94 protein-coding genes and 1 riboswitch are annotated in these 86,201 nt (G+C 45.4%); of the genes, 62 read left to right on the forward strand and 32 right to left on the reverse strand.

Annotation, left to right across the window (positions count from 1 at the left end):
* Positions 1–474 precede the first annotated feature (474 nt).
* The 28 genes from rpsJ (at position 475) to rplQ (ending at position 14,134) form a co-directional block, all read left to right on the forward strand.
* Positions 475–786: a 30S ribosomal protein S10 gene (gene rpsJ, locus R7E38_RS18625; RefSeq protein WP_004410492.1), complete on the forward strand. Its 312-nt coding sequence runs from the start codon at positions 475–477 to the stop codon at positions 784–786.
* Positions 787–800: 14 nt separating this feature from the next.
* On the forward strand, positions 801–1,430 hold the full coding sequence (rplC, locus tag R7E38_RS18630; RefSeq protein WP_005379555.1) for a 50S ribosomal protein L3: 630 nt from the start codon (positions 801–803) through the stop codon (positions 1,428–1,430).
* A gap of 17 nt (positions 1,431–1,447) precedes the next feature.
* On the forward strand, positions 1,448–2,050 hold the full coding sequence (gene rplD, locus R7E38_RS18635; RefSeq protein WP_005379556.1) for a 50S ribosomal protein L4: 603 nt from the start codon (positions 1,448–1,450) through the stop codon (positions 2,048–2,050).
* Complete coding sequence (rplW, locus tag R7E38_RS18640) at positions 2,047–2,349, forward strand: 50S ribosomal protein L23 (protein ID WP_004398471.1); 303 nt, start codon at positions 2,047–2,049, stop codon at positions 2,347–2,349. The genes rplD and rplW overlap by 4 nt, the downstream gene beginning before the upstream one ends.
* Positions 2,350–2,364: 15 nt before the next feature.
* A complete protein-coding gene (rplB, locus tag R7E38_RS18645) occupies positions 2,365–3,189 on the forward strand; it encodes a 50S ribosomal protein L2 (protein ID WP_005383168.1) in 825 nt (274 codons plus the stop codon).
* 21 nt (positions 3,190–3,210) lie between these two features.
* Complete coding sequence (gene rpsS, locus R7E38_RS18650; RefSeq protein WP_004394525.1) at positions 3,211–3,489, forward strand: 30S ribosomal protein S19; 279 nt, start codon at positions 3,211–3,213, stop codon at positions 3,487–3,489.
* A gap of 10 nt (positions 3,490–3,499) precedes the next feature.
* Positions 3,500–3,832, forward strand: coding sequence for a 50S ribosomal protein L22 (gene rplV / locus R7E38_RS18655; protein WP_005383164.1), 333 nt, complete (start codon positions 3,500–3,502; stop codon positions 3,830–3,832).
* A gap of 18 nt (positions 3,833–3,850) precedes the next feature.
* A complete protein-coding gene (rpsC, locus tag R7E38_RS18660; RefSeq protein WP_005383161.1) occupies positions 3,851–4,549 on the forward strand; it encodes a 30S ribosomal protein S3 in 699 nt (232 codons plus the stop codon).
* An 11-nt stretch (positions 4,550–4,560) separates the two neighbouring features.
* The gene (rplP, locus tag R7E38_RS18665; RefSeq protein WP_005379577.1) at positions 4,561–4,971 is read left to right on the forward strand and encodes a 50S ribosomal protein L16; all 411 of its coding nucleotides are present in this window, start codon (positions 4,561–4,563) and stop codon (positions 4,969–4,971) included.
* Positions 4,971–5,162, forward strand: a complete 192-nt coding sequence (rpmC, locus tag R7E38_RS18670) for a 50S ribosomal protein L29 (protein ID WP_005379576.1) — start codon at positions 4,971–4,973, stop codon at positions 5,160–5,162. Before rplP ends, rpmC begins: the two co-directional genes overlap by 1 nt.
* Positions 5,162–5,416, forward strand: a complete 255-nt coding sequence (rpsQ, locus tag R7E38_RS18675) for a 30S ribosomal protein S17 (protein WP_140367210.1) — start codon at positions 5,162–5,164, stop codon at positions 5,414–5,416. The genes rpmC and rpsQ overlap by 1 nt, the downstream gene beginning before the upstream one ends.
* Before the next feature lie 162 nt (positions 5,417–5,578).
* The gene (rplN, locus tag R7E38_RS18680) at positions 5,579–5,950 is read left to right on the forward strand and encodes a 50S ribosomal protein L14 (protein ID WP_004410450.1); all 372 of its coding nucleotides are present in this window, start codon (positions 5,579–5,581) and stop codon (positions 5,948–5,950) included.
* 13 nt (positions 5,951–5,963) lie between these two features.
* Positions 5,964–6,281, forward strand: a complete 318-nt coding sequence (gene rplX, locus R7E38_RS18685; protein ID WP_005379574.1) for a 50S ribosomal protein L24 — start codon at positions 5,964–5,966, stop codon at positions 6,279–6,281.
* A gap of 23 nt (positions 6,282–6,304) precedes the next feature.
* Positions 6,305–6,844: a 50S ribosomal protein L5 gene (gene rplE, locus R7E38_RS18690; RefSeq protein ID WP_005379573.1), complete on the forward strand. Its 540-nt coding sequence runs from the start codon at positions 6,305–6,307 to the stop codon at positions 6,842–6,844.
* Positions 6,845–6,861: 17 nt separating this feature from the next.
* Complete coding sequence (gene rpsN, locus R7E38_RS18695) at positions 6,862–7,167, forward strand: 30S ribosomal protein S14 (RefSeq protein WP_004410442.1); 306 nt, start codon at positions 6,862–6,864, stop codon at positions 7,165–7,167.
* 29 nt (positions 7,168–7,196) lie between these two features.
* The gene (gene rpsH, locus R7E38_RS18700; RefSeq protein WP_005379572.1) at positions 7,197–7,589 is read left to right on the forward strand and encodes a 30S ribosomal protein S8; all 393 of its coding nucleotides are present in this window, start codon (positions 7,197–7,199) and stop codon (positions 7,587–7,589) included.
* A gap of 13 nt (positions 7,590–7,602) precedes the next feature.
* Positions 7,603–8,136: a 50S ribosomal protein L6 gene (rplF, locus tag R7E38_RS18705; RefSeq protein WP_005379570.1), complete on the forward strand. Its 534-nt coding sequence runs from the start codon at positions 7,603–7,605 to the stop codon at positions 8,134–8,136.
* Between the two features lie 9 nt (positions 8,137–8,145).
* On the forward strand, positions 8,146–8,499 hold the full coding sequence (gene rplR, locus R7E38_RS18710) for a 50S ribosomal protein L18 (RefSeq protein WP_005379568.1): 354 nt from the start codon (positions 8,146–8,148) through the stop codon (positions 8,497–8,499).
* A 14-nt stretch (positions 8,500–8,513) separates the two neighbouring features.
* A complete protein-coding gene (gene rpsE / locus R7E38_RS18715; protein WP_004745894.1) occupies positions 8,514–9,017 on the forward strand; it encodes a 30S ribosomal protein S5 in 504 nt (167 codons plus the stop codon).
* A 7-nt stretch (positions 9,018–9,024) separates the two neighbouring features.
* Positions 9,025–9,201: a 50S ribosomal protein L30 gene (gene rpmD / locus R7E38_RS18720; RefSeq protein WP_005379565.1), complete on the forward strand. Its 177-nt coding sequence runs from the start codon at positions 9,025–9,027 to the stop codon at positions 9,199–9,201.
* A gap of 5 nt (positions 9,202–9,206) precedes the next feature.
* Complete coding sequence (rplO, locus tag R7E38_RS18725) at positions 9,207–9,641, forward strand: 50S ribosomal protein L15 (protein ID WP_005383155.1); 435 nt, start codon at positions 9,207–9,209, stop codon at positions 9,639–9,641.
* A 20-nt stretch (positions 9,642–9,661) separates the two neighbouring features.
* Positions 9,662–10,996 (forward strand): preprotein translocase subunit SecY, encoded by a 1,335-nt coding sequence (gene secY / locus R7E38_RS18730; RefSeq protein ID WP_005379562.1) that lies wholly within the window; start codon positions 9,662–9,664, stop codon positions 10,994–10,996.
* 38 nt (positions 10,997–11,034) lie between these two features.
* Positions 11,035–11,148 (forward strand): 50S ribosomal protein L36, encoded by a 114-nt coding sequence (rpmJ, locus tag R7E38_RS18735; protein WP_000868186.1) that lies wholly within the window; start codon positions 11,035–11,037, stop codon positions 11,146–11,148.
* A gap of 149 nt (positions 11,149–11,297) precedes the next feature.
* Positions 11,298–11,654: a 30S ribosomal protein S13 gene (gene rpsM / locus R7E38_RS18740; protein WP_005383154.1), complete on the forward strand. Its 357-nt coding sequence runs from the start codon at positions 11,298–11,300 to the stop codon at positions 11,652–11,654.
* Positions 11,655–11,672: 18 nt separating this feature from the next.
* A complete protein-coding gene (gene rpsK / locus R7E38_RS18745) occupies positions 11,673–12,062 on the forward strand; it encodes a 30S ribosomal protein S11 (protein WP_001118870.1) in 390 nt (129 codons plus the stop codon).
* 27 nt (positions 12,063–12,089) lie between these two features.
* The gene (rpsD, locus tag R7E38_RS18750; RefSeq protein ID WP_005383146.1) at positions 12,090–12,710 is read left to right on the forward strand and encodes a 30S ribosomal protein S4; all 621 of its coding nucleotides are present in this window, start codon (positions 12,090–12,092) and stop codon (positions 12,708–12,710) included.
* A 24-nt stretch (positions 12,711–12,734) separates the two neighbouring features.
* Positions 12,735–13,727 (forward strand): DNA-directed RNA polymerase subunit alpha, encoded by a 993-nt coding sequence (locus R7E38_RS18755; RefSeq protein WP_005383143.1) that lies wholly within the window; start codon positions 12,735–12,737, stop codon positions 13,725–13,727.
* Positions 13,728–13,753: 26 nt separating this feature from the next.
* On the forward strand, positions 13,754–14,134 hold the full coding sequence (gene rplQ / locus R7E38_RS18760; RefSeq protein ID WP_005383141.1) for a 50S ribosomal protein L17: 381 nt from the start codon (positions 13,754–13,756) through the stop codon (positions 14,132–14,134).
* A 135-nt stretch (positions 14,135–14,269) separates the two neighbouring features.
* On the opposite strand, the gene R7E38_RS18765 is transcribed toward rplQ, so the two are convergent.
* Both R7E38_RS18765 and R7E38_RS18770 read right to left on the reverse strand, forming a co-directional pair.
* On the reverse strand, positions 14,270–14,749 hold the full coding sequence (locus R7E38_RS18765; RefSeq protein ID WP_017820297.1) for a DUF2780 domain-containing protein: 480 nt from the start codon (positions 14,747–14,749) through the stop codon (positions 14,270–14,272).
* A gap of 153 nt (positions 14,750–14,902) precedes the next feature.
* Positions 14,903–15,523, reverse strand: a complete 621-nt coding sequence (locus R7E38_RS18770; RefSeq protein ID WP_005392370.1) for an FKBP-type peptidyl-prolyl cis-trans isomerase — start codon at positions 15,521–15,523, stop codon at positions 14,903–14,905.
* 232 nt (positions 15,524–15,755) lie between these two features.
* On the opposite strand from R7E38_RS18770, the gene R7E38_RS18775 reads away from it, so the two are divergent.
* Positions 15,756–16,352 (forward strand): LysM-like peptidoglycan-binding domain-containing protein, encoded by a 597-nt coding sequence (locus tag R7E38_RS18775; protein WP_213889136.1) that lies wholly within the window; start codon positions 15,756–15,758, stop codon positions 16,350–16,352.
* A gap of 91 nt (positions 16,353–16,443) precedes the next feature.
* On the opposite strand, the gene R7E38_RS18780 is transcribed toward R7E38_RS18775, so the two are convergent.
* On the reverse strand, positions 16,444–16,905 hold the full coding sequence (locus R7E38_RS18780) for a GNAT family N-acetyltransferase (RefSeq protein WP_104976039.1): 462 nt from the start codon (positions 16,903–16,905) through the stop codon (positions 16,444–16,446).
* Between the two features lie 142 nt (positions 16,906–17,047).
* On the opposite strand from R7E38_RS18780, the gene dbpA reads away from it, so the two are divergent.
* Entirely contained in the window at positions 17,048–18,427 is a 1,380-nt protein-coding gene (dbpA, locus tag R7E38_RS18785) for an ATP-dependent RNA helicase DbpA (RefSeq protein WP_005379583.1), read from the forward strand.
* A 45-nt stretch (positions 18,428–18,472) separates the two neighbouring features.
* Here dbpA and R7E38_RS18790 read toward each other — a convergent pair whose 3' ends face one another.
* Positions 18,473–19,051, reverse strand: coding sequence for a Crp/Fnr family transcriptional regulator (locus R7E38_RS18790; RefSeq protein ID WP_017820293.1), 579 nt, complete (start codon positions 19,049–19,051; stop codon positions 18,473–18,475).
* Positions 19,052–19,148: 97 nt separating this feature from the next.
* Positions 19,149–21,110, reverse strand: coding sequence for a 2',3'-cyclic-nucleotide 2'-phosphodiesterase (cpdB, locus tag R7E38_RS18795; protein WP_318081973.1), 1,962 nt, complete (start codon positions 21,108–21,110; stop codon positions 19,149–19,151).
* Positions 21,111–21,385: 275 nt separating this feature from the next.
* Here cpdB and cobA point away from each other — a divergent pair, with 275 nt between their 5' ends.
* From cobA to cysC, 5 genes are all read left to right on the forward strand, one after another.
* On the forward strand, positions 21,386–22,261 hold the full coding sequence (gene cobA / locus R7E38_RS18800) for a uroporphyrinogen-III C-methyltransferase (protein ID WP_182015969.1): 876 nt from the start codon (positions 21,386–21,388) through the stop codon (positions 22,259–22,261).
* 59 nt (positions 22,262–22,320) lie between these two features.
* Complete coding sequence (gene cysD, locus R7E38_RS18805) at positions 22,321–23,229, forward strand: sulfate adenylyltransferase subunit CysD (protein WP_005379592.1); 909 nt, start codon at positions 22,321–22,323, stop codon at positions 23,227–23,229.
* An 18-nt stretch (positions 23,230–23,247) separates the two neighbouring features.
* Positions 23,248–24,678 (forward strand): sulfate adenylyltransferase subunit CysN, encoded by a 1,431-nt coding sequence (cysN, locus tag R7E38_RS18810; protein ID WP_213889132.1) that lies wholly within the window; start codon positions 23,248–23,250, stop codon positions 24,676–24,678.
* Positions 24,679–24,929: 251 nt separating this feature from the next.
* Positions 24,930–26,654: an SLC13 family permease gene (locus R7E38_RS18815; RefSeq protein ID WP_005379596.1), complete on the forward strand. Its 1,725-nt coding sequence runs from the start codon at positions 24,930–24,932 to the stop codon at positions 26,652–26,654.
* 24 nt (positions 26,655–26,678) lie between these two features.
* Complete coding sequence (gene cysC, locus R7E38_RS18820) at positions 26,679–27,296, forward strand: adenylyl-sulfate kinase (RefSeq protein ID WP_005379598.1); 618 nt, start codon at positions 26,679–26,681, stop codon at positions 27,294–27,296.
* Between the two features lie 89 nt (positions 27,297–27,385).
* Here cysC and R7E38_RS18825 read toward each other — a convergent pair whose 3' ends face one another.
* From R7E38_RS18825 to R7E38_RS18855, 7 genes are all read right to left on the reverse strand, one after another.
* Complete coding sequence (locus tag R7E38_RS18825; RefSeq protein WP_104975809.1) at positions 27,386–28,291, reverse strand: TIGR03899 family protein; 906 nt, start codon at positions 28,289–28,291, stop codon at positions 27,386–27,388.
* A 322-nt stretch (positions 28,292–28,613) separates the two neighbouring features.
* A complete protein-coding gene (locus tag R7E38_RS18830; protein ID WP_005379600.1) occupies positions 28,614–29,108 on the reverse strand; it encodes a DUF3299 domain-containing protein in 495 nt (164 codons plus the stop codon).
* 4 nt (positions 29,109–29,112) lie between these two features.
* Positions 29,113–30,372 (reverse strand): ABC transporter permease, encoded by a 1,260-nt coding sequence (locus R7E38_RS18835; RefSeq protein ID WP_005379602.1) that lies wholly within the window; start codon positions 30,370–30,372, stop codon positions 29,113–29,115.
* Positions 30,369–31,097 (reverse strand): ABC transporter ATP-binding protein, encoded by a 729-nt coding sequence (locus tag R7E38_RS18840; RefSeq protein WP_005379603.1) that lies wholly within the window; start codon positions 31,095–31,097, stop codon positions 30,369–30,371. Before R7E38_RS18840 ends, R7E38_RS18835 begins: the two co-directional genes overlap by 4 nt.
* 52 nt (positions 31,098–31,149) lie before the next feature.
* Positions 31,150–31,803, reverse strand: coding sequence for a zinc uptake protein ZrgA (zrgA, locus tag R7E38_RS18845; protein WP_025768357.1), 654 nt, complete (start codon positions 31,801–31,803; stop codon positions 31,150–31,152).
* Positions 31,804–31,936: 133 nt separating this feature from the next.
* Positions 31,937–32,236, reverse strand: coding sequence for a DUF2607 family protein (locus tag R7E38_RS18850; protein WP_005379608.1), 300 nt, complete (start codon positions 32,234–32,236; stop codon positions 31,937–31,939).
* Between the two features lie 226 nt (positions 32,237–32,462).
* Entirely contained in the window at positions 32,463–33,014 is a 552-nt protein-coding gene (locus R7E38_RS18855) for a YtfJ family protein (RefSeq protein ID WP_005383122.1), read from the reverse strand.
* A 215-nt stretch (positions 33,015–33,229) separates the two neighbouring features.
* Here R7E38_RS18855 and R7E38_RS18860 point away from each other — a divergent pair, with 215 nt between their 5' ends.
* A complete protein-coding gene (locus tag R7E38_RS18860; protein ID WP_005379612.1) occupies positions 33,230–33,430 on the forward strand; it encodes a DUF1107 domain-containing protein in 201 nt (66 codons plus the stop codon).
* Between the two features lie 70 nt (positions 33,431–33,500).
* On the opposite strand, the gene msrA is transcribed toward R7E38_RS18860, so the two are convergent.
* On the reverse strand, positions 33,501–34,139 hold the full coding sequence (msrA, locus tag R7E38_RS18865; protein ID WP_017633451.1) for a peptide-methionine (S)-S-oxide reductase MsrA: 639 nt from the start codon (positions 34,137–34,139) through the stop codon (positions 33,501–33,503).
* A 167-nt stretch (positions 34,140–34,306) separates the two neighbouring features.
* Here msrA and R7E38_RS18870 point away from each other — a divergent pair, with 167 nt between their 5' ends.
* From R7E38_RS18870 to R7E38_RS18885, 4 genes are read left to right on the forward strand one after another with little or no spacing between them, the layout of a single operon-like run.
* Positions 34,307–36,019: an autotransporter assembly complex protein TamA gene (locus R7E38_RS18870; RefSeq protein WP_065274120.1), complete on the forward strand. Its 1,713-nt coding sequence runs from the start codon at positions 34,307–34,309 to the stop codon at positions 36,017–36,019.
* Entirely contained in the window at positions 36,016–39,780 is a 3,765-nt protein-coding gene (locus R7E38_RS18875; protein WP_213889130.1) for a translocation/assembly module TamB domain-containing protein, read from the forward strand. Before R7E38_RS18870 ends, R7E38_RS18875 begins: the two co-directional genes overlap by 4 nt.
* A gap of 44 nt (positions 39,781–39,824) precedes the next feature.
* Complete coding sequence (locus R7E38_RS18880) at positions 39,825–40,172, forward strand: gamma-glutamylcyclotransferase (RefSeq protein WP_054576638.1); 348 nt, start codon at positions 39,825–39,827, stop codon at positions 40,170–40,172.
* Positions 40,173–40,220: 48 nt separating this feature from the next.
* On the forward strand, positions 40,221–40,583 hold the full coding sequence (locus R7E38_RS18885; protein ID WP_213889259.1) for a DUF2799 domain-containing protein: 363 nt from the start codon (positions 40,221–40,223) through the stop codon (positions 40,581–40,583).
* Between the two features lie 73 nt (positions 40,584–40,656).
* Here R7E38_RS18885 and ppa read toward each other — a convergent pair whose 3' ends face one another.
* Both ppa and fbp read right to left on the reverse strand, forming a co-directional pair.
* A complete protein-coding gene (ppa, locus tag R7E38_RS18890; RefSeq protein WP_005379635.1) occupies positions 40,657–41,187 on the reverse strand; it encodes an inorganic diphosphatase in 531 nt (176 codons plus the stop codon).
* A gap of 127 nt (positions 41,188–41,314) precedes the next feature.
* Positions 41,315–42,331 (reverse strand): class 1 fructose-bisphosphatase, encoded by a 1,017-nt coding sequence (fbp, locus tag R7E38_RS18895; protein ID WP_213889128.1) that lies wholly within the window; start codon positions 42,329–42,331, stop codon positions 41,315–41,317.
* 312 nt (positions 42,332–42,643) lie between these two features.
* Between fbp and mpl the strand changes: the two genes are divergently transcribed.
* The 5 genes from mpl to thiQ all read left to right on the forward strand — a co-directional run bounded on the left by mpl (position 42,644) and on the right by thiQ (position 48,217).
* Positions 42,644–44,002, forward strand: a complete 1,359-nt coding sequence (gene mpl / locus R7E38_RS18900) for a UDP-N-acetylmuramate:L-alanyl-gamma-D-glutamyl-meso-diaminopimelate ligase (protein WP_213889124.1) — start codon at positions 42,644–42,646, stop codon at positions 44,000–44,002.
* Positions 44,003–44,007: 5 nt separating this feature from the next.
* Positions 44,008–44,646, forward strand: a complete 639-nt coding sequence (locus R7E38_RS18905) for a flavin prenyltransferase UbiX (RefSeq protein WP_025768362.1) — start codon at positions 44,008–44,010, stop codon at positions 44,644–44,646.
* A gap of 37 nt (positions 44,647–44,683) precedes the next feature.
* Positions 44,684–44,820, forward strand: a riboswitch (TPP riboswitch).
* 72 nt (positions 44,821–44,892) lie between these two features.
* A complete protein-coding gene (gene thiB / locus R7E38_RS18910; protein ID WP_213889122.1) occupies positions 44,893–45,885 on the forward strand; it encodes a thiamine ABC transporter substrate binding subunit in 993 nt (330 codons plus the stop codon).
* Positions 45,886–45,926: 41 nt separating this feature from the next.
* Complete coding sequence (gene thiP / locus R7E38_RS18915) at positions 45,927–47,513, forward strand: thiamine/thiamine pyrophosphate ABC transporter permease ThiP (protein ID WP_318081975.1); 1,587 nt, start codon at positions 45,927–45,929, stop codon at positions 47,511–47,513.
* Positions 47,513–48,217, forward strand: a complete 705-nt coding sequence (thiQ, locus tag R7E38_RS18920; RefSeq protein ID WP_047101922.1) for a thiamine ABC transporter ATP-binding protein — start codon at positions 47,513–47,515, stop codon at positions 48,215–48,217. Before thiP ends, thiQ begins: the two co-directional genes overlap by 1 nt.
* 18 nt (positions 48,218–48,235) lie before the next feature.
* Here the strand turns inward: thiQ and R7E38_RS18925 are convergent, their stop codons facing one another.
* Positions 48,236–49,183, reverse strand: coding sequence for a LysR family transcriptional regulator (locus R7E38_RS18925; protein ID WP_085569678.1), 948 nt, complete (start codon positions 49,181–49,183; stop codon positions 48,236–48,238).
* 92 nt (positions 49,184–49,275) lie between these two features.
* Between R7E38_RS18925 and R7E38_RS18930 the strand changes: the two genes are divergently transcribed.
* Positions 49,276–50,352 carry an alkene reductase gene (locus tag R7E38_RS18930; protein ID WP_047101924.1) on the forward strand — a complete coding sequence of 359 codons (1,077 nt, stop codon included), beginning with the start codon at positions 49,276–49,278 and terminating at the stop codon, positions 50,350–50,352.
* Between the two features lie 63 nt (positions 50,353–50,415).
* Here R7E38_RS18930 and R7E38_RS18935 read toward each other — a convergent pair whose 3' ends face one another.
* The 4 genes from R7E38_RS18935 to argR all read right to left on the reverse strand — a co-directional run bounded on the left by R7E38_RS18935 (position 50,416) and on the right by argR (position 55,614).
* On the reverse strand, positions 50,416–50,853 hold the full coding sequence (locus tag R7E38_RS18935; RefSeq protein ID WP_213889117.1) for a universal stress protein: 438 nt from the start codon (positions 50,851–50,853) through the stop codon (positions 50,416–50,418).
* A 45-nt stretch (positions 50,854–50,898) separates the two neighbouring features.
* Positions 50,899–53,478 (reverse strand): TRAP transporter permease, encoded by a 2,580-nt coding sequence (locus R7E38_RS18940; protein ID WP_017820274.1) that lies wholly within the window; start codon positions 53,476–53,478, stop codon positions 50,899–50,901.
* 291 nt (positions 53,479–53,769) lie between these two features.
* Complete coding sequence (locus R7E38_RS18945; protein WP_005379657.1) at positions 53,770–54,738, reverse strand: TAXI family TRAP transporter solute-binding subunit; 969 nt, start codon at positions 54,736–54,738, stop codon at positions 53,770–53,772.
* A 405-nt stretch (positions 54,739–55,143) separates the two neighbouring features.
* Complete coding sequence (argR, locus tag R7E38_RS18950; protein ID WP_005379659.1) at positions 55,144–55,614, reverse strand: transcriptional regulator ArgR; 471 nt, start codon at positions 55,612–55,614, stop codon at positions 55,144–55,146.
* Positions 55,615–55,973: 359 nt separating this feature from the next.
* Between argR and mdh the strand changes: the two genes are divergently transcribed.
* Positions 55,974–56,909 carry a malate dehydrogenase gene (mdh, locus tag R7E38_RS18955; RefSeq protein ID WP_005379660.1) on the forward strand — a complete coding sequence of 312 codons (936 nt, stop codon included), beginning with the start codon at positions 55,974–55,976 and terminating at the stop codon, positions 56,907–56,909.
* A 113-nt stretch (positions 56,910–57,022) separates the two neighbouring features.
* Positions 57,023–57,214 (forward strand): hypothetical protein, encoded by a 192-nt coding sequence (locus R7E38_RS18960; RefSeq protein WP_005379661.1) that lies wholly within the window; start codon positions 57,023–57,025, stop codon positions 57,212–57,214.
* A gap of 93 nt (positions 57,215–57,307) precedes the next feature.
* On the opposite strand, the gene ispB is transcribed toward R7E38_RS18960, so the two are convergent.
* A complete protein-coding gene (gene ispB, locus R7E38_RS18965) occupies positions 57,308–58,279 on the reverse strand; it encodes an octaprenyl diphosphate synthase (RefSeq protein WP_064353590.1) in 972 nt (323 codons plus the stop codon).
* A 256-nt stretch (positions 58,280–58,535) separates the two neighbouring features.
* Between ispB and rplU the strand changes: the two genes are divergently transcribed.
* From rplU to folA, 6 genes are all read left to right on the forward strand, one after another.
* Positions 58,536–58,847, forward strand: a complete 312-nt coding sequence (gene rplU, locus R7E38_RS18970; protein ID WP_005383096.1) for a 50S ribosomal protein L21 — start codon at positions 58,536–58,538, stop codon at positions 58,845–58,847.
* A 20-nt stretch (positions 58,848–58,867) separates the two neighbouring features.
* Entirely contained in the window at positions 58,868–59,125 is a 258-nt protein-coding gene (gene rpmA / locus R7E38_RS18975; RefSeq protein ID WP_005383095.1) for a 50S ribosomal protein L27, read from the forward strand.
* 212 nt (positions 59,126–59,337) lie between these two features.
* Positions 59,338–60,513 (forward strand): Obg family GTPase CgtA, encoded by a 1,176-nt coding sequence (cgtA, locus tag R7E38_RS18980; protein WP_005383091.1) that lies wholly within the window; start codon positions 59,338–59,340, stop codon positions 60,511–60,513.
* 196 nt (positions 60,514–60,709) lie between these two features.
* Positions 60,710–61,510, forward strand: a complete 801-nt coding sequence (locus tag R7E38_RS18985) for a threonine/serine exporter family protein (RefSeq protein ID WP_005379664.1) — start codon at positions 60,710–60,712, stop codon at positions 61,508–61,510.
* The gene (locus tag R7E38_RS18990) at positions 61,510–61,983 is read left to right on the forward strand and encodes a threonine/serine exporter family protein (protein WP_005379665.1); all 474 of its coding nucleotides are present in this window, start codon (positions 61,510–61,512) and stop codon (positions 61,981–61,983) included. Before R7E38_RS18985 ends, R7E38_RS18990 begins: the two co-directional genes overlap by 1 nt.
* A 9-nt stretch (positions 61,984–61,992) precedes the next feature.
* Positions 61,993–62,472, forward strand: coding sequence for a type 3 dihydrofolate reductase (folA, locus tag R7E38_RS18995; RefSeq protein ID WP_005379666.1), 480 nt, complete (start codon positions 61,993–61,995; stop codon positions 62,470–62,472).
* 269 nt (positions 62,473–62,741) lie between these two features.
* Here the strand turns inward: folA and apaH are convergent, their stop codons facing one another.
* From apaH to lptD, 6 genes are all read right to left on the reverse strand, one after another.
* Entirely contained in the window at positions 62,742–63,548 is an 807-nt protein-coding gene (apaH, locus tag R7E38_RS19000) for a bis(5'-nucleosyl)-tetraphosphatase (symmetrical) ApaH (protein WP_047101938.1), read from the reverse strand.
* Between the two features lie 15 nt (positions 63,549–63,563).
* Positions 63,564–63,944 carry a Co2+/Mg2+ efflux protein ApaG gene (gene apaG, locus R7E38_RS19005; RefSeq protein WP_005379668.1) on the reverse strand — a complete coding sequence of 127 codons (381 nt, stop codon included), beginning with the start codon at positions 63,942–63,944 and terminating at the stop codon, positions 63,564–63,566.
* Between the two features lie 75 nt (positions 63,945–64,019).
* On the reverse strand, positions 64,020–64,829 hold the full coding sequence (gene rsmA, locus R7E38_RS19010; protein ID WP_005379669.1) for a 16S rRNA (adenine(1518)-N(6)/adenine(1519)-N(6))-dimethyltransferase RsmA: 810 nt from the start codon (positions 64,827–64,829) through the stop codon (positions 64,020–64,022).
* The gene (gene pdxA / locus R7E38_RS19015; protein ID WP_005383085.1) at positions 64,826–65,824 is read right to left on the reverse strand and encodes a 4-hydroxythreonine-4-phosphate dehydrogenase PdxA; all 999 of its coding nucleotides are present in this window, start codon (positions 65,822–65,824) and stop codon (positions 64,826–64,828) included. Before pdxA ends, rsmA begins: the two co-directional genes overlap by 4 nt.
* Complete coding sequence (surA, locus tag R7E38_RS19020; protein WP_005379672.1) at positions 65,814–67,097, reverse strand: peptidylprolyl isomerase SurA; 1,284 nt, start codon at positions 67,095–67,097, stop codon at positions 65,814–65,816. The genes pdxA and surA overlap by 11 nt, the downstream gene beginning before the upstream one ends.
* 59 nt (positions 67,098–67,156) lie before the next feature.
* Positions 67,157–69,502, reverse strand: a complete 2,346-nt coding sequence (gene lptD / locus R7E38_RS19025; RefSeq protein ID WP_005379673.1) for an LPS assembly protein LptD — start codon at positions 69,500–69,502, stop codon at positions 67,157–67,159.
* A gap of 266 nt (positions 69,503–69,768) precedes the next feature.
* On the opposite strand from lptD, the gene djlA reads away from it, so the two are divergent.
* Entirely contained in the window at positions 69,769–70,623 is an 855-nt protein-coding gene (gene djlA / locus R7E38_RS19030; RefSeq protein ID WP_017820270.1) for a co-chaperone DjlA, read from the forward strand.
* Between the two features lie 142 nt (positions 70,624–70,765).
* Here the strand turns inward: djlA and R7E38_RS19035 are convergent, their stop codons facing one another.
* The 5 genes from R7E38_RS19035 to leuA form a co-directional block, all read right to left on the reverse strand.
* Positions 70,766–71,548, reverse strand: a complete 783-nt coding sequence (locus R7E38_RS19035) for a DUF547 domain-containing protein (protein WP_318081976.1) — start codon at positions 71,546–71,548, stop codon at positions 70,766–70,768.
* Between the two features lie 335 nt (positions 71,549–71,883).
* Positions 71,884–72,486 (reverse strand): 3-isopropylmalate dehydratase small subunit, encoded by a 603-nt coding sequence (gene leuD / locus R7E38_RS19040; RefSeq protein WP_005383071.1) that lies wholly within the window; start codon positions 72,484–72,486, stop codon positions 71,884–71,886.
* Between the two features lie 11 nt (positions 72,487–72,497).
* Positions 72,498–73,898, reverse strand: coding sequence for a 3-isopropylmalate dehydratase large subunit (gene leuC / locus R7E38_RS19045; protein ID WP_170897514.1), 1,401 nt, complete (start codon positions 73,896–73,898; stop codon positions 72,498–72,500).
* Positions 73,899–74,008: 110 nt separating this feature from the next.
* Positions 74,009–75,100 (reverse strand): 3-isopropylmalate dehydrogenase, encoded by a 1,092-nt coding sequence (gene leuB, locus R7E38_RS19050; protein ID WP_005383068.1) that lies wholly within the window; start codon positions 75,098–75,100, stop codon positions 74,009–74,011.
* A gap of 82 nt (positions 75,101–75,182) precedes the next feature.
* Positions 75,183–76,730, reverse strand: a complete 1,548-nt coding sequence (leuA, locus tag R7E38_RS19055) for a 2-isopropylmalate synthase (protein ID WP_318081977.1) — start codon at positions 76,728–76,730, stop codon at positions 75,183–75,185.
* 517 nt (positions 76,731–77,247) lie between these two features.
* Between leuA and R7E38_RS19060 the strand changes: the two genes are divergently transcribed.
* The 7 genes from R7E38_RS19060 (at position 77,248) to ilvN (ending at position 86,081) form a co-directional block, all read left to right on the forward strand.
* Complete coding sequence (locus R7E38_RS19060; RefSeq protein ID WP_025998525.1) at positions 77,248–78,045, forward strand: SH3 domain-containing protein; 798 nt, start codon at positions 77,248–77,250, stop codon at positions 78,043–78,045.
* A gap of 152 nt (positions 78,046–78,197) precedes the next feature.
* Complete coding sequence (locus R7E38_RS19065) at positions 78,198–78,746, forward strand: phosphatase PAP2 family protein (RefSeq protein WP_042522417.1); 549 nt, start codon at positions 78,198–78,200, stop codon at positions 78,744–78,746.
* Between the two features lie 3 nt (positions 78,747–78,749).
* Positions 78,750–79,796, forward strand: coding sequence for an MJ1255/VC2487 family glycosyltransferase (locus R7E38_RS19070; RefSeq protein WP_318081979.1), 1,047 nt, complete (start codon positions 78,750–78,752; stop codon positions 79,794–79,796).
* A 553-nt stretch (positions 79,797–80,349) separates the two neighbouring features.
* Positions 80,350–81,309, forward strand: coding sequence for a LysR family transcriptional regulator CalR (calR, locus tag R7E38_RS19075; RefSeq protein ID WP_005379693.1), 960 nt, complete (start codon positions 80,350–80,352; stop codon positions 81,307–81,309).
* 293 nt (positions 81,310–81,602) lie between these two features.
* Positions 81,603–83,411 (forward strand): long-chain fatty acid--CoA ligase, encoded by a 1,809-nt coding sequence (locus tag R7E38_RS19080; protein WP_318081980.1) that lies wholly within the window; start codon positions 81,603–81,605, stop codon positions 83,409–83,411.
* A 449-nt stretch (positions 83,412–83,860) separates the two neighbouring features.
* Positions 83,861–85,585 (forward strand): acetolactate synthase 3 large subunit, encoded by a 1,725-nt coding sequence (locus tag R7E38_RS19085; protein ID WP_005379695.1) that lies wholly within the window; start codon positions 83,861–83,863, stop codon positions 85,583–85,585.
* Between the two features lies 1 nt (position 85,586).
* Positions 85,587–86,081, forward strand: a complete 495-nt coding sequence (gene ilvN / locus R7E38_RS19090; protein WP_005379697.1) for an acetolactate synthase small subunit — start codon at positions 85,587–85,589, stop codon at positions 86,079–86,081.
* Positions 86,082–86,201: the final 120 nt, after the last annotated feature.

The following is an 86,201-nucleotide window of genomic DNA, read 5'->3' on the forward strand; positions in this document are numbered from 1 at the left end:
GGCGCTGGACTAAACAAAGGCCCCCTTTTAGGGGGCTCACACAAAGCCACCTTCTTTAGAAGGTGGTAATTTACTTTAATGGCTACCAAGCGAAGAGGAATGTATGGGGTTTGGAATATTCCCGATTATTTTTCACTCAGCGCTTGCAACCTAAAGTGTGATCTGTATAATGCAGCGCACTGGTTAAGCCAGTTGTGAACCAATGAGCAGTGAGGAGCGAGCAAATCTAAGGATTTGCGAGGTAATGTATACTCAGCTTATGTTCGCGGTTAATACAATTAGCTATCTTTTCTTCGGAAAAACTATCCTCAAAGGTGACTTTGGCATATAGGGATAGTTAATCGAAAATTAACTGACAATGCGTCCTAATCTTGGATGCTACGGTTTCACATAAATCAATCGGCATTCTCTCGTCTTGACGAGTTTGAGTGGCGATATTGTTTGTGTAATTTATTAAATTTGGAGCTCTGTCTCATGCAGAACCAACGTATCCGTATCCGCCTAAAAGCTTTCGATTACAAACTAATCGATGCTTCTACAGCGGAAATCGTTGAAACAGCTAAGCGCACTGGCGCACAGGTTCGTGGTCCAATCCCACTGCCAACTCGTAAAGAGCGTTTCACAGTTCTTATCTCTCCACACGTTAACAAGAAAGCACGTGACCAGTACGAAATCCGTACTCACAAGCGTCTAATCGACATCGTTGAGCCAACAGACAAGACTGTTGATGCTCTAATGCGTCTAGACCTTGCTGCGGGCGTTGACGTTCAAATTAGCCTAGGTTAAGGGAGATTAGAAGTATGATTGGTCTAATCGGTCGTAAAGTGGGCATGACCCGCGTATTTACTGAAGAAGGCGTTTCTATCCCAGTAACAGTTGTTGAGGTTGAAGCTAACCGTGTTTCTCAAGTGAAAACTCTTGAAACTGACGGCTACGCAGCAATCCAGGTTACAGCTGGTTCTAAGAAAGCTAACCGTGTAAACAAAGCTGAAGCAGGTCACTTTGCTAAAGCTGGTGTTGAAGCTGGTCGCGGTCTTTGGGAATTCCGTTTAGAAAACGGCGAAGAGTTCGAAGTTGGTTCAGAACTAACTGTTGAACTATTCAACGAAACTAAGAAAGTAGACGTTACTGGTACATCTAAGGGTAAAGGTTTCCAAGGCGCTGTTAAGCGTTGGAACTTCCGTACTCAAGATATGACTCACGGTAACTCATTGTCTCACCGTGCTCCTGGTTCTATCGGTCAATGTCAGACTCCAGGTCGCGTATTTAAAGGCAAGAAAATGGCAGGTCACATGGGTGCTGAGCGTGTAACGACTCAAAACCTAGAGATCGTACGTGTTGACGCTGAGCGCAACCTGCTTCTTATTAAAGGTGCAGTCCCAGGCGCAACTGGCGGCAACGTGATCGTTAAACCAGCTGTTAAAGCATAACGTCTCAGGAGTAAGTAATGGAACTAATGGTTAAAGGTGCCGATGCACTAACTGTTTCCGAAACTACTTTCGGACGTGAGTTTAACGAAGCTCTTGTACACCAAGTAGTTGTTGCGTACGCAGCAGGTGCTCGTCAAGGTACTCGTGCTCAAAAAACACGTTCAGAAGTTTCTGGCGGTGGCGCTAAGCCATGGCGTCAAAAAGGTACTGGCCGTGCGCGTGCTGGTACAATCCGTAGCCCAATCTGGCGTACAGGTGGTGTTACTTTTGCTGCGAAACCACAAGATCACAGCCAAAAAGTAAACAAAAAAATGTACCGTGGTGCTATGAAGAGCATTCTTTCTGAGCTTGTTCGTCAAGAGCGTCTAATCGTTGTTGATAACTTCTCAGTTGAAGCACCAAAGACTAAAGAGCTAGTTGCTAAGCTTAAAGAGCTTGAGCTAACTGACGCTCTAATCGTGACTAGCGAAGTAGATGAGAATCTATTCCTAGCTGCTCGTAACCTATACAAAGTTGACGCACGTGATGTTGCTGGTATCGATCCAGTATCTCTAATCGCGTTTGACAAAGTTGTAATGACTGCAGAAGCAGTTAAGCAAGTAGAGGAAATGCTAGCATGATCACTGAAGAGCGTATCCTAAAAGTTCTACGTGCACCGCACATCTCTGAAAAAGCAACTATGGCAGCTGAGAAAGCGAACACTATCGTTTTCAAAGTAGCTAAAGATGCGACTAAAAAAGAGATCAAAGCAGCTGTAGAAAAGCTATTTGAAGTTGAAGTTAAGTCTGTAAATACTCTTATCACTAAGGGTAAGACCAAACGTCAAGGTCTACGCCAAGGTCGCCGCAGCGACGTTAAGAAAGCGTACGTTACTTTGAAAGAAGGTCAAGATCTTGACTTCGTTGGCGGCGCGGAATAACAGGAGTAGTTAAAAATGGCTATTGTTAAATGTAAGCCGACTTCCCCTGGTCGTCGTCACGTTGTTAAAGTTGTTAACGCTGACCTACACAAGGGCAAGCCATACGCACCTCTTCTAGAGAAAAACTCTAAGAACGGTGGTCGTAACAACAAGGGTCGTATCACAGTACGTCACATCGGCGGTGGTCACAAGCACCACTACCGTGTAGTTGACTTCAAACGTACTAAAGATGGTATTCCAGCGACAGTTGAGCGTCTTGAATACGATCCAAACCGTAGCGCAAACATTGCTCTAGTTCTTTACAAAGACGGTGAGCGTCGCTACATCCTAGCACCTAAAGGTGTTGTAGCTGGTGATGTTATTCAGTCTGGTGTTGATGCACCAATCAAAGCTGGTAACACTCTACCAATGCGTAATATCCCAGTAGGTTCAACAGTACATAACGTTGAACTTAAGCCTGGTAAAGGTGGTCAGCTAGCTCGTTCGGCTGGTGCTTACGCTCAAATCGTTGCTCGCGACGGTGCGTACGTAACTATCCGTCTACGTTCTGGCGAGATGCGCAAAGTTCTTTCTGAAGGCCGTGCAACAATCGGTGAAGTTGGTAACTCTGAGCACATGCTACGTGAACTTGGTAAAGCAGGTGCATCACGTCATCGCGGTATCCGTCCAACGGTTCGTGGTGTTGTAATGAACCCGATTGACCACCCACATGGTGGTGGTGAAGGCCGTACTTCTGGTGGTCGTCACCCAGTATCTCCTTGGGGTATGCCTACTAAAGGCTTCAAGACTCGTAAGAACAAACGCACTGACAAGTACATCGTACGTCGTCGTAACAAGTAATCTATATAAAGAGGAATCGCCATGCCACGTTCTCTCAAGAAAGGTCCTTTTATTGACCTACACTTGCTGAAGAAGGTAGAGAAAGCGGTGGAAAGCGGAGACAAAAAGCCTATTAAGACTTGGTCCCGTCGTTCAATGATCATCCCTACGATGATCGGTTTGACCATCGCTGTCCATAATGGTCGTCAGCACGTACCAGTATTTGTAACTGATGAAATGATCGGTCACAAACTGGGTGAATTCGCACCAACACGCACTTACCGCGGTCACGCTGCGGATAAGAAAGCTAAGAAGCGCTAAGGAGTAGATAATGGAAGCAATTGCTAAACATAACTTTGCTCGCATTTCGCCTCAGAAAGCTCGCTTAGTTGCGGATCTAATCCGTGGTAAATCTGTTGACCAAGCTCTAGAAATCCTAACGTTCAGCAACAAAAAAGCTGCTGCACTAGTTAAGAAAGTTCTAGAGTCTGCTATCGCTAACGCGGAGCACAACGAAGGTGCAGATATTGACGATCTGAATGTCGCAAAAATCTTTGTAGATGAAGGCCCAACCATGAAGCGTATTATGCCTCGTGCTAAAGGTCGTGCGGATCGTATCTTGAAGCGTTCAAGCCACATCACTGTTGTTGTAGCAGATCGCTAGAGACTAGGAGAGTAAGCAATGGGTCAAAAAGTACATCCAAATGGTATTCGTCTAGGCATCGTTAAGCCTTGGAATGCTACATGGTTTGCTAACACCAAAGATTTCGCTGACAACCTAGACGGCGACTTCAAGGTACGTCAGTTCCTTACAAGTGAACTGAAAAAAGCGTCTCTATCACGTATCGTTATCGAGCGTCCTGCTAAGAGCATCCGTGTGACTATTCACACTGCTCGTCCAGGCGTTGTTATCGGTAAGAAAGGTGAAGACGTTGAGAAGCTACGCGCAGCTGTAGCTAAAATTGCAGGTGTACCAGCGCAAATTAACATCGCTGAAGTACGTAAGCCTGAACTAGATGCGCAACTTGTTGGTGACAGCATCGCGTCTCAGCTAGAGCGTCGTGTTATGTTCCGCCGTGCTATGAAGCGCGCAGTACAAAACGCGATGCGCCTAGGCGCTAAAGGTATCAAAGTGGAAGTAAGCGGTCGTCTAGGCGGCGCTGAAATCGCACGTTCAGAGTGGTACCGTGAAGGCCGTGTGCCTCTACACACTCTACGTGCTGACATTGATTACGCAACTTCTTCGGCTCACACTCAATACGGTGTGATCGGCATTAAAACTTGGATCTTCAAAGGTGAAATCCTAGGTGGTATGCCAGCAGCTAACGCTGTAGAGCCTAAAGGCGACAAGCCTAAGAAGCAGCGTAAAGGCCGTAAGTAAGGAGTCGACAGATGCTACAACCTAAACGTACTAAGTTCCGTAAGGTTCAGACTGGTCGTAATCGTGGTCTAGCTAAAGGTACTGATGTAAGCTTCGGCGAATTCGGTCTTAAAGCTGTTGGCCGTGGTCGTCTAACTGCTCGTCAAATCGAAGCGGCACGTCGTGCAATGACACGTCACGTTAAGCGTCAAGGTAAAATCTGGATCCGTGTGTTCCCAGACAAACCAATCACAGAAAAACCACTTGAAGTTCGTCAAGGTAAGGGTAAAGGTAACGTTGAGTACTGGGTAGCCCAAATCCAACCTGGTAAGGTTATGTACGAAATGGGTGGTGTACCTGAAGAATTGGCACGTGAAGCGTTCCGTCTTGCGGCACGTAAACTGCCTTTCAAAACTACATTTGTAACTAAGCAGGTGATGTGATGAAAGCACAAGATCTACGCGAGAAAAGCGTTGAAGAGCTTAACGCTGAGCTAATGAATTTGCTACGTGAACAGTTCAACTTGCGCATGCAAGCTGCGACTGGTCAGCTACAGCAAACTCATACTCTGAAAGCTGTACGCCGTGATATCGCACGTGTGAAAACTGTTTTGACTGAGAAGGCAGGCGCATAATGAGCGAAGTAAAACGTACTCAACAAGGTCGTGTAATCAGCGACAAGATGGACAAGTCTATCACTGTTGCTATCGAACGTTTCGTAAAACACCCAATCTACGGTAAATACGTAAAACGTACGACTAAAGTACACGCACATGACGAGAACAACGAGTGTGGCCTAGGCGACACAGTTGAAATCGCAGAGTGTCGTCCACTGTCTAAGACTAAGTCTTGGACTTTGGTAAAAGTTCTAGAAAAGGCGAAGATTTAATCTCGTTAATTCTATGAAACTAAAGCGGCTCCAAAATATTTTTGGAGCCGTTTATTTTTTGACTACCCAATCACAAAAAAGGGTGGTACAATTCGCGTCCCTTTTAAAGAGGCAGCCCGACCCGTGATGGGTCTAGTTATTAATATTTAGCGGAGCACTAACATGATCCAAATGCAAAGTATGCTGGACGCAGCTGATAACTCAGGCGCACGCAGCGTAATGTGTATTAAGGTTCTGGGTGGCTCTCACCGCCGTTATGCACATATCGGTGACGTCATCAAAGTTACTGTGAAGGAAGCAATCCCTCGCGGTAAAGTTAAAAAAGGTGATGTTCTGAAGGCGGTGGTAGTGCGCACCCGTAAAGGCGTACGTCGTCCTGACGGTTCTGTCATTCGCTTCGACCGAAATGCTTGCGTATTGCTAAACGACAATACTGAGCAACCAATCGGTACACGTATCTTTGGTCCTGTGACACGCGAACTTCGTGGCGATAAGTTCATGAAGATCGTTTCACTGGCTCCAGAAGTTCTGTAAGGAGCACGTAGAAATGGCAGCTAAAATCCGTCGTAATGACGAAGTAATCGTTCTTGCTGGTAAAGACAAAGGCAAGAAAGGTAAAGTAACTAAGGTTCTAGCAACTGGTAAAGTTATCGTTGAAGGTATCAACCTAGTTAAGAAACATCAGAAACCTGTTCCAGCTATGGGTATCCAAGGCGGTATCGTAGAGCAAGAAGCAGCTATCGACGTTTCTAACGTGGCTATCTTTAACGCAGCTACTGGTAAAGCTGACCGTATCGGTTTCCGTTTTGAAGACGGCAAAAAAGTTCGTTTCTTCAAGTCTAACGGCGAAACCGTTTCTAACTAATAGAAGTAATTTGGAGTTCTACTATGGCGAAACTGCATGATTACTACAAGTCGTCTGTAGTCGCTGAACTGACCAAACAGTTCGGTTACACAAGCGTCATGCAAGTCCCTAGAATCGAGAAAATCACCCTAAACATGGGTGTTGGTGAAGCAATCAACGATAAGAAACTGCTAGAAAATGCAGCGTCTGATATGGCAACGATCTCTGGTCAAAAGCCACTTATCACAAAAGCGCGCAAATCTGTTGCAGGTTTCAAAATCCGTGAAGGCTACCCTATCGGTTGTAAAGTAACCTTGCGTGGCGAACGTATGTGGGATTTTCTTGAGCGTTTAATTAACATCGCTCTTCCACGTGTACGTGACTTCCGTGGTGTTAGCGCTAAGTCTTTTGACGGTCGCGGTAACTACAGCATGGGCGTTCGCGAGCAAATCATCTTCCCGGAAATCGACTTTGATAAAGTTGATCGAGTACGCGGTCTAGACATCACTATTACGACGTCTGCTGGTACTGATGAGGAAGGCCGTGCTCTGCTGGCTGCCTTTAACTTCCCATTCCGTAAGTAAGGTGAAGGGTTACTGTTATGGCTAAAAATTCAATGAAAGCACGTGAAGCAAAACGTGCGAAGCTAGTAGCTAAGTTCGCTGAAAAGCGTGCAGCGCTAAAAGCTATCATCAGCGATGTAAACGCATCTGAAGAAGATCGTTGGAACGCGGTTCTTACACTGCAATCTCTTCCACGTGATTCAAGTGCATCACGTCAGCGCAACCGTTGCAACCAAACTGGTCGTCCACACGGTTACCTACGTAAGTTCGGTCTAAGCCGTATTAAGGTTCGTGAAGCTTGCATGAAAGGCGAGATTCCGGGTCTTCGTAAGGCTAGCTGGTAATTGCCACTTAATCATTTGGAGTAAATCATATGAGCATGCAAGATCCGATTTCGGATATGCTGACCCGCGTTCGTAACGGTCAGGCAGCAAACAAAGTTGCTGTAAAAATGCCTTCTTCAAAGCTTAAAGTTGCAATTGCTGCACTACTAAAAGCTGAAGGTTACATCGTTGACTTCGCTGTTGAAGGCGAAGCAAAACCTGAGCTAGAAGTTACACTTAAGTACTTCCAAGCTAAACCAGTAATCGAGCAACTTAAACGTGTTTCTCGTCCAGGTCTACGTGTTTACAAGAAGAAAGATGAACTTCCTTCTGTAATGGGTGGTCTTGGTATTGCTATCGTTTCTACTTCCAAGGGTCTTATGTCAGACCGCGCTGCACGTAAAGCAGGTCTTGGTGGTGAAATCATCGCTTACGTAGCTTAATAAGGAGTAGACTATGTCTCGTGTTGCAAAAGCACCTGTCGCTATTCCAGCTGGCGTAGAGGTGAAACTAAACGGCCAAGAAATCACTGTAAAAGGTGCGAAAGGCGAACTAACTCGTGTTCTTAACAACGCAGTTGTAATCGCTCAGGAAGAAAATAACCTGACTTTCGGTCCTAAAGAAGGTGTTGCTAACGCATGGGCTCAAGCAGGTACTGCTCGCGCTCTAGTTAACAACATGGTTGTTGGTGTTACTGAAGGCTTTACTAAGAAGCTAACTCTTAAAGGTGTAGGTTACCGTGCTGCTATCAAAGGCAACGCTGTAGGTCTAACACTAGGCTTCTCACACCCAGTTGAGCACGAGTTGCCAGCGGGTATTAAAGCTGAATGTCCAAGCCAAACTGAAATCGTGATCACTGGTGCTGACAAGCAGCTAGTTGGTCAAGTTGCGGCTGACATTCGTTCTTACCGTGAGCCTGAGCCATACAAAGGCAAAGGTGTTCGTTACGCAGATGAAAATGTGCGTACTAAAGAAGCTAAGAAGAAGTAAGGTAACACTATGGATAAGAAAGCATCTCGCATCCGTCGTGCTACACGTGCACGTCGTAAGATTGCAGAACTGGGTGCGACTCGCCTAGTTGTACACCGTACTCCTCGTCACGTGTACGCACAGGTTATCGCGGCTAACGGCTCTGAGGTTATCGCAGCAGCTTCTACTGTAGAAAAAGCGATCCGTGAGCAAGTGAAATACACTGGTAACGTTGATGCAGCTAAAGCAGTGGGTAAAGCTATTGCTGAGCGCGCTCTAGAGAAGGGCGTAACTGCAGTTGCATTTGATCGTTCTGGTTTCCAATACCACGGTCGAGTAGCGGCGCTAGCAGAATCTGCTCGCGAAGCTGGTCTGAAATTCTAAGGTAGGGTTGGAAGATGGCTAAAGAACAACAAGTTCAAGCGAATGATTTGCAAGAAAAGCTAATCGCAGTTAACCGTGTTTCTAAAACGGTTAAAGGTGGTCGAATCATGAGCTTCACTGCACTAACAGTAGTTGGTGACGGTAACGGTCGTGTAGGTTTCGGTTACGGCAAAGCTCGTGAAGTACCTGCAGCGATTCAAAAAGCAATGGAAAAAGCGCGTCGTAACATGACTACGATCGCTCTAAACGAAGGCACTCTTCACCACCCAGTGAAAGGTCGCCATTCGGGCTCTAAAGTTTACATGCAGCCTGCTGCAGAAGGTACTGGTGTTATCGCAGGTGGTGCGATGCGTGCAGTACTAGAAGTTGCTGGTGTACACAACGTACTATCTAAAGCGTACGGTTCTACGAACCCTATCAACATCGTTCGTGCAACGATCGATGCACTAGGTAGCATGAAGTCACCAGAAATGGTTGCTGCTAAACGTGGTCTAACTGTTGAATCTATTTCGGAGTAAGAACACCATGGCAACTATTAAAGTAACTCAAACTAAAAGCTCAATTGGTCGTCTGCCAAAGCACAAAGCTACTTTGCGCGGTCTAGGTCTTCGTAAAATCAACCACACAGTAGAACTTGAAGATACTCCGTGTATTCGCGGTATGATCAACAAGGTTTACTACATGGTTAAAGTTGAGGAGTAATCAGAATGCGTTTGAATACTCTAGCACCGGCTGCTGGCGCGAAAACTTCTGCGAAGCGAGTAGGTCGTGGTATCGGTTCAGGCCTAGGTAAAACTGGTGGCCGTGGTCACAAAGGTCAAAAATCACGTTCTGGCGGCAGTGTTCGTCCAGGTTTCGAAGGCGGTCAGATGCCTCTGAAACAACGTCTACCAAAATTCGGTTTCACTTCTCGCAAGAGCCTAGTGTCTGCTGAAGTTCGTCTAGCTGAGCTAGCGAAAGTTTCTGGTGACGTAGTTGATCTAAACAGTCTTAAAGCTGCTAACATCATCACTAAGAACATCGAATTTGTAAAAGTTGTTCTTTCTGGTGAAATCAACAAAGCAGTGACTGTTAAAGGTCTACGTGTGACTAAAGGCGCTAAAGCTGCAATCGAAGCTGCAGGCGGTAAAATCGAGGAATAATCTCGAGGAACGAGGTACAGATGGCTAAGAAACCAGGACAAGATTTTCGTAGTGCTCAGAGCGGCTTAAGTGAACTAAAGTCGCGCTTGTTATTCGTAATTGGTGCACTTTTAGTATTCCGAGCCGGCTCTTTTGTGCCGATTCCTGGTATTGACGCTGCTGTACTTGCCGATTTGTTCGAACAGCAAAAAGGTACCATCGTTGAAATGTTTAACATGTTCTCCGGTGGTGCTCTTGAGCGTGCATCTATATTAGCATTGGGCATCATGCCGTATATTTCGGCATCTATTGTTGTCCAATTGCTAACTGTAGTTCATCCAGCGTTAGCTGAACTCAAAAAAGAGGGTGAAGCAGGCCGTCGTAAGATAAGCCAATACACACGCTACGGCACGCTTGTACTTGCAACCTTCCAAGCTATAGGTATTGCAACTGGCCTACCAAACATGGTCGACAATCTGGTTGTTATCAACCAAACCATGTTTACGCTAATTGCTACCGTAAGTTTAGTAACCGGTACCATGTTCTTGATGTGGTTAGGTGAACAAATTACAGAGCGCGGAATTGGTAATGGTATTTCGATACTAATTTTTGCAGGTATTGTTGCTGGATTGCCTTCTGCAATCGGTCAAACAATCGAGCAAGCGCGTCAAGGTGAATTGCATGTACTTCTTCTGTTGCTAATCGCGGTATTAGCTTTTGCAGTAATTTACTTCGTTGTTTTCATGGAACGTGGTCAACGCCGAATCGTCGTTAACTATGCGAAACGTCAACAAGGTCGTAAAGTATTTGCTGCGCAAAGCTCGCACTTGCCTCTTAAAATTAACATGGCAGGTGTAATTCCAGCGATTTTTGCATCAAGTATTATCTTGTTCCCAGGAACATTGGCTCAGTGGTTTGGTCAAAACGGTGAGAGCAGCGCGTTCGGTTGGTTAACTGACGTGTCTTTGGCTCTTAGCCCAGGTCAACCGTTGTATGTAATGCTTTATGCAGCAGCAATTATCTTCTTCTGTTTCTTCTACACTGCGTTGGTTTTCAACCCACGTGAAACAGCAGATAACTTGAAGAAGTCTGGTGCATTCGTACCCGGTATCCGCCCAGGTGAGCAGACAGCGAAATACATTGATAAAGTAATGACACGTCTAACCCTTGCTGGTGCACTGTACATTACCTTTATCTGTCTGATTCCCGAGTTCATGATGGTCGCGTGGAACGTACGTTTCTACTTCGGCGGTACATCGCTACTAATCGTAGTTGTTGTAATTATGGACTTTATGGCACAGGTACAGACTCATCTGATGTCTCAACAGTATGATTCTGTGTTGAAGAAAGCGAATCTGAAAGGCTACGGCCGTTAATCCGGCGGTAGACTCAGTTTCATTTACGGAGTTTAGCAATGAAAGTTCGTGCTTCCGTTAAAAAAATCTGCCGTAACTGTAAAGTAATCAAGCGTAACGGTGTCGTTCGCGTGATTTGCAGTGAGCCAAAGCACAAACAGCGCCAAGGCTAATTAGCAGAAATTTTTACTTGAAAATGAAGGTTGGGTCGAGTATATTCCTCGGCCTACCTTTTGCGTGCAAAAGAAGTAGTATTCCGCAGCGTATCCATAACGGGCTTTGCTGCGGCTAATTCTTTTATAGAAACACTTAGGAGTGAATAATGGCCCGTATAGCAGGCATTAACATTCCTGATCAGAAACATGCAGTAATCGCTCTAACAGCGATCTACGGCATCGGTAAAACTCGCTCTCAAGCTATCCTAGCTGAAGTGGGTATTGCTGAAAATGTTAAGATCAGTGAACTAACTGAAGAGCAGATCGATCAACTGCGTGATGGTGTAGCTAAGTACACTGTAGAAGGTGATCTACGTCGTGAAGTATCTATGAACATCAAGCGTCTTATGGACCTTGGCTGTTACCGTGGTCTTCGTCATCGTCGCAGTCTACCACTACGTGGACAGCGTACTAAAACCAACGCTCGCACCCGTAAGGGTCCGCGTAAGCCGATCAAGAAATAATCGGGAAGGTAGAGTACAATGGCTAAACAACCAACTCGCGCTCGTAAGCGCGTACGCAAGCAAGTTGCAGATGGCGTTGCGCACATCCATGCTTCTTTCAATAACACAATCGTAACCATTACTGACCGTCAAGGTAACGCTCTTGCATGGGCTACTGCAGGTGGTTCTGGTTTCCGTGGTTCTCGTAAGTCTACTCCGTTCGCTGCACAGGTTGCTGCTGAGCGTTGTGCTGAAATGGCTAAAGAATACGGCCTAAAGAACTTGGAAGTTATGGTTAAGGGTCCTGGTCCAGGTCGCGAATCTACTGTTCGTGCACTAAACGCCGCTGGTTTCCGCATCACAAACATCGTTGATGCTACACCAATCCCTCATAACGGTTGTCGTCCACCTAAGAAACGTCGCGTATAACGTTTCTAGGACAATTGGAGAAGAATCATGGCAAGATATTTGGGTCCTAAGCTGAAGCTTAGCCGTCGTGAAGGCACTGACTTATTCCTTAAGTCTGGTGTTCGCGCGATCGATACCAAGTGTAAAATTGATAACGCACCAGGTGTACACGGCGCTCGTCGCGGTCGTCTATCTGAGTATGGCGTTCAGCTTCGTGAGAAGCAAAAAGTACGTCGTATGTACGGCGTTCTAGAAAAACAATTCCGTAACTACTACAAAGAAGCTGCTCGCCTAAAAGGCAACACTGGTGAAAACCTACTTCAGCTTCTTGAAGGTCGTCTTGATAACGTAGTTTACCGCATGGGCTTTGGCGCAACTCGCGCAGAAGCACGTCAGCTAGTTAGCCACAAAGCTATCCTAGTAAACGGTAAAGTTGTAAACGTTCCTTCTTTCAAAGTAGCGGCTAATGACGTTGTTTCTATTCGCGAGAAAGCTAAACAGCAAGCTCGTATCAAAGCTGCTCTAGAAGTTGCTGAACAACGTGAAAAACCAACTTGGATTGAAGTAGATGGTGGCAAGATGGAAGGTACATTCAAGCGTATGCCTGAGCGTTCTGATCTATCAGCTGACATCAACGAACAATTGATCGTCGAGCTTTACTCTAAGTAAGGTTTAAACTAAAGAGAGGACACAATGCAGGGTTCTGTAACAGAATTTCTTAAGCCACGTCTAGTTGACATCGAACAAATCAGCTCGACTCACGCAAAAGTAACTCTTGAGCCATTAGAGCGTGGCTTTGGTCATACTCTGGGTAATGCACTTCGCCGCATCCTTCTATCTTCTATGCCAGGTTGTGCTGTAACAGAAGTAGAAATTGAAGGCGTACTTCATGAGTACAGCACGAAAGAAGGCGTTCAAGAAGATATTCTTGAAATTCTTCTAAACCTTAAAGGTTTGGCTGTGCGCGTTGCCGAAGGCAAAGATGAAGTGTTCATTACTTTGAACAAATCAGGCTCGGGCCCTGTGGTTGCAGGTGACATCACCCATGATGGTGATGTAGAGATCGCTAACCCTGAACACGTAATTTGTCACCTAACGGATGACAACGCTGAGATCGCAATGCGTATCAAAGTTGAACGTGGTCGTGGTTATGTTCCAGCTTCTGCGCGTATCCATAACGAAGAAGACGAGCGTCCTATCGGTCGCCTACTAGTAGATGCTACTTACAGCCCAGTAGACAAAATTGCCTACGCTGTAGAAGCAGCTCGTGTAGAACAGCGTACTGATCTAGACAAGCTTGTTATCGATATGGAAACAAACGGTACTCTAGAACCTGAGGAAGCAATCCGTCGTGCAGCTACAATCCTAGCTGAACAATTGGATGCATTCGTAGATCTTCGTGATGTACGAGTTCCTGAGGAGAAGGAAGAGAAGCCAGAATTCGATCCGATCCTACTGCGTCCTGTAGACGATCTTGAACTAACAGTTCGCTCTGCTAACTGTCTGAAAGCAGAAGCGATTCACTACATCGGTGATCTAGTACAACGTACTGAGGTTGAGCTACTTAAAACGCCTAACCTTGGTAAAAAATCTCTTACTGAGATTAAAGACGTACTTGCGTCACGTGGTCTGTCTCTGGGCATGCGCCTAGAAAACTGGCCACCTGCATCAATCGCTGAAGATTAATCGATACTAGTTAGAAGGATTAGGTCATGCGCCATCGTAAGAGTGGTCGTCAACTCAACCGCAACAGCTCACATCGCAAAGCGATGTTCAGCAACATGGCTAGCTCTCTAGTACGTCATGAAGTTATCAAGACTACTTTGCCAAAAGCAAAAGAGCTACGTCGCGTAGTTGAGCCTTTGATTACACTAGCTAAGACTGACAGTGTTGCTAACCGTCGTCTAGCATTTGCACGTACTCGTGACAACGAAGTAGTTGCAAAACTATTTAACGAACTAGGTCCACGTTTTGCTGCTCGTCAGGGCGGTTACACTCGTATCCTAAAAGCTGGCTTCCGTGCTGGTGATAAAGCTCCAATGGCTTACATTGAGCTTGTAGATCGCCCAGCTGCTGAAGAAGCTGCTGAGTAATCAGTTCGTAAGAACGAGAAAGCCGAGCATTAGCTCGGCTTTTTTGTATCTGTAATTCAGTAAACCTTTATATCCAGCCTACATTTATTTCAACCCATGCAGACTGGCAATTTAAAAAGTGATTATCACTTACGCTTATTTACTAGTATTCCACAACCCGCCCAACGAACTTAGAAGCCCTTCGCTAGCGCCTTGCTTGTTCAAGTAATCCAAGATTACTGGAGCAAACTGACTGATCATAGATGGGTCTAAACCTAACGTATCGAATGCACTTTTTACTGCACTGATATTCTCAATATTTCCTAGTAAGCTTTGTGCCCCTTGTAAGTTTGAAAGTCCAGGAATCAAAGACTGTAATTCACTACTATTTTCTTGCGAAAGCTGGCTTTGAGCCAAAGCGAGTAGCGCACCACTGCCTCCGGCTGCTTGCTCAGTGGATACTGGTAATTGGCTAGTTAGCATGTCTGTTAATGGAGATGACTCGGTGTTCAAGCTGCTGCCGACCATGTCCATCAGGCCACTTTCTTTACTTTTTTGAGTGACTGAATCTAAGAATGCGTGCGCACTACCAATGTTGATTGATAGGAGTGCTAGAGTTAGGAGTGTTTTACGCATAGTACCTCCAAAGGTTGAGCGTTTTTTAAAATTGATTTTATTTTTAAAGGCTATCAGAGTGAAAGGTTCAGAGGTGAGAAAGTCTATTCAGTTTAGACAAAAAAACGGCGCTAATGCGCCGTTTTATTAAATCATAATTGAAAATGGTTTCAATTAAAGAATATCTAGTAGTTCTACTTCGAAAACTAAAGCTGCAAATGGAGGGATAGCCGCACCAGCGCCACGCTCACCGTACGCAAGATCTTGTGGTACGTATAGCTTCCACTTAGAGCCAACAGGCATTAGTTGTAGTGCCTCTACCCAACCTTTGATTACACCTGTAACAGGGAATTCAGCAGGTTGACCGCGAGATACAGAGCTATCGAATACAGTACCGTCAGTTAGCTCACCGTGGTAGTGAACGCGAACTGAGCTTTCTGCTGTAGGAACTGCACCAGTACCTTCAGAAATGATTTCGTACTGAAGACCAGAGTCTAGAACATTAACTTCAGGTCGTAGAGCGTTGTCTTTTAGGAACGCTTCGCCTTCTGCTGCCGCAATTTTTGCTGCTTCTTGGCGAGCTGTTTCTGCACGAGTGTGAAGTTCTTGTAGTGCTTTGTTGATTTCATCAATTTCGATTGATGGCATGTCACCAGTTAGTGCTGTTGCAATACCCGCTGCGATAGCATCAACGCTAAGACCTTCAAGACCAGAGCCTGCAAGTTGCTGACCCATTTGCAGACCAATGCCGTAGCTTGCTTTTTGTTCTGCAGTTTCAAATTTAATTTCAGACATGAATGTCGCTCTTATTAGGAGTGATAAAGGCAACAGGATATCAGTTTCGAGCTTAGGTTTAAATGATTGCGACTGAATGCTTAATTGAGGCGGCCAGGTTGTGACTTATCTCTTACTCCAAGTGAAATTTCTGCTAATTTAATCCCAATTCCATTTTAGTTTGGTGAAAAACATATACTCTCCGCGTCGGTATTTTTATACTGGCCGTAGAAGTGTTAAGGGACTCATTACAATGAATCGTCGCAGAAAGAAAAAGCAGCAAGTCGACTATGTCGAATTGGTTAAACAAAAATTCGCTGCTATCGACTGGAAGCAGCCGTTCAACAAAGAGCAATGGTTGGAGCGTATACAGCCTGTTAAGCAGTTTTGGTTGCGTCTGCCTAAATTTCACCAGCGTGCTTTGATGGTCTTAGTGCCATTGATTCTGGTACTCCTTGTTATTCCTTTGCCTAATAAAACAGATCAACCAGTTGAGCAGACTGAGGTCGATCATCCACGCGTAGCGATTGAGCTGAACGCGCAGAGTTTAAGCCAGCAGAGAACCTCTCAGAACTCTGGACCGAAATCTGAAGACTGGAAAGAGTACACGGTTAAAAATGGTGATACATTAGCGCAGGTTTTCAGAAGTAATCAGCTCTCTATGGCGGATCTTAGCGCTCTGGTCAAAATAGAAGGCAGTGATAAGCCGCTAAGCCAAATAAAGCAGGGACAATTGATTCGCTTTAAGCTTAGTGACGAAGGTGAGTTAGATATGCTACAGCTGGAAAAAAGCGGGCGGTCCGTTATGTTTTTCCGTTTATCGGATGGGACCTTTGGACGTAACAAGTAAACGCTTCAAATGAAAAGACGCGAAGATATCGCGTCTTTTTAGTTAGTCTTTCATAGCGATTAGTTTTCATAGTAACCAATCGAATTGAAGCTTATTGCGCTACGGATTCTTTCCGCATATCCACATGAGGGATACCATCTTCAAGATAGCACTCTGAGATAACCTTGAATCCATGACTAGCATAAAACTGGATGAGGTGTTCTTGAGCACCTATATCTATTGTCTGCCCTGGCCATAATGTTTCGCATTGTGCCAAGGCCTTGTCCAATAACTTATGACCTAAGCCACCGCCTCGCGCGGTCTGCTTTGTCACCACTCGACCAATACTCACATTGTCATACGTAGTGCCTGCGGGCAGTAATCTTGCGCAAGCAACCAGTTCATCACCGTGATAGCCTATTAGATGATAAACGCCTTCCAGCGTGTCCTTACCATCCAGTTCAGGGTAAGGGCAGGTTTGTTCAACAACGAATACATCCACACGCAATTTCATCATTTCATACAGCTGTGTGGTTGTTAGCTGAGCAAAGGGCAAAGTAATCCAAGTGAGCATGTTGTTATCCGTAATGAGAATAGAGTGACTGACTTTACTTTGTTTTGAGCTCATACTCATTAACAAAGGTTAATTAGCACTGGTTTTCCCACCAAATCTGGTGATAATGTGCCCTCTTTCCATCTCACCTGAGGATATCCCCGTGAGCAAACAAACATTCGATCAAGTTGGGCTGAACCCAGCGTTACTCGCCACACTTGATTCCCTGAACTATACCCACATGACGCCAATTCAAGCTTTGAGCTTGCCTGCAATCCTAAAACATCGTGATGTCATCGGGCAGGGTAAAACGGGCTCAGGTAAAACCGCTGCATTTGGTTTAGGGGTTTTATCGAACCTCAACGTCAAACGCTTTCGTGTCCAGTCATTAGTATTGTGTCCAACACGTGAGCTTGCAGACCAAGTAGCGAAGGAAATTCGTACTTTAGGTCGCGGCATTCATAATATTAAAGTGCTTACTCTCTGCGGTGGGATGCCAATGGGGCCACAAATTGGTTCGCTGGAGCATGGTGCGCATATTCTAGTTGGTACACCTGGTCGTATTTTGGATCACCTTGAGAAAGGCCGAATTGATCTTAGCGAACTGAATACCTTGGTGCTAGATGAAGCTGATCGCATGTTGGACATGGGTTTCCAAGACGCATTAGATGCAATCATCGATGCAGCGCCAAAGCAGCGTCAAACTCTACTTTTCAGTGCTACTTTTCCAGAAAAAATTGAGCAAATTGCGCAGCGTATAATGCAGACACCGGAAGTGATTAAGGTGGAATCGACGCATGATACTTCAAGCATTGCGCAGTACTTCTATAAAGTTGAAGGCTCGGAAGCGCGTGATGAAGCATTGGCGAATTTGCTGCTGACTCACCAACCAGAGTCCGCGGTTGTTTTTTGTAATACCAAAAAAGAAGTGCAAAGTGTCGCAGATGAGTTGCATCACAAAGGATTCAGCGTTATCGATATCCATGGGGACTTAGAGCAGCGTGAACGCGACCAAGCATTGGTGCAGTTTGCTAACAAGAGTGTGTCTATCCTTGTTGCAACAGACGTTGCGGCGCGTGGTTTGGACGTTGATAATCTTGATGCTGTCTTTAACTTTGAGCTATCGCGCGATCCTGAGGTTCATGTGCACCGTATTGGTCGTACAGGTCGTGCGGGTAGTAAAGGTTTAGCGTTCAGCTTTTTTGGTGAGAAAGACGGTTTACGTGTAGCTCGTATTGAAGAATACCTAGAGATGGACGTGGTACCAGCAACATTGCCTGCCAAATCAAATCAGCAGCCATACCAAGCGAAGATGGTGACGATTAACATTGATGGCGGTAAGAAACAGAAAGTACGACCGGGTGATATTTTAGGTTGTTTGACAGGAAAAAATGGTATTCCAGGCTCTCAAGTCGGAAAGATTCACCTATTCCCTGTGCGCGCTTATGTTGCCGTCGAAAAATCTGTGGCTAAAAAGGCTCTACAAACCATTAGTAACGGCAAGATGAAAGGGCGCCAGTTCCGGGCGCGAATTCTTAAATAGCAGAGAAAAAGCTCTTCGTTTGAAGAGCTTTTTTCTTTTTTGAGTTTATTTGAGAGTGTGATCTTTGGTTAAGCGCGCTTTGATTCGGCTCAAACTGATTGGCGTAATGCCGAGGTAGGCCGCAATTTGACTATCGGTAATACGTTGCTTTAAATCTGGGTAATGAGCGCAAAATAATTGATATCGTTCCTCTGGAGAGTAGAGCAACATAAAGCGTTCTTTGTTCTCTTTATTAACCAGTTGGTTTTCGAGTAGCTTTAAGTAAATGGCGTGCTTTTCTGCTCGCCAGTGATGCAACGTTTCAATTGGCAAGCAAAATAGCTGACAAGCGCTCAGCGTTTCCAATAAGTAAGGCGAAGGTTGGTCCTTTATTATGCTCTCAAACCCGATAACCCAGTCCTTCTCCCAATAAAATTCTTTACTGAATTCTTTGCCGTGCTCCGTGAGATAGCTTGCGTGGCATAACCCCTCAATGATGAAGTAAAGGTGTGAGCTAAACTCCCCTTGGTGATTAAGAATGTGGCGTGTAGGCAGTTCGAGCAACTCACCATTTTCAATAAGTTGGTTTGCTTCTGTCTCTAAAAAGCCATGTTTGACTAAGTCTGAAAAAAGATCGCTGTGCATGTGATAACTCAGAAACGGTTTTCTTTATTTTAACGGGTTTTATTGATAACAAAAAAGCGGCTCATGAGAGCCGCTTAGTGTTGCTGTCAAATCAACCTTATTTATTCAAATCGATTTGATAAATCGCGAAACCAATGTCATCTGTTGACACGCGCTTCATTGGGTATTGTCCTTTCTCTTTGATGAACTGCGCCGCTTTATCGCTAGGGGAGGTTTCGAAACGAATATCTAGCTTGTTATCGGACTTAATCGGTGCGAAAGACCAGTTGTTGTCAGCGCTTGGTGTCACTTCTCCTTTTTCTTCACTCACGCGAGAAATATAAGTGGCGACGACAGAGCGGTTTTCATCTGGTGCGTCAAATGCAATGAAATCTGGGCCTGTACCAGGGAAAGTATTGCTATAAGCACGGTAGTTATTGGTTGCGATGATGAAATCTTGCTTCGGATTGACAGGCTTACCATTGAACGTCAGGTTCACAATACGCTGAGAATCCGGATTAATCACTTTACAATCCGCATCGTACTTCGGTGGTTGGGTAACGTCGATTTGGTAGTTAACCCCATCAATAACATCGAAGTTGTACGTACGGAAATTATCCCAATCAATCAAAGATTGCGGTTCAGGATTGTTGATGTCGATGTGGTTGAATTGACCCGCACTGCACTCTAGCCATTCGCGAACTTCTTTACCTTTCACTTTCATCGCAACCAAGGTGTTTGGATATAAGTAAAGATCGGCCGCATTACGGAAGGTGAGCTGACCGGATTCTACTTCTGTAAAGTTATTCGGATCGTTCTTACGACCGCCGACTTTAAATGGTGCTGCCGCACTCAGTACTGGAATGTCAGAAAGGTCTGGGTCGCCTTGAATAAAGCGTTCTACGTAGTCTTTCTGAGCAAGGTTAACGATTTGAATGGTGGGGTCGTCCTGCACTAATGCCAAGAAGCTGTACATGACATCATTTGCTTTGCCGATTGGTTGATTTACAAATTCACGAGTGCCTTTGTGATCTTCTTCTAACGCTTTCACAATATCTTCATCGGCTTTAGCTAATGACTTCTTATTTACTTTATCGAAGATAGGGCGTGCTTCTGCTTGGCCTTCGACGACTTGCCATCTGCCGTCTTTCTCTTTCAGCATCAAATCCATCACACCTACATGACTTCCCCAGCGACCCGGCATCACTGACGTCACACCATTGATGGTCCCTCTATCTATATCAACACCAGGTAGGTTTGCGAAGTCTTTCCCTGGGAAGACGGCGTGAGAGTGGCCAAAAGCAATCGCATCAATACCTTCAACTTCTGTGAGGTAGTAAACAGAGTTTTCTGCGCCTAGTTTGTATGGATCAGTAGAAATGCCCGAGTGTGGAATCGCCACAATCACGTCTGCGCCTTCTTTCTTCATTTGAGGAATCAGTTTCTCTGCTGTTTCCTTAATGTCTTTAGCAAAGACTTTGCCTTCTAAGTTTTTCTTATCCCACACCATAATTTGTGGTGGTACAAAGCCGATGTAACCCACTTTTATTTGATGCGCTTCGCCGTCTGTGTCTTTAAATGTGTGAGTTTTGATGAGGTAAGGCTTGAAGTAATGCTCACCGGTTTGTTTATCAAATACGTTTGCATTGATGTAAGGGAAGTTTGCCCCCTTCAACGTCGTTTGTAGGAAATCTAAGCCATAGTTGAACTCATGATTGCCAATGTTGCCCACATCGTAGTCTAGCTTGTTCATCGCTTTGTAGACTGGGTGCACGTCGCCGGGATTAATCCCCTTTGCCGCCATGTAATCGCCCATTGGGCTGCCCTGAATTAAATCACCGTTATCTACTAGTACCGAGTTTTCTGCCTCGGACTTAGCTTGTTTCACTATTGTTGCTGCGCGACTTAAACCGATTTGCTGTGATGGTTGGTCTTTGTAGTAATCGTAATCCATTACGTTGGTGTGAATGTCGGTGGTTTCGATAATACGAAGCTTGATGGTATCGGCCATTGCTGGGCCAGCAAGCGTTAGCATGCCACTTAATACTGCGAGGGAAATAGGATGAACTGCCACTTTCATTTGGTGCTCCAATTCGATGATAAGGGGAAATCGCACTGCGTAATGTATCAAACACAGGTGCAACTCGATGATAAAGATACAGAAAACTGTGAACATTAATCAGTTTACTGAACCTTATTCATATTAACCGCCGACTTTTGCACGCTTTTGAATGAGACCAAACAAAAACTTCTTAGCAGATTTTTGAATAAAAAATGAAATTTTAGAATTTCAGGTAATATAAACGCCCCGCCATAATGCTTGCATAACGATATCAATGGACGATGAGCAAGCACATGGCAACGAACGATTCAGTCACTTCTTTTCCTAAACCAAAGCCCCGGTTAGTTTCTGACAACCCAGTCGCTGGTGTTACTCGTTTTGCAAAGCAATCGCTACAGCCTGGTGAAGTCGCCTTAGTAGGTGCAGGACCAGGCGATCCTGAACTTCTGACGGTGAAAGCACTGAACTGCTTGCAGCAAGCTGACGTGGTTTTGTACGACTACTTGGTGTCTGAAGAAATCATGGCATTGATTCCAAGCGATACGATTTTAGTGTGCGTTGGGAAGCGAGCTGGGCATCACAGTGTGCCGCAGGAGAAGACGAATCAGCTTTTGGTGGATTTTGCCAAGCAGGGCTACAAAGTAGTGCGCATTAAAGGTGGTGATCCGTTTGTATTCGGTCGTGGTGGTGAAGAGTTAGAAGTGCTTGCTGATGCTGGCATTCGTTTTCAAGTTGTCCCTGGCATTACCGCAGCAGCTGGCGCAACCGCTTATGCTGGTATTCCACTGACTCATCGTGAGTATGCGCAATCGGCCATCTTTGTGACTGGCCACTTGAAAAAAGAAAGTGATGAGATGGATTGGTCCACGTTGGCGCGTGGGAATCAGACTTTAGTGATCTACATGGGGCTGATGAAATCACACTATATTCAGAATCAACTCATTAAGCATGGCCGTTCAGCGTCGACTCCGATTGCCATTATTGAGCGTGGCACGCAGATTCAACAAAAAGTATTTACGGGAGAACTCTCCCAACTCTCTGATTTATCGAAGGAAGCACAGTCGCCATCTTTGATTGTTGTCGGAGAGGTAGTGCGACTGTCTCAAAAGTTAGACTGGTTTTTGTCTAGTACTGAATTCAACAAAAGTGCTATTGCCAACTCCATATAATTTCAGACCAAAGATTAGAGACGTAATGCGCCTTCAAGCTTAAAAAGGAAATACAAAACATGGACCAACAACGTTTAACTCACCTTAAACAACTCGAAGCGGAGAGTATCCACATCATCCGTGAAGTTGCGGCTGAGTTTGATAACCCAGTCATGATGTATTCGATTGGTAAAGACTCATCAGTGATGCTGCACCTTGCGCGTAAAGCTTTTTACCCAGGTAAGATTCCATTTCCATTGCTGCATGTTGACACCGATTGGAAGTTCCGCGAGATGATTGAATTTCGTGATCGCACCGCGGCCAAATACGGTTTTGAGCTTTTGGTACATAAGAATCCAGAAGGTCTAGCCATGGGCTGTAGCCCGTTTGTTCATGGTTCTTCTAAGCACACTGACATCATGAAGACTCAAGGCTTAAAACAAGCGCTGAACAAGTACGGTTTTGATGCTGCCTTTGGTGGTGCGCGCCGCGACGAAGAGAAATCACGGGCGAAAGAGCGCGTGTATTCATTCCGCGATAAGAACCATACATGGGACCCTAAAAACCAACGTCCTGAGCTATGGAAGACGTACAACGGTCAGGTTAATAAGGGTGAGAGCATTCGTGTATTCCCACTGTCTAACTGGACTGAGCTTGATATCTGGCAATACATCTATTTAGAAAACATCGAGATCGTGCCGCTTTACCTCGCGGACAAACGCCCAGTTGTTGAACGCGATGGCATGCTGATCATGGTGGATGATGATCGTATGGAGCTTCAACCGGGTGAAGTGATTGAAGAGAAGAGCGTGCGCTTCCGTACCCTTGGTTGTTATCCATTGACTGGGGCCATCGAGTCTGAAGCAAACACTTTAACTGGCATTATCGAAGAGATGCTGGTGGCAACGTCGAGTGAGCGCCAAGGCCGAGCGATCGACCACGATCAGTCAGGATCGATGGAGCTTAAGAAACGTCAAGGTTACTTCTAAAGGATCTAAGGAAAGATAATGAACAGTGCAGTTGAAGCTCAATTAGCCGAGCTTGGTATCGAAGGCTATTTAACACAACACCAGTACAAGTCGTTACTTAGATTCTTGACTTGTGGCTCGGTGGATGACGGTAAAAGTACATTAATCGGTCGCTTACTCCATGACTCAAAACAAATTTATGAAGATCAGCTAGCGGCAGTGCACTCAGACAGCCAACGTGTGGGCACCACGGGTGAAAAGCCTGACCTTGCGTTGTTGGTCGATGGCTTACAAGCTGAGCGCGAGCAGGGGATCACGATTGATGTAGCTTACCGCTATTTCTCGACGCAGAAACGTAAATTCATCATTGCAGATACTCCTGGACACGAGCAGTACACACGTAACATGGCTACAGGTGCATCGACATGTGACTTAGCTGTGATTCTGGTTGATGCACGTAAGGGCATTCTCGATCAAACTCGTCGTCACTCTTTCATTTCCAACCTGTTGGGCTTGAAGCACTTTGTTGTCGCGATCAACAAGATGGACTTAGTGGATTACTCCCAAGAGCGCTTTGAAGAGATCCGCGATGAGTATCTGAAGTTCTCTGAGAATCTGACAGGGGATATTGATATTCAAATCATCCCGATCTCAGCGCTTGAAGGGGACAATGTGGTGGATAAAGGCCAAAACCTGACTTGGTTTAAAGGCCCATCATTGCTTGAGCTTCTTGAAACGGTCGATGTGGATCAAGAAAAAGGCGCGGGTGAATTCCGCTTCCCTGTGCAATACGTTAATCGTCCTAACCTCGATTTCCGTGGTTTTGCGGGGACCATTTCTTCTGGTTCGATCAAAGTCGGTGATGCCATTAAAGCATTGCCATCGGGTAAAACGTCAACTGTGGCACGTATTGTGACCTTTGATGGTGATATCGAAGAAGCTCGTGCCGGATTAGCTGTCACTCTGACGCTAAGCGATGAGATCGATATTAGCCGTGGCGATTTGATTGTTCTAGATAATGCTCAAGTGGAAACCACAAACCATTTGCTTGCCGATGTGGTGTGGATGACAGAGCAACCCCTGCAACCGGGTCGTGACTATGACATCAAAATCGCAGGTAAGAAAACCGTAGGTCATGTTGAAGCGATTCGTCATCAATATGACATTAATAATCTCTCGACTCATAGCTCGGCAGAGCTGCCATTGAATGGTATTGGTTTGTGTGAATGGTCTCTTAATGAGTCAGTCGCGCTGGACAATTATCAAGACTGTGCAGATACCGGTGGCTTTATCATTATCGATCGTCTGACAAACGTGACGGTTGGTGCTGGCATGGTTAAAGAGAGCCTCGCCGTGGTTGAGCACGATTTGACGGACATCTCTGCGTTTGAAGTTGAGCTTAATGCGCTTGTCCGTAAACACTTCCCACACTGGGAAGCAAAAGACGTCAGCCAGTTTCTGAAAAAGTAACTGACTTACCCAAGTACGATAATTTCAGGCTCTGTCTGCTGTTGTACTTGGGGCGTCGCTACCTAACTGAATTGCGAAATGTCGTTAGGTATTCTCCTAATACCAGAATGCTTCGGTGGAGCCCAAGAAAACCGAGCATTCTGACGTTCTTTTCGCTTGCGCTGATTTTTGTCTGTTTACTCGTTTGTCGGTGTTTCATGGATAAATGAGTCGTTGTTGTGCCCTTTGGGGCTATTTGGTAAGGAAAGGCTATGTGGGAACAAGGGTTTGTGTTAGCGATTTTGCTTGGCATTATCACTTGCTTGCTTGTCACGAAAATTAAGCCTAGTTACGTCTTTGCGGGTGCCGCTTTTATTGCATTCATGGCTGGGATGATGGATTCAGCCACTATCGCATCCAATTTTACCAACTCTTCATTGTTAACCCTGGTTTTATTGATTCTTGCATCCTGTGCTCTAGAAAAAACACTGCTGATCAGTTGGGTGAGCCGAAGTATCTCTGAGGGCCAGTTAGGCAGCGTGATTGCTAAGCTCGGTGTGTCGACCGCCTTGCTTTCTTCATTTACGAATAATACCGCTGTGGTTGTCTCATTGATTGGGGCGATTAAGCGTAATCAGCAGCATGCACCTTCGAAATTACTTATTCCCTTGTCTTACGCCGCCATTTTTGGTGGCACGTTAACTTTGATTGGTACGTCGACTAACTTAATCATCAACAGCTTTGTCGAAGACGCAGGCTTACCGAGCCTGAGCTTTTTTACACCTACGATGATAGGTTTGGCTGTGCTGGTGGGAGGGATGTTGATTCTTATCCCGCTCAGCTACTTGCTACCGAATTATGATGATCAAAACCAAGAAGATTTACCTTACTTTCTTGAGTCTCGCGTTGAGCCAGGCTCACCGCTAGTTGGGCGTACGATCAGCGAGAATAATTTACGTGCGCTGCGCAAACTGTTTCTTGCAGAAGTGGTGCGCGATGGTGTTACTGTTTCTTCTGTGGGACCGGATTTTGTGCTCAATGCAAAAGACCGCCTGTTATTTTGTGGCGATGTTGAGAGCGTCGCGACCCTGCAAGAAATTCCGGGCCTCAAGTTGTTTGGTCAGCAGCACTTAAATGGGCAAAACTTTATCGAAGTTGTGGTGAGCTCGTCGGCGACGTTTTGCTACAAAACCCTCAAAGAGAGCCGATTCCGCGACCGATTCGATGCCGTTGTTGTGGCGATTCGTCGAGGCCACGAACGCCTAGAAGGTGGCTTGGGTAGCATTACCTTAGCGCCAGGAGACACGTTAGTTCTGGTTCCAGGAAAGCGTTTTGAGTCTGAACGCCGAGCTCATCGTAAAGAGTTTGTTTTAGTGCATGACTTGGACTCTAGCGCTCGGCTTGATACGAATAAGTCTTCCATTGTATTACTGGGCTTTGCAGCCGTAATTGGATGCGCTCTATTAGAGTTAGTGCCGATTATTAAAGGTCTAGCTGCGTACCTTATCGCGCTTATTGCGTTTGGTATTGTGCAGATTTCAGAACTGCGCCGCCGTTTTCCGATCGATATCGTCGTGATTGTCGGTTCCGCTTTGTCTATTGCTCAACTGATGATCTCTTCTGGATTGTCAGAAAGAATGGGAGTGATGTTTATTGAAGCGTTTAATGGCTGGGGAGTATTTGGTGCCTTGGTGGCGACTTATATCATGACATTGGTACTCACTGAATTGGTGACAAACAATGCCGCGGCTGCGCTTTCTTTTCCTATCGGCTATAGCATGGCGGTGGGTTATGGCGTGGATCCGATGCCATTCATCATGGCGGTTTTGTTCGGCGCGAGTGCGAGCTTTATCTCTCCCTACGGTTACCAAACTAACCTGCTGGTGTACAGCGTAGGAAATTACAAATTGACCGACTACGTGAGAATTGGAGTGCCAATTTCGATTGTGTACTCTGTATTAGTACTTACTTTGATCCCGGTCTTTTTCCCGTTTTAATTCCGATATTTACAAGGATACGTTATGACTGCCGAAACGACGGTAAAAGATGAAAACATTGTTTGGCACCAGCATTCGGTTGATAAACAGTTTCGTGCTGAATTAAAGAAGCAAAAACCTGCCGTATTGTGGTTCACTGGTTTATCTGGAGCGGGTAAATCAACCGTAGCAGGGGCGTTGGAAAATCGCCTTGCAGCATTGGGTTACCACACCTATTTACTGGATGGTGACAATGTACGGCATGGTTTGTGTAGCGATTTAGGTTTTTCTGAACAGGACCGTCGCGAGAACATTCGTCGCATTGGTGAACTGGCGAAGTTGATGGCAGATGCGGGTTTAATTGTTCTGTCGGCGTTTATTTCACCGCATCGTGCAGAGCGGAAGTTAGTGCGCGATTTATTGCCAGAAGGCGAGTTTATCGAAGTGTATGTCAATGCATCTCTAGAGGTTTGCGAAGGTCGAGATCCTAAGGGTTTATACCGTAAAGCCCGTGCGGGAGAGATTCCTAATTTCACTGGTATTGATTCGGAATATCAAGCGCCAGAGAACCCTGAAATCGATTTGCCCGCGGGAGAAAAGAGTGTCGATGAGCTGGTGGATTTGTGCTTAATCGATCTTAAACAACGCGGTGTGATCCGATAAAAAAGCATTTAGATCATAGGTGACCTAAAGCTCTTTGAGCAGCTGGAGAAGTATTTGGATCATAGGTGATCAAATGCTTCTCAAGCTGGCTAGACGGTATGATGAACCGTACTTTTAGCTTCACTATGGACACTAAATCTATGATTTAACAGTGCAAGCATTTGATCGTAGTATTTGGCATGTGGTTTGTTTCCTAGCAAGGTACAGAGCTCATTACCTGTCGGTGTGAAGCGGTAATATAAAAGGCGGACACCTTTACTGTTTACGTTCAGTGACAAGTTTTTACCTTGGTAGGTGAGGACCAACGGTGTCTCGATACTAATTTCGCCAGATTCAAGTTCGGCACTGTGCAGCAGCCCTAATTCAATTAAGAGCAACAAGCTTGAATACGGCAGTTGAAAACTTCCCATATTTAGGCTGTTGGCGACGTCTCGCTTGCCGAAGCTAAATATGCCTCCTTGCGCTTTGTAACCAATCAGCAGTTTTCTGCTGTGATCCCCTCCAAAACTGCATGCTAAAGAGGCGGCTCTTTGCAGAGTTTGTGCTTCCTTTGGTGACATATCTTTGAGGGTTTTCAACGCTTTCATGGATGTTGAACCCGGATTGGTCACTTCACGTTTCATCACTTGAGCCCATAGCTTTTGCATCGCGCTGTTATGGATGTCTTGAGCCATCTCAAAAAATCGATGCAACCAATCTTGGTCTGGCTCTCCCGCTGTCTCATCTCGGCATGAACTGTGCGCTAATTTTAAAATCTGTTCTAAATTTTTTTGTCGCTGTTCTTGGCGCCTTTGCTCTCGCAATTGGGCTCTTTCAAACGCAGATTTGGCTGGCGGTTCGGTTTGCAGTAAGGCGTCAAGACCGTGTATTTGGGCAATGGTTTTTACCTTACTAGCACTGTCTTTTATGTAGCCTTGTTTCTTTTCTTGTTGCGTATTTTTTTTTGTGTCTGACTGATGTTCGATGACAACAGGTTGCTTTGTCGGGTCTGCCATTCGTTTTCCTACCAAGAACTGCGCGGTTCGCACGTTTAAATTTACACCTTATCTGACCAAGCGACCAGACAGGAGTTCTCAGTTTTTGAACGAATAGGGCTATTCAAAATGATAATGAGTTGTTAAAATTGTTATCGTTATTTTGGAGGGGCTATGAAGTTCTCAGAAGCAGGTAAACTCAAAAAGCACCTGTCGATAGCGTTTCTTTTGGTTATTTATGTGGGCGTATTAGCGTATTTATCTCGTTATATCGTGTAGCACAAAGCTAAAAAAGGCGCCAGTGTGACGCCTTAGGTGTAGCGAGGCTTATCGACGACTTAAATTACATATCGTCGTAGGCTTCTATTTCTGATCCCTCAATAACGTAAGCCGTTTCTGCTAGTTCGTGGTTTATCGTCTCGGTTTTCAACGTTCCAACCACATATATAACATCCCACAACTCTTGAACAGGCGCGCCTTTCGGAAACTTCACGTAAATGATCTGGTTTGGAGGCGGTGGTGGCACGTGAATACAAGCTCCAAAATATGGCACTAATAAAAACTCGGTGACGGTATCGGCATCACCTTCAAGTGGGATAACAAACCCTGGAATTTTAACTTGGCTTCCGTTCAGTTCTGGTCGAACATTACCAATCTTGGACTGTTGGGCTGCGCCACCACTGTGATCAGATGCAGGCATGCCTATACTGTCGAACAATTTACGCTCTTTTTCTGGAACAAGGTCAATCCAGTCAAGCTTCAATGGTTCTTCGCTGGCCATAACAGGCGCTGTGAATGCGACGACCAGCAAGCAACTTGCGAGTATTTTTTTCCACATTTTATTAAATCCTTATTGTCATTCCGTCACTCAGTGACTGTCGGTAGGCGCGGAGTGCGGGAATGAAACCAATCACAATACCAGCGCATTGTACGAAACCTAATAGCATCCACTCATAAGTAGATAAGATGCTTAAGGTGAGATGTATTCCATAGTGCTGTTGGATGATCGGCTGCGCGATAGCAAGAATGGCATACAGCCCAGTAACGCCAGTAATAATACCAGCAGCAGTAAGCAAGCTGGCTTCACTAATTAAGAGTGAGAAAACATGACGAGGCCTTGCTCCCATGGCACGCAAAATCGCCATTTCACGGCGGCGTTCCTGTAGGCTAGTTAATAGACTGCTTAACATACCTAACAACCCTGCAATCACGACAAAACCAGATACTGCCATTAGGGCTTGCTCTGCAACCGACATCATTCCCCATAACTCATGCAACGCAACGCCGGGCATAATGGCGCTAAGCGGCTCTTTGGGGTAGGTGTTAATTTGTCTTTGCAGGGCGAAAGTTTGAATACGAGATTTCAAACCAACGAGCATAGCGGTAATTTGTTTGGGCTGAAAGTCTCTGTTTTTGAGATCTTGTGCCTTGGGTGTCGGGCCCAAACGCGCACCACTTTCCCACCCAACGTGAATGGCTTCGATGGCTTCCAATGATACATGGACAGTTTTGTCGACTGGTGTTCCTGTAGGTGCAAGGATACCGACAACTTTAAATGGCAGATTGTCATGACGGCTAAAGCCAACGTCGCTAATGCCGTGGGCAATGATGATTTCGCTACCGATATCATAACCAAGTTGTTTAGCGACATCAGAACCTAGTACGGTTTCAAATAAACCATTGAATTCTCTACCCTTGCTGAATGTTAGTGGTTGCTTACTTCCAAACTTGTAATGCTCAAAGTAACTGTGATTGGTTCCCATAACTCGGAAGCCTTTATGCGAGTCGCCAAGCGAGATTGGAATAGCCCAATCGACTGAACGATGATTGGCAAACTCTTGGTAGCTTTTCCAATCGATGTTGTTGGTCGCATTACCAATACGAAACACAGAATAGAGCAATAGGTTCACTTGCCCAGAGCGTCCACCAATAATGAGGTCTGTGCCTGAAATTGTATTGGCGAAGCTATCCTTGGCTTGAGTTCGGATACGCTCGACGCCCAAGAGGAGTACCACTGAAATCGCAACGGTCATGATGGTTAGAATTGCCGTCGCTTTGCGGTTCATCAAGCTCTTCCAGGCGAGCTTTACAACAGCACTCATGATATGGCTCCTAGGCTAGATACTTGATTAATGTCGGGTAGATTGAGCGTGCGATCGAATAAGGGTTCGAGTGTTGGGTCGTGGCTAACGAATACCAGTGTGGCATTGGCTTGATTCGCTTGCTCCATGAGGAGCTCAATAAATGCCTTACGATTGTCATAGTCTAAAGCTGAGGTTGGTTCGTCAGCGATCACTAACTCTGGATGTCCTATCAGAGCTCGAGCCGCAGCCACACGTTGTTGTTGACCAATACTCAATTCAGAGACAGGGCGTGTATGAAGCTCGTTTGGCAAGTGCAGTCGTTCTAGTAGGGCCTGAGCCTGTTCATTTAATGTTTGAGATGAGGCACCTAAATGGGCACGGTCACGTCGTATTTTACTGAACTGACATGGCAATAATACGTTTTCAAGTACGTTAAGGTACGGCAATAAATTGAACTGTTGAAAGATGTAGCCAATATGATTGGCGCGAAAGCGGTCTCTCTGACTGGCACTTAAACTAGCAAGGTCAGTATCGAGTACAGATAGAGAGCCTGAAGTTAATGTGTTAATCCCCGTCAACAAAGCGAGCAAGGTCGATTTACCGCAGCCACTTGGACCTTTGATAAACACATGCTCGCCTTGTGTAATGTGTAATTTGGGGATGTGGATGGTTGGGTTGGTTGAACCGGGCCAGAAAAATTGGGCATCCTCTAGCTCGACAACATTTGGTGTGGTTTCAGTCATATTAAATCACCAAAGCTGTGGCGTGTAAGTGGGTACTCACACGCCACTCGTGTTATTTGATTACGATTTGGGTGTTATCTTTGCTTAATTTAATTGCTGATTGCATGGTATCAGTGAATATATTGACGCTGATGGACTCTGTAGTTGGGAATTGGTTAAACCAATCGGTTTGGATTTGGCTAAGCTGATTAACTTGTTCGCAATTGAAGCGATATTGCACCGAAAATTCACCGTGACCGCCATGATCGTGCGCCTCATCATGATCGTCATGGTGGTCATGTTTATCATGATGTTCATTATGATCATGGTGTTCGTGTCCTTCATGATCGTGATGTGCATGGTCATCATGGTCGTGCTCACTATGATCATGTTCCTCATGAGTTTCGCTTAGGTTGTGGCTCACGTAAGCTTCTTCAACATTACAATCAGCTTGTGAGTTAATAGCGAACAATGCGTTGCTGTCTTCGAGTGTAGCGACGGCTTGTTTAAGCGCTTGCTCTTGTTGTGCGTTTTCTGGAGCATGTTCGAAACCCACAACATCAGCTCCAGGAGCTGTGATCTCTACTAACAGATCTTTGCCATCTTGGGCGATATTAAACTCGACGTGACCATGCACATGAGCACCATGCTGGCGGTATTCGTTTGCATTCGCTGCTGTCGATAAAGTGAGGCCAATAGCAAGGGCTAAAACGTGTTTTGATGACATTGTATTTTTCCTAATTTTACTGGCATTAACCAAAGGCGGTATTGCTCAGATTCGAGTTTCACTAAGTTATTGTTCCTGACACACTAGGTGCGGAAATGAACTCAATAATTTTGAGTGTGGAATAGTTTGGAAATTAAGCAAAATAAGGAGGGGCACGAGCAGCGCCAAGAACTTCTTCGCCGTACACGAGATGCAAAAAAACATGATGATGCTGGGCGCGCGTAAAAGTCGGTGTAGAGAGGGTAGGTTGTACCTTTGCTATACCGTGCTGAACACCAGAAAATAATTGGCAATGATGATGGGTATGATGGTCGGGCGTCAGATCGACTTGATGGAGTACAACCGCAAAGTTCCAAGCGATCAGCAACGCAACACTGAAAAATAAAGCAGTGCGATACCAATATCTTAGTGTTTTTTGCTGGTGGTGGTACATCTGAGCTCCTCTTACCGACTGTTATAATATAACACCCATAATGAATAAAAGTTCACTCTTTTGTTGGCTAGCAGAAAAATTTAACTCCACACATACGTGCCGAAAAATATTGGTAATACTCTCTGTGGAAGTGTCGCACTTATAAAGAGCAGAGTTGTCACTGCCCATGCTTCTAATCAAATTCATATAGCTCCTTACAACAAGAACAAGGAGCCATTCAATGAAGCTAGATGTTCTGTTTAATAAGCTCAATGACTTTTGTTATCTCATCTTGCTCAAGTGCGCCCTCTTTGACAAACAGAACTTTGCCCGTTTTGTCTTGAACAATAATGGCCGAGCTTTCTTCTTTCAGGTCCCAAGTATTGGCAACTACGCCATTTTCATCAAGAACCATGGATGACCAAGGAAACTCTTTTTTGCTGTCTTGAGCTGAAGACTTCACGAAAGAGCCTGTCCCCCAAATTGCATCATCTTGGTTGATGATAGTCGTCGTCTGGTAGCTTTCTTGTGGAAAATTTGCCGCTGTTATTGCCGACATTAAAGGGGCATTCATCTCTTTTGAACTGCTACGGCCTGCGATGGCTTGAATAACACGAACTTTGCCTTGCATATGTTGAGTTGCCCAGGGTTGGTATGCAACGCCTTCGCCTTGTAAAACAATCTCGCCGTAAGCGGCAACATTGACAGGAGGAACGCTTTTTCCTACTGATAAGTTGTGTGCAAAGGTCAAGCTTGGCGTTAAGGCCAGTAGTAGAGGTAGGAGAGTCTTAGTTTTCATATTGTTATATTCCGTACGAGGTTTGGAAGCTTCCAGTATATATCCAGATCTTAGAAATTTGTAGGACCGTTTATAACATTTATTTAACGTATGGAGTGGTGTAATCTTGCGTTATATTTAGAATTTGCTAAAATGAGTTCCGTCGCAAATTGCGCATTAAGATTGCAGAGGAAAAATAAGCAATCCGTGTTTTCTCAAAGGAATTGAGGTGAGTTATGCTACGTGAGTTTGCTGTATATCGACCATTACAAGTGGCCCGTTTTGTTAAAACGTTGTTCAAAGGTCAGTTTTTTATTGTCGGGGTTGGCTGTTTTCAGTTCGACAATGGCAAAGTGTTACTACCTGACGTCAACGATCATAAAAGGCTCACCATCTTTAAAGAAGTCAACCAAGTGATAGCATCATTATCGGCTTAGTTAGCTTGGTACCCACTTAGATTTAGAAAAGAGCGACCATATCGGTCGCTCTTTTTGTTGCTGGTTAGGTTTATCCTTGGAGGCTTGGTGGGAAGCAAACTCCCGTTCCTCCGATGCCACAGTAACCATCAGGGTTTTTCGCCAAATATTGCTGGTGGTAGGTTTCCGCAAAGTAATACGGACCTGCTGGTTGTATTTCGGTGGTGATGTTCGCGCGCTGCTCTTCTTGCAGTGCTTGCTGATACAAGAGTTTCGATTTCTCTGCGCTCTCGAGCTGCTCCGTCGAATAAGTGTAAATTGCAGAACGATATTGAGTACCTAAGTCGTTACCTTGACGCATTCCCTGAGTTGGGTCGTGTTTTTCCCAAAAAACAGCCAGTAGCTTTTCTAATGAGATGACGCGTTCATCGAAAACGACTCGTACGACTTCTGTATGACCCGTTTTACCCGTACAGACTTCTTCATAGGTGGGATTGGGTGTGTACCCCCCAGCGTAACCGACCGAAGTAGATACAACGCCGTCGAGTTGCCAAAATACGCGCTCAGCGCCCCAAAAACAGCCCATTCCGAGCAAAATCTGCTGTTGGTGTGACGTCAGAGGCGCCTTTAGGTTAGATTTATTTACAAAATGATGATCGTCAATCTGCATTGGTTGATCTCTACCTGGCAAGGCATCTTCTATACTGATCAATGTTTGTTTGTTGAGCATGGTATTTGTCCTTCAATACGTGTCTTAAATTTGCGAACTTTTTCATTTCGTCTGTATCTGATGCTGTGATGACATAGACCGCGTTAAACCTATTAATATTACAGACTTAGAATCTAATTGGCGTTATCATTATTTACGTTTACTTAACCTCATTCAGCCATAAAAGCATGATAAAAAAAGCTCTCCCCACCATTGTTGGCCTATTTGCCTTTTCTCATGGTGCCTATGCCGATGTTTCTTTGACTTTAAAAGGCATTGATGGCGCTTTAGAAGAGAATGTCAGTGCGTATCTGTCATCTATTCCAGAGAAGGATTACTCCACTTCTCTGCGTTTTCAAGCGAGATTAGATCAAAGTATCACTGAAGCGCTTAACGCGCTTGGGTATTATCATGCAAAAATTTCATACTCTATTCCTGAAGCGAATGATGAGTTAATTGTGCTCATCAAGCCGGGCTTGCCAGTGAAAGTGAAAGTCATGGATGTGGTCATCACTGGAGAGGCCAAGGACGATGAAGAGTTTGCAAAACTTATTGAGAGCTCTCCGCTCAAAGTTGGCCAAGTTTTGAATCAAGGCCAATACGACAGCCTTAAGTCAGGCATTCGTAACTTGGCGCTTCAGCGTGGTTACTTCAATGGTGAGTTTACGCTAAGTCGATTAGAGGTTATCCCTGATCTGAACGAAGCTAATGTCCGTTTGCACTACAGCAGTGGAATACGTTTCAATTTTGGCGACGTTTCTTTTATTGGCAACCACATCTGGGAAGACCGTGTCGCATCACTACAACCTTTTAAAGAAGGGGACCCATACAACGTTTCGAAGCTGGGCGAGTTTAACCAGAAGCTATCAAATACGGAGTGGTTTTCCTCAGTTTTTGTTGAGCCTGAATTGGATAGGCTTGATGATGGCCGAGACTTGCCAATTAAAGTGTCTTTATCTCCTGCTTCCAAGAATCAGATCGAGACGGGTATTGGTTACTCAACGGATGTCGGCGTTCGAGGAACGTTGAAGTGGAAGAAACCTTGGGTGAGCTCCCGAGGACACAGTTTCAACACTGCTTTATCCCTATCTAAGCCAGAGCAAACCGTGACTGCTTCTTACAAAATTCCTTTAGAAGATGTCGCTAACGATTATTATCAAGTTCAATATGGGCTTAAAAACCTAGACAACCGTGACACGCAGAGTATCGAGTCTAACCTTGCAGTGGAGCGTCATTGGTTAGCAGACGGTGGTTGGCATAATACCGTTTATGTTCGTCATTTGTACGAGAGCTTTACGCAAGGTTTACAAGATGATGAATTCAACTTCGTACTTCCAGGTGCGACATTTTCTCGGACTAGGGTTCGAGGGGGCAATATGCCAATGTGGGGAGACAAGCAAAGCATCACTATTGAGTATGGTGATACCGCTATGCTTTCTGAAACTAGAGTGCTCCGCTTAATTGGCTCGACTTCTTGGATTCGTGGTATTGGAGAGAATCATCGTGGTTTGTTCCGCTTAGAAGGTGGTGCGAATATTACCGATGAACTTGAAAAGCTATCACCGTCGCTGCGTTTCTTCGCTGGTGGTGACAATAATATTCGTGGTTACGGCTATGAATCTATTTCACCTGTGGATGAGAGTGGTGCTTTGACGGGTGGTAAATACATTGTTAGCAGTACATTAGAATACCAATATCGTGTTTATGGAAACTGGTGGGCTGCAACGTTTTACGATATTGGTGATGCGTTTAATGAAACACCAGATTGGAAATCAGGTGCTGGTGTTGGTATCCGCTGGGCGTCTCCGGTGGGCCCTGTTAGTTTTGATTTTGCATGGGGGTTGGATGCAAAACCAGAACGAGAGTTTCGTATCCACTTCTCATTGGGGCCTGAGCTATGATCAAAATGATGTTTAAGTGGACCAAATGGCTGTCGCTCAGTTTGATTGGTCTATTGCTGTTGCTCATCATTATTGTCGCGACAGTTTTGTTTACCCACCCAGGCCTCAAATTTGCCTTGTGGGGAGCTGAAAAAGCATTACCACAATTGCAGATTGAAAAAGTGCAGGGTTCATTGTTTCCTCGCTTCGAACTGCATAACGTCAGTTTTGTCGATGAGTCTTTGAATATCGACGCCAAAGTCGAGCGTTTAGCTTTGGCAGTGAACTTCCGCTGCTTCTTTGACCCTAAGGTCTGTGTCGATGAGTTAAGACTGCAGGGGCTTGACTTTAAGATGCCTGAGCTACCGCCAGCAAGCGAGGAGCAAGAGGAAACACCACCACTGCGTTCTATCAGTACGCCAGTGCCAATTTTTGTTAATAAAGTCAGCTTTAATGACATCAATATCAATGTGCTGGGCAATCAAATTGATTGGCAAACGTTCTCGACCGCTTTGTCGATGCAGGGTGATCGTTTGGTGATCGCACCTACCGCGTTGAAAGACATTAATGTGGCTTTAGCACCAAGTGAGGCTGAACCTGAAGCGGTTGTTGAAGAGCCGAAAGAAGCCGATGCTACGCCGCAAGATATTGTGTTACCCGAAGTATGGATTCCGCTGACGGTGGAAGCGCGTCGTCTTGATATTCACAATTTCAAACTGGCAGGTGAAACGCCAGTGATCGTCAATCATCTTGGTTTGGTTGCAAGAGCAGGCGGTGAGCGTGTTGATGTCAAAACGTTAGAGCTCGACATGCCAGAAGTGGAAGGCAAGTTGAGCACACAAGTGACGCTTTCTTCTGATTACCCTATCAAAGCGCAACTGGACGCGTTAGTGAAGCAAGCGGATGCGAAGGGACAAAAACTGTCGCTTTCGGTCTCGGGTTCGGTTGGTGATTTGTCACTAAATGCTACGCTTTCTGAGCTTGTACAAGCGGAGATCAAAGGTGATATTCAACCGCTTAAAACGCAGTTACCGTTTGATGTCGCGATTAAAAATGTACAGGCGCAATGGCCGCTATTTGGACAAAGCGATTACCAGGTTTCTGTACCAAGCTTGGCGGCAAAAGGCTCACTTGATGGCTACGAAGTCGCATTAGAAACCAAAGCGTCAGGCAAAGATATTCCCGCCGTTGATGTCGCACTAAACGGCAAAGGTACGTTAGAGCAAATTGACCTCGAAAGCCTTGTAGTGAAAACCTTAGGGGGCGAACTCTCTGGGAAAGTCATGGCCAATTGGGCCGCGCCAATCAACTGGCAAGCTGACTTGAACCTGAAAAACATTCAACCAGGTTTACAATGGAAAGAAGCAGAAGGGGATATCAGCGGTAACCTTTCGACTTCGGGGTCGTTAACAGAACAAGGCGGTTGGCAAGTCAGTTTGCCTAAGTTAGACATTGACGGCATTTTGCGAGGGTATCCGCTGAATGTTGAAGGGCAACTTGAAGCGTCTGATAAGAACGGCAAAGGCGAAGACATCCAACTTACCACTCAGGGTTTAGCGCTTTCTCATGGTCCAAACCAACTCAGTGCAAAGGGTAAGATCGATAAGCAAATTCTGATGGATGTTGAGGTTAACTTCCCTGATTTTGCGAAAAGTGTTCCGGACCTTGCAGGTAAGATGCAAGGTAAAGTCGCACTACGTGGTAGCTTGAAAGAACCAGACATCAATCTTGATCTCGCTTTAAATCAGATAAACTGGCAGCAACAGGCGAACGTAGAAACGATCACCTTAAAGGGTGATGTGAAGCCTCTGCCAGCACCAAAAGCGAACATAAGCCTAATTGCGAACAACATTACCTATGACGACATAAAAGTTGATAGTGCTGACCTTGAAGTCTCTGGGGATGAAAAACTGCATCAACTGACGCTCGATGTAGTATCTGACCTGGTGTCGACCAGTTTAGAAATTGAAGGGACATTCCAGCAGAAACCAGAAATGATTTGGGATGGGGCGCTGCGCCGCTTGACGCTGAGCTCGCAACAAGGCCCGTGGGCGTTGCAAAAATCGACCGCGGTGAAGGTCAATATCGACAAACAGATCGCGAACGTTCAAGCGCATTGTTGGTTGCAAGCGGAGTCGAGCGTATGTCTAACCGAAGACATTAGTGTCGGTAAGAGTGGCCAGGCGAAGTTAGCCATCAATGATTTTGATTTTGACCAAATCAAACAATTCCTGCCGCCAGAAACCAAGCTGCAAGGCTCGGTTAATGCACAGGCTTTTGCTAAATGGGCACCAGAGAAAAAGCCTGAAGTAACCTTAAGTGTCAATATGCCAAAAGGCCAAGTTGAACAAGCGCTTGAACAGCCAATTAAAGTCGGTTGGGAAAGCTTCAACTTTAAAGCAGCATTAGCGAAAGACAAGCTTGATGCCGAGTGGCTATTTGATGTGAAAGATAACGGTGACTTGTCTGGTAAGGTTTCTTTACTGAATGTCTCGTCTGAAAAGCCCACTATTGATGGTAAGGTTTCACTCTCTACGTTCCACTTGGATTTCTTGGCACCGTTGATTGGTGAGTACAGCTTGTTTAAAGCAAACATGAATACTGACCTAGCGATATCAGGTGACGTCATGCATCCGAAGGTGAACGGTCAGTTCTTGATTGACCAGATGAAGCTACAGGGTGAAGTCACACCGATAGATATAAACTCAGGGCAGGTCGTCATCAACTTTAAAGGCCATCAAGCGGACTTGGATGCCGGAATTTTAACCCCGGATGGTGAGTTGAACGTTACCGGTGATGCCGACTGGCAGGACTTACAGAACTGGCGCACTAAAGCGCGTGTATTTGCTAAAGAGCTCAATGTTGATTTGCCTCCAATGGTAAAAATCAAAGTGGAGCCTGACATGACAATAGATGTGACCCCTCAGCTTGCGAAAATTGAGGGTGATATTAATTTGCCATGGGGCAGAATTGTCGTCGAAGAGCTTCCACCAAGTGCGGTAGGTGTATCGAGTGATAGCGTTATTCTCGATAAAAACTTGCAGCCAGTGGACGATGTGGCTGCGATGCCGTTTGATGTGGAAACGAACATCAACATTAAAATTGGTGATGACTTCCAACTTGCCGCTTTTGGTTTAAAAGGTGGGTTGAAAGGGAACCTAAACGTGACACAAAAAGACAAAGGTCCTTTCATCGTTGGTGAAGTGAATGTTGTCGACGGTTCTTATCGTTCGTTTGGTCAGGACTTATTGATTAAAGAAGGTAAGATTCTGATGAATGGTCCACCAGATCAACCTTACTTGTCTATCAAAGCGATTCGTAATCCAGACAATACCCAAGATGATGTCATTGCGGGGGTACAAGTGTCGGGCCCAGCATCTGATCCGAGTATAGAAATTTTCTCAGAGCCCGCGATGAACCAAGCCAATGCACTTTCTTATCTACTTCGTGGTCAAGATATTGATGGTGAAGCCGGTGGTAATGCAATGACGACTACCTTAATTGGTTTAAGCTTGGCTAAGAGTGGGCGTGTGGTTGGTGAAATAGGTGAAGCCTTTGGCGTACAGGATTTACAGCTGGACACTGCTGGTTCGGGCGATGATTCGCAAGTGACGGTGAGTGGTTATATTCTGCCAGGTTTGCAGGTGAAATATGGTGTAGGCATCTTTAACTCCCTAGGTGAGTTCACTGTGCGTTACCGATTGATGCAAGACTTGTATTTAGAAGCAGTATCTGGTGTAGACAGCGCCGTTGACCTACTCTATCAGTTTGAGTTCGATTAAAGTGCTTTAACCTAAGCATACACAGTCATGACTAAGGAGTGGTTATGCAGCATTTGATTTTTGTCTACGGCACGTTACGCAAGGGAGAGTACAACCATCAGTATTTGCGCTCGGCGCAGTTTCTTGGTTTACATGAAACGGATGCTCAATTTGCAATGTATGACTTAGGCCCTTATCCAGCGTTGTCTGATGGGCAACGCTCGATTCAAGGTGAAGTGTATCTGATTGATGATGAAACCTTATCCGAGCTAGATAAGTTGGAAGATGTGCCAGTGGAATATCGCCGAGAGAGCATCGTTACGCCGTTTGGCCAAGCTTGGATCTACTTATATCAAGATACTGAGCAATTAACCGAAGAAATTGCTTCCGGCGATTGGTGTCAAAAGGTGTGAGCTATACTGACATTATCAAAGCAACGAGCTAAACACTAAGGAGTCATGATGAAAACATTCGTAATTGGAGTAATGGCGTTGCTTCTGGCTGCATGCGCACAAACAACACTACCGACTTCGAATAATGTGACCGATTGGCAAGTGTTTGGTAAGCAGTCAGCTTTAGATGGATTACGGGAGTTATCTGAGGAGCGAATTGCGAAGCTGGATGATGTTAACCATGCGACGCCAGAACTGATAGTGGCTTATCAAGCGGGTTACCAGCAAGGCAAACAAGAGTATTGTGAGCAAAGTGCTTATATGCTCGGTGTTATCGGGCGTCCGTATTTTGGCATTTGTGATGATGTTGACCCCTTCTTTCAACATGACTACGACGCTGGACGAATGTCTTCAGCAGGCGCACCTATCTAGTTGACACAGGTAAGATGAAAGCAAAAGAGCTGCCCTAGAGCAGCTCTTTTTAATTTTGTATCAGCAGTGATGCTTATTTTTTCTGAGCGCGCTCGTAAGATTCTAGGATCTCAGCTTTAGCGGCAGCAACATCTGCCCACCCATCCACTTTCACCCATTTGCCTGCTTCAAGCTCTTTGTAACGCTCAAAGAATTGCGTGATCTGCGCTTTCAGTAGTTCTGGGATATCGTCCACATCTTGGATGTGCTCGTACTCTTTCGAGATTTTTGAGTGGGGAACCGCAAACACTTTTGCATCTTCACCCGATTCATCTGTCATCTTCAAAACGCCAACAGGACGGCAGCGAATGACTGAACCTGGCATGAGTGGGTATGGTGTTGGTACCAATACGTCGACTGGGTCGCCATCAAGAGACAGGGTATTGTTCACGTAGCCATAGTTGCATGGGTAGAACATTGGTGCAGACATGAAACGGTCGACAAATACAGCACCAGAGTCTTTATCTACTTCGTACTTGATTGGATCTGCATTTGCAGGAATTTCGATAACAACATAGATATCTTCAGGCAGCGACTTGCCTGCTGGTACATGGTTTAAGCTCATTAGAATATTCCTTTTCATTAACGATGAGTCACACAAAAGCGGCTTCATCTGATGATAAATTCGCGTTTCACTTTAGCGACAAAAACGCGGCAGGTAAACACCTGCCGCGTTGGACAAAGGTCTGAAATTATTCTTCGTCGCGGTGCAGTTCAAGGAACTCTTCAACTTTGCGAACCATGCTCTTCGAACCCACAAAGAAAGGTACACGCTGGTGCAACTCAGTAGGCTTGATGTCCATAATGCGATTCACGCCGTCCGATGCAATGCCGCCAGCTTGCTCAATGAGGAATGCCATAGGGTTACATTCGTAAAGCAGGCGTAGCTTGCCTTGTGGGTGGCTTTGTGTGCTTGGGTAAAGGTAGATACCGCCTTTCAGTAGGTTGCGGTGGAAATCAGCAACCAGCGAGCCAATGTAGCGAGAAGTGTATGGGCGACCGTCTTCTGGCACGTTTTCTTGGCAGTACTTGATGTACTTCTTCACCCCTTGAGGGAAACGAATGTAATTACCTTCGTTGATGGAGTAGATCTTACCATCATCAGGAATCATCATGTTTTCATGAGAAAGACAGAAGCTGCCGATAGATGGGTCGTAAGTAAAGCCGTTTACGCCGTTACCAGTTGTGTATACCAACATGGTGGAGGAGCCGTAAATCACGTAGCCCGCAGCCACTTGCTTGTGACCAGGTTGTAGGAAGTCTTCTTCAGTTGGTGGAGTACCGATTGGAGAAACACGACGGTAAATCGAGAAGATAGTACCAACAGAGACGTTCACATCGATGTTAGAAGAACCATCAAGTGGGTCCATCAGTACTACATATTTGGCGTTTTGGTTGAGTTCTTTATTGAACGCAACTGCTTCGTCTTCTTCTTCACTGGCAACGCCACACACTTGATCACGAGCTTCAAGCGCGGCTTTGAACTTATCGTTCGCGTAAACATCGAGCTTTTGCTGATCTTCACCTTGGACATTTTCCGTGCCTACAGCACCAGTGATATCACCGAGACCCGCTGCGTTGATTTCGCGGTTAACGATTTTTGCAGCTAAACGAATGGAGGCTAAAAGGGATGATAGATCACCGCTAGCGTGGGGGAAATCCGCTTGTTTTTCGACAATGAACTCGCCTAGGGTGCGCAGTCCTGACATGGTTAATCCTTACATTTTCATTTCATTGGGGGTAGTGCGCAAGTGAGCATCTCTTTATGGATGTTAAACGATTGCGCTGGATGTAAGTTTAAGTCGCAGATCTTTTTAATGGTAATGAAGTAACTGTTTGAGATCTCAATTTATTTGTAGACTTGTTTGAGGGATTCATCAGTAAGCAAGAGGTTGTACAGTCTGTGTTCAACCTTGTCATATTTGTGAAAGGGACTGCAAGAAGAAGGCTAAAGTCACTCGCTTTTCAGGCGGTAATCGCGATAATGAAAGCATTAAAAAACGCATTACAAGGTTTAGTTTATGCACATTCATATCTTGGGTATCTGTGGCACATTTATGGGCGGCGCAGCGATTCTAGCGCGCCAATTAGGACATAAAGTCACTGGTTCTGATGCCAACGTTTATCCGCCAATGAGCACACTGCTTGAGTCTCAAGGTATTGAAATTATTGAAGGCTTTGACCCGTCTCAACTCGACCCTCAACCAGATCTTGTGGTGATTGGTAATGCGATGAGCCGTGGCAACCCGTGTGTCGAGCATGTGCTCAACACTAACATGCGCTACACCTCTGGTCCGCAGTGGCTCAACGAGTTTTTGCTGCATGATCGGTGGGTATTGGCGGTATCGGGTACACATGGGAAAACGACCACGTCGAGCATGCTTGCCTGGATACTTGAAGATTGTGGTTATCAACCGGGTTTCTTAGTCGGTGGGGTACTCGGTAACTTCGGAGTGTCTGCTCGTTTGGGTGAAAGCATGTTTTTTGTCGTTGAAGCGGACGAATATGACAGTGCTTTTTTCGATAAGCGTTCTAAGTTTGTGCATTACCATCCTCGCACTTTAATCATGAATAACCTTGAGTTCGATCATGCTGATATCTTCGATGATCTAGAGGCGATCAAGCGCCAATTCCATCATTTAGTGCGAACGGTTCCCGGCAATGGCTTAATCTTAGCTCCGAAGCAAGACCAAGCTTTGGCGGATGTATTAGAGCGTGGTTGCTGGACAGAAAAACAGTTCTCTGGTGAGAATGGTGACTGGCAAGCGCACAAATTAGTGCTTGATGGCTCAAAATTTAACGTTGCGTTGCAAGGCGAGAAGGTTGGTACCGTCGAATGGAATTTGGTGGGTGACCACAATGTGGATAATGCGCTGATGGCAATCGCTGCTGCACGACATGTTGGAGTCACTCCGGATCTTGCTTGCCAAGCATTAGGACGTTTCATCAATACCAAGCGCCGTTTAGAGCTGAAAGGTGAAGAACAAGGTGTGACGGTTTACGATGATTTTGCGCATCACCCAACGGCAATTGAACTTACTGTCGGTGGTTTGCGTAACAAGGTAGGTGAAAAACGCATCCTAGCTGTGTTAGAGCCGCGTTCTGCCACCATGAAGCGTGGCGTACACAAAAACACACTTGCAGAGTCACTACACAGTGCAGATGAAGTCTTCTTGTTCCAGCCAGATAATATCGAGTGGTCTGTGCAAGACATTGCCGACCAATGCAAACAGCCAGCGTTTGTCGATGCGGATATAGATAACTTTGTAGCCAAGATCGTCGAACGTGCGCGAGCAGGTGACCAAATTCTAGTCATGAGTAATGGTGGCTTCGGTGGTATTCACGGAAAACTTCTTGAGCAGTTAAAACAAAAAGCCTGATTGATATGCAAAACAAAACACAACCCTCTCACAAAAAAGCCATCACGTTGGCATTAACGGGGGCTTCTGGTGCTCCCTACGGCCTTCGTCTTTTAGAATGCTTGGTTGCGGCGGATTATCATGTCTACGTTCTGATTTCTTCGGCAGCTCGTGTTGTGATGGCAACCGAGCATAATCTTAAGCTGCCAAGTGGCCCAGAAGCAGCACAGCAAGCATTAGTAGAGCACCTGAACTGCAATCCAAATAACATCACCGTTTGCGGTAAAGACGATTGGTTCTCGCCGGTTGCGTCTGGTTCTGCTGCACCCAAGCAAATGGTGGTTTGCCCATGCTCTGCGGGAAGCGTTGCGGCCATAGCACACGGTATGTCGGACAACTTGATCGAACGGGCCGCTGATGTAGTAATGAAAGAGCGCGGGCAGCTGTTGCTCGTGGTTCGTGAAACGCCATTTTCAACGCTACATCTGGAGAACATGCACAAGCTATCGCAAATGGGCGTCACCATCATGCCAGCGGCCCCGGGCTTCTACCATCAGCCAAAGAGCATTGAAGACTTAGTGGATTTTATGGTGGCGAGAATTCTCGACCACTTAGGTATTGAGCAAGGTTTGGTGCCTCGTTGGGGCTATGACCAGCGCTCGTGAGCTGATTGTGTAACCACTCAAATACCTTTACAATCCATCCAACTCATCGGGGAGCAAACCCATTTTGCATTGAGTCAATCAATGCATTTGGGCGCTGAGACCTAAGTGCTTTACTAGGGACCCGTATTACCTGAACCAGATAATGCTGGCGTAGGAATTGAGTCTGGATATTGGAAATCCTTAATAGCCGCCTCAAACCCTGTGCCGCTCAACTTATTTCTCTGAAATACTCATGGAGAGCGAGCAGTGAAAACCACTCTAAATCTGATTGCCTTAGCTGCAATCACCTCTACTTCAGCGTTTGCCGCTGAAAACACATTAACCATCTATACCTACGACTCTTTTGCCGCAGATTGGGGGCCGGGTCCTAAAATCGAGCAAGCTTTTGAAGCAAAATGTGGCTGTGACGTTAACTTCGTGGCATTAGACGATGGTGTGTCGATCCTGAATCGTCTTCGTCTTGAAGGCGGTAATAGCAAAGCCGACATCGTGTTAGGTTTGGATAACAATCTGATGGCAGAAGCGAAGAAAACCGGTCTGCTTGCCGAGCACAATGTGGATACGGCTAACACAGTGTTACCAAACGGTTGGAGTGACACGACGTTTGTACCGTACGATTACGGCTACTTCGCGTTTGTGTACAACAAAGAGAAACTGGCTAATCCGCCGAAAAGCATGAAAGAGCTGGTGGAAACGCGCGACGATCTGAAAGTGATTTACCAAGATCCGCGGACTTCAACGCCGGGCCAAGGCTTAATGCTATGGATGAAATCTATTTATGGCGACGATGTGACGCAAGCGTGGCATAAGCTAGCGAGCAAAACCGTAACGGTCACGAAAGGTTGGTCTGAGGCGTATTCTATGTTCCTCAATGGTGAGTCCGATTTAGTGCTTTCTTACACCACTTCACCTGCGTACCACTTAATTGCGGAAAACGATTCGAAGTTTGCTACGGCGAATTTTGCTGAAGGCCACTACATGCAAGTTGAAGTAGCCGCCAAAGTGAAAGGGGCAAAAAATTCAGAACTTGCTGATCAATTTATGAGTTTCATTTTAAGTGATGAGTTCCAATCGGCGATGCCAACGGGTAACTGGATGTACCCAGTCACTGACGTTGAGTTACCTAAAGGTTTTGAAACTTTGAGTGTTCCAAGCAAGTCGTTGAGCTTTAGTGCTGATGAAGTGGCAAAAATGCGTAAGTCTTGGATTCGCGAATGGCAAAGCGCATTGACGTTTTAGCTGACGTTTCCATCCTCATCTGAATGAGATAGGTTTTACCTTTGAATTCTGTTCCAAAAATAGGTTTAGGGGTCGCGATGATCATCGCGACCTTTGTTATTTCTGCCCTAGGTGCTTTGATTGTTCAAGCCCCTTCACTTGATGTGTCTGTGGTATGGGGCGACCCATACTATCAACATGTCACCAAGTTCAGTTTCTACCAAGCGTTTCTTTCCACATTGCTCAGTGTTGGCTTTGCCATTCCAGTAGCGCACGCACTTTCGCGTCGCCAATTTATTGGTAAATCATTACTGCTTAAGCTGTTTGCATCGACACTGGTTTTGCCGGTTTTGGTTGGTGTTTTTGGGCTGTTAGCGATTTATGGCAACAGTGGTTTGTTGGCGCAGTGGTTGCAAAGTTTCGACACTAAACTGCCATTCTCTATTTACGGTTTGAACGGCATTTTACTCGCCCATGTGTTCTTTAATTTACCTTACGCGGCACGATTGCTTCTGCAAGCCTTGGAGTCTACTCCTGCCGAGCAGCATAAGCTTTGCGCGCATCTTGGGATGAGCCATTGGGATAAGTTTCGCTGGGTAGAATGGCCGCGTTTAAGGCAGCAGCTTCCCCACGTTTGTGGGTTGGTGTTTATGTTGTGCTTTACCAGTTTTGCCACTGTAATGGCGTTGGGGGGCGGGCCAAAATCCACCACCATTGAATTGGCCATTTACCAAGCGATTAAGTTTGATTTTGATTTACAAGCTGGGGCGTTATTGGCGCTGTGGCAGATGCTGTTATGTGGACTGCTTGCTATTGGAGTGCAGAAGTTAACAAGGCCTGTTTCTATCAGTGCTGGAAGCACATCGGTACAGCAATATTTAACGAAGGATCATGGGTGGTCAAAAGCTTGGGATAGCTTTTGGATCATAGGTGCCTTTTTACTGGTAATACCGCCGTTATTGATGGTGTTACTGAGTGGCATCAACCAACAAGTTTGGACAGTATTAACCGATGAGCGTTTTTGGTCTGCGCTATTGAACTCCCTCAAAGTCGCCTGTGTCGCTAGCGCGCTTGCGGTCGCTGCAGGGGTGTCCATACTATTGACCAGTCGCCGTTGGCGGTTGCAGTACAAAAACACGCGAGCCGATCAGATTGAGTTAATCGGCACCGTTATTTTGGTGACTCCAGGTCTGGTGATTAGCACCGGTTTATTCTTACTACTGCGCGCATTTACCGATGTTTTTAGCTTGGCATTTTTTGTCGTGATTTTGGTGAACGGTTTGATGGCTTTGCCTTACGTGATCAAAACGCTAGCGCAGCCAATGCTGCACATTGAACAACAGTATCAGTATGTATGTGCCAGCTTAGGCGTGCGTGGCTGGCAACGGTTTAAAGTGGTGGAGTGGCAGGCGCTACGCAAGCCGTTTGCACATGCGTTTGCGATCAGCTTTATGTTTGCAATAGGGGATTTAAGTGCCATAGCACTGTTTGGTGGACAAGAGTTTCGTACCTTACCTCTGTATTTGTTCCAGTTGCTTGGCAGTTATCAGATGGACGCAGCTGCGGTGGTATCGGTGACCCTATTGTTGTTGAGTGTGGGCTGTTTTGCCTTGATTGAGAAAGTATTGAAAACGAAGGAGAGAGCGTAATGTTAGTGTTGGATGATGTGCAGTACACCTACCAACGTGAACTGTTTCGTTTTGACTTAACGATTGAGCAAGGACAGATTGTGTCGCTGATGGGACCAAGTGGGGCAGGGAAGTCAACCTTGTTGGCGTTGGTGGCAGGATTCATCCATCCTGACCGTGGTGATATTTGTGTTGATGGTGAGTCCATTGTGCGTAAAGAGCCTTATCTGCGTCCGTTCTCTATGTTGTTCCAAGAGCACAATTTGTTTGCTCACTTATCGGTGCGTGACAACATCGGTTTGGGCTTACACCCAGGGCTAAAGCTTACGGTGGACCAAAATCGTCAGATTGAACAAGCCGCGCAGCAAGTTGGTGTTGCAGAGTACCTCGACCGTTTGCCAGAGCATCTTTCTGGTGGCCAGCGTCAACGTGTTGCCTTAGCGCGTTGTTTTGTTCAGCCTCATCCCATGTGGCTATTGGATGAGCCGTTCTCGGCGCTTGATCCGGTGTTGCGTGAAGAGATGCTAGGTTTGGTAAAAAAACTGGCAGCAGAGCGGGGAATAACCGTATTGATGGTCACGCACCATTTAAGCGATGCCAAAGCGATTGCCAGCCACTTTGTGTTTGTGGCGGATGGTAAAGTGGAAGCCGCGGGTGATATGTCTGCATTGAGTGAACAGCATGCTAGTGAGAAGCTTGCGGCATTTATCCGAGCCGCATGCTAGTGCCCGATAGTTGCTGGGTTATGCTTCCCCGCAACACAAACCATGCCGAGGGCCAAATTCAAATTGAGCTCTTAAGCTCATGATATGGTCAATCATTGCTTGTACACGCCGTGGGCGGTTTGCTCCAGGACGATAGACTAAATAAATAGGCATTGGTACCGTGTGCCATTGCGGTAACACTCTGACTAAGGTGCCACTTTCTAGCTCTTGCGTCATGTTCTGCACAGGTAAGTTCGCGATGCCTAGTCCTTTAAGTGCGCCTTTTAATATTGCTTCTACAGTTGTACTTGAGAAGTTACTGGTTATTGAAACATTGACGGTATTATCGTGTGAGATCAGCGTCCAAGGTCCTATTTCTGAAACATATTGATACCTCAAACAGTTATGTTTTGTCAGGTCTTCTGGCGTTTCAGGTACGCCGAACTCAGCTAAATACTCAGGGCTAGCAGCCAGGACTCGAGTGGTATAGCCTAATTTTTTCGCGATTAATCGATCATCAACTATCTGACCGACTCTAATTGCCATATCAAAGCCGTGTGAAAACAGATCAACAAAATCGTTCGATGCTTCTAACGCAATTTGTACTTTTGGCCATTGTTTTAAAAATGGCAAAAAGATGTGCTCCGCCATATACGCATCCAACGCTGGTGGCGCGGAAATACGCAGCCGGCCTTGGATCTGTTGTTCCATCTCCTGAACGTCATGGCCAATTGAGTGGAATTCCTCAACTAAGCTTGCAGCACGCTCTAAAACCATTTGGCCAGCTTCGGTGATCACTAACTTTCGGGTTGTGCGCTCTAGCAGTTTGGCTTCAAAGTGTTGTTCGAGTTTGGTTATGGCTTTGCTAACAGTAGATTTTGGTAGGTTTAACTCCAGCGCGCACTTGGTTAAGCTCAGTAGTCGACAGCTTGTGACAAAGATAGAAAGCGTTCTAAAGTCAATTGTTTCTAAATTGCGAACAATCACTTTCAATTATCCATATTGTTTCAATATTAATCTGATTATAGTCTGGCACCTCATCCTTAGCCATCAAGTTATTGTCATTTGAGGTAAACAACATGTCCAACTCTGTAGACTTATTTTCTCCTATCGAACTCGGTCAATTAGCATTAGATAACCGTGCCATTATGGCGCCTTTAACGCGAGCTCGTGCTGGTGCGGACCATATTCCTAATGACCTTATGGTTGAATACTACGCTCAACGTGCGAGTGCCGGACTTATCATTGCTGAATGCACCATGGTGATGGAAGGTACGTCTGCTTTCATGGCAGAGCCGGGCATTTACAGCGAAGAGCAAATCGCAGCTTGGAAAAAGGTAACGGATGCGGTTCATGAGAGAGGCGGTAAGATTGTACTGCAAATTTGGCATGCGGGACGAGCTTGTCATCCTGATCTGAATGAAGGAAAAACACCTGTAGCGGCGAGCGCATTGGCCATTCGTGATGAATTAGTCCATACCCCTTCGGGTAAGCAAGCATATACGGTACCACGAGCACTCGAAGTGGATGAGATAGCTTCCATTGTTGCGGCGTTTAAACAAGGTGCAGAAAACGCCAAGAAAGCCGGCTTTGATGGGGTCGAGATACATGGCGCCAATGGTTATCTTATTGATAACTTCCTTCGTGACGGCTCAAATTTACGTACCGATGAATACGGTGGCTCGGTTGAAAATCGTGCTCGATTTTTACTTGAGATAGTGAAAGAAGTCGTTGAGGTGTGGGGACCTGGAAGAGTCGGTCTGCGCACATCTCCGCTAAATGGATTTAATGACATGAAAGACAGTGATCCAGTTGGCTTGATGCGTTACTTAGCAGAGCAACTTAATTCTTTCGATCTTGCTTATTGGCACGTGATGCGTGCGGATCTGAAAGGCGTACAAAAAGCAGATGTTCTCAAGCCAGCACGCGAAAACTATAAAGGTCACTTAATGGCGAACGTGGGCTACAGTGCACAAGAAGCGGCAACAGCAATTGCAGAAAACAAAGTTGATGTGGTCGCATTTGGCGTTCCCTTTATCGCAAACCCAGATTTAGTTGAGCGATTTAAGAAAAATGCACCTCTTAATGAGGCGAAACCAGAACACTTTTATTTGGGTGGAGCAGAAGGTTATACCGATTACCCAGTGATGGCATAACCCTTACTTGTTTAATATAAAAAGGACGCTAATGTTAGCGTCCTTTTTCGTTTCTGTATTTACTTAGCCTTGCGGTTTTACGACCATCACATTGATTGGAGAATATTCCACAACCTTACTCGCGACAGAGCCAAGCATTACTTTATTGATTTTAGAGCGCTTGTGACTTGGCATAATGATGAGATCTGCGCCTAAACGTTCTGCATAATCAAGAATGGTCGTGTAGGCCTTGCCTTCAGCAACATGCACTTGGTAAACCACATCTTCAGCAATATGCTCATTAGCGAAAGTTTTTAGTTGCTGCTTCACGTCTTGCTTCATTTTGGCCGCAGCATCTTTCGGAAAGTATGTGGCAACCATCGACATGTGAATACCAGGTAGTACCGTCAGAAGATGGATTTGAGCATTTGCTTGCTTTGCCTGCCAAACCGCTAGTTCAACCGCTCGGTCTGAAAAGCCTTGGTCATTTAGATCAACCGGAACAAGAATTTGTTTGTACATTCAATGTCTCTCATTAAGGCCCCTTTATCCTCGGGGCCAAATCGGTTATGCGCTCAATTGTTCCTTACGAGCACGACGTTTTTGGTTCATTGCAAGCACCAGCAAAATCATTAAGCATGGTACAAACACCCACTCTTTCATCGGACGGTCTGCATCCTGGATAACCCACTTGATTTCCCAATCAAAGTCGATACCTGCGGACTCTGCTGGACTACCAAATTCAACCATATCGACAATCATTTTGTTGTCACTTTCGGTCAGCATTAGACCCATAGATGAAATACGTGCGTCTGCTGTTGTCGCACTGTCTTCGAATGGAAGACGAACCGTTTTCTCAATGTAGTCGCCCTCAAGGTTTTCACCGGCAACACGTAACTCCAATGATTCTCCTACATTTAGTGTTTCCGTGATTTGAGCTACCTCAACGCCAGGAGAAAGAACTTTCGCTGGGTACAGCATGTCCCACCAAAAACCTGGACGGAAAAACGAAAACGTCAGTACTAATAATAGGACTGTTTCCCACCACTTGTTACGCGTGAACCACCACCCTTGAGTTGCCGCAGAGAAAATCAGCATTGCAATGATCGATGAGATGACCGTGAGTGCCAAATGCCACCAAGAGTCGATCCCCATTAACAATAGCTGGGTATTGAACACAAACATGAACGGCAAAATAGCGGTTCGAATATCGTAAGTAAAACCTTGGATACCGGTACGAATTGGATCTGATTTCGCAATCGCTGCTGCTGCAAAAGCCGCAAGACCTACAGGTGGGGTATCGTCGGCCAAAATACCAAAGTAGAAAACGAACAAGTGCACCGCTATCAACGGAATAATCAAGCCATGCGCCGCGCCGAGCGTAACAATAACCGGCGCCATTAGCGTAGAGACCACGATGTAGTTCGCCGTGGTTGGCAGACCCATCCCCAGAACCAAGCTAATGATGGCGGTAAACAGCAGCATAAGAATGATGCTGCCACCAGAGATAAACTCGACGAAGTCGGTCATCACTAGGCCGATACCCGTTAGTGTAACAACACCAACAACGGTGCCCGCTGCCGCGGTTGCAACGCCGATACCAATCATATTGCGCGCACCAGAAACTAAGCTCTCGGCAAGATCGACAAAGCCATCTTTGGTTTGCTGAAGCATGTCACCTTGCTTTGACAGCAGTGCAATCAACGGACGTTGAGTCAGCAAAATGAAAATCATGAACACCGTTGCCCAGAATGCCGAAAGGCCAGGTGAGAAACGTTCGACAGTCAAACACCAAACTAATACGACGATAGGGAGTAGGTAGTGCAAGCCTGACTTAACGGTTGGGCCAGGATCAGGTACTTCTGTTAATTCTGCATCAATCTCAATTGCGCCATCTTGCACGTGATTTGCTGAGACTTTCACCAACCCAACGTACGCGATTAATAGTGCGACGGTAACAATTGGTGTCGCGGCATCACCAAAGACGTCCTTTGTCCAACCCACTCCGTAGTAAACCAATGCGCTGATCACACACAATCCTAAGATTGTGCCAGTAAAGGACAGCAGACTTTGTACTAGTGTTGGGTTGTGGCGACGAGGAAGGCCTGTCATGCCTGCTTTACATGCTTCAAGGTGAACAATGTAAATTAAAGCAATATAAGAGATTAGCGCTGGAAGTAGGGCAGCTTTAATCACCTCAACGTAGGAGATACCGACGTATTCCACCATCAAAAATGCTGCTGCCCCCATGATTGGCGGTGTTAACTGACCATTGGTTGAAGCCGCTACCTCTACCGCACCCGCTTTTGTGCCGGGAAAGCCAACACGCTTCATCAGTGGAATGGTAAAGGTGCCAGTTGTTACTACGTTTGCGATTGAAGAACCAGAAACCAGACCAGATAAACCTGATGCAACAACGGCCGCTTTAGCTGGACCACCTTTCATATGGCCAAGCAACGAGAAGGCAACTTTAATGAAGTAAGCACCGGCACCAGCGCGTTCCAGCATTGCTCCAAACAATACAAACAAGAAGACAAAAGAGGTAGAAACACCTAGCGCAACCCCAAAAACGCCTTCTGTTGTTAGCCACAAGTGAGACATGGCCTTGTTCAAGCTTGCCCCTTTGTGCGCGATAACGTCAGGCATGTAAGGGCCTGCAAAGGTGTAAGTAAGGAAAACAGCAGCCACGACCATTAATGGTGGACCAAGTGCTCGGCGTGTTGCTTCTAAAAGGAGGAGCATACCGATAACAGCAACAACGATATCAACCGTTGTCGGTGCGCCTGAGCGTCCTGCTAGCTCGGTATAAAAAAGGTATATATAGGCTGCTGAAAAGCTGCCAGCCAACGCGAGTATCCAATCAACAAGAGGGATATGATCGCGAGGAGAATTCTTCATCGCTGGATAAGCAGTGAAAGCCAAAAAGATCGCGAAAGTAAGGTGGATAGATCGCGCTTCCGTGTCGTTCAGTACGCCAAAATTGAAAATAAATGGTAACGGGGATGCGTACCATAATTGAAATAGTGACCAACACAGAGGAACAAACCAAAGGATTCGTCCTTGCATTCCCGAAGGGCTACGTGCACCTGTGTCTGCCTGAGCCACCATTTCTTGCACATCTTGTGACGGAGCTTGATTCGTCGCCATGTACTTTTTCCTTATTATTGATGGTCCTGTCTGATTTTTATCGAGAACCACACTTCGCCTCTATCAGTGTAGTGAATGGAGCGAAGTTTGCTTTCGAGTATTTTGCTGCCTGAACTCAAAGTGTTGATTGTTGGATACTCTGTTAGGCGGCGTTTAAGTTTTCTTGGGTATGAGCTCGCAGTTATCAGAAGAAAACTGGCGAATGAAGCATACAGTTAGAACGTGCTACAACCTGTATGCTCAAACAGGCAGAAAATATTCTTTCCTGCCTGTATGTAGAGTCTGAGGAAATTACTTAATTAGACCCATTTCTTTGTAGTATTTTTCTGCACCTGGGTGAAGAGGAATAGAAAGACCAGCTTTCACCATGTCTTCTTTCTTCAAGTTTGCGAATGCAGGGTGTAGACGTTTGAAGGTATCAAAGTTTTCAAACACAGCTTTTGCCACGTTGTAAGCGACATCGTCTGAAACATCAGAGGTCGTTACCATTGTTGCTGCAACACCAAAGCTGTTTACGTCTTTGTCTGTACCGCGGTACATACCAGCCGGTACTGAGCTAAAGGCGTAGTATGGGTTGTCGGCAACAATTTTATCGATTTTAGGGCCTGTTGCTGAAACTAGCTTCGCATCACATGATGTGGTTGCTTCTTTGATTGAACCGTTCGGGTGGCCGACCATGTAAATGAAGGCGTCAATTTTGTTATCACAAAGTGCCTGAGAGCGTTCAGAGCCTTTTAGCTCAGACGCCAATTTGAAGCTGTCGTTTGTCCAACCCATCGCTTCCATAACAACGCCCATCGTTGCACGGTCACCAGAGCCTGGGTTACCGATGTTTACTCGCTTACCTTTCAGGTCTTCAACGTTTTCAATACCTGAATCTGCACGCGCAATGATGTTGAAAGGTTCTGTATGAAGAGAGAACATTGCGCGTAGCTTCTTGTACGGGCCTTGTTCTTCAAACTTGCTCGTACCGTTGTAGCCGTGGTACTGCCAATCCGATTGCACGATACCAAAATCTAATTCGCCTGCACGGATAGTGTTAACGTTGTAAATTGAGCCACCAGTCGATTCTACTGAACAACGGATGTTGTGGTCTTTACGACCTTTATTTACCAACTTACAGATAGCACCACCAGTTGGGTAGTAAACACCTGTTACAGAGCCAGTACCGATGGTAATAAACTCTTGAGCGTTAACTGCGCCTGCGCCCATTACGGCTGCAGCGATAGCGCCTACTTTGAGAAGTTTGTTAAATGCCATGAATTTCCCTTCCTTATATTCATTATTTACCCGGAAATAACCATAAATCACTTCTGGAGTTTCCTATTTGGAAACGGCACCTTTTTCAATCCAATCGTTTGAAAAAGCGAGCGAATCATAACAAAAAATTGGCAGAAAATTATCCAATTGTTAAATGTTATAGTTGATAAGTCTGAATTTTGTATCAGGGGATAGGATTCAATTTGTGATTTAATTCTTTTTATAACAATTACTTAAGTAACGTTTAGTGACTGAAATGAAAAAGATCAATTGCGTGATGTTAATCACAAAATGGGTGGTTAAAGAACGAGCGGAGTAAGCAAAAAATTTACATAAATTATGGGCTACAAAATGAGACTTCTTTTATAACCCACAATGAGTTAGCTGATTGAAGCTTTATAGAACTTAACCAGTATATTCGAACAGCTCGCACACTGATTTGAAGAGTTGCTCAGTCGTAATTGCCATGGTTGGCGTAATGAAAATGGTATCGTCACCCGCGACAACGCCAAGAATACCTTCGGATTTACCGAGTGAATCAAGCAAGCGAGCAATCAACTGTGCTGCACCTGGGCCGGTGTGAATTACCACTAACGCTGCATTACGATCGATGTCTAGTACCAGTTCACGCAGAGAGCTGCTGACTGTTGGGACACCTAGCTCAGCAGGAAGACAGTAAACCATTTCCATTTTTGCATTGCGCGTACGGACGGCGCCAAATTTAGTCAGCATACGTGAGACTTTAGATTGGTTGATACTCTCAAACCCTTGCTGTTTGAGTGCGTCAACAATCTCGCCCTGTGAGCCAAAGCTTTCTTCTTTTAACAGGGCTTTAAAGGCGCGAACTAAGTTGTCTTGTTTTTCTGAATTGCGCATAGTCATTACAAATCTCTTATTACGGGTCAGCAATTTTGCATATTCTCGCATATATATTCAGGCGGTGCCAAAGAGTCCCAGGATTATGTTAGATGCGTCACTGTAAACTATATACCACATAGAATTCTTTAGCGCGCTGAAGTAGGGCTGTATCTGTTTTCTTGAATTCCTTGTCATTTCAAAAGAATAAAAGAATAATCCAAGCCCCATTTGTAGCACGGTAACAGCGAGTTGCGCGAGGTCGCAAAGCTAGCGTTAATTGATTGTAATCAAGTTGTGATTCCGATAGCTTTATTTAAGTTGGTTACAAACTACCCTACGAATACGTTTATAAGAGAAATACTCTCAAGGAGAACTACATGAAAGTAGCCGTTATTGGTGCCGCTGGTGGCATCGGTCAAGCCCTGGCCCTTCTACTTAAGAACCGTCTTCCTGCTGGTTCTGATTTAGCCCTATATGATATTGCTCCAGTAACTCCTGGTGTGGCCGCTGATCTTAGCCACATCCCTACGCCAGTTTCTATCAAAGGTTACGCTGGTGAAGATCCTACTCCAGCACTAGAAGGCGCGGATGTTGTGCTAATTTCTGCTGGTGTTGCGCGTAAGCCAGGTATGGATCGTGCGGATCTATTTAATGTAAACGCTGGTATCGTTAAATCGCTAGCGGAGAAGATTGCGGTTGTTTGTCCGAAAGCTTGTGTTGGTATCATCACAAACCCTGTAAATACAACAGTGCCAATTGCTGCTGAAGTTCTTAAAAAAGCGGGTGTTTATGATAAGCGTCGTCTATTTGGTGTAACAACGTTGGATGTTATCCGTTCAGAAACGTTTGTTGCTGAGCTAAAAGACAAAGATCCAGGTGACGTTCGCGTGCCAGTAATTGGTGGTCACTCTGGCGTAACGATCTTACCTCTACTGTCTCAAGTAGAAGGTGTTGAGTTTACAGCTGAAGAAGTAGAAGCATTAACGAAACGTATTCAAAATGCAGGTACTGAAGTTGTAGAAGCGAAAGCGGGTGGTGGTAGTGCAACATTATCAATGGGCCAAGCTGCATGTCGCTTTGGTCTGTCTCTGGTTCGTGCTCTTCAAGGTGAAGAAGGCGTAGTTGAGTGCGCTTACGTTGAAGGCGACGGCGAACACGCGACTTACTTCGCGCAACCTGTAAAACTGGGTAAAGAAGGCGTTGAAGAAGTACTAAGCTACGGCAAACTCAGCGATTACGAAAAGTCTGCATTAGACGGTATGCTAGAAACACTAAATGGCGACATCAACATTGGTGTTGAATTCGCAAAGTAACCTAGAAAGCCTATATAAGAAGAAAGCCGATCATTTTGATCGGCTTTTTTGATCCTTGATTTCTCAACTTCGTAAAAATGGTCGAACAAAACCACGTAGTGAAGGAGAAGATGATGGAAGCGAGTCGAATCCGTAAAGGCATGGTTGTTGAGTGCCAACAAGGCGTCGGTACGATATTAGTGGTCGACCATGAAGCAGAGACGGTATTGTTGTCCAAACAAGGGACTGAACAGCAACTCGCCGTTAGCTTTGATGAAATAGAAGATGATCCACAACTGCATGGCGGTAGTGACAGATATTACTAGCGCCCCGGGCGTCGTCATTAGGTATCAAACGTAAAAAAGGAAGAGCGTGCTCTTCCTTTTCGCTATAAGCCTTGCGTTACGGGTAGCTATTGATTACTTCGTGCGTTGTACTGCGACATGAGCCAGAGTAACAAGCGCTTGTTTGTATTCAGACTCTGGCAACACTGATAGTTCTGCGATTGCTTTGTCTGCTTCTTCTAGAGCTTTTTGCGTTGTGTATTCCAGAGAGCCTGCTTCTTTCATGACCGCAAGAATTTCTTCTAAGCGCTCCATTCCATTCGCTTTCTCAATCGCTTCACGAATCATGATGGCGTTTTCTGGTGTGGTATTACGCATAGCATGGAGTAGAGGTAAAGTTGGCTTGCCTTCGGCCAAGTCATCACCCACATTTTTACCCATGTCTTCGCCATCAGAAGTGTAATCCATGACGTCATCAATGAGCTGAAACGCAGTGCCTAGATACTTACCGTAATTTTGCATTGCGATTTCAACATGCTCAGGAGCATCATTTAAGATTGCACCGATTTGAGTTGCGGATTCAAATAAGCGCGCAGTCTTAGAGTAGATGACTTGCATGTAGCTTTCTTCTGTCGTGTCAGGGTCGTTACAGTTCATCAACTGCTGTACTTCACCTTCGGCGATCACGTTTACGGCATTGCTCATTAGTTTAAGGATCTTCATGGATCCTAGTTCTGTCATCATCTGAAATGAGCGTGTATAGATAAAGTCCCCAACTAATACGCTAGCCGCATTGCCAAATGCTGCATTCGCAGTGGCTTTACCACGGCGCATGTCTGATTCATCTACCACGTCATCATGCAGCAAAGTCGCTGTATGGATGAACTCAATAAACGCAGCTGCCATTGTATGACCATTGCCTTGGTAACCAAGTGCGCGGGCTGACAGTATCGCTAAAAGCGGTCTTAGACGTTTGCCTCCACCACTCACGATATAAAAACCGAGCTGGTTGATTAAAGAGACATCAGAATTAAGTTGGGCTTGAATTGTTTCATTCACTTTTGCCATGTCATCGGCAGTAAGCGCTTGGATAGTTTTAAAATCCATCGTATATCCGGCTGAAGTTAGACCCTGCAAGGCTTATTCGATTTATATAATTGTCGAATAATACACTAAAAAACGTTGATTAATACATTACTAAAGGGCATGATTGCCGCACTTTTCTTTGGCGATTAGCTTTTCGCCAATTTTTTCAAAATATGGCTTGTCATAGGAGCATCTATTCTGTAGAATCTGCGCCCTATTGATGATTAGTTTAGCGCACACCCTCAAGAAAGGCTGTGCGGAAAAAGCGGAGTAAAATATGTACGCTGTTTTCCAATCTGGTGGTAAACAACACCGTGTAAGCGAAGGTCAAACTCTTCGTTTAGAGAAATTAGACGTTGAAACTGGTGCAACTGTAGAATTTGATAAAGTTCTTCTTGTTGCTAACGGCGAAGACATCAAAGTTGGTGCTCCTCTTGTAGAGGGCGGCAAAATTGTTGCTGAAGTTGTACAACACGGTCGTGGCGATAAAGTTAAAATCGTTAAGTTCCGTCGTCGTAAGCACTCTCGTAAGCAACAGGGTCACCGTCAGTGGTTCACTGAAGTGAAGATCACTGGTATCAACGCTTAATCTATTAGGAGAGTTTAACAATGGCACACAAAAAAGCTGGTGGTTCTACTCGTAACGGCCGCGATTCAGAAAGCAAACGTCTAGGTGTTAAGCGTTTCGGTGGTGAATCTGTACTTGCAGGTAACATCATCGTTCGTCAACGTGGTACTAAGTTCCACGCTGGTAACAACGTAGGTATCGGTAAAGACCACACTCTATTCGCTCTTACTGAAGGTAAAGTGAAGTTCGAAGTGAAAGGTCCTAAGAACCGTAAGTTTGTAAGCATCGAAGCTGAGTAATTAGGTTTTTAACCAAATTACTTAATAGCTTTAAGCTGAATTCAAAAGCCCTGCCGAATCGGCGGGGTTTTTTATTTGTGGCAGTCGACATATCGAAGTTTCTCGCTAAGATCCTAAGCGATTTGAATCTGGGAGCTTAGATCTGTCATCTGCTAAAATTGTCGGATGACATAGTAAGATTTAATCCACGCACGAAGTAGTCGGAGTAAAAGATGAAGTTCGTAGATGAAGCGGTAGTAAAAGTTCAGGCTGGTGATGGCGGTAGTGGCGTTGTCAGTTTCTGGCGTGAAAAATTCATCACTAAAGGTGGCCCTGATGGCGGTGATGGCGGTGACGGTGGTGATGTTTATATCCAAGCTGATGAAAACCTAAATACCCTGATTGATTACCGTTTCCAGCGCTTCTACGAAGCTGAGCGTGGTGAAAACGGTCGCGGTGGTAACTGTACAGGTAAGCGTGGTAAAGACATTGTTCTTCGTGTACCTGTGGGTACGCGCGCTGTGGATATCCACACAAATGAAATCGTGGCGGAAGTTGCTGAACACGGTAAGAAAGTGATGATCGCAAAAGGCGGTTGGCACGGTCTAGGTAACACGCGTTTCAAATCTTCAGTAAACCGCGCGCCTCGTCAGAGAACATTGGGTACAAAGGGTGAAGTACGCGAAATTCGCCTTGAGCTATTGCTTCTTGCTGATGTGGGTATGCTTGGTCTACCTAATGCTGGTAAATCAACCTTTATCCGCGCAGTATCAGCAGCAAAACCGAAAGTCGCTGATTACCCATTCACGACTTTGATCCCAAGCTTGGGTGTCGTAAGTGTCGTACCAGAGAAAAGTTTTGTTGTTGCAGACATCCCTGGTTTGATCGAGGGTGCAGCAGATGGCGCTGGCCTTGGTATTCGATTCTTGAAGCACTTAGAGCGTTGTCGAGTGTTGCTGCACATGATCGATATTATGCCAATTGATCAGTCCGATCCGGTGCAAAATGCATTGACGATCATTGATGAACTAGAACAATACAGCGAAAAACTGGCAAGTAAGCCGCGCTGGTTAGTGTTCAACAAAGTTGATCTAATGCCTGAAGAAGAAGCGAATGAGAAGATCCAAGAAATCTTAGACGCACTAGGTTGGGAAGACGAGTACTTTAAGATCTCGGCGATCAATCGTAACGGTACTAAAGAGCTTTGTTACAAACTGGCTGACTTTATGGATAACCTACCTCGCGAAGAGGAAGAAGTGGCTGAAGAAGATAAAGTTAACTTCATGTGGGATGATTACCATAAAGATGCGATGGCGGGTAAAGACGTTATCACTGAAGATGACGACGACGATTGGGATGACTGGGACGATGAAGAAGATGACGGTCACGTTGTCTACGTTCGTGACTAATCAGAACGGTCAAACAATGCCTGTTTGCCTATAATTCATTAAGCCGCAATTATTTATTGCGGCTTTTTTTGTATCTAAATCATATTTAGGTGATGTGATTTACGGCACAATAACTGATACGTCGTGTTTTTTTGAGGGTTAGTTTGGCCCTCGCGCGTATGAATGAGTAACACCCTAAAAGGAATTAGACTTATTTATGACTCTAGAAACCATACCGCCTAGAGAGTTGGCGGTATCTACTCAACGATCGATTTCTCGTCTTGTCGCCCAAGCCGGACAAATGCTACTTGCTCATGGTGCTGAAAGTACTCTTGTGAGCGATATTATGCGTCGTATTGGCCTTGCTTGTGGGGTGAATGAAGTTGCGGTAGCACTATCAGCTAATGCATTGGTTGTGACGACGGTAATGGATGGGCATTGCATCACCACCACCCGAAGCTGCGCTGATCGTGGCATCAATATGCGCGTTATTACGCAAATTCAACGAATCTGTATCATGATGGAACGTGGTTTGCTCGATTCAACCATGGCGCAGAAAAAGCTGAACGCTATCAGTCCAGAGCGTTATAACCGCTGGTTGGTGGTGTTTATGATTGGCTTGTCTTGTGCGGCATTCAGTCATCTAGCTGGTGGTGATTGGGGAGTATTCATTATGACCTTTTTAGCTTCAGCTGGTGGCATGATCGTTCGCCAAGAAATTGGTCATCGTCATTTCAACCCTCTATTGAACTTTGCTGCGACCGCTTTTGTGACCACCTTAATTTCAGCACAGGCGGAAATTTACCAAATCGGTAATCTACCTACCGTAGCAATGGCATCGTCAGTATTAATGCTTGTACCTGGTTTCCCACTCATTAACTCTGTCGCAGATATGTTGAAAGGCCACATTAATATGGGGATTGCTCGATTTGTGATGGCTAGTTTACTAACGTTGGCGACATGTTTGGGGATCGTTGCTGCGATGAGTGTAACTGGAATTTGGGGGTGGGCTATCTAATGAGTTTATTTGATTTGATGTTTGGCCTTTTGAATGACATGTTTTTTGCGGCGATTCCCGCTGTAGGATTTGCATTGGTTTTTAACGTACCACAAAGAGCTTTAGTGTATTGCGCTGTTGGTGGCGCGATTGGTCATGGTAGCCGCTACTTGATGATGCAGTTTGGCATTCCTATTGAGTGGGCAACCTTTTTTGCTGCGACGTTAGTTGGGATGATTGGTGTGTACTGGTCTCACCGTTTTCTCGCGCATCCAAAAGTGTTTACTGTGGCTGCTTTGATCCCGATGGTGCCGGGTGTGTTTGCGTACAAAGCAATGATCGCTATGGTAGAAATCAATCATGTTGGCTACTCACCCGAGCTTGTCGCAACCTGTATGGAAAACTTTCTTAAGGCCATGTTTATTATTGCAGGTTTAGCTGTTGGTCTTGCGGTTCCAGGGCTGTTATTCTATCGCCGCAGACCAATTGTATAAGGACCTAACATGATCATTAGTATGATTGCCGCTATGGCCGACAATCGCATCATTGGCAAAGACAATCAAATGCCTTGGCATCTTCCCGCCGATTTCGCTTGGTTTAAGCGTTGTACCATGGGAAAACCGGTTGTGATGGGACGCAAAACCTATGAGTCTATTGGTCGCCCTTTACCAGGTCGCTTGAATATTGTTATTAGCCGTGATGAGACACTAAAGATCGAAGGCGTTACTACCGTAACATCGATTGAGCAGGCTCTGGAAGTCGCAGGTGATGTGGAAGAAGTGATGATCATTGGTGGTGGTGCGATTTACACCACTTGTCTGCCTATGGCCAATAAACTGTATGTAACACACATTGAAGCGGCCATTGATGGTGATACTCAGTTCCCAGATTGGGGAGACGAGTTTAAGGAAACTTACTCAGAAATGTATCAAGCCGATGAGAAGAACGCCTACAACATGCGCTTTACTGTGTTAGAAAAGTAATTCGAGATTAACACCGCGTAGTTAATACGGTAATGCCGTTCGTGTAACAGCGAGCGGCCATCCCAACCTACTGTCATCCTGAAAAGCGACGAAAGAGCGAGATTCAGGAGCCTCTATACGAGTACCTTGTTGTCAAAGGTATTTCTATCTATTCGCAGCGCGAGGATATTAGATTCCTAGTCTCGTTAAGGCTCGTTGGAATGACCCTACAGGAGGTGTTAAGTGACAAGTATTCTTCCTACTATGGATTATCGACTGTTATTCAGTGTTTAACTTAACGCATCCTGAGTAAAAATTTTCTTATCTTCCCAACGGATCATGGTTAGGCTTCCGCCCCAAACGCAGCCAGTATCTAGCCCGATGACTTCGTTGTTCATATAGCCTTGTAGTGCAGCCCAGTGCCCAAAGAGCACCGCTTTATTTAAGTGAATACGTTTAGGCACATCAAACCATGGAATAAGTTCGTTACCGGAAACTTGTTGCGGTGGCAATTTACAATCCATATCCAAACGACCATCAGGGAAACAAAAGCGCATCCGCGTAAAAGCATTGATAATATAGCGGTATCGGTCCAAACCCTGTAGAGAGTCATCCCAGGAATCCGGTTGATTGCTGTACATGTTTTTTAATAGCCAAGGCAGCTCTTCACTTTGGATGATGCGCTCAACTTCACGGGCACACTTTCTCGCTGTTTTTAGATTCCACTGCGGTGATATGCCAGCGTGACACATCACGAACTCGTCATGCTCGGCCAATAGAGGTTGCTGAGCTAGCCATGTCAGTAATTCCTCTTTGTCGGGGGCCGTGAAAATAGGTGCGGTTTTATCTTTGTCTTTGACCTTTTTTATCCCGTGAGCCACAGCGAGAAGATGGAGGTCGTGATTACCAAGCACCACGATTGCGCTTGCGCCAAGTGACTTCACAAAGCGTAACGTTTCTAGTGATTTAGGCCCTCTGGCGACCAAATCACCAGCAAGCCAAAGTTGGTCTTTTTTCGCAGAGAAAGATACTTTTTCTAGTAGTCGCTGCAATTCATCAAAACAGCCTTGGATGTCACCAACAATATAGGTAGCCACTGAATCTCCAATTTACTAATTTAAAACATTTGGAACAGCCAAGCGAAATGGTTCAATTTCGGTGATGAACTCTTGCCCTTTCTCATCCAGCATTTTGTAGTGTCCTTGCATAACGCCGACAGGGGTTTCTAACGCGGTTCCGCTACTGTACGTGTATTCATCATTGCTTGGAATAAAGGGCTGCTGGCCTACCACTCCGTCACCTTCAACCGTCATTTGCTTGCCATTCGAGTCTGTGATTAGCCAGCGGCGGCTCACTAACTGTACGGTTTGTTGGCTAAGGTTTTTGATGGTGATGATATAAGCGAAAACGTAGCGTTGTAGCTCTGGGTTGGACTGTTCTTCGATGTATTTGGTGTGAACTTGAATTTTGATGCAAGGTTGAATGACGTCCATGTGCACTCCTCAGAAACGTAATATCCCAATAATAATAAGCCAAACCTACAAGGGTTTGGCTCATTGTTTGAGTTCTTAGTGCTGCGGGTTATCCGCAAGCCAGTTCGCCATTGCGACGAATTGTTCTAGCGTCAGGTTCTCTGGACGCATGCTTGGATTAACACCTAGCTCTTCTAGTACTTCTGTGCTTAACAACGATTTGTAGCAGTTACGAACTGTTTTACGACGTTGGTTAAAGCCTTCACGACAAACGCGATCGAGCAAACGCAGATCTTTCGCCGGGCATGGCAGCTCTTCGTAAGGCACTAAACGAACAACGGCAGAATCCACTTTCGGTGGTGGAACGAATGCCGTTGGCGGTACTTCCAGTACTGGTACCACTTTACAGTAGTACTGAGCCATTACCGTCAAACGGCCGTAAGCTTTGCTGCCAGGGCCGGCGGCTAAGCGGTTTACCACTTCTTTTTGCAGCATAAAGTGCATGTCTTGAATGTCTTTATGGAACTCAAAAAGGTGGAACATCAATGGTGTAGAGATGTTGTATGGCAAGTTACCAAAAATGCGCAGCTTGTTGTTTGGCTTCACTAGTTGAGTGAAGTCAAAACGCATAGCGTCACCCTCATGGATGGTCAACTTATCTGCCAGTTCAGGGTGAGTACGTAGGCGTTCCGCCAGATCGCGGTCTAATTCGATAACTGTGAACTTATCTACTTCACGACCTACTGGCTCAGTGATTGCACCAAGACCAGGACCGATTTCAACCAGGTTTTGACCTGGTTTTGGGTTAATCGCTGATACGATTCCATCAATAATGTATGGATCGTTCAGGAAGTTTTGACCAAAACGTTTACGCGCTTTGTGTCCTAAATGGACATCATTTCTCATTGTTTCTTCTCTACCAAATCTATCGCATGCGTGAGCGCTGTTCGGAAACTCCCTGTATCCGCTTGACCTGTCCCTGCCAGATCTAATGCAGTACCGTGGTCCACCGATGTTCTAATAAAAGGTAGACCAAGAGTAATGTTTACTGAACGACCAAAGCCTTTGTATTTTAATACTGGCAACACTTGATCATGGTACATGCCTAAAACAGCATCAGCATCATTTAAATATTTTTCATTGAAAATGGTATCAGCCGGCAGAGGGCCGATCAGGTTGATACCTTTTTCTTGTCGAATTTTTTCCAGTGTCGGAGTGATGGTTTCGATCTCTTCACGACCTAAGCAGCCATCTTCGCCAGCATGAGGGTTAAGCCCGCAAACGTAGATGTTTGGTTGTGCGATAGCAAACTTTTCTACAAGGTCTTTATGAAGAATATCGATGATTTTTTCTAATCGCTCTTCGGTGACAGCTTTGGACACATAAGCTAAAGGAATATGTGTTGTAACCAGCGCCACGCGTAGTCCTTCCGTTGCTAGCATCATTACGACTAGCGGCGTTTGTGACTTCTCGGCGAAAAATTCAGTATGACCACTGAATGCAACACCTGCGCGATTAATCACCCCCTTATGAACAGGGCCGGTGACAATAGCATCAAATTCATCATTCATACAGCCTAAAGCCGCTCTTTCTAGCGTTTTTAGTACATAGTGGCCATTCGCTTCATTGAGCTCGCCTGCGACCGCAGGTTCTGATATTTGGATATGGTCAACGATAAGCGTGCCCGCTTTTTGTGCTTTAGGTGCTTCTTCTGGATTGTAATCAGACAGTTGGACTTCGATGCCAAGCTGCTTGGCTCGCTCCGTCAGCATATTCTTATCGGCACAGACGACAATTTGGTGCGCCCAATCTTCTTTCGATAGGGCAAGCACTAAGTCTGGGCCGATACCCGCAGGTTCCCCTGCGGTTACGACAATTCTACGAATTGTATTAGTTGTCATTGTTGTCATCCACGATTTCAACAAACGCACTTGCGCGTAGCTCTTGCATCCATGCGCCCGCTTCTTCATTAAATTTACGATTAAATAGAATACGGTAAGCTTTGTTCTTCATCGCTGAGTCAGTGCGGTCAACTTGGCGACGATCCAACACTTCAACGATATGCCAGCCGTGAACGGTTTTGAACGGTTCGCTGATTGAGCCAACTGGCAGAGTTTCTACTTGGTGCTTAAATTCTGGCACGTAAAGATCTGGTGTTTGATAACCTAGTTCACCGTCTTGTGCTGCCGAGCCAGGATCTTGACTGTATTGTGTTGCCAATTGAGCGAACGTTGCTTCACCGGCTTTGATGCGGCGTACAAATTCATTCAGTTGCTTCTTCGCCCCTTCGTCGCTCAGAATCACGGTTGGTTTAATCAAAATATGACGCGCATTTACTTCCGTTACCGCAACCGTTTCTAGGCCTTTTACATCCTCTATTTTTAGGATGTGGAAACCAACGCCACTACGGAAAGGACCAATAATGCTGCCTTTGTTTTGCATCTTGATCTGATCAGCAAAGATGGTTGGCATCTCTTCTTTACGCATCCAGCCCCAGTCACCACCTTGTAAAGCTTTAGGACCTTTTGAGTAGGTGTAGGCCATCTCCGTAAAGTCTGCACCTTCGTTTAGCTTTTTCGCGAGCGCTTTAGCTTCTGCTTCTACAGCTGACTTTTCTTTATCGTCAGAGAAGCGCAGTTGAATGTGTCCAATTTTGTATTGAACAGTCGCATTGGTTTCTTGTGATAGTTGCTCAGCAAGGCTATCGACCTCTGCTGGAAGGATATTAATACGGCGACGAACCAGTGCATTGCGAGCTTCTGATGCGGCGATTTCCTTACGAATTTGTTCGCGGAATTCTGGGTAACTTAAACCTTCACTTTCTACAGAAGCAGCGAGTTGTTCTACCGATTGCTCATTATTACGTGCGATCTCTGCAATCGCTTGGTTTAAACGGTTGTCGTCAATACGCACACCAATACGGTCTGCTTCTTGGCCTTGCAACGTATCAATGATAAGTTTTTCAACGACTTGTTCTTTTAACACGCTGGTAGAAGGTAAGCTCTTTCCACTTTGACGAGCGTTGGCTTGCAGCGTTTTCATCGCTGTTTCGATGTCGCTTTGTAGAACTACACCGTCATTCACGATGACCGCAACCTTATCGATCTCTACTGGTGCTGCAACCGCTCCGCAAGAGAGTAGGGTCGTGAATAAGATTGATTTCCAAATTTTCATTTAAAATTCCGTCAGTATTTTTGAATAGGCGTCTTATTCATTTAAGACGCCTATTTTGATTAATTGTTCAGATAGAATGGGCGGCCGTACTTAATCGCGTTGTCAGAACCATCCAGTTCTTTGACAGCAGTGTCTTCACGCTGGTTGGTCGCAAAGCCTTGAATACCGAAGTTAACGCTGAAGTTATTTTCGTATTCAGGTGATGCCCCGGTGCTGCCGATAGCTTGGTCTTCCCAACCAAGCAATTGGTTTGAGTAAGTGACGCCAATGTACCAACAGTCAGATTGGTAACGTAGGCTCGCTAACCATTCTAGGTCCGCATTTTCATTGAGGTCGTAGTAGTATTGACCACTCGCAGACCAGTTCGGGTTGAACTCGTAGGCCGCTACAATACCTGCTTGAGAAATACCTTTACGAGTAATTGTGTCTAGGTTTTCGAGAATGATCGTATCTTCGATGTATTCACGCGTAACGTAGCGATAGTTACCCTGAATAAAGCCGCCGTTGAATTGGTATTCCAAGGTACTGTTTGCCAACTGCATGGAGCTCAAATCAATATCGTATTGAATTCCACCGTGATAGAACAAGTAATCGTTGTAGTTGAAATCAGCTTCAATCGCCCATGATGAGTAATTGGTGGTCTCATCCGGAAGATTTGGGCTGTTGCTCAGTTTGGTCTTTTTATCGAAGTAGTAAATCTGACCAAATGAAACGTTAAGACGCTCTTTATAGTCATCATCAAAGAAGCGAGTACTCGCACCGTAGCTTAACTGGTTCGCCGAGGCGATTTTATCAATGCCACTGTACTTACGACTGCGGAATAGCCCGTAGTAGTCGGTTTGTAGCAAGGTGGTATCGTAGTTGTAGATGTTGGTTTGATCTTCTTCAGGTACGTACAAGTACTGTAGCTGAGGCTCCAGTGTTTGTGTGTAGCCCTTGATCCAGCTTGTATCTCGCTCTAAGTAAAGTTGCGCATGCGTACGGAACTCAGGAATAACACGAGAAACTTCATCATCCAACTGGTTTTGCAAGTTTACATCTGTCAAACCCGTTAAGTCTTGAGAGTAATACGTAGAGAGCACACGCGCTTCTGTTGTCCACGTTGCCCATGAGTTTGAGAGTGGTAATGTAAGCCCTGGTTCAATGTGAACACGGGTCGCATTTGGTCGCGCAGCATCGCTGGTATCGAAGCGGCTCACTTGGCTCTTCACGTCAAAGTTAAGGTAGTCTCCCCACAACGGCGTGTAGTAGTTCAAGTCTAACTGAGGAAGCAGGCGATAAGGGCGGTTCTCTTCTTTCAATAAGATTTGGAAGTCACGAACGGTTAACGAGGCATCCCAGAAGTCAGAACGATATTGTACTTGTCCTTCTTGAACCAGTTGACCATCTTCACGGTTACCAATGTCGGAGTCGAGATCGAGGAAGTAATCAATATCACTCACTTTTGAGTAATCGACTTTGACTATCCACTGTTTATTGATGATACCGTCGTGTTTAACTTGGTAGCCCCAACGAGACTCGTCCTGATATTTGCGATCACTATTGAGGTATTCGCCTTTGATTTCCCCATTTCCCCAACCATCTGTTAGGTAGCGGAAATCAGTATCGAGTTTTGTACCACGTTGCTGCATATAGAGCGTGGTGAGTGTCATGTCATATTGAGGCGCGATGTTCCAATAGAATGGCACCTCGACTTCCATACCATCACTAGAACCATACGATAAAGAAGGGAAGAGGAAACCCGTTTTGCGCGTATCTCCAATTGGCATGGTTAGATACGGCACATAGAAAACAGGCACATCTAACACTTCAAATCGAGGATGGTGCAGCGTCGCTGTCTCTTCATCTTGGTCAACATCGATGCCTGACGCAACCAATCGCCATGAATTATCGCCTTGAGGGCACGATGTGATAGAGCCGTCTTCGAGTTCATAAACCGACTGACCTGTGCGAGCGATATAGGCTGCAGTGCCTCGGCCTTGTTGGCAAAGGAACTGATAATCGGTGTTCTCAAGTGAAAACGTATCTTGATTAATGTCGTTAGTAACACGATCAGATCGAGCTTTGACTTGGCCGTCATTGAAAGTCACGTTGCCTTCGGCAACCACGACGTTGTCTTGTTGGTGCAGCGTTACGCTATCTGCGGTAATTTTCTTCTGGCCTTGGGTGACTTGTACATTACCTGAGTACTGAGCTTTGTCACCATTGATGGCTTGCAGGGTGTCAGCTTCTACCACTACTGGGGTATTAAGAGCGTCCTCCTCGCCACTTGTATCGACCAAACATTGATCTGTGGCGGGCATTTCCTGCACACTATCATGGATATTCGCTTCAGCTTGAGTGGTGGGTACAAACAAGGCGGTGCTGATAGAGGCCGCTAAAAATGTGCGGGAGAAATGTTGCATTGAATTGAACTTTCCTGTGTCACTACTACTCGATGGCTATAGGGCTTGTTGTACCCTAGCGTAATAGCCAAATGAATCAACTATAGTCGCATTTATCCCAGCGTATTGATTCACTGTGGCATAATGACGACAAAATAGCTGCAAAGATAAGCAGGCGAAATGGCCTAGCCGAAATAAAACTAATTCCATTATCATAAAGGAAATCGTTGCATCCGGCACTATAAGACCGCCGTCGTCGATAAAAATTCATTGATAGAGAACACATAATGCATATTTTTGGCAAAATTCTGGGTGCCTTTTTTGGCTTGTTACTTGGCGGGCCGCTAGGTTTACTCTTTGGCTTATTTATTGGCCATCAATTCGATAAAGCACGTCGCTTGAGTCAAGCCGGGTTCTCTACTGGCGGCTTTGGAAAAGGGCCAAGTCAAGCTCAGCGCCAAGAAGAGTTTTTTAAAGCGGCGTTTGCGGTAATGGGACATGTGGCAAAAGCGAAAGGCCAAGTCACCAAAGAGGAAATCCAACTGGCTTCAGCCATGATGGACCGCATGAATTTGCATGGCGAACAGCGTCGCGCAGCGCAAGACGCGTTTCGTGAAGGTAAAGACAGCGACTTTCCGTTAGAAGATGTTCTTGTTCGTGTGAAAATTTCGACAGCTGGTCGCTTTGACTTGTTGCAATTTTTCTTAGAGCTGCAAATCTCGGCGGCCTTTGCAGATGGCTCGATCCACCCGAGTGAACGAAATGTACTACACAAGATTGCACGTGGTTTGGGTTTCTCTTCTGAGCAATTAGAGCGTCGTTTGCAAATGCAAGAAGCCGCATTTCGTTTCCAAAGCCAGGGCGGTTTTCATGGTCAGCATCAAGGCCAATCTTCAGGTGGTAGCTGGCAACAAGCTTCACAAGCGGATCAGTTGGCCGACGCGTACAAAATTCTGGATGTGTCTTCAGATGCAGACAGTAAAACCGTTAAGCGTACTTATCGTAAACTGATGAACGAGCATCACCCGGACAAATTGATGGCTAAAGGTTTACCACCAGAGATGATGAACGTCGCGAAAGAGAAATCTCAAGAGATTCAAAACGCTTACGATCTTATTAAGAAGGTTAAAGGCTTTAAGTAGTCGGACGTTTTCTATCAAACATTTGGATGTAAAAAAGGGCACTCAGTGCCCTTTTTTTTCATGTCTTAGTCTTTGAGTTGCCGGTGTCTTTAGCTTTTGGCCTATTATGTCCCTAATGCTAATTGACCTCACATCCCCCAGTTTAGTTGGCTTGATTCAAGTCCCAATCGTATTCGTATTTCACTTTGCCAGAGAAGTTTTTGTATTGCGGTGCGTACTTTGCGATGTGTTTGAAGATTTGTTTTTCTCCACCAAAGTCCGTTGCAAACCAATCATAAATAGAAGACAGCTGTGCCGTGTTACCTTGGATAGATACGCCTTTGCTGCTGTTGATAAATGTTTTGGCGGCACTATCCAGTAGAGCTTGCGTGTTGCCAGCAGTGAATGCTTGAGATTGCAGATTAGGGCATCCTAGGCTGGCACAGTTAACCGCGTAATGCGTTCTTGGGTCATTCCAAATTGGACGCAAAATTCGATGTTCAATATCGTTTAAAGTTAGATCCTTCCCATTGACCACGACCACATCGTCTCCCCAAGGACCAAAGCTAAATAAACCACCTAGCTTGGTGATTGATTCGACTGGATAGTTATCCAAAATAAGATCTACCGTGATGGCGTTGTAAAGGTTTACCCAATAGGCATATTGCTCTGCTTGGTTGTATTGTAGAGGGTCTAGTTTTGCCAAACGCTGGATGTATTGTTTCAGCTTAGTTTTATCGACAGAGGAGACTTGGCTATAACGAAACAAGGTATTCTCGCCTTGTTCAACTAAATAAGTATTGAGCAGTTGTTGCCATTCTTGATGAGAAATTTGGGTTTGGTTGGCTTGATTCGATTGTTTCCAATATGGCCATAAGTCGGATTTAGGCGCGGACAATGTCGAGAAAGAAACCAGAGCACACAACAGCAATAACAGACGCTTCATAGAGATACCTTTGAATGAGATATTGTTGATAGTGTAGACCAGTTTAGTGCTTGTTTTCTTTCAGTAATCAGTGGCCTTTATTCGCTGTCATTCCGAGGAGCATAAGCGATATCAGGAATCTAATACCCACAAACTCTTGAGTAAAGACAGTATGAATCTGTACAGTGCGCTCTGGTAGTCGATCCTGAATCACGCTCCTTCGTCGCTGTTCAGGATGACGAATTTCAACAGAGGCGTTCGGTATTCTGTAAGCAAAGCGATATGAGATCAGTCACCCAAAACAAATCAAGGGCCGACAATTGCCAGCCCTTGATTTGTGTATTTACTAACGCGTCTTAACGCAAGAAGCTTGGAATATTCGCTTCGTACTCAGCAATCTTATCTTCGTGTTGAAGGGTTAGGCCAATGTTGTCCAAACCGTTTAGCAAGCAATGACGACGGAACGAATCGATTTCAAAACCATATTCTTTGCCGTTGGCACGAACGACATTCGCTTCTAGGTCGACCTCGACTTCTGCACCTTCATTTGCCTCAACAAACTGGAAGATTTCATCCACTTCTTGTTCAGTCAAACGAACTGGCACCATTTGGTTGTTGATCGAGTTGCCGTAAAAAATATCGGCAAAGCTTGGTGCGATCATCGCTTTGATGCCGTAATCCGCTAGTGCCCACGGTGCGTGCTCACGAGATGAGCCACAGCCGAAGTTTTCACGAGCCAGCAAGATAGACGCGCCTTGGTAGCGAGGTGCGTTCATCACGAACTCTGGATTTGGCTGTTCGCCAGCATCGTCTAGGAAGCGCCAGTCATGGAATAGGTGCTTACCAAACCCTAGGCGGGAGACCTTTTGTAGGAACTGCTTTGGAATGATGGCATCAGTATCAACGTTCGCTGCATCTAGAGGAACAACTAAGCCTGTGTGTTGTTTAAAGCCTGACATTGGTTTGCTCCTTAGTCTAGTTCACGAATATCTACAAAGTGACCAGCAATTGCTGCTGCCGCTGCCATCGCAGGGCTCACTAGGTGGGTACGGCCATCACGACCTTGGCGGCCTTCAAAGTTACGGTTTGAAGTAGACGCACAACGTTCATGTGGGCCCAAACGGTCATTGTTCATTGCTAGACACATCGAGCAACCTGGTAGGCGCCACTCAAAGCCCGCTTCTTTAAAGATAACGTCCAAGCCTTCCGCTTCTGCTTGCGCTTTTACTTGCTCAGAGCCAGGAACGATCAGCGCTTGAACGTGAGGCGCGACTTTGCGACCTTTCGCTACTTCAGCGGCTGCGCGCATGTCTTCGATACGTGAGTTAGTACAAGAACCAACGAAGACTTTATCGACGTTGTAATCAGACAATGACTTGCCTGCCTCTAGGCCCATGTAAGCCAATGCTTTTTCTGCCGATGCCTTTTCTACTGGGTCGGCAAAGCTTTCTGGTGCTGGGATAGGTTGATCTACCGCGATCACTTGGCCTGGGTTAGTACCCCAAGTGACTTGTGGTTTAATGTCTGCTGCGTTTAGCGTCACGACTGCATCAAACTGAGCATCATCGTCAGTTTTTAATGTCTTCCAGTATTCTACTGCTGCATCAAAGTCGGCACCTTGAGGTGAGAATTTACGGCCTTTGATGTATTCGAACGTGGTTTCATCTGGCGCAATCAAACCGGCTTTCGCACCTAGCTCTATCGCCATGTTACATACGGTCATGCGGCCTTCCATTGAAAGGTCAGTGATCGCTTCACCACAGAATTCAACCACGTAGCCTGTACCGCCAGCTGCTGTAGTTTCACCGATGATTGCTAGCACGATATCTTTCGCCGTGATACCCGGAGCCACTTTGCTTTTTACTTCGATCTTCATCGTTTTGGCGCGCGCTTGTTTTAGCGTTTGAGTTGCTAATACGTGCTCAACTTCTGATGTACCAATACCAAAAGCGAGAGAGCCGAATGCACCGTGTGTAGCCGTGTGCGAGTCACCACAAACAATGGTCATGCCCGGTAGGGTAATACCAAGCTCTGGGCCCATAACATGCACAATACCTTGGTATTTATGGTTGATGTCGTAAAGCGTAACGCCAAACTCTTCACAGTTTTTCGATAGCGTTTCCATCTGGATACGAGCCATCTCACCCGATGCGTTGATGTCTTTGGTGGTTGTCGAAACGTTGTGGTCCATGGTGGCAAAAGTTTTGCTGACCTGACGCACTTTACGACCTTTTTCACGCAAGCCGTCAAATGCTTGCGGAGACGTCACTTCGTGTACCAAGTGACGGTCGATGTACAAGATTGGGTTTTCCCCTTCTGCTGCGACGGCAACGTGTGCGTCGTAGACTTTTTCGTATAATGTTTTGCCCATTGTTTGCTTCCTTTCCTCGTTATCCTTGTTGCTTTGTTTTAGCACCAATGACTTAGAGGTAAGTCATTGGTGGATAGAGGATTTAGTATTTATTATGAATCTGTTTTGTATTAAGAGTTTAAGATGTACTCAGCGATCTTATCGCCCATCTCAGACGTCGAAAGTGCAGGGTTGTCACCAGCAAGGTCACCCGTTAGCTCACCCGCTGATAGTGCTTTTGAAACTGCCGTTTCGATGTCTTGTGCCGCTGTTTCCTCACCTAGGCTATAACGCAGCATCAGTGCAGCAGATAGGATTTGTGCCACAGGGTTAGCGATGTTCTTACCTGCGATATCTGGTGCACTGCCGCCTGCTGGCTCGTACAGACCGAATTTGCTTTCGTTTAGACTTGCTGATGGCAACATACCCATAGAGCCTGTGATCATCGCGCATTCATCAGAAATGATGTCGCCGAAGATGTTTGAACACAGCATTACGTCGAACTGAGCAGGGTCTTTGATAAGCTGCATAGTCGCGTTATCAATGTACATGTGTGACAACTCGACATCTGGGTAGTCTTTTGCGATTTCTTCGACTACTTCACGCCATAAGATAGAGCTTTGTAGAACGTTCGCTTTGTCGATAGAGCACACTTTCTTGCGACGTAGACGAGCAGACTCAAAAGCGATTTTTGCAATACGTTCGATCTCAAAGCGGTGGTACACCTCAGTATCAAATGCTTTTTCTGTTGCGCCTTCACCTTCACGACCTTTCGGTTGGCCGAAGTAGATACCACCCGTCAGTTCACGGACTACCACGATGTCAAAGCCGCGACCCGAGATGTCTGCACGTAGCGGTGAGAAAGCTTCAAGACCTGAGTGAATTTGCGCTGGACGTAAGTTACAGAACAGTTGGAAGTGTTTGCGTAGTGGCAGTAGGGCACCGCGTTCAGGTTGGTCGTTTGGTGGTAAGTGCTCCCACTTAGGGCCGCCAACCGAGCCGAATAGGACTGCATCAGACTCTTCACATGCTTTTATTGTGCTCTCTGGAAGTGGGCAACCGTGGTTGTCGATCGCGATACCACCGACATCATGCTCGTCACGCTCAAACGCAATACCATGTTTCTTTTCGATTGCATCCAATACTTTATGTGCCTGCGCCATTACTTCCGGGCCAATGCCGTCACCGGGTAGGACGGCAATTTTGTACGATTTGTCTGTCATGTTAATCCTTTAAGTTTTCTAATTTTGAGCTTAATTATTTCAACGAGCGTGTTCTTTCCTGAGCCGTGTAGCCCGGTTGTTATTACACAGTCGCAATCTTTTTCTGCTTCATTTCTTCGATTTTATCTGCACGATGAATGCTGTTAATAACGTGCAATAATGCTTGGCCGGAAGCCTCAACGATGTCGGTGGAAACACCCGTACCGTGGTATTTGCGACCTTTGTAGTTGGCAATGATGTCTGCTTGACCCAAACCATCTTCACCTTCACCTTTCGCGGTTAGGTCGAATTTATCCAGAACGATGTCGTAGCCTGTCACGCGGTAGATACATTGGTATAGCGCATCAACTGGGCCATTACCGACCGCTGCTTCACACATTTCTTCATCACCGCATTGCATTTTGATGCTGGTGGTAGCCATTACGCTGCCAGACTGCACGCTTAGGTAGCTCAATTTGTAGAAGTCATCTTCTTCACGCAAGTTCGAGAAGTGCATTAGGGCTTCTAGGTCGTAATCGAACACTTGGCCTTTGCGGTCAGCAAGTTTCAAGAAATCCGCATACAGTGCGTCTAGGTTGTACTCGTCTTCGTTGTAACCCATGGTGTCCATATGGCTCTTCACGGCAGCGCGACCGCTGCGGCTGGTTAGGTTCAGAGCTTGGTTTTTTAGGCCAATAGACTCAGGGGTCATGATTTCGTAGGTATTCTTATTCTTCAACATGCCATCTTGATGGATGCCTGAAGAGTGGCTAAACGCATTTGCACCCACAATTGCTTTGTTGCTTTGAATAGGCATATTGCATAGCTGGCTAACCAACTTACTGGTGCGGTGAATTTCATCATGCTTAATGCCAGTGTGAACGCCCAAAAACTCTTGACGAGTCTTGATGATCATTGCGATCTCTTCAAGTGCACAGTTACCCGCTCGCTCTCCAATGCCATTGATCGTGCCTTCTATCTGACGTGCGCCAGCTTGAACGGCGGCAATAGAGTTGGCAACTGACATCCCCAAATCGTCGTGACAGTGAACGGAGATGATCGCTTTATCAATGTTCGGAACGCGGTTAAATAGGGTTTCAATAATCCCACCAAACTCACTTGGTACGGTGTAGCCAACGGTATCTGGAATGTTGATTGTACTCGCACCTGCATTGATGGCGGCTTCTACCATGCGACATAGGTTGTCGATTGGAGTACGACCAGCATCTTCACAAGAAAACTCGACATCATCAGTGTAGTTACGTGCATGTTTAACGGCGTTGACTGCCATTTCTAGTACATCGTCGTAGCTGCGGCGTAATTTGTCTTCTACGTGAATGGTGGAAGTGGCTAAAAACGTGTGAATACGGAATTGGTCAGCCACTTTTAATGCTTCAGCGGCAGCATCGATGTCTTTCGCAACGGCACGCGAAAGGGCACAAACTCGACTGTTTTTTATGTTTTTTGCGATGGTTTGTACAGACTCGAAATCACCTGGTGAAGAGATTGGGAAGCCAGCTTCGATAACATCAACGCCGAGTCTTTCCAGCGCATAGGCAATCTGCAGTTTTTCTTTAACCGTCAAGCTTGCTGACAACGCTTGCTCGCCATCACGCAATGTGGTGTCGAATATAATGACCTGATCGTTCATGTTTGCTTCCTTCCTGATTTCTGCACTTTCGCGCAAGTGAATCGTTTACTTCCAGTATTTAGATATAAAAAAACCCGCATTCTCATGCGGGTTCTTAGAAATTGGTGTGGTTATTTTTCTTCCACAGCCTACCCGCGCGAACTGGTCACGATCAGGAGGAGGCTAAGCAGGATAGAAAAATGAGCTGACATAGTTGTTAAGCTTTCCACATAATTAAGTTAACAAATTAGTACCGCACTCCATGAAGCGCGTCAACCCTAAAGTCGATTTTTTATTCATATCGGATGAGTCTTTTCGTTTGCTTGAAAAAAATGATGCACTAAGTGAAACGACATGATGCGATAGAAACGTGCTAGAAGAAGTAAGTTCTCATCAAGTTTGCGACGTTTCATTACCAAAACAAGCATCGGGATTGCGACTTGTCACACAAAGGTCCGAATTGTTTGGCAAAAGTTTTGAATGACCATTTATAGTAGTGCAGTTGCACTAGGTAAAAGAAATAAGGGTTAGGGAAAGAATGAGGTTAACAAAACAATTTGGACGTTCAGCCATAGTATTTACTCTGGTCAGCTTGTCGGGTTGTCAGCTGTTTCAATCGCAGACCTATGTGGAAGTGGCTTCCCCCGTTGTTATGAATGATCACTCGCAGAGCGTCATGGTTATCAATGATCAAATGGATCGATTTTTGAGTTATGAGGGACGCGAATCGTTCTTGAATCAGATGCTTGTTGCCCTTGAGTCTGACAGCCGAAATAAGTTTAAAGGTAAAGATCCGGAAACGTATTCTTGGTGGAAGATCCGCGTTCAACCTAGTGAGAAACAGCAAGCGGAAGTTTTCCGACCAACCACTGAAGGTGTCGATACTTCAAACCCAGTAGAGTTTATGGATGTTTCTTACCGCTCTAAGACCACATTAAACCTACGCTCCAAACCGAGTCTTGAAGGGGAAAAGCTTGGCGTATTATCGAAAGGGGAAGTCTTTAATGTGCTAGCAAAAGTAGTTGATCAACCTTGGTTTCTCGTTGAACAGAAAGGAGTGATAAAAGGTTATGTCCATAAGGATTATGCGCGCAGCAATGTGATAAATCGTGACATTTTATCTACACAGCCTAACCCTTTACTAGAGCCTAACTCGAGTAAAACGGAGCAAACGAGTATAGAACATGAACTGTCGGGAAACTATACTTGCCGCTCACTGAGCTATGAGCTTACAAAAGATGGCGACATGACGACGGGCTCTTTGCGCGCCTGCCGCAAGAAGAGAAAAGTCTGGTATATAGACACCCCTCAACCGCAACTATCAAACCCTTCTTAATGTTCTATTTTTATGGTTATGCCCAATAGATAAATTGTTGGGCACACTTTAATTTGGCCTTTGTCATTAATTGTCCAAACTCCCGTCATGCTGTTGTCACCTAAACCTCCTACTTTTCACACAAAGGCGTTGTCAAAGTAAGGAAAGGTCACATGCGAACCATAGAGACAATTACACAGCCAATTGCAACCATTGCTAAGTTTGATTTAGCGCTCTCTAGTGTTTGTCTTAAGCACCGTTTTAATCAACAAGTCGCCAATATCAGCAAAGGAGTCTCCCACAGTGGTGACGGGCATCTTTACTTGGTGTTGGGTTTATTAGCTTGGTATTTAGATAAGGAGCAAGGAGTCTGGTTTTTACTGGCGGGTTTACTTGCTTTTGCTATCGAGCTACCAATTTATTGGACGCTGAAAAATAGTTTTAAGCGTCGTCGCCCTGAAGAGTTTAGTGCACTCCTTCCTGCTTTTATTACTCCCTCTGATCGCTATAGTCTTCCTTCAGGACACACTGCCGCTGCGTTTGTCATGGCGACGCTGATTGATCATTTCTATCCGAGCCTAGGCGTTGCTGCATTCTTTTGGGCAAGTTTAATCGGAACCGCGCGAATCTTATTGGGTGTGCACTTTTTTACTGATGTCATCATTGGTGCACTGCTTGGCAGTCTTTGTGGTGGATTAGCGATTGCGATGTTGGGAGGCTAATTGATGAAAATCTTGTACGGTGTTCAAGGGACAGGAAACGGACATATTGCACGCGCAAGGGCGATGAGTCATGCGTTTAAAGAGCACGATGTTGAGGTCGACTTTTTGTTTTCTGGGCGAGCGCCGGAAAAATACTTTTCAATGGAAGCATTTGGCGATTACCAGACTCGCCGAGGCTTCACCTTTATTACCGAAAAAGGCTCTGTAAACTACGCGAAAACAGCATTGAATAACAATTTGGTGCAGTTTTTCAAAGAAGTTAAGCAACTCGATCTGTCGTCCTACGATCTTATCATTAATGATTTCGAACCTGTGACTGCGTGGGCAGCGAGACAACAAAATAAGCCTTCTATTGGTATCAGCCACCAAAATGCTTTCCGTTATCCGGTGCCACTAAAGGGAGCAAGTTGGTTAGATAAATCCGTCATTGAATACTTTGCGCCTTCTCAACATCACCTTGGTTTGCATTGGCATCATTTTGATCAACCTTTGTTACCACCGATAGTGCATACCGTCGATAGCCAAGCAGAAAACGACGACTTCGTGTTGGTGTATCTACCGTTCGAATCGATTGAAGATATCTCAGACTTATTGTTCCACTTTAATCAACAAGCGTTTATCTGTTATCACCCGGATGTGATCGAATGTGAGCTGGTAGAAAACATAGAACTGCGCCCTTTATGCCACAGCAACTTCCAGCATCATTTGCATCGCTGTAGTGGTGTCATTGCTAATGGTGGGTTTGAGCTTCCTTCAGAAGCCTTGTCTTTGGGGAAAAAATTGTTACTAAAGCCACTCGCGGGTCAATTCGAGCAGCAGAGCAATGTTGCGACCTTAGAAGACTTAGGGCTTGCGATGTCGATGGAGAGCTTAGACATTCCCGCAGTACGCCAGTGGCTGAAGGAGCAACAAGCCGAAAGTGTGAAATACCCAGATGTTGCTCAGGCTATTGTTCATTGGGTATTGCAAGGTGCATGGGATTCAAAAGCAGAGTTATCCAGACAGCTGTGGGAGCAGGTTGATTTTCCAAGTTACGTGTCGAACATTTAAGTACGTTGTTCAGTACATTGTTCCTTCCATTTTTGACACGATTTTGTTGCAGCCTTTCTATTTGGAAGGCTGCATTTTTATTCTTCCTCTCTCATTTCTATTCAGTGTGTATTTGCTGATAATTTGACTAATAAGTGCGAAATTCAATCAGAGATATAGTCATCATATGTTGTTCTTATCCCAACCGATAACTGAGCTAAATGCATGATTGTGTTAACCACCTGTCCTATCAATTTGCTAAATACGTCCTCAAAGAATGCATTTTTACGTGTTTTATAGTTTTTTATGTTTTTATCAAGTCTTTGTTATTTAACAAATAAATACCTAATTGGCTAAAATTTACTGATTAAATATCAATCTAGTTGCGAAACCGCAATCGATTAGTTGATAGTACAGTTCGAGCCGGAAGTATCCGGACGATAAATATAATAAAAAGTTAGGTTATCTATTCGTAAAATGATTCGAATCCAGCCGCCGTCTTTTGTGCGAGATGGGATTCTATTCGTTATGAATTTAATGAACAAAGTTGACGATTACAAAAGAGGCGCACTCAATGTTAGAGAAGAAAGACGCGATGAGCGCAATTGCTAGCTACCGTATGGAAAGCACTTTGCGTGGTGTAGATTTAAACCTACTGACTGTATTTGATGCTGTAATGCAAGAGCAAAATATTACTCGTGCAGCACATAACCTAGGCATGTCTCAACCGGCAGTAAGTAACGCCGTGGCACGCTTAAAAGTGATGTTTAACGACGAGCTATTCATGCGCCAAGGCCGTGGTATTCAGCCTACGCAACGAGCTCGTCAACTGTTTGGCCCTATTCGCCAAGCACTACAGCTGATTCGCAATGAACTTCCTAGCTCTGTATTCCAACCAGAATCTTCGACTCGCTTATTCAAGCTTGCGATTTGCAGCCCTTGTGACATGCGTTTTGCTCCGAAGATCATGGCAAAAGTGAATCAACAAGCACCAAACGTTCAGCTTCACCTAGATGCAGAATTTGACCGTTTGTTGTCTGAGCGTATGCGCTACCAAGAAATTGATTTCGTGATCGACTACGCTCGTTTTGATGAGCAAGGTTTCTCAAGTACTGAAATCTTCAAAGATGAATTAGTGGTTATCGCATCAAAAACCCACCCACGCATTCAAGGTGGTGTGACGGCTGAGCAACTGCTTAACGAAAAGCATGCGAAGTTATCGAAAGTGCATGGCCAACGTAGTTTCTCAGAGCAAGCGTACCGTGAACTGGATTGCCAAGCGGCGTATGAAGGTTCTAGTTTAAGCAACCTACTATACGTGGTGGGTCAATCTGAGCTTGTGACTATTGCACCACGTTGGATGGCGGAAAATGCGGTAAACAGCGATCAACTGCAAATTCTTGATTTCCCATTTGCAAACAAAGAAATCAGCGGCTTCTTAAGCTGGCATGAATCAAGTGAAAAAGATAAAGGCCACATTTGGCTACGCGATCAACTGATGATCACTTGTGGTGAAGTCGTTGCCGCAAAATAAGATGACGTTTGGTCTTCTCGATTAGACCATATTGGTAATCATCAATTTTTACAATTCATTGGTCCCCGAGCGATTTTTGTCTCTCGGGGCTTTTTGTTTTCGTAATCAACAATCGAAACAGTAAGTTAAATAGAGTAATCATTCAGCAATTTGAGGTACGTTCGCGACGTATAAGTGATAGTTGTCTCTTATTAGTGATAAGTTTGATACTGGTCAGTTGCGTTTTAGCAAGCCGTGAGTACACTTGTTCGCTCAATTAGCTTACGCCTGTAAGCCAAAAGGTAAGTAAAAGAATGGCCAAGTTAGATTTTCATATCGTTAAACGTATTCGTGAACAAATTGCGAACGGTGGTACACGCGTTGCACTCAAGCATAAAGTGGGTGAGGAGTGGCAAGGTATTACGTGGACGCAATTTGGTCAGCAAGTTGATGCTTTATCACTTGCACTTTTGGCTCAGGGATTAGGAGTCCAAGATAAGATCGGCATTTTCTCGAACAACATGCCGCAATGGACGATCGCTGATATCGCAGCACTGCAATTACGCAGCGTGACAGTACCTATTTACCCAACCAATACTGCCGCCCAGTCGGCGTACATCATTAACAATGCAGACGTCAAAGTTCTGTTTGTTGGTGAACAGCCTCAATTTGATGCAGCAGTGAGCATTTTTGACCAGTGCGAACAGTTAGAGCTCATTGTTGCGATGTCTGATGATATAGAACTTGGCGATCATGATTTCGTTATCTCTTGGCAAGCATTTGTTGCCAAAGGCGACACTACATATCAAGTTGAATTGGACGCACGTTTAGAACAGGCAAAAGAAGATGATCTACTCACGCTGATCTACACCTCGGGTACAACAGGCCAGCCAAAAGGTGTTATGTTGGACTACGCAAACATTGCGGCGCAATTGGAAGGGCACGATCAGCGCTTGAGCCTTTCTAAAAGTGACGTGTCATTATGTTTCCTTCCGTTGTCGCACGTATTTGAGCGCGCTTGGACCTTTTATGTATTGTACAAAGGGGCGACCAACTGCTATTTGCAAGACACCATGCAAGTACGTGATGCACTGAGCCAGGTGCGACCTACCGTGATGTGTGCCGTACCGCGTTTCTATGAGAAGATCTTCTCTGCGATTCATGAGAAAGTGTCTCGCGCGCCGATTCATCGTAAGATCATGTTTACTTGGGCAGTCAACATGGGCGCAAAAATGGCCGCTTGTCATCAAGAAAAACGTCAGCCATCGCTCTTGCTGCGTAAGTCATACGCTTTGGCGGATAAGTTGGTTCTGAGCAAACTGCGTGCGCTACTTGGCGGGCAAATCAACTTTATGCCTTGTGGCGGTGCAAAGTTGGATGAAACCATCGGTCGATTCTTCCATGCGATTGGTATCAACGTTAAGTTGGGCTACGGCATGACTGAAACCACGGCGACAGTATCGTGTTGGGATGATAAATGTTTTAACCCCGACTCTATTGGTATGTCGATGCCTGGCGCACAGGTTAAGATCGGCGAAAACAACGAGATTCTGGTTCGTGGTCCAATGGTGATGCGTGGCTATTACAAAATGCCAGAAGAGACGGAAAAGACCTTTGATGAGCACGGTTTCCTAAAAACGGGCGACGCTGGTTACATTGATGAAAATGGCAACTTGTTCATCACCGATCGTATCAAAGAGTTGATGAAAACTTCAGGTGGTAAATACATCGCTCCACAAATGATTGAAGGTGCGATTGGTAAAGACCACTTCATCGAGCAAATCGCAGTCATTGCGGATACTCGTAAGTTTGTTTCTGCGCTTATCGTGCCTTGTTATGACTCGCTAGAAGAGTACGCGAAAGAGCTGAATATCAAATATCACGATCGCGTTGAGTTGATTAAGCACCACCAGGTGGTCGAAATGCTTGAGAAGCGTGTAAACGATCTTCAAAAAGAGTTGGCAAAGTTTGAACAAGTGAAGAAGTTTAAATTGTTACCAAGAGCTTTCTCTATGGATGATGGTGAGTTAACGCCAACTCAAAAACTTCGTCGTAAAGTCATCAATGACAAATACCAAGATGAAATTGAAGAAATGTATAAGGAAAAGTCGGATAAAAAGTAACTTAAGCTGACTTAGATTTTATATTGATGAAAAAATCCCCAGTGATGTGATCGCGCATTGCTGGGGATTTTTGTTTGTATTGATTTTTTCTGTTCTGCTCGTCAAATAACGCTATTTCGCACCCTGTAGCTAAAAGCTTATGAAATAATGTTCTTTTTTTGAGCGTTAACTTTTTAGGTTGTACTGTGAAATAGGAGATGTGTGGCTGCTATTCCTACTAACATTCTAATTACTAGTATCTTGTTTAAAAAGTAGACCAATCTCTCATTAGACCCATTGATAATAAAACGTTACATTTGTTGGGTAACCTTGCGGGATGTTATGACGAACGCAAGACATAGCCGAAAACGTGGAAGTATTTCGATTAGGCTACGAATAAGACCTAGACTATGTAAAACCAGACCAATCCGTTGACCTTACGGTGAGGAAACTGGCTAAGGAGAGCAATTATGACAGCAATGTTGTCAGGCGCAGAGATGGTGGTTCAATCTCTGATAGAAGAGCACGTAGAGCAGATCTTTGGCTACCCAGGTGGCTCTGTTTTGGATATCTACGATGCACTGCATGCCAAAACCGATCAAATCAAACACGTACTTGTAAGGCATGAGCAAGCCGCCACTCATATGGCAGATGGTTACGCTCGAGCTACCGGTAAACCGGGTGTCGTACTTGTGTGCTCGGGGCCGGGCGCGACCAATACCATTACGGGTATTGCAACAGCGTATATGGACTCTATCCCAATGATCGTTATCTCGGGTAACGTACCGAATAGCCTAATTGGTAATGATGCTTTCCAAGAGTGTGACATCGTCGGTGTCTCCCGCCCAGTGGTCAAACACAGCTTTTTAGTAAAAAAAGCGGAAGATATTCCTGAAACAATCAAAAAAGCGTTTTATATCGCGACTACAGGTCGACCTGGTCCAGTTGTGATTGATTTGCCAAAAGATGTGATGAACCCGCAAATCAAACTGCCTTATCAATATCCAGAAACGCTTTCAATGCGTTCTTACAAGCCAACAACTTCGGGCCATAAAGGCCAGATTAAAAAAGCGCTTAAATCGCTATTAGAAGCGAAAAAACCAGTGCTTTATATCGGTGGTGGTGCGGTGATTTCTGGCGCTCATGAACATATTTTAGAGCTTTCCGACAAACTGAACCTACCCGTTGTGAGTACTTTGATGGGCTTGGGGGCATTCCCGGGTACACATAAAAACTCACTGGGCATGTTGGGTATGCACGGCACTTACGAAGCTAATATGGCAATGCATGAAGCGGATCTTATTTTTGGTATCGGTGTGCGTTTTGATGACCGTACAACCAACAACCTTGAAAAGTACTGCCCAAACGCAAAAGTGATGCATATTGATATCGATCCGTCATCGATCTCGAAAAACGTGAAAGTGGATTTGCCGATCGTAGGTTCTGCGGAAAAAGTGCTGACAACCATGCTCGGGCTGCTTGCAGAGCAAGGTAGTGGAAATGATCAAGATGCTATCACTGCATGGTGGGATGACATTCAAGTATGGCGTGACCGCAACTGCTTGTCTTATGAAACGTCTCCAGAACGAATCAAGCCACAGCAAGTAATTGAAACGCTGCACAAGCTAACTAATGGCGACGCATATGTGGCGTCTGATGTGGGCCAGCATCAGATGTTTGCGGCGCTGTACTACCCATTCAATAAGCCGCGCCGTTGGATAAACTCTGGTGGTCTTGGCACCATGGGATTTGGTCTTCCGGCTGGCATGGGCGTGAAGTTTGCCATGCCACAAGAAGAGGTCGTGGTTGTGACTGGTGACGGCAGTATTCAGATGAATATTCAAGAATTGTCGACAGCCATGCAATACGACATTCCAGTGAAGATCATCAACCTGAACAACCGATTCTTAGGCATGGTAAAACAGTGGCAAGACATTATTTATCAAGGCCGTCACTCTAATTCTTACATGAGTTCTGTTCCTGACTTTGCAGCGATTGCAGAAGCTTATGGTCACGTCGGTATTCGTATCGAAACGCCTGATCAGCTCGAAGAAGGGCTACAAAAAGCGTTGGATATGAAAGATCGTCTGGTGTTTGTGGACATCAACGTAGACGAAACCGAACACGTATACCCGATGCAAATCAAAGGTGAGGGTATGGATAAAATGTGGCTAAGCAAAACGGAGAGAACTTAATATGAGACACATTATTTCATTGCTATTGGAAAACCAACCGGGTGCGTTGTCTCGTGTTGTTGGTTTGTTCTCTCAACGTGGTTACAACATTGAATCTTTGACGGTATCACCGACTGATGATGAAACCCTGTCGCGAATGAACATTACCACGACATCTGATGAGATGCAGTTGGAACAAATTCAGAAGCAGTTACACAAATTGATCGATGTGCTGAAAGTGCAAGAAGTCACCGAGTATGAGCACATTGAGCGTGAACTGATGATGGTGAAAGTGAAAGCCAGTGGTTTTGCGCGAGCAGAAGTGAAGCGGACGGCAGACATCTTTCGTGGCCAGATCGTGGATGTCACGGCTTCCCAATACACCGTACAACTTGCGGGTACGAGTGAAAAGCTAGATGCCTTCATTCAAGCGATATCCGAAGTGACCGAAGTTGTCGAAGTTGCTCGTAGTGGTGTCGTTGGCATTGCGCGAGGAGAGCGAGCTCTCAAACCTTAACTCTCTGATTGCATATAGAAAAGCCACTTAATCTAAGTGGCTTTTTTGTTTTCAGCCCTAAACCACCTACTTCAGTAGGTGGTTATCATCCGTTTCGGCTTTGCCTGTAAAACTACTCAT

The sequence above is a fragment of the Vibrio sp. Vb2131 genome (assembly GCF_033338535.1).
In the GTDB taxonomy this organism is placed as follows: domain Bacteria; phylum Pseudomonadota; class Gammaproteobacteria; order Enterobacterales; family Vibrionaceae; genus Vibrio; species Vibrio alginolyticus.

What these genes read in the sequence shown, in the direction of transcription:
- rpsJ (WP_004410492.1), top strand. Translation starts at nt 475, where the DNA reads ATGCAGAACCAACGTATCCGTATCCGCCTAAAAGCTTTCGATTACAAA.
- rplC (WP_005379555.1), top strand. Translation starts at nt 801, where the DNA reads ATGATTGGTCTAATCGGTCGTAAAGTGGGCATGACCCGCGTATTTACT.
- rplD (WP_005379556.1), top strand. Translation starts at nt 1,448, where the DNA reads ATGGAACTAATGGTTAAAGGTGCCGATGCACTAACTGTTTCCGAAACT.
- rplW (WP_004398471.1), top strand. Translation starts at nt 2,047, where the DNA reads ATGATCACTGAAGAGCGTATCCTAAAAGTTCTACGTGCACCGCACATC.
- rplB (WP_005383168.1), top strand. Translation starts at nt 2,365, where the DNA reads ATGGCTATTGTTAAATGTAAGCCGACTTCCCCTGGTCGTCGTCACGTT.
- rpsS (WP_004394525.1), top strand. Translation starts at nt 3,211, where the DNA reads ATGCCACGTTCTCTCAAGAAAGGTCCTTTTATTGACCTACACTTGCTG.
- rplV (WP_005383164.1), top strand. Translation starts at nt 3,500, where the DNA reads ATGGAAGCAATTGCTAAACATAACTTTGCTCGCATTTCGCCTCAGAAA.
- rpsC (WP_005383161.1), top strand. Translation starts at nt 3,851, where the DNA reads ATGGGTCAAAAAGTACATCCAAATGGTATTCGTCTAGGCATCGTTAAG.
- rplP (WP_005379577.1), top strand. Translation starts at nt 4,561, where the DNA reads ATGCTACAACCTAAACGTACTAAGTTCCGTAAGGTTCAGACTGGTCGT.
- rpmC (WP_005379576.1), top strand. Translation starts at nt 4,971, where the DNA reads ATGAAAGCACAAGATCTACGCGAGAAAAGCGTTGAAGAGCTTAACGCT.
- rpsQ (WP_140367210.1), top strand. Translation starts at nt 5,162, where the DNA reads ATGAGCGAAGTAAAACGTACTCAACAAGGTCGTGTAATCAGCGACAAG.
- rplN (WP_004410450.1), top strand. Translation starts at nt 5,579, where the DNA reads ATGATCCAAATGCAAAGTATGCTGGACGCAGCTGATAACTCAGGCGCA.
- rplX (WP_005379574.1), top strand. Translation starts at nt 5,964, where the DNA reads ATGGCAGCTAAAATCCGTCGTAATGACGAAGTAATCGTTCTTGCTGGT.
- rplE (WP_005379573.1), top strand. Translation starts at nt 6,305, where the DNA reads ATGGCGAAACTGCATGATTACTACAAGTCGTCTGTAGTCGCTGAACTG.
- rpsN (WP_004410442.1), top strand. Translation starts at nt 6,862, where the DNA reads ATGGCTAAAAATTCAATGAAAGCACGTGAAGCAAAACGTGCGAAGCTA.
- rpsH (WP_005379572.1), top strand. Translation starts at nt 7,197, where the DNA reads ATGAGCATGCAAGATCCGATTTCGGATATGCTGACCCGCGTTCGTAAC.
- rplF (WP_005379570.1), top strand. Translation starts at nt 7,603, where the DNA reads ATGTCTCGTGTTGCAAAAGCACCTGTCGCTATTCCAGCTGGCGTAGAG.
- rplR (WP_005379568.1), top strand. Translation starts at nt 8,146, where the DNA reads ATGGATAAGAAAGCATCTCGCATCCGTCGTGCTACACGTGCACGTCGT.
- rpsE (WP_004745894.1), top strand. Translation starts at nt 8,514, where the DNA reads ATGGCTAAAGAACAACAAGTTCAAGCGAATGATTTGCAAGAAAAGCTA.
- rpmD (WP_005379565.1), top strand. Translation starts at nt 9,025, where the DNA reads ATGGCAACTATTAAAGTAACTCAAACTAAAAGCTCAATTGGTCGTCTG.
- rplO (WP_005383155.1), top strand. Translation starts at nt 9,207, where the DNA reads ATGCGTTTGAATACTCTAGCACCGGCTGCTGGCGCGAAAACTTCTGCG.
- secY (WP_005379562.1), top strand. Translation starts at nt 9,662, where the DNA reads ATGGCTAAGAAACCAGGACAAGATTTTCGTAGTGCTCAGAGCGGCTTA.
- rpmJ (WP_000868186.1), top strand. Translation starts at nt 11,035, where the DNA reads ATGAAAGTTCGTGCTTCCGTTAAAAAAATCTGCCGTAACTGTAAAGTA.
- rpsM (WP_005383154.1), top strand. Translation starts at nt 11,298, where the DNA reads ATGGCCCGTATAGCAGGCATTAACATTCCTGATCAGAAACATGCAGTA.
- rpsK (WP_001118870.1), top strand. Translation starts at nt 11,673, where the DNA reads ATGGCTAAACAACCAACTCGCGCTCGTAAGCGCGTACGCAAGCAAGTT.
- rpsD (WP_005383146.1), top strand. Translation starts at nt 12,090, where the DNA reads ATGGCAAGATATTTGGGTCCTAAGCTGAAGCTTAGCCGTCGTGAAGGC.
- R7E38_RS18755 (WP_005383143.1), top strand. Translation starts at nt 12,735, where the DNA reads ATGCAGGGTTCTGTAACAGAATTTCTTAAGCCACGTCTAGTTGACATC.
- rplQ (WP_005383141.1), top strand. Translation starts at nt 13,754, where the DNA reads ATGCGCCATCGTAAGAGTGGTCGTCAACTCAACCGCAACAGCTCACAT.
- R7E38_RS18765 (WP_017820297.1), bottom strand. Translation starts at nt 14,749, where the DNA reads ATGCGTAAAACACTCCTAACTCTAGCACTCCTATCAATCAACATTGGT.
- R7E38_RS18770 (WP_005392370.1), bottom strand. Translation starts at nt 15,523, where the DNA reads ATGTCTGAAATTAAATTTGAAACTGCAGAACAAAAAGCAAGCTACGGC.
- R7E38_RS18775 (WP_213889136.1), top strand. Translation starts at nt 15,756, where the DNA reads ATGAATCGTCGCAGAAAGAAAAAGCAGCAAGTCGACTATGTCGAATTG.
- R7E38_RS18780 (WP_104976039.1), bottom strand. Translation starts at nt 16,905, where the DNA reads ATGCTCACTTGGATTACTTTGCCCTTTGCTCAGCTAACAACCACACAG.
- R7E38_RS18790 (WP_017820293.1), bottom strand. Translation starts at nt 19,051, where the DNA reads ATGCACAGCGATCTTTTTTCAGACTTAGTCAAACATGGCTTTTTAGAG.
- cpdB (WP_318081973.1), bottom strand. Translation starts at nt 21,110, where the DNA reads ATGAAAGTGGCAGTTCATCCTATTTCCCTCGCAGTATTAAGTGGCATG.
- cobA (WP_182015969.1), top strand. Translation starts at nt 21,386, where the DNA reads ATGGCAACGAACGATTCAGTCACTTCTTTTCCTAAACCAAAGCCCCGG.
- cysD (WP_005379592.1), top strand. Translation starts at nt 22,321, where the DNA reads ATGGACCAACAACGTTTAACTCACCTTAAACAACTCGAAGCGGAGAGT.
- cysN (WP_213889132.1), top strand. Translation starts at nt 23,248, where the DNA reads ATGAACAGTGCAGTTGAAGCTCAATTAGCCGAGCTTGGTATCGAAGGC.
- R7E38_RS18815 (WP_005379596.1), top strand. Translation starts at nt 24,930, where the DNA reads ATGTGGGAACAAGGGTTTGTGTTAGCGATTTTGCTTGGCATTATCACT.
- cysC (WP_005379598.1), top strand. Translation starts at nt 26,679, where the DNA reads ATGACTGCCGAAACGACGGTAAAAGATGAAAACATTGTTTGGCACCAG.
- R7E38_RS18825 (WP_104975809.1), bottom strand. Translation starts at nt 28,291, where the DNA reads ATGGCAGACCCGACAAAGCAACCTGTTGTCATCGAACATCAGTCAGAC.
- R7E38_RS18830 (WP_005379600.1), bottom strand. Translation starts at nt 29,108, where the DNA reads ATGTGGAAAAAAATACTCGCAAGTTGCTTGCTGGTCGTCGCATTCACA.
- R7E38_RS18835 (WP_005379602.1), bottom strand. Translation starts at nt 30,372, where the DNA reads ATGAGTGCTGTTGTAAAGCTCGCCTGGAAGAGCTTGATGAACCGCAAA.
- R7E38_RS18840 (WP_005379603.1), bottom strand. Translation starts at nt 31,097, where the DNA reads ATGACTGAAACCACACCAAATGTTGTCGAGCTAGAGGATGCCCAATTT.
- zrgA (WP_025768357.1), bottom strand. Translation starts at nt 31,803, where the DNA reads ATGTCATCAAAACACGTTTTAGCCCTTGCTATTGGCCTCACTTTATCG.
- R7E38_RS18850 (WP_005379608.1), bottom strand. Translation starts at nt 32,236, where the DNA reads ATGTACCACCACCAGCAAAAAACACTAAGATATTGGTATCGCACTGCT.
- R7E38_RS18855 (WP_005383122.1), bottom strand. Translation starts at nt 33,014, where the DNA reads ATGAAAACTAAGACTCTCCTACCTCTACTACTGGCCTTAACGCCAAGC.
- R7E38_RS18860 (WP_005379612.1), top strand. Translation starts at nt 33,230, where the DNA reads ATGCTACGTGAGTTTGCTGTATATCGACCATTACAAGTGGCCCGTTTT.
- msrA (WP_017633451.1), bottom strand. Translation starts at nt 34,139, where the DNA reads ATGCTCAACAAACAAACATTGATCAGTATAGAAGATGCCTTGCCAGGT.
- R7E38_RS18870 (WP_065274120.1), top strand. Translation starts at nt 34,307, where the DNA reads ATGATAAAAAAAGCTCTCCCCACCATTGTTGGCCTATTTGCCTTTTCT.
- R7E38_RS18875 (WP_213889130.1), top strand. Translation starts at nt 36,016, where the DNA reads ATGATCAAAATGATGTTTAAGTGGACCAAATGGCTGTCGCTCAGTTTG.
- R7E38_RS18880 (WP_054576638.1), top strand. Translation starts at nt 39,825, where the DNA reads ATGCAGCATTTGATTTTTGTCTACGGCACGTTACGCAAGGGAGAGTAC.
- R7E38_RS18885 (WP_213889259.1), top strand. Translation starts at nt 40,221, where the DNA reads ATGAAAACATTCGTAATTGGAGTAATGGCGTTGCTTCTGGCTGCATGC.
- ppa (WP_005379635.1), bottom strand. Translation starts at nt 41,187, where the DNA reads ATGAGCTTAAACCATGTACCAGCAGGCAAGTCGCTGCCTGAAGATATC.
- fbp (WP_213889128.1), bottom strand. Translation starts at nt 42,331, where the DNA reads ATGTCAGGACTGCGCACCCTAGGCGAGTTCATTGTCGAAAAACAAGCG.
- mpl (WP_213889124.1), top strand. Translation starts at nt 42,644, where the DNA reads ATGCACATTCATATCTTGGGTATCTGTGGCACATTTATGGGCGGCGCA.
- R7E38_RS18905 (WP_025768362.1), top strand. Translation starts at nt 44,008, where the DNA reads ATGCAAAACAAAACACAACCCTCTCACAAAAAAGCCATCACGTTGGCA.
- thiQ (WP_047101922.1), top strand. Translation starts at nt 47,513, where the DNA reads ATGTTAGTGTTGGATGATGTGCAGTACACCTACCAACGTGAACTGTTT.
- R7E38_RS18930 (WP_047101924.1), top strand. Translation starts at nt 49,276, where the DNA reads ATGTCCAACTCTGTAGACTTATTTTCTCCTATCGAACTCGGTCAATTA.
- R7E38_RS18935 (WP_213889117.1), bottom strand. Translation starts at nt 50,853, where the DNA reads ATGTACAAACAAATTCTTGTTCCGGTTGATCTAAATGACCAAGGCTTT.
- R7E38_RS18940 (WP_017820274.1), bottom strand. Translation starts at nt 53,478, where the DNA reads ATGGCGACGAATCAAGCTCCGTCACAAGATGTGCAAGAAATGGTGGCT.
- R7E38_RS18945 (WP_005379657.1), bottom strand. Translation starts at nt 54,738, where the DNA reads ATGGCATTTAACAAACTTCTCAAAGTAGGCGCTATCGCTGCAGCCGTA.
- argR (WP_005379659.1), bottom strand. Translation starts at nt 55,614, where the DNA reads ATGCGCAATTCAGAAAAACAAGACAACTTAGTTCGCGCCTTTAAAGCC.
- mdh (WP_005379660.1), top strand. Translation starts at nt 55,974, where the DNA reads ATGAAAGTAGCCGTTATTGGTGCCGCTGGTGGCATCGGTCAAGCCCTG.
- R7E38_RS18960 (WP_005379661.1), top strand. Translation starts at nt 57,023, where the DNA reads ATGGAAGCGAGTCGAATCCGTAAAGGCATGGTTGTTGAGTGCCAACAA.
- ispB (WP_064353590.1), bottom strand. Translation starts at nt 58,279, where the DNA reads ATGGATTTTAAAACTATCCAAGCGCTTACTGCCGATGACATGGCAAAA.
- rplU (WP_005383096.1), top strand. Translation starts at nt 58,536, where the DNA reads ATGTACGCTGTTTTCCAATCTGGTGGTAAACAACACCGTGTAAGCGAA.
- rpmA (WP_005383095.1), top strand. Translation starts at nt 58,868, where the DNA reads ATGGCACACAAAAAAGCTGGTGGTTCTACTCGTAACGGCCGCGATTCA.
- cgtA (WP_005383091.1), top strand. Translation starts at nt 59,338, where the DNA reads ATGAAGTTCGTAGATGAAGCGGTAGTAAAAGTTCAGGCTGGTGATGGC.
- R7E38_RS18985 (WP_005379664.1), top strand. Translation starts at nt 60,710, where the DNA reads ATGACTCTAGAAACCATACCGCCTAGAGAGTTGGCGGTATCTACTCAA.
- R7E38_RS18990 (WP_005379665.1), top strand. Translation starts at nt 61,510, where the DNA reads ATGAGTTTATTTGATTTGATGTTTGGCCTTTTGAATGACATGTTTTTT.
- folA (WP_005379666.1), top strand. Translation starts at nt 61,993, where the DNA reads ATGATCATTAGTATGATTGCCGCTATGGCCGACAATCGCATCATTGGC.
- apaG (WP_005379668.1), bottom strand. Translation starts at nt 63,944, where the DNA reads ATGGACGTCATTCAACCTTGCATCAAAATTCAAGTTCACACCAAATAC.
- rsmA (WP_005379669.1), bottom strand. Translation starts at nt 64,829, where the DNA reads ATGAGAAATGATGTCCATTTAGGACACAAAGCGCGTAAACGTTTTGGT.
- pdxA (WP_005383085.1), bottom strand. Translation starts at nt 65,824, where the DNA reads ATGACAACTAATACAATTCGTAGAATTGTCGTAACCGCAGGGGAACCT.
- surA (WP_005379672.1), bottom strand. Translation starts at nt 67,097, where the DNA reads ATGAAAATTTGGAAATCAATCTTATTCACGACCCTACTCTCTTGCGGA.
- lptD (WP_005379673.1), bottom strand. Translation starts at nt 69,502, where the DNA reads ATGCAACATTTCTCCCGCACATTTTTAGCGGCCTCTATCAGCACCGCC.
- djlA (WP_017820270.1), top strand. Translation starts at nt 69,769, where the DNA reads ATGCATATTTTTGGCAAAATTCTGGGTGCCTTTTTTGGCTTGTTACTT.
- R7E38_RS19035 (WP_318081976.1), bottom strand. Translation starts at nt 71,548, where the DNA reads ATGAAGCGTCTGTTATTGCTGTTGTGTGCTCTGGTTTCTTTCTCGACA.
- leuD (WP_005383071.1), bottom strand. Translation starts at nt 72,486, where the DNA reads ATGTCAGGCTTTAAACAACACACAGGCTTAGTTGTTCCTCTAGATGCA.
- leuC (WP_170897514.1), bottom strand. Translation starts at nt 73,898, where the DNA reads ATGGGCAAAACATTATACGAAAAAGTCTACGACGCACACGTTGCCGTC.
- leuB (WP_005383068.1), bottom strand. Translation starts at nt 75,100, where the DNA reads ATGACAGACAAATCGTACAAAATTGCCGTCCTACCCGGTGACGGCATT.
- leuA (WP_318081977.1), bottom strand. Translation starts at nt 76,730, where the DNA reads ATGAACGATCAGGTCATTATATTCGACACCACATTGCGTGATGGCGAG.
- R7E38_RS19060 (WP_025998525.1), top strand. Translation starts at nt 77,248, where the DNA reads ATGAGGTTAACAAAACAATTTGGACGTTCAGCCATAGTATTTACTCTG.
- R7E38_RS19065 (WP_042522417.1), top strand. Translation starts at nt 78,198, where the DNA reads ATGCGAACCATAGAGACAATTACACAGCCAATTGCAACCATTGCTAAG.
- R7E38_RS19070 (WP_318081979.1), top strand. Translation starts at nt 78,750, where the DNA reads ATGAAAATCTTGTACGGTGTTCAAGGGACAGGAAACGGACATATTGCA.
- calR (WP_005379693.1), top strand. Translation starts at nt 80,350, where the DNA reads ATGTTAGAGAAGAAAGACGCGATGAGCGCAATTGCTAGCTACCGTATG.
- R7E38_RS19080 (WP_318081980.1), top strand. Translation starts at nt 81,603, where the DNA reads ATGGCCAAGTTAGATTTTCATATCGTTAAACGTATTCGTGAACAAATT.
- R7E38_RS19085 (WP_005379695.1), top strand. Translation starts at nt 83,861, where the DNA reads ATGACAGCAATGTTGTCAGGCGCAGAGATGGTGGTTCAATCTCTGATA.
- ilvN (WP_005379697.1), top strand. Translation starts at nt 85,587, where the DNA reads ATGAGACACATTATTTCATTGCTATTGGAAAACCAACCGGGTGCGTTG.